We start from the raw sequence: 81,989 nt of genomic DNA on the forward strand, positions 1-81,989 counted from the left end.
GGGATTTTCTTATCTTGTTTGGAAATAAAAAATAACCTCGCGTGTCGCGAGGTTATTTTTTATGCTACTTTTTTTTCTTTTTAAATTTGCTTAGTACTTCATACACAATTGGGACAATAAGGAGAGTTAACAATGTTGAACTTGTTAATCCGCCGATTACTGTTACGCCAAGGCCTTTAGAAATTAATCCACTGCCCTCAAATCCTAACGCAAGTGGGATAAGCGCACCAATTGTTGCGATTGCAGTCATTAGAATTGGGCGTAAGCGTGTTACGCCAGCTTCTAATAATGCTTCACGCGTTGATAGACCTTCGCGCTCCTTATGAATAACACGATCGATAAGAACGATAGCGTTCGTTACAACGATACCGATTAACATAAGCGCGCCAATCATCGCCGATACACTTAACGTTTCACCGGAAATTAATAGAGCAACGAGTGCACCAATGATTGTAAATGGTAACGAGAATAAAATTGCGAATGGTGCAAGGGCACCGCCAAATGTAACGACAAGAACGAAGTATACAATGGCAATCGCAGCTAACATCGCTAAACCAAGTTGCTGGAATGATTCTTGAATATCTTTTGTAACACCGCCCATAGAAACATCCACACCAGAAGGAAGATCCATTTTATCTACTTCTTTCTGGACAGCGGAAGATGCTTTGGAAACATCATCGGATATTAGTTTTGCACTTACTGCTGCATAAACACGCCCATCACGATGTGTTACTGTGTTAGAGGTTTCACCTTCTTTTACAGCCATAATATCTTTGACAGCTACTTCATTGCCAAGTGGTGTTGTAATTTTCTGGTTTGTTAAATCATCGATAGTTTCATAATTTTGTTTTTCTGCTTCTACATATACGTTAACATCTTTACTATCTTTTTTTACAGTGGTAAGAACAGGGCGATCATGTTGGTTCGAAAGACCCATTCCAACCTGGGCAGCAGTTAGACCCATTTTACTTAACTTTTCTTGATCTGCGACTAATGTGTATTCTACATATGTTTTTGCAAGACTAGAGTCAACATCTTTTAAGTCTTTTTCTTTTTTCATGATATTTTGAATATCTTTTACGACAGGTTTGATATCTTCTACGCTATCTCCGTATACGTATAGCTCAATTTCATTGCTACCGCCACTAGCTCCGAAGTCTTGACTTTTCCATTCACCTTTTCCTGTCATCTTTTGTAAGTCTTTAATAACTTTTTCTTTTTCTTTATCAAAGTTTTTCGTGTCATTGTTATACTGAACGAAGAACATAGCTTGATTTGTTTGACCTGGGCTCATTGGGTTTTCTCCACCTAATGAGAACTGAATCGTTTTTACATCTTTTTTATCTTGGAAGTGCGTTTCTGCTTTTGTTGCTACTTTTTTAACATCTTCCACTGTTTGCCCTGGTTCAGGGTTATATGTTGCAATAATCATTTTTTCTTCTTCAGATGGTAAGAAGCTTACACCGATAATGGGTACAAGTGCAAGGCTACCTACTAATAAAAGAATCGCAATGCTAGAAGTAATAATTTTATGGTTTAGTGCCCACCCAAGCACGTGTTTATAACCATTCGCTAACTTACTTGGCTTCTCTTCATGATGTACCTGTTTCTCTCTTGTACTTTCCTTTTTGAATAAGGAGTGTGCAAGCATTGGTACAATTGTAACTGCTACAAGTAATGAAGCTAACAAGGCGAAAACAATTGTTAAAGCAAATGGTAGGAACATTTCACCAATCATACCTTTTACAAGCCCAAGAGGTAGAAAGACTGCAATTGTTACAATTGTTGAAGACATAATTGGAACAAACATTTCTTTTGTCGCTTCGCGAATTAAGTCTCTACCTTTTAATTTTTCATCTGATAAGGACATACGTCTATAAATATTTTCAATAACAACAATTGAATCATCGACAACGCGACCAATGGCAACGGTCATGGCTCCAAGTGTCATCATATTAAGTGTAATATCCATCTGTTTTAGTAATAAAACAGCAATTAATAAAGAAAGTGGTATAGAAACGACAGAAATTAATGTTGTTCGGATATTTCGTAAGAACAACATAATAATGACAATGGCAAAGATTGCACCAAAGATTGCTTTGCTAAGCATTGTATCAACTGATTTTTCAATTGGCGCACCTTGGTCAAATGTTGAGACGATTTCTAAATCTTTATATTTCTTTTCAAAGTCTTTTACTTTATCTTTGACTGCATTGACGACATCAACTGTATTTGCATCAGCTGCTTTAACAATTTGAATGCCAATTGCTTCTTTTCCGTTTGTACGAGAAATGGATTCAGCTTTTCCAACTTCTTTAATATCAGCAATTTCTTCTAATGTCACGAATGGGATCTCACCAGTAGTAGCTGGGTTCATTTGTGGTGCTTGTGCCCCAGTTCCTTGGTTACCTTGGCCACTTGCTGCTGAAGGGACAGCGGGAATTTTCATTTCTTTTAAAGCTTTGAGTGTTGTAATATTACCATCTACAACGACTGATTTTTCTGTGTCTTTAAATGTGTAGAGTCCAAGTGGTAAAGATACGTCAGAGCCTTTAATCAGATTTTTAACTGTATCTTCACTTAAACCTAATTCTTTCATCTTATCCTTTTTAAAGACAAGTTGTACTTCATCTACTTGTTGTCCCGAAATTTGAACAGATGCAACCCCATCAAGACCTTTAAATCCAGGGACGATATTTTTTTCCACTTTTTCAGTTAAAGCAGATAATGATTCACCTTTACTTGCTATACTTAGTGAAATAACAGGGAAAGCATTAAAGTTTACTCGAGAAACTTTTGGATCTTTCACATCTTCTGGTAGTTTTACGTTTGCAAGTGCTTCTTTAACTTCAGTTTCTGCTTTCTCCATATTCTTATCAAAATCATATTCTATTTGAATAGAAGAGGCATTTTGATAAGAGGAAGAACTTACAATGTTTACACCATTTAAATTTTGCAGTTGTTCTTCCATCGGTTTTGATACCTTATCTGCTACTTCTGCTGGTGTAGCACCAGGATAAACCGTTGTTACTGTTACAACAGGCGTTGTAATATCAGGAATTGTTTCTAGTTTCATATTCATACCAGAATAAATTCCTGTAATCGTAACAATAATGGTTAATAGCCAAACTGCGAACTTATTTTTCAACGAAAAGTTAATAATTTTGTTCATGTTTGCGCTCCCTTTTTAACATATATTGACCGGATGGTCAGTCTAATACATAATATAAATGACTGAGTGGTCAGTCGTCAACTAAAAGGGATGGTATAATACATGTAAGTTGAAGTTTTATGATGCGAGATTAAAGTGGGAGAGAAGATATGAAAGAAAAAGAACGTTTAATTATAGAAATGGCAATGAAGTTATTCGCAACCAAAGGTGTAAAAGCGACGTCAGTACAAGAAATTGTAACAGCATGTAGTATGTCAAAAGGAGCTTTTTATTTATACTTTAAATCAAAAGATGAGTTACTATTAGCGACTCTTAGATATTATTATGACAAAATCCATAACAAAATGATGGATATTGATAAAGAGTTATTGCTACCACGTGAAAAATTTAAAAAACAATTGTATTGTCAGCTTAATGATGTTCAAACACATAAGGAATTTCTTATTATATATGCGAGGGAAAATGCGATCCCGTTTAATAAAGATGTCGAGGCTTTTATGGTGAAAATGAAGCTGGAATCACATGCATTTTATCGAAATAATTTATTAGCTATATATGGTGAAAGGATTACTCCATATATATTAGACCTTGTGGTTATAATAGAGGGGATATGCCGAGGATATTTAGAATTAATTATTTTTCATGCAGCTGAATTTGATTTATCTCACGTTGCTACATTCATTTTAAGGAGAATGGATGACCTTGTAAAAGGGCTTGTACACTCTGAGGATATGCCCGTTTTGCAAGAAGAGCAACTAGGCCAATTATTTGGTAGCTCAGAATTTATTAAAGAGCAAGCAAAGGAACAGTTTTTACAAGAAATTATTATGCTTAAACGGACGTTAGCAGATCAAATAGAAAATGATGACTTGTTAGTTACATTAGATGTTTTAGAGGCTGAGATGAGAATGCCAAATTCAAGAATCCCAGTGATTCAAGGAATGCTGGCTAATTTGAAATCGTATAGTGATTTCAAGGATTTTCGATTAAGATTAGCAGGATATTATCATATAAAAACCACATGAGATGGATAGATTAATTTTGTAATAAGAAAAGGTGGATGCCATAATGGATCCACCTTTTTTATTAGTTGCTAGATTGTGCCCATTCTTCTATATTCCAAACCTTAGTTACCCAGTCTTCATAAAAGTCTGGTTCGTGGCATACGAGAAGGATTGTTCCTTTATATGCTTTCAAAGCTTTTTTTAATTCTTCTTTAGCTGTAACATCGAGGTGATTTGTTGGCTCATCAAATAGGATCCAGTTACTTTCTTCACCCATCAATTTACATAAACGGACTTTTGCTTGTTCTCCACCACTTAATTGACTCAATGGGCGAGAAATATGCTCATTTTTTAAACCGCATCGTGCTAACATGGCACGAACTTGGTGCTGATCTAAATGCGGGAACGTATTCCAGACATCATCGATTGGTGTTAAATTATCAGCTTTTACTTCTTGTTCAAAGTATGCGGGTTCTAAGAAATCACCAAGGCTTGTTTTTCCGCTTAGCGGTTTGATTTTTCCAAGAATCGTTTTTAATAATGTCGATTTACCAACACCATTACAGCCAACAATCGCAATTTTTTCACCGCGTTCAATTGTCATCGTTAGTTTCGGTAATAGCGGATGTGTGTAGCCAATTTCTACGTCTTCGCCTTCAAAAACAAAGCGACTGCTTGCGCGACATTCTTTGAAAGAGAATTCAGGTTTAATTGCTGTTTCTGGGCGATCGATACGCTCCATGCGATCAAGCTGCTTCTGACGGCTCTTTGCACGACCTGTTGTCGAATAGCGTGCCTTATTCTTTGAAATGAAGTCTTCTTGCTTTTTAATGAATTCTTGTTGCTTTTGATAAGCATTTAGATGTTGATTTTTATTCAGTTCAGCTAGTTCTAAAAACTTCTCATATGTTGCTGTATAACGCGTCATTTTCGAAAATTCTAGATGGAAAATAACATCAACACATTTGTTCATAAATTCCGTATCATGGGAAATTAAAAGGAATGCATGTGGATATTCTTTTAAATAATTTGTTAACCATTGAATATGTTCCACGTCTAAATAGTTGGTAGGTTCATCTAGTAATAGTACTTCTGGCTGTTCAAGCAATAGCTTTGCAAGCAATACTTTTGTACGCTGTCCACCACTTAATGCAGAGACATCGCGATCTAAACCAATTGCATCAATGCCAAGACCACGTGCTGCTTCTTCAATCTTAATATCTAATAAGTAGAATCCACCTGCTTCAAGTGCATCCTGAATGTCTGCCATTTGGTCAAGAAGTTCTTCTAGTTCTTCTGGCGTAGCCGTTCCCATTTTTTCTGTAATTGTATTTAATTCTTTTTCCTTTTCAAATAAAGGTAAAAATGCATCTGTGAGTACGTCGCGAATCGTTCTTCCAGCTGTTAAAATTGTATGTTGATCTAAATATCCGTAATGTGTACCAGGTGTCCACTCTACACGGCCATCATCGTGAATAAGTTGTCCTGTAATAATATTCATAAATGTTGATTTACCAACGCCATTTGCGCCGACTAAGCCAACATGTTCACCCGCTAATAAGCGTAATGATACGTCTTTAAATAATGTACGATCGCCAAATGTATGACCTAATTTTTCGACTGTTAATAAGCTCATAATGTCCTCCGTCCATTTCAAAATAGTGTCTTGCATTATGATACTAAATTCTTAGATATAATGCTATCCTTTCAAAATGTATATTTTTACAAGAATGGGGTTGCATATTTTTGGGAAAGTAATATAATTTAATTGAACATCGGTTAATTAAAAATGTGAGGTATGAGAGATGTCGCCGAGAAGAGCAGTTAAAGAAGAGTTAACAAGAGAAATGATTATGAATGCAGCGAGAGATTTATTTATAAAGCAAGGATATCAGCATACTTCAATGCGTAAGATTGCGGCGAAACTAGGATATAGCCATGGTTCGATTTATTATCATTTTAAAAATAAAGCAGAGCTTTTTTATGCGATGGTTGAACAAGATTTTCAATTATTGGATCAAAAATTAGATGAAACGATTGCTCAAAATTTACAGCCAGAAGAACAATTAAAAGCAGTACTATTGGGTTTTATTGAATTTGGTCTACGAAATCAAAGTCATTATGAAATTATGTTTTTGATCAAAGATGAAGAATTAAAAGAATGTCTAGCAGATGAGCCAAATGCTAGTTATGAAAAGTTCGCTAAGGCCGTATTTTCTCTATGTAATGGAAAGGTAAATGTAATGACTATATGGTCTGTTTTTCTATCACTACATGGCTTTGTGTCACATTATTGTAGAAATGTTCAAACGTTTGAAGAGGTACAAAATTTGGCTAATGAACATGTGAATTTTATTGTAAAATCGCTTCTTATGTAAGTGATTTTCTTTTTACTATTAATTGAACAGTGGTTAATTAAAGGGGGAGACTATGATGAAAAAGGCTTTAGTGTTGGGGGCATCTGGAGCAATGGGATATGCAATTACAAAGGAGTTATGCGGGAGAGGAATCGATGTAGTTGCTTTCGCGAGAAATAAAGAGAAACTAGAAAATTTGTTTTACGATGAGGAGAAAATACAAATAATAGCGGGAGATGTCTTTAATCAAGGGGATATAATGGTAGCAGCTAAAGGTGTAGATGTTATATTTCATGCTGTAAATATTCCATATTCAGATTGGGAGATCAAACAGCCAAAGTTATTAAAAAATATAGTAGAAACGACGAAATATCACCGTGCTAAATTAGCTATGGTAGATAATATTTATGCATACGGGCGACAAGGGCGAGAGAAGGTAACAGAGGAGACTGAGAAGAATCCACATACAAAGAAGGGAAAGATTCGCTTACAGCTTGAGTTGATGGCAAAACAAGCAGATATTCCAGTTCTTATTGCTCATTTTCCAGATTTTTATGGTCCGAATGCGGCAAGTACGCTTATTCATCATACGTTACAAGGTGTTCTTGCAAATAAGATGTCTAGCTTTGTTGGAGATAAGAAAATTGCTAGAGAATATATTTACACGCCAGATGGGGCAAAAGCCATTGTTGAACTAGCATTATGTGATAGTGCATACGGACAAAACTGGAATGTACCAGGAAGTGGAATAATTACAGGGGAAGAGATGATTCGGCATATAAGGGAATTAACGGGGTATACAAAGCCAATAATGACTGTGAAAAAACAAATGATTAGAATGCTCGGCCTATTTGATAAACAGATGAAAGAGTTTGTAGAAATGCTTTATTTGACAGAAGAACCGGTTGTATTGAATGGAGAGAAATATGAACGCTATATTGGTAAAGTACCAATGACCTCTTATCATGATGGATTAAAGGAGACTATTTCGTTTTTGGAGAGGAAAATTAGATAAAAAAAGAAGAGTAAACGTTCTAATATGGAACGGTGCTCTTCTTTTTTTCTATTTCAAATATCCTCGCACAATTCCTTTCAAGCGATTTGCATGAAATCTACGTTTATCGTTTGAAATGTTTTGCGTCATACGAAATGTAGCAGCTGCAACCGCACGTAAAAAGTAAAGGAATCCATAATGTAAACGAATTACTCTCCCGAAACCACCAGCATAGGAAAGTGCCCTTTTTAATGATTGCTCATTAATCTCTTCTTCTTTTACTGGATGATATACGAATAGATCTTTTCTAAACAATCCTATATATCCATTTCTCATACCACGTAGTACAAAGTCAGTTTCTTCGCCAGCTCCGTAAATTGTTCCTGATCCAACACCTAGGTCTTCATCAAATGTACCAACATCTTGTACAAATTGTTTTTTAAAGAATAGTGCAAAAGACGGCCCCATGAATCCATATTTATTATTCAAAATAATATCTGTTGCTGGGGCATGTATTAGCGATCCGGTTCCTTCAATATTTGTAGTATTTGTAGATATAAAGTGAATGCCTTCATGAGCATGAAATGTCTCTAGTATACTTTCTAACACGTTTGTTTCATAAATACAGTCATCATCTGGAAAAGCAATAATATCGCCATCAGTTACTTTTAATCCCGTATTACGGGCACGGGATAATCCTTTAATCGGTGTATAAATATAGTTGATTGCAAATTTTTCCTTATAACCTTCAAAGAGATCAGAAATTGGTGTATCATTTTGATCAACTACAATGAGCTCAAAGTTTTTATAAGTTTGTTTTTCTAACGATTTTAGTAAATCAAGAATATCATCACGTCTGCCGCAAGTGGCCATGATTAAAGAGAATTTCAATTATAACAGCTCCTTCAAGATGGTTCATTTGTTCATATGAAGAAAAATAGTTTGTTTTTCTTACTTCATCTACATTAAGCTCTTTTAAATCTCATCTTTATTTTGTTTAATAGCATAAAGAGAATCTCATCTTTTGCTATGAATAGGATAAGTACATAAGTGAACCCACATCCTAATATTGTGATGATAACTTGTAGAATCTGTCCTGAAATTACCGTATTAACTAAGAACGCTATTGGTAAAAACGTTAATGAATAAAACATATATTTTAGTTTCTGTATATCGAACAATGTGTAATTTACTTTTAATTTCTTTTTTACATAAATATATTCAAATATAATTAACAAACAGTTAGCAATTGTTGTTGTAAAAATTGCCGTTACTGGTGTAAGTACATGGAAATATATAAGTGCAATATTAGATACTAGGTTTATGAAGCCGCAAATGAATAAAAAGCGTACCAAAATGCTCTCTTTCTTTTTCACGTAAATAATTTGGTTCGATAAAATAGATTCAATTCCTACTGAAATCATATAAAATGCAAAAACAATTAAGGTGTTACCAGCTCCAGCATATTCTTTTCCCCCATAAATGACAACAGCTCCGTGAGCAATAAGCATTAATCCAATCGCTGCAGGGAACAGAGTAATGAAATATACTTTTGAGATTTTATTTAATAACGATTCATATTCTTCTGTCGAGTTTCCAGATAAATAAGATAGCCTTGGAATAGTAACTTGCACAACACTTAACATAAGTGTATTAATAATGGTCATAATTTGAAAGGCCATTACATAGAAGGCAACTTCAGCTTTGCCAGCATATTCTCCTAAAACAAAACGATCTAGCTGTGTGTATAGAAGATTAGCATTTGAAAAAATAACAACTAAAAATAAAGGTTTTAAATGTGGAACAATTGTTAAATTGGAGAAATCAAATTTAACTCGGCGCTTCACATATATAAAACTAATAGAATGGTTTAAAAATGTTGATAAAACTAATAAACCAGCAAATTGTTTATAGTCATCGACCCCATGAATAAAGGTAAACAGAAGTACAACATAAATTAAACGAATAACAACAGTTTTCTTCGTAATGAAATCATAATTTTCATATGCTTCATTAAACCATTCTACATAAAATAAATTTGAGATAAAGTTGAATCCGAAAATGAGAAGTACAGGAAACAGATCTTTGTTCCCGTATCCGAAATAACTAAATAATAAAAAGGCTAATAAGGCCAGAATACTTGTTGTAAAATTAATTACATATAGACTCGTGAACAATTGTGAAACTTTCTTTTTATCGTTTTTTATTAAGCTGATTTCACGCAATCCGTATTGATATACACCAAATACAGCAAAGATGAAAAAGTAATTAAAGATAGTTTCAGAAAAATTAACGGTTCCCATTGAATCAGCTCCGAGCATTCGATATGCGTATGGGCCAACTAAGATTGGGAGAATAATATTAAAGGTATTGAGCAATATTTTATAGAAAATATTTGAGACAAGTGACTTTTGCATGATTTCACCTTTCCACACACATGAAAGTTACGTAAATACCTTTCATAATAAATGATATTAGTTACTAAAATAGATTCCTTTTGCATTTTTAATCATACTAATTTGGAACGTGGTTGTTCGTTAAATATTCTTCATAATGAATAGAAACAGTAAACGCTTTACTGTTGAACTGAATTGTTCGGATCTCTACACAATGTAGAGACGGATTTTTTGTTTCCATCTAGTTGAAACACTATTTGTTTCTTAATTTTCAAATATTATTTTCATCAACTGCATTGGATGATTTTTCATGCGTTGTATAAGTTTCAAGAGGTACAACGCATAATATTGGTAATTCATAACTTCGGATATAAGTGTACCCTACATAAACTTTGTAAATCAACTATTGGTTAAGAAGATATATGAAGTAGATTAGAATAAATTATATATAAATCCACTTTGATTTTTTCGACACATACCCCGCTGCTATGAAGAACAAAAAGTGAATTACACTCATTTTCTCTCTTTGTTTTCAATTGGCATGGGGCAGGAAGAGGGGCTGACCGCTTCTATGCATGGCCGGATCCTCTCTCCCACCTAAAAAGAATGGTTTTATGTCATTTTTTCAATTTGTATTTATATATGTTTTTTAAGCAAGAATGTTTAGATATGTAGTTGAAAATAGCGAATATAGTGGACCTATATTCGCTAAGAGAGGATTACCTTGTTTGAAATAAGATTTTATTTATGCATTCCAAGGTTTATTCAATGTTAATACGTCAGCCATTTCTTTACTTTTTAACCGGTTATCTCTTCTGTTTTGTGCACGTTCTTTTCCTGTTTTATATAACCAATGTTCTTCTTCTGTTTCTGGTAGCACCTGAGGTACAGAAGAGGGCTTTCCATCCTTTAGTGCTACGAATGTGATGAAGCAAGTGGCAGCAATGCGACGCTTTCCTTCTAATAAGTTTTCTGCAACGACTTTCACAAATACTTCCATAGAAGATTTTCCGGTATAGCAAACGAACGCCTCATAGCAAACCGAATCCGTTTGATGTATGGGAGTTAAAAAGTCAACAGAATCAATAGAGGCTGTTACACAATGTTTTCTGCAATGTCTTGCTGCTGCGATAGATGCAATGCTATCAATTTCTGCTAATAATTTTCCACCAAATAATGTTTGATGATTATTTAAATCATTTGGGAAAACACGTGTTGTTTTAATTGCTTTTGATTCTCTCATAAATTTCTTATTCATATAATCTACTCCTATTTCTATTCTTTATCAGAGTGGTGTGCTTCCTATATATAAGATTAGTTTCTTTTACCGAATATGATTTGTTAGTTAGACAATTGATATTCAATAAGATATTTATCTTATTAAGATAGAATAATGATATATTTCTATGTGAGTAACTGAAAAAATTTTGTTTTGTATAGATTGTAGTGTAAAAGAGATTTCGCTTACATTGCAAGTGAAAAAGTAGCTACGATATGTTTGTTATATAAAAATGAACTTTAACGATTGATTTTTTCCTTTTGAACCGATTTTTGTTTAGTGCTTTGCATTCTCTTTGTTTTCGCTTAAGTTGTAAGATGGGAGTAGTATCGCCTACAGATGGTGGGATAAATTTCCTAACTGTCATGCAGCTATTCATGATAGAATCGTTTTGTTATGAATGAAAACAGAGGTGCACTATACATATGAATCACATACAAACAGGATTTAGTAAAATAATTATTGGAACTATGCTTGCCTTTTTTGCTTACTCTTGCTGGAACGCTTTCGAGGGAAGTAAGCAATTTTTTGGGGGAAGTGCTACGAGCTTAACAATCGTACTATCCATTTTTGTTATACTTCTTTTACTTTTCGCTTCTATTTTGCAATATCGATTTACGGATAAACAATTTCTCATTTTTTTAATGAGTATGACGGCGCTTGTTAGACTTGGAGCAGTCCTCTTTTTAGACGCCCCGCTTATAGGTGATACGAGGGCTGTGTATGAGACCGCAAAACAAGTTGCGCTAGGAAGCAGTAATGTAACGGTAATTAGTCAATCGCCTTTTATTATATATGAGTCAATATTGATTCGTATATTTGGCGATGCAACATTTGTTTTGCAATTATGTAATATTTTATATTGCATGGGTACAGCGTTTTTCATTTACCGAATTACTGCAACTTTATTTCAAGAAGAATGTGGACGGATCGCGGCAATATTTTACGCGCTATATTTGCCTAATATTTTTTCCTGCTCATTGTTAACAGGAGAATTACTCTCTATATTTTTATTTTACTGTGCGAGTTATATATTATTACATAAAGGATTGAGCCATTCTTACATGTGGGTGTGTGCTGCAGTATTATTTGCTCTTAGTAATATAATTGATCCAATAGGAGTATTTATACTTATTGTAGTAATTGTGTATATTCTACTAGTAGAATTATTCCAAAGTGCAGATAGAAAAAATATCGTGTTAAAAGCGATAGGGATTGTAGCTGTATTTTATGTGACACATTTCAGTATGAATTATGGTTTGCAAGCAATGGGAATAAAACAATATACGATTTCTAATCATGCATATGTACAATCAGTTTTAATTGGGGAACAAAATAATAAACAAGAACCGGTTCAAAGGCAAAGTTGGAAAGAACGTATGAATCAAACAGTAAGTAAGTTAGAAACAGAAAGATTAGTTTCTGTTAAGTCAAGTATAGATCAATTATCAGCAGAAGGAACGAATGGCGTAATACTAAAAGGTGAAAAGCTCCTTTTTATAGCTATAACTTTATTTATGATCATTACACTTTTACATGCTTTGATTCAAAAGCAAAATAGCGAAGGTTATATGCTATTCCTGTTACTTATAACAGGATATATGGGAATGAAGCTTCTGAATAAAGATATTGTATACGGTAGTTTAGTCATACCAAGTATTTTCATTTTACAAAGTTTAGGTGTTTACAAGCTGTTGTTTTACTGTCAAAAGTTATTTTTCAAAAAATAACATAAATCCATTGGTTACAGAATGGTTTTATTAAACATAATCAGATATATATGAAAAGAAAACTCACCATTTTTTTAATGGCGAGTTTTTTATTTAGGTAATGGAATAGCAATTATAAATAAAGAGAATTCTCTTTATAGCTTTTATCCCGCTATTTGCGGGCAGTATAGGACTCCCACCTTAAAGTTCAGTGAGCGCAAAGAGGTTAGGTGGGAGACCAACTGCCCGTAAAAGCCCGATTGGTAAGGGCTAATAATCAGTGGGGGATGAAGCCCCCACTGATTAAAGTTTCACTTTATTAGTATTAGCTTTTGTATGTGCTTTAAAGAAAACTGGAAAATGTACATTATATATAACGGTAACTACACGTATGACGAACGTTACTAGTAAACAAATATAAAAGGCTAATACGTGTGCTCCCATTTCATACGCAATCAGAAAACTAATTGCACCTAAAATAGAAGCAATTGCATAAATCTCTTTCCGGAATACGTATGGAATATCTTGAGCGCAAATATCACGCAAAATGCCTCCACCAATACCTGTAATAACACCCATTGAAACAACTAAAAATGAAGCATCTACGTGATGCAACATTGCTGCATTTGCCCCAATAGCAGTAAAAACGCCTAAACCGACAGCATCAGAAAGCATAATTACAACTTGAAGTTTGTTAATACGTTCAAAAAACATACAAGTAAAGAGAGCAGTTAATACGCTGACAAAAAAGTAAATTGGTTGTATAAATGCAATGGGAGGTAGGTTACCAATCATAATATCACGAATAATTCCGCCACCGAGTGCAGTAGCTACAGCTAAACAAAGGACACCAAATAAATCTAGATCTTTCTTTAAACCAACTAATGTACCAGAAATGGCAGCGGCAATAATGCCAAGAAACGTAAATATATCGATTAATAACATGGCTCTAATTCCTTCCCTTTAAAAATGTTCCAGAGCAAAATATACACTAAAGTTTTAGAAATAACAATTACTTTTCGTTACATGTAGAAAAAAAGAAAAAATGAGGGAAGAAAGCGTTTGAAAATACGGGATGTTCAGCACGAAAGAAGGTGGAGTTATGACTGTTTCTCTCTGCATAGCGAGCGGAAATATCAAGTAGTTAACTGAAAAATTATGTTATAATAAATATTTGAGATGAGTTGGAGATTTTTTGGAAGTTACATAAAGTGAGATAAGGTAATGATAGTTATGGAGGTTGAAGATGTTAAAAAATAATAGTTTAAGTAATAAGTTTGAAAATTTTTTATTAATTTTCATTCTGTTACAGCCGATTTTAGACTTACTCACATCATTTTGCATCATCGTTTTAAAAATTGATACAACAATTGGAGTGATTACGCGTTTATTTGTAATGGCTCTTGGTGGAATCTACATTTTGCTTCAAGCAAGAGAAAAAGAAAAACGTAAATATATTATATATTTACTAATAGTCGGGATTGTCTTAACGGTAGGTTTTGTAAATAATAAATTCGTTAAAAATCCTATCATATTGGGAGAAGAAGTTAAGTTTATAGCGAAATCGTTATATCCGTTAATTATGCTTACCTGTTATATTTTTGCATTTAAATCATTAAAAAATAAAGTAAATACATATTCAAAAATGAAGAATTATATCGTATATGCAGCGTTAATTATAAATGCTGTTATGGTTATTTCGATTGCGACAGGAACAGATTATAATAGTTACACATGGCTAAAGATCGGCTCACGTGGTTGGTTCTATGCAGGAAATGAATTAGGATCCATTTTAGCAGTGATATGCCCAATTGTTATTCTATATTCAATTGAAAAAACAACAAGCATAGCAAAGAGTTATTTTTGGATTCCTTCGCTTTTAATTATTTTCTCATTATTTGCTGTTGGTACGAAGGTCGGCTTTGGAGCTATCTTTGGCACAATGATTGTTGCTGTATTTATGTGTTATGTTCAAGCGTTTTTCCAGCGTAAAGATAGAAATAAGAAACCATATTTATTAAATGGTATCATCGCAACTGTTGTTTTTGCTGGGATATTAGCGTATACACCGTTTTCGCCATTTCTCAAAAATATGGGATTCCATTTCCAATTTATTGAGCAACAACAAGAAGTGAAAGTTGCGGAAGAAAAGAAAGAAGAAAAAGTACAACAAGCTCCTTCTGTTACAGAAAAGAAAAAAGAAATAGAGAAACAAGAGGAAACACAAGCGCTTATTTTTAGCGGGCGTGAAGAATTCCAAAAAATGTATGAAGATCATTATGCAGAAGCACCAACATCTCAAAAATTATTTGGTATGGGGTATGCTGGGAACTTTAAAGGAGAGCCGAAGCTAATTGAAAGAGATTTCCATGATTGGTTCTATGCATTTGGAATGATTGGCTTTGGTTTAATGTTAATACCATTTGTATACTTTGGTCTTAAAATTCTTTTCATATTAGTGACTAGATTTAAAGAGGTATTTACAGTAAAATACGGACTATTAGCAACCGCACTAGCATTAGGTTTAGGGATTGCATTTATAGCAGGCCATGTATTAACAGCGCCTGGAGTAAGTATTTATTTTGCTGTAATTTTGGCATATTTAATTGTTGATTTAGAAATTGAATAAGAGAAAATAAAAGCTAGCGTCATGTTAGCTTTTATTTTGTTATAGTAAATAATAAGAGAACATAAAGAATAGGGAGGAAAGAGATGAAAGTGTTGCATATGAATGTTGGAGCAGAAGAAGGTGGCGGAAAAACTCACATTATTTCACTTTTGTCGCAATTTCCAAAAGGTGAAGTTGAACTAGCCGTGTTTGAAGAAGGCGCGATTGCTAGAGAAGCAAGAGAACTCGGGATTAAGGTGCATGTTTTTTCTCAATCATCTCGTTATGACATATCGATTCTTTCAAAAATACGTACGTTTATTAATGAAGAACAGTTTGATATTGTACATACACATGGCGCGCGCGCGAACTTTTATCTTTCTCTTTTAAAAAGGAAGATACATGCCAAATGGGTAACAACGGTTCATAGTGATCCAACCCTTGATTTTATGAAGCGTGGATTAAAAGGGTGGCTTTTTACAAAATTAAATTTATATTCATATAAAAAAGTAGATTTATTTTTTGCGATTACAGAACGTTTTAAGAACAATACTGTAGCACTCGGTGTGCCAGAAGATAAAATTTGTACGGTATATAACGGGATTACGTACGATAATATGCCAGCGAAACCTTACAATGTGGCAGAAAAATTAGGCATACAAGAAGATGCATTTATAGCAATTCAAGTGGCTCGTCTTCACCCTGTAAAGGGACATCATATTTTATTTGATGCATTGCAAAAAGTGAAGATCCCTACCATAAAGGTATTGTTAGTTGGTGATGGCCCCATTGAAGCAGAGCTGAAAGAGGAAGTAAAGCAGAAGGGTTTAGAAGATAAAGTGCTATTTTTAGGGCATCGTTCGGACGTAAAAGAGCTATATGCAACGGCTCAAATTAATATATTAACTTCTTATAGTGAAAGTTTTCCGCTTGTACTATTAGAAGCTGCAAATCAACGTGTAACGTCTATCGCAACAAATGTTGGGGACATGGAACAGTTGATTGTTAATTCTACATATGGATGGATTGTACCGATTGGTGATGTAGATGCATTAGTAAGTGCATTAGAGGAAGGATATAAAAAATGGGAGCATAGTGAGTTAGCGCCGATGGGTGAACGTTTGTATGAACATGCTTCTTCTCATTTCTCGTTACGAAATCTATATGAAGATACTCATAAAGCATATAAAAAACTTTTATTGAAATAGAGAGGGTTATCATTATGGCAATACAAACGGTTGATATTTTAGGTGTCCCTTTTTCTACAATGACAATGGAAGAGACAATTCGATATATCATGAAACAGTTAGAATTAGAACAAACTCATACATTTCAGGTTGTAACGGCGAATCCAGAAATCGTAATGTGCGCGAAAAAAGATCAAAGCTTTCATCAAACATTGTTGAAAACAGATTTAATTACACCAGATGGTATCGGTGTTGTAAAGGCAAGTGGTATGTTAGGAACACCGTTAAAAGAGCGTGTAGCAGGTTTTGATTTAATGAGTGATTTATTTAGAGTATTGTCGAAAGAAAATAAAGCTGTATCTGTTTTTTTACTGGGAGCGAAACCACATGTTGTGAAAAGTGCTGCGGAGCATTTAACAAAAACATATTCGGCTGTATCTATTGTTGGGGTTCAAGATGGATACTTTAAACAAGAAGAAGAAGAAGATATTATTTCTCGTATTCAAGAAGCAAAACCGGATTTGTTACTTGTAGCACTTGGATTCCCAAGACAAGAAAACTTTATTCAAAACAATAAACATCGTTTGCAAGCGAAGGTAGCTGTTGGTGTCGGTGGTAGTTTGGACGTTTGGGCCGGGGAAGTAAAACGTGCCCCTAAATGGATTCAAGCCATTCATCTAGAATGGTTTTACCGTCTATGTAGCAATCCAACACGTTGGCGCCGTCAGCTTGTACTAGCCGAATTTTTAAAAGAAGTAATGCGTTCGAAGAAGTAGCGAAATATCGTTACTTCTTTTATTTATGAAAGTTTAATATTTGGAATTCTTTACTAATGGAAGTTCTATTTTATGGGAAGGTTAAAAAAGCGTTAGTAAAAATGGGATAAAACTATTTTACTTATGTAATACACACATGTAAAATGATCTGTAAAGACACCTGTATGAGGAGGGCTTCTTGTGGGGAGTGTAAAAGAAATTTCAAAGCGCAAGCTTCTTGGAATAGCGGGGCTTGGTTGGCTATTTGATGCAATGGATGTTGGCATGCTTTCATTTGTCATCGTTGCCTTGCAAAAAGAATGGGGATTAACTAGCCAAGAGATGGGATGGATAGGGAGTATCAATTCAATCGGAATGGCTGTTGGGGCACTTGTATTTGGCATATTAGCAGATAAGATGGGAAGAAAATCGGTCTTTATTATTACGTTATTACTATTCTCTATTGGGAGTGGTTTATCAGCATTAACGACAACCCTAGCTACGTTTCTTATATTGCGTTTTTTAATCGGTATGGGTCTTGGTGGAGAATTACCGGTAGCTTCGACACTTGTATCTGAAAGTGTTAAAGCTCATGAACGCGGGAAAATCGTTGTATTGCTAGAAAGTTTTTGGGCGTTTGGCTGGTTAATTGCAGCTCTTATTTCTTATTTTGTAATTCCAAGTTATGGATGGCAATTAGCGATGGTATTAAGTGCGATCCCAGCTTTTTATGCACTATATTTACGATGGAACTTACCAGATTCACCAAGTTTTGAAAGGGTTGAGAAAAAACAATCTGTTATTACAAATATAAAGGCGGTTTGGTCTTTAGAATATCGAAAAGCAACAATTATGTTATGGATACTATGGTTTTGTGTCGTCTTTTCTTATTATGGCATGTTTCTTTGGTTACCAAGTGTCATGGTATTAAAAGGATTTAGTTTAATCAAAAGTTTTCAGTATGTATTAATTATGACATTAGCACAACTTCCGGGATATTTTACGGCAGCATGGTTTATTGAACGATTGGGGCGTAAATTTGTATTAGTTACGTATTTAATAGGTACAGCATGTAGTGCTTACGTCTTTGGTGTGGCGGAATCATTTACAACATTAATTATAGCGGGGATGTTATTGTCCTTCTTTAATTTAGGAGCATGGGGTGCATTATATGCGTATACACCGGAGCAGTATCCAACAGTAATTCGTGGTACTGGAGCAGGTATGGCTGCCGCATTTGGACGTATCGGCGGTATTCTTGGCCCGTTGTTAGTAGGGTACCTTGTTGCTTCAGAAGCTTCTCTTTCTTTGATCTTTACAATCTTTTGCAGTTCCATTTTAATAGGAGTACTCGCAGTGGTTGTGCTTGGAGAGGAAACGAAACAACAAGAATTAGTATAATAGAGGAAGGAAGTCCAAAAGGCTTCCTTCCTCTATTATGATTGAGAAAAAGAGTAGCATATGAAAGAGAACATAGCTAGAAAAAGGGATTATTTCGTACTAAAGCGAATGTATACAAACAAGACGTCTGGAGAAAAGAATTGGGTGGTTGGGTAAATGAGGATTTTACTGATTATGGAAAACGCAGAAAATAGAAAGCAACTAGTTGAGATATTTACAGAAAATATGCGGAGTGTAGAGTGCTTTGAAGCAAGAACAGGAATGGAATCGTTGCAAATAGCCAAAAGGTATGTTCCGGATTTCATTTTTTTAGATACAATGTTAAAAGATGGAACGGGCTTTGAATTTTCTAGTTTATTACAACAATTCAGTTGTGATGCAAAGTTTGTTTTTATCGGAGAGAATATAAACGAGGCAATTACAGCTTTTCGTTTTCAAGCATTTTATTATTTACTACACCCTTTCCATGCCGAAGATTTACAATTTCTATTACATAGACTAGAGCAAGAGAAGGAAAAGAGTAGAAAAAGTCATTTGCGTAAACTTCCGATTGAAAATCACGAAGGAATTACATATGTTTTTCCGGAGGATATTATATATGTAAGTAAGAATAAGGAGAATAAAACAGTCTCGATTTATACAACAAATAATCAGTATATTTCAACATATACACTTCAGGAATTAGAAAATAAATTAACTGCATATGATTTTTTGCGTGTTCATAAAAGCTATCTAATAAATGTTATGTATGTTCACGAACTAAAGCCTTATTATAACGGAACCTATAATCTGTATTTGGAAAGATATGATGAGCGGCCAATTCCCGTTAGCCGAAATTATGTAAAACGACTTCGCAATAAAATTGAACTATGACAAGTCGTGAATGAATTTCAACATGTTAACATAAGAATCCTTCATGATAAGGAGGATTCAACTTAAATATTCAGAAAATTTAGTACAATCTCCACTAAGAAGTAGTATAGGGGGGATTGTATGTGAAGGCATTTAAGTCAATTTTACTCTGGGGTGTAATCGCAGCAATAGGAGCAACTGGATTTGGTGTAATTGCTTTATCGCAAGGTGAAACCATTAATGCTGTATGGTTATTAGTCGCAGCTGTTTCTGTATATGCGGTTGCTTATCGTTTCTATAGTAGATTTATCGCTCGAAAAGTATTTGAACTAGATGATAATCGAAAAACACCAGCTGAAACGCTAAATGATGGGAAGGATTATGTTCCAACAAATAAATGGGTATTATTTGGACATCATTTTGCGGCAATTGCTGGAGCTGGACCACTAGTAGGCCCAATTTTAGCAGCACAGATGGGATATTTACCAGGAACCATTTGGATTATTGTTGGAGTTGTAATTGCCGGGGCAGTACAAGATTTTGTTATTTTATTTGCTTCCATGAGGCGTAATGGAAAGTCATTAGGTGAAATGATTAAAGATGAAATTGGTCCTGTAACAGGACTGATCGCAATGATTGGTATTTTAGGTATTATGATTATTTTATTAGCAGTATTAGCTTTAGTCGTTGTAAAAGCACTTGTTGGTAGTCCTTGGGGAATGTTTACAATCGCAGCGACAATTCCAATCGCTATTTTAATGGGCGTTTATATGCGCTACATTCGCCCCGGAAGAGTTGGAGAAGGGTCAATTATCGGTATTATTTTACTTCTTTTATCTCTTGTTGGAGGACAGTATGTAGCTGAGAATCCTACGCTTGCAAGTATGTTTACTTTTAATGGTGAAACAATTGCAATTATGCTTATTGTATACGGTTTTATTGCGTCTGCATTACCAGTTTGGATGCTCCTTGCTCCGCGTGATTATTTAAGCACATTTTTAAAGGTCGGAACGATTGTTGGGCTAGCAATTGGAATCTTAATTGTAGCGCCAAACTTACAAATGCCGGCTGTCTCTAAGTTCGTTGATGGAACAGGTCCAGTGTTTTCCGGTAACCTATTTCCGTTTTTATTTATTACAATTGCGTGCGGGGCTGTATCAGGATTCCATGCTTTAGTTTCTTCTGGTACTACCCCGAAAATGATTGAGAGAGAAGGTCATGCTCAGCCAATTGGATACGGAGCGATGCTAATGGAATCGTTCGTCGCGGCAATGGCGATGATCGCAGCGTGTGTATTAACGCCAGGGACATATTTTGCGATTAATAGTCCGGCCGCTCTTATTGGAACGGATGTATCACAAGCCGCTCAAGTTATTTCTTCTTGGGGCTTTGCAATTACACCAAATGAGTTAAAGGAACTCGCAATAAATGTTGGTGAACAAACAATTTTATCTCGTACAGGAGGAGCACCTACTTTAGCGATTGGAATGGCGTATATCTTTTCGCAAGTTATTGGCGGAACGGCAATGATGGCATTTTGGTATCATTTTGCTATTTTATTTGAAGCATTATTCATTTTAACGACAATTGATGCAGGTACACGTGTAGGGCGGTTTATGATTCAAGATATTTTAGGCCACGTATATAAGCCGTTTGCGAAGACGGATTCTACACTAGCTAATGTAATTGCAACAACGTTATGTGTGCTAGGATGGGGGTATTTCTTATATCAAGGTGTAGTTGATCCGCTTGGTGGGATTAATACACTATGGCCACTCTTTGGAATTGCCAACCAAATGTTAGCTGGTATTGCGTTATTACTCGGAACAACAATATTGTTCAAGATGGGGAAAAAGGCATATGTTTGGGTTACACTGATTCCAACAGTAGGTTTACTCATTGTGACGATGACAGCTGGTTATCAAAAACTATTTCATGACAACCCAAAAATTGGCTTTTTATCACATGCAAAAGTATTTCAAAATGCGTTAGATGAAGGGAAACTATTAGCGCCAGCGAAAAACGTTGCACAAATGGAGCAAATTATTTTCAATGATTATATCGATGCTGCACTCTGTGGGATTTTCATGTTAGTTGTCATAGCGGTTCTAATTTCTGCGATTCGTATATGGATTAAAGTGTTGCAAAATAAAGCAACACCATTAAAAGAAGCACCATATATTCCAAGAGATGAAAGTGAGTCGAGAAATTATGCTTAAAAATTTGGAAAAGGTGTGGAGAGCGCGGAAGCAATTTATTAGTTTACTTGTTGGAGTACCAAGTTATGAAATATATGTTACTCATATGAAACAGCATCATCCAGAAGAACCGATTCTATGTCGAAAGCAGTTTTTTGCTGAAGCGCAAGAAGCACGCTTTAATGCAAAAGGAGGAAAAGTATCAAGGTGCTGTTGAAGAGAAAGAGCGATTCGTCGCTCTTTTTGTTGTTCCACGTGGAACAACAAAAATTTGAGATTGCTTAGCATAATAAAAAACAAGCTATTCATAGATAGCTTGTTTCTTTCACTTTTATACAAGTTCTTTTCCAACAGTAAATTTACGATATGCACCGTGATGTGTTGGTCCTACATATTCGTTAATTTTGAATGAATAACGAATTGCAGCAGTGATGAAATCTTTGGCTGTTTTTACTGCTTCTTTTACAGGTTTACCTTTTGCAAGTTCTGCTGTAATTGCAGCTGAGTATGTGCAACCTGCACCATGTGTATTTGTCGTTTCAATTTTTTCTGATTCTAAAAGATCAAATGTTTCTCCGTCATACAATACATCGATTGCAGTTTCCGTACCTAGTTTGCTACCACCTTTAATGAGTACATATTTTGCACCTAAAGCGTGGATTTTTTTTGCGGCTTCTTTCATGTCCTCTAGGGAATTAATTTTCACACCGCTTAGTTGATATGCTTCAAATAAATTTGGTGTTACGACTAATGCTTTTGGAACAAGTACATCGCGTAAGCAGTCATTTGTTTCAGGATGTAACGCTTCATCTGCCCCTTTACAAACCATAACAGGGTCTACTACTACATTTTGTATATTATGCTTTTCAATTGTTTCAGCAACCATTTCAATGATCGCAACAGATCCAAGCATGCCTGTTTTCAAAGCATCAACACCGACACCTTCAATTGTTGTTTCTAATTGTGGTTTTAATGTAGAGGCAGGAATAGGAAATACATTATGTGCCCAACCGTTATGTGGATCCATTGTGACAATTGTTGTTAGTGATGTCATTCCGTATACACCAAGTTCTTGGAATGTTTTTAAATCCGCTTGTATACCAGCACCGCCACTTGTGTCAGAACCAGCGATTGTAAGTGCTTTATTTAATGTCATTGTGAAAGCCCCCTCAGGTGATATAATGAAAACTACATTTTTAACCATTATATCAATGTTGTGAACAAGTACAAAGTGAAAAAGTTACTTGTTTGAGAATATATTGAATTTGATACAATGAGAACAGAAAATATTATGTGTAGGAGATAATTTATGTTTCAAGGAAATCGTATAAGTGAGCTAGTGATATTAAAGGAAATTGCAGAAACATTAAATACATCTAATGATACATACCATGTGTTGCAGGCGGTATTAGAAAAGTTATTACATGTAACAGGATTAACGACAGGGTGGATTTTTCTTGCCGATGAAAACGGTAGATATACAAAATTAATTGACTATCATCTGCCAGCAGCGCTCTCTTTTCAAAATAAAAAGCCAATGTGCGAAGGAGAGTGCTGGTGTTTGCGCCGCTTTGTGGAAGGGAAATTAGAGCGAGCGGTTAATATTATTGAATGTAAACGAATTAACGATGCAGTTGAAAATAATTGGGGTGATCCAGAAGGAATTCTGCATCATGCAACGGTGCCACTAAAAGCTGGCGGGGAAGAATTTGGTGTGTTAAATGTAGCAAGTCCTGGGAAGACCCATTTTTCTGAAGAAGAACTAATGCTATTGCAATCGATTGCTCTACAAATTGGAACTGCTTTAAAACGGACAAAATTATATGAAAATGAAAAGAGACGGGCTCTTTATTATGTGAAACTAGAGCGCTTTATTCAGGAACTAAGAAAAATTCATAAGTTAAATACATTGCCAAAAGAGGTTGTCAAACAAATAGGGGATGTATTTCAATGGGAGCAAATTGTATTTTTTATAAAGGAAGAAAAGAAATTATCTATGCGAGCTTTCTATAAAAAATATACATCGGATGGAGACATAGATTTGGAGTGTGTTGCAAAGAAAGTACTAGAAGAAAAACACCCCATTTTGTTGACGGAACAGTCTAATGGTTCTAGTATCGTTGCGCCAATACATATACGAAACCAAGTGTTTGGCGCTTTATGCGTCAGTTCCAAGCGTAGAGAGTTTGATGAGAATACTGTCGATATCGTACAGGCAGTAACGAATCATGTTTCATTAATGATTGAGAATTTACGGTTAAATGAACAGCGCCGTGAGCTCGTGCGGATGGAAGAACGAAATCGATTAGCACGAGATTTGCACGATTCTGTTTCACAAAAGCTATTTTCTTTAACATTCATGGCAAAGGGCACAGAGGCTTTGTTAAGGGGACAAAATGAAATGGTAGATCAATCTCTTCATGAAATGAGAGAGTTAGCACAAGGTGCCTTAAAAGAAATGCGAACGCTGATTTGGCAACTTCGCCCAGCGGGATTAGAAAAAGGATTGCTACCAGCTTTAAAACAATATGGTGAAAACTTAGGACTTAACATTCGTGAGCAAGTCACAGGTGTACGTGATTTACCACGTGTAGTAGAAGAAACACTATGGCGCATTGGGCAAGAGGCGCTAAATAATGTAAGTAAACATGCAGGGGTAACAGAAGCAACAATTTATTTGAAAGTAACAGAAAAAGAAGTGTCCTTAGAAGTGGTTGATTATGGGCTTGGCTTTATAGAAAAAGATATGAAAGAGAAGAAGTCGCTCGGTATGACGACAATGCGTGAACGGGCAGAATTAATTGGTGGATATATGAGGATTGTAAGTGAAGAAAACCGAACAAGTATAAAAATTATTATACCATTATAACGTGATGTGAAAATGAGGGAAACTTGTGAAAATAAAAGTATTATTAGTTGATGACCATACAGTTGTTTTAAAAGGATTAGCATTCTTTTTAAGTACGCAAGAAGATTTGGAGTTAGTTGGAGAAGCAAATAATGGAAAAGAAGCATTAGAAAAAGTAGGAGAAGCACAGCCGGATATTATTTTAATGGATTTATATATGCCAGAGATGGATGGGATTGAAGCAACTGCGTGTATAAAAAAAGAGTATCCAAATGTGAAAGTACTCGTACTAACAAGCTTTTCGGATCAAGCACATGTTTTACCAGCGTTAAAGGCTGGAGCAAGTGGATATATTTTAAAGGATGTCGAGCCTGATCAACTTGTAGAAGCAATCCGTAGTGCCTATAAAGGGAATATTCAGCTTCACCCTGATATAGCAAGTACACTTCTGTCTCAAACGTTACCACCAGAAGAGAAGCAGGAGTTATCAAATATTCATGTAGATGTACTGACGGCAAGGGAGAATGAAGTATTACAGCTTTTAGCAAAAGGGATGAGTAATAAAGAAATTGCATCTGTTTTAGTTATTACTGAAAAAACAGTAAAAGCTCATGTAAGTAGTATTTTAAGTAAATTACATTTATCTGATCGTACACAAGCGGCTTTATATGCAGTGAGAAATGGAATTGTATAAGACAAAAGTCGTACGACCTAGTTCGCCTTTAGAAGGTGGACTTTTTTTATGGAAAGATACGTCTATGTGAGGAAGAAATTGTTAGAGTGAGAGGATAAAATATATTTGTAAGCAACAACAATTACAAGGGCTTGTCCCTTTTTAGCGAGTAAATAATAAACAACGTAAGAGTGAGCACTAGGAGGAAAATAAACATGGCAACAGTTTTATTCGTAAAGGCTAACAACCGCCCAGCGGACCAAGCAGTTAGCGTGAAATTATATGAAACATTTTTAGCAAGTTACAAAGAATCACACCCAAATGATACAGTAGTAGAACTTGATTTATACAATGAAGAGTTGCCATATGTAGGCGTAGATATGATTAACGGTACGTTTAAGGCTGGTAAAGGACTTGATTTAACTAAAGAAGAAGCAAAAGCAGTAGCCGTTGCTGATAAATATTTAGAGCAATTCCTTGCAGCTGATAAGGTGGTATTTGGTTTCCCATTATGGAACTTAACAATTCCAGCTGTACTGCACACATATATCGATTACTTAAACCGTGCTGGTAAAACATTTAAATATACACCAGAAGGCCCAGTAGGTCTTATTGGAGATAAGAAAGTAACATTGTTAAACGCGCGTGGCGGCGTATATTCTGAAGGACCAGCAGCAAGCGTAGAAATGGCGGTTAAATATGTTGCAAGCATGATGGGCTTCTTCGGCGTAAAAGATATGGAGACAGTTGTTATTGAAGGTCATAACCAATTCCCAGATAAAGCGGAAGACATTATTGCAGAAGGTCTCGAGAAAGCTGTTAAAGTAGCGAGCACATTCTAATTAATAAAATAATCATTACTCGATATGCAGTATCAACGTCTTTATGGTGTTGATGCTGCTTTTTTGTTGTTTGTGAATAAAGAAGTAGCTTAGCGGACGAGCTTGCGGAATTTTGCCATTTTATTGACGCTCGAGCTCATCAGCTAACCTTTGTAATTGCTTTTTGTCCTGTATGAGATACATTCTTCCGTTTTTTCTTAACCAATTTTGCTGACAAAACTGCTTTAATACATATAAGAGATGGCGATAACTAACGTTTAAGTATTCAGAGGCTTCCGTATGCTTTTCAAGATAACAATCGTTTTGCTCGGTTAATAGAATAAACGCCGCTAATCGATTTTCTAAAGGATAGTTATAGCTTTTTGCATATTGTTCAGTTCGGATGATTGTTTTTTCACCAATGAATTTGCACAACTGTTGTAAGAAGTGAGCGTCCTGTAACAATAGATGCCGACAATCTTTCAGGGGAAGAGCTAAACAAATACATGGTTCCATGGCTTCGATTCCTTTTGTTACGATCTCGACGCCAATTAATCCTAACTCACCAATAATCGATGGCGCTTTTACAAAGTTGATTAAGGAAACCTTGCCATTCTGATGGCTCATATATATTTTTGCTTTTCCGGAAATGAAGTAATAGAGATAGGGAAATTCCTCGCCTTCATTACAAATGGTCTCTTTCTTTTGAAATGAATGAACTTCTATATATGGCAAAATATTAAACGAAAAGAATGTTTGGAACTTGAAGCGTTGTACATAACTATAAATTTCATCTGAACTTTTTTCTATTTTCATTTTTTCACCTCTCATTTAGTATGAGATATCTCCTATTCTTTTTACAAGCGGGAGTGATACGATTTATTTGAGAACAAAAGAAAAAATGTGTTTTTATAGCGGAAAGAGAGAGGAACAACATGAAGAAATATCAAACATTACTATTTGATGTAGACGATACATTATTAGATTTTAAAGCAGCTGAAAGAGCGGCTTTACAGTTACTGTTTGAGGAACAAAAAATCCTTTTAACTGATGAAATTACAGCACATTATAAAAAGATAAACCAAGGTCTGTGGAAATCCTTTGAAGAAGGAAAGATAGACCGAGATGAAGTAGTGAATACTCGATTTTCAGTTTTATTTAAGGAGTACGGCCAAGAAGTTGATGGACCTTTGTTTGAACAGAATTATCGTAGGTATTTAGAAGAGGGGAATCAGCTCATTCATGGAGCATTTGAATTAATACAAAATCTCCAAAGCAAATATGACTTATATATTGTTACAAACGGTGTTTCCAAGACTCAAGATAAACGTTTACGTAATTCAGGATTACATTCACTCTTTAAGGGGATTTTTGTTTCAGAAGACACGGGCTATCAAAAGCCAATGAAGGAATACTTCGATTATGTCTTTGAACGAATTTCTAATTTTTCTGTAGAGAAAGGATTAATTATCGGTGATTCTTTAAGTGCAGATATGAAAGGGGGACAGCTAGCTGGGTTAGATACTTGCTGGTTTAATCCTGAAAAGAAGTTAAATGATAGCAGGATAGTGCCAACTTATGAGATTCAAACTTTTGATGAGTTATATGAGATTTTAAAAGGATAGTTCTTTTGGTTTTAAATTAGAATTTTAAGAATAAATCATTAAATTGTTAATAAAATATTTTATAAAGATTCAGAAAAATAATTGACATCAGGAAATTATTACTATAAAATCAACGGTAATTGCATAGTCTTATCAAGAAAAGGTGGAGGGACAGGCCCTATGAAACCTTGGCAACAGCCGAATAATGGAATTGTGCCAAATCCTGCAGGTAATAACCCTGAGAGATAAGAAAGAGACTTTAGAGCGTGTTTTCAAACTGCTTCTTTCTTGTTAGGGAAAGAAGCAGTTTTTTATTTTGTATAAAAGAAGGGAGAATGAGAAATGGGAGAGTCAAAGGGGAAAGGAACCATTTGTGTGCAAGGTGGCTATACACCGAAGAATGGTGAACCACGTGTTTTACCGCTTTATCAAAGTACAACGTACAAATATGATACGTCCGATGATTTAGCGGCTCTTTTTAATTTAGAAGCAGAAGGCTATATTTATACGCGAATTGGGAATCCAACACTGGCAGCATTTGAACAAAAATTAACGGAGCTAGAAGGCGGCGTTGGAGCTGTTGCAACAGCTTCTGGTCAAGCCGCTATTATGCTAGCTGTTTTAAATATTTGCAGTAGTGGTGATCATTTACTTTGTTCTTCAACCGTTTATGGGGGAACGTTTAACTTGTTTGGAGTTAGTCTACGTAAATTGGGAATTGATGTTACATTCTTTAATCCCAACTTAGCTGCTGATGAAATTGTGGCACTTGCAAATGACAAGACAAAACTGATTTATGCAGAATCACTTGGTAATCCAGCGATGAATGTTTTGAATTTTAAAGAGTTTTCAGCTGCAGCGAAACAGTTAGAAGTACCGTTTATTGTTGATAACACGTTAGCGACACCATATTTATGCCCAGCATTTGAATATGGAGCAAATATTGTTGTTCATTCAACAACAAAATATATTGATGGCCATGCAAGTTCACTAGGCGGGATTGTTATTGATGGAGGAAACTTTGATTGGACAAATGGAAAGTATCCAGAGCTTGTTGAACCAGATCCAAGTTATCACGGTGTAAGCTATTTGCAAAAATTTGGGCAGGCGGCATACATTGTGAAAGCTCGAGTTCAACTATTAAGAGACTATGGAAACTGTATGAGCCCATTCAATGCGTATATTAGTAACATCGGTTTAGAAACATTGCATTTACGAATGGAGCGTCATAGTGAAAATGCTCTTGCAGTTGCGAAGTGGCTTGCTAATCATGATCGTATTGAATGGGTAAATTATCCTGGTTTAGACAGTAATGAAAATTATTCACTAGCGCAAAAGTACTTAGCAAAAGGTGCAAGTGGCGTTTTAACGTTCGGTATTAAAGGAGGATTACAACCCGCGAAAGAATTCATTGCAAATGTGAAGCTGGCAACGCTTGTAACACACGTAGCAGATGCAAGAACATGTGTGATTCATCCTGCTAGTACAACACATAGACAGTTAAGTGAAGAAGAACAGCGTTTAGCAGGTGTTACCTCCGATTTAATTCGTTTATCAGTTGGTATAGAAGATGTTTCTGATATTATTGCCGACCTAGAGGGAGCATTAGTTGGGGGCAAAGCGCATGCCGATCATCGTTGATAAAGATTTACCAGCTCGTAAAGTATTACAAAAAGAAAATATTTTTGTCATGACAAAGGAACGAGCTGTAACACAAGATATACGTGCTTTAAAAATTGCAATTTTGAACTTAATGCCAACAAAGCAAGAAACAGAAGCGCAATTGCTCAGGCTACTCGGTAATACGCCACTTCAATTAGATGTGCATTTGCTCCATATGGAGTCTCATATATCACGTAATGTAGCACAAGATCATTTAACAAGTTTTTATAAAACATTTCGAGATATTGAGGGAGAAAAATTTGACGGTCTTATTATTACTGGGGCACCGATTGAAACACTCCCTTTTGAAGAGGTAGATTATTGGGAAGAACTTGGGCGCATAATGGAATATGCAAAAACGAATGTAACATCTACGCTCTATATTTGTTGGGGAGCACAAGCTGGCTTGTATTATCACTATGGCATTCCGAAGTATCCGCTTGAAGAAAAGATGTTTGGTGTATTCGAACATATTGTGCAAGAGAAACATGTGAAGTTGTTACAAGGATTTGATGAACTCTTTTTTGCACCACATTCACGCCATACGGAAGTACGCGCATCTGATATTGAAAAAGTACGAGAGTTGACATTGCTAGCAACATCAGAAGAAGCAGGTGTTCATCTTGTTACAGGGCAAGATGGAAAGCATATTTTTGTTCTTGGCCATAGTGAATATAGCTGTGATACGTTAAAACAAGAATATGAACGTGATAAGCAAAGAGGACTAGATATAAAAATTCCGAAAAACTATTTTAAACATAATAATCCATCTGAAAAGCCGCTCATAAGATGGCGGAGTCATGGAAACTTATTATTTTCAAATTGGTTAAATTATTATGTGTATCAAGAAACCCCTTATATTTTGTAAGATGGTCGTTATATAACACGTGGCAACGTTTTCTTTGTAAAGATTGCTCTATATTTTTCTAAATGTTCAAAATACATTGTTTTTCAGAATTTTAACTTATATAATGGCATCTAAATACAATTCTTTAGAGGGGTGGACAGTATTATGAATGAAATTCAAGTGGGATTATTAGGCCTTGGAACAGTTGGCAGTGGTGTGGTTCGTATTATTACGGATCATCAAGAACGTCTTATGCACCAAGTTGGTTGCCCAGTGAAAATAACAAAAGTATTAGTACAAAACATTGAAAAAGAGAGAGAGATTCAAGTACCTTCTACCCTATTAACGAAAAATGCAAATGAAATTATAGATAACCCTAATATTGATGTTGTCATTGAAGTGATGGGTGGTATCGAGGAAGCGAAAGTGTATATTTTACAAGCCTTGAAAAATGGGAAGCATGTTGTTACTGCTAATAAAGATTTAATGGCATTACACGGAGCAGAACTTTTGAAGGTGGCAAAGGAAAATAATGCAGATTTATTTTACGAGGCGAGCGTAGCTGGAGGGATTCCAATTTTGCGAAGCATTGTAGAAGGACTTTCCTCGGACCTTATTACGAAAGTGATGGGAATTGTGAACGGAACAACAAACTTTATTCTGACGAAAATGTCTGACGAAGGGAGAGCGTATGACGACGTGTTAAAAGAAGCGCAGCAGCTTGGATTTGCAGAAGCAGATCCAACATCGGATGTAGAAGGTTTAGATGCAGCAAGAAAAATGACGATTTTAGCTACTCTTGGTTTTTCTACAAATGTAGAACTTGGAGACGTGAAAGTGAAGGGGATTACTTCTATTACAGAGGAAGATATTGCGTATAGTAAAAGCTTAGGATACACAATTAAACTAATTGGACTCGCAAAGCGTGATGGTGAAAAATTAGAGGTAACAGTTGAGCCTACATTACTTCCTAATACGCACCCTCTTGCAGCTGTGCAAAATGAATATAATGCCGTATATGTATATGGTGAAGCAGTAGGAGAAACAATGTTTTATGGTCCTGGTGCAGGAAGTTTACCAACAGCGACAGCAGTTGTTTCTGATTTAGTTGCGGTAATGCAAAATGTACGTCTTGGTGTAACAGGGAATAGTGCGGTTTCCCCGCAGTATGAGAAGGTATTAAAAGAACCGGATGAAATTTTTGTGAAAAAGTTTTTACGTCTACACGTAAAAGATGAGATTGGTGTGTTTGCCAAAATTACATCTCTATTTTCTGAACGCGGTGTTAGTTTTGAAAAAATTATTCAAATGCCACTTGCGGAGAAAGGAAAGGCTGAGATTGTTATCGTAACGCATCGGGCATCACTTGCAGACTATGAATATATTTTACATACACTTACGGCATACGAAGAAGTAGATTGTGTGAAAGCAAACTACCGAATCGAAGGAGATGCTAAGTAATGTGGAAAGGTTTGCTTGCTGAGTATAAGGAGTTTTTACCTATTACGGAAAAGACACCAGCCTTAACATTGCATGAAGGTAATACACCACTTGTTTTACTAGAAAATATTTCGAAACGGTGGGGCGTAACAATTTATGGGAAAATAGAAGGAGCAAATCCGAGCGGTTCTTTTAAAGACCGCGGCATGGTAATGGCGGTAGCAAAAGCAAAAGAAGCAGGAAGTGGAGCAATCATCTGTGCTTCTACTGGTAATACATCTGCATCTGCAGCAGCATACGCAGCTAGGGCTGGGTTATCATGTATTGTGATCATTCCAAATGGTAAGATTGCATACGGTAAATTAGCGCAAGCTGTTATGTATGGTGCTGAGATTATAAGTATCGATGGGAATTTCGATCATGCTTTGCAAATTGTACGTGAGCTTAGTGGTTCATCACCAATTACACTTGTGAATTCTATTAATCCATATCGGATTGAAGGACAAAAAACAGCTGCATTTGAAATTTGTGATGCGCTTGGAGAAGCGCCAGATATTTTAGCAATTCCAGTTGGGAATGCGGGCAATATTACAGCGTACTGGAAAGGGTTCAAAGAGTATCATGAAAGACTTGGTACAGGTTTGCCGGAGATGCGTGGTTTTGAAGCGGAAGGAGCAGCGGCGATTGTGCATGGACATAAGATTGAAGAGCCGGAAACAATCGCAACAGCAATTCGAATTGGAAATCCAGCGAGTTGGGAGCAAGCTGTCCTAGCTGCAGAACAATCTCAAGGTAAAATTGATGAAGTAACAGATAGTGAGATTCTTGAGGCATACGAATGGTTAGCACAGTATGAAGGAATCTTCGCAGAACCTGCTTCATGCGCTTCCCTTGCAGGTGTTTATAAACAACTGCAAAGCGGAGAAATTGCAAAAGGCAGCAAAATTGTAGCAGTATTAACCGGTAACGGTTTGAAAGATCCTAATATCGCTCTTGATACGAAGAGGATTCAACCGGTTACGTTACCGAATGACAAGAAGCTGGTCTATGATTATATTCTGGGAGCGGTCTTTCAGTGAAATAGATGACAAAAAGCCTATTGTAGCGTTAAGTGCTTAATAGGCTTTTTGCATGCGGAGAATTGCTGTACCGATCTGAATAAATGCTTGAATAATCCAGCCTGTTGTAAAGGAAAGAATAATAGTTCCGAAATAAATAGGCCCATCTAACAAGAAACTGAGTGTCAAAAATAATAAGGCTAATGAAATTTCTGTTCTGCGAAATGTCCATTTTTTCTTTTCAGCCATAGTTAAGACGAATGCTTCTTGCGGCGCAGCACAAAGCTGTGTTGATACATAAATTCCAATTCCAGCGCCAACAAATAGATTTCCGCATATAAGTGTTATATATTTTGGGAGTAAGCGAATGGAATCCATAATAGCAGTAATAGAACCAATCCAATCAACAAAAACAGAAATAAGAATCATCGTAACAATTGTCCCAATTGTAATATGCCTTTTATTGAGAAAGAGTACAATAAGTGTGAAAGCAAAGTTAATCATAAAAATCCAAAAGCCAATGCTAATTCCAAAGTTTTGATATAGAGCGATAAAAAATGAATCATAAGGACTAAGACCAAAGGAGGTAATCGTTGTCATCATATTAATTCCAAGAGATAGAATGAGTAGGCCACTAATAAAAAATATATAGTCTAGTTTTAGACGTGTCATATGTTTTAAATCCTTTCTAAATGTATTTGCTAAGAAAGGATATATTGTGGAAAGCTTACCAGGTCAATAGAGAAATTTTATGAAAAGGGGAGATCGAAATGACCAATATAAGAAAGATTGCTGAATTGGCTGGAGTATCTGTATCAACTGTCTCACGTGTACTTAATAATCATCCGTATGTGAATGAACAGAAACGAAAAGAGATTTTAACCATTATAGAAGAGTTAAATTATATACAAAATGTGAATGCGATTCATTTAGTGAAAGGAAAAACAAATGTAATTGGTGTTTTATTGCCACATGTAAATGATCAATATTATAGCGCTATTATTGAGGGGATCTCGAAAAAAGCTGCAAAGAATAACTATCATATGATGCTTTGTCAGACGAATTATAGTGAAGAACGGGAACTTGAAATTTTGCAGATGTTAAAAATGAAAAAGCTTGATGGAGTCATTATATGTTCCCGGACAAATGATAAGGAAAAGCTTGAGGAGTATACGAAATTTGGGCCAATTGTAGTGTGTGAAGAAATAGATTCGCAATTCATCTCGAGCGTACATATTGATTATTATAAGGTGTTTTCACAAGGAATGAAAAACTTAATAGATGCTGGTCATACTCGTATTGGATATTGTATTGGAAGAGACAATAGTATTAATAGTCAAAAAAGAAAACAAGCGTATGAGGATGCACTGCAACACATTTCTATTACACCTGCAGATAACTGGAGTTTTAAAGGGTGTTTTACGGTGGATGACGGGCGTAATGTAATAAGGGAATGGATGAAGATGTCTGTCAAACCGACAGCATTCCTTGTTTCTTGTAATCATATTGCAGCAGGTATGGTAACAGAAGCAAAGAAACATAGGATCCGTATCCCTGAAGATCTTACGATTATTGGGTGTGATGACCAAGAAATAGCAGATGTATTAGGAATTACAACGATTAGTCATTCTAGTAAAGCAGTTGGTGCAAAAGCATTTGAAATACTATATGAGAAGATAAAAGATGAAAAAATAGATGTGAAGAATATTGAACTTGTGCCACTATTAACTACTCGTGAAACGACATAGGGTATGAAGTGTGAAAATCGCTTTTCAAGAGGGCGTTTGGTATAATTATGGACAATCTATGAGGGCTAAAAGGGGTTTTGGTATGAGATCAAAATTAGTAAAAGGAATTTTACTCATTACAATCGCATCTTTTTGTTTATTTGCATATGGCTTTATTTCAGGGATTAATGATGTATTGAATCCGAAAGCTTCAAAGTTAACTACGAAGACAGAACAAAAACAAGTAAAGGGGAAACAGCACCCTGGAACATTACAAGTTGTTAGCTTAGGTGATTCATTAACGCGTGGTGTCGGTGATAAAGAAGGAATCGGTTATGTTGGCCGATTGAAAGAGAGTTTGGAAAAGGATTACAAACAAAAGGTTGCGTTAACGAATTTAGCTGTTAGTGGTGCGAAAATGCCAGATTTGTTGAAACAAATAGAAGGTAGTGGCGCTCAGTATTCAATTAAACAAGCCGATGTAATTGTTTTAACAATAGGGGGAAACGATTTATTTCCAGGGTGGGAATCCCTTGGGAAGATGGATTTAGAAACGTATCGTCCTAGTATGGAAACATTTCAAAATCAGGCGAAGCAAATGTTAACTGAAATTCGAAAGTTGAACCCAGATAGTCCGATTTTCTGGCTTGGTTTGTATAATCCTTTTGAGGATGTTGAAGATTTAAAAGGTTCTTCATCTATTGTTGTAGATTGGAATACATCTTTAGAGAAATTAGCGATAGATAATAAAAATGTATACATTACACCAACGTTTGATCTGTTTCAAAATCGAGGGAAAGAATTGTTATACTCAGATCATTTTCATCCGAACGAAACAGGTTACTCATACATGGCAACTCGGTTATTACAAAATGTTGTAAGCAAGCTGGAGCTACATGGAGGTGAGGCGAAATGACGATTATATTATCAGTACGAGATGTGAAAAAGGTAATTGGAAAAAAGACGCTGGTGGAGAATATATCATTTGATGTGAAACAAGGCGAAGTATTTGGGTTTTTAGGGCCAAATGGAGCCGGGAAAACAACAACGATTCGGATGTTAGTAGGTCTGATTAAAGCGACTGAAGGTACAATTTCTATTGGTGGTTATCATATTAAAGAGAACTTTCGCGAAGCGATGCAACAAATTGGGAGTATCGTTGAAAACCCAGAGCTCTATACATATTTAACAGGATGGGAAAATTTAAAGCAATTTGCACGTATGATTGGCGGTATATCAGATGAACGTATTTTAGAGATTGCAAAAATGGTTCATTTAGACGAACGTATTCACGATAAAGTGAAAACATATTCTCTTGGTATGAAGCAACGCCTTGGAATTGCACAGGCTCTCCTTGGAAACCCGAAACTTCTTATACTAGACGAACCAACAAACGGTCTCGATCCTGCCGGTATAAGGGAAATGAGAGAATTTATACATAAGCTTGTAAAGGAAGAGAATATGAGTGTCTTTATTTCGAGTCACTTATTAAGTGAAGTTCAAATGATATGTGATCGTGTTGCAATTATTCATAAAGGAAAAGTGATTACGGTTGCGCCTATTGAAGAGTTGATAAAAACTGCAAGTGATCGTGTCGAATGGATTGTCACGCCACTTTCAAAGGCGAAGAGTATTTTAGAAACGGAAGAGAACGTAAGTGAAATTAGTGTAGATAACGATCGTTTATTATGCAAAATGGACATTGCGACAATTAGTGTTTGGAATAAACATTTTGTAGAAAACGGCATTGATGTACATAGCGTAAAAGAGCTTGTATTTACGCTAGAAGATTTATTTATTGAACTCACAAGGAGTGAGCAACATGCGTGAATTTGCAAACCTCGTTTTAAATGAGTCCGAAAAAATTTATCGAAAGAAACGTATTTTTGTTGTAATGCTTATCTTAGCAATTTTGATTCCTTTGTTTGTTTATGCACAGTATCGTGAAGTGCAGACAACGCAAAAGCGTCTTGGGACGGACGATTGGAAGGTAGCGCTTCAGCAGCAAATTGTGGATTCACAAAATCGTTTAAATAATTCTAGGTTACCAGAAGAATGGCGGGATTGGCTGAAGGTAAGGGTGGAGCAGCAACAATATTATTTGGATCATAATATTAATCCAACCGCACCAGGAGCACCGACGTTCGTAAGAGCATTCATCGAACAAGGGATTACATTGTTTATTCCACTACTTGTCATGATTGTTGCAATTGATATTGTTTCAGGGGAAAGAAGTGATGGAACGATGAAAATGCTTCTAACGCGGCCGATTAGACGCTGGAAAATTCTCCTCAGCAAGTACGTAACGATGCTGTTATTTATTTCATTGATTTTGCTCTTTGTTGGTATTTTTTCCTATGTATTATCAGGCATTGTATTTGGTTATGCAGGGTGGGAGTTACCAGTACTAACTGGATTTGTAATCGATAAAGAAACATTGAATACAAATTTCGTCCATCTTATTCCGCAGTGGCAATATATTTTAATGGCATATGGGCTTGCATGGTTTGTTGCAATTGTTGTGGGAACAATATCTTTTATGGTTTCTGTACTAATTCGTAATACACCAGCTGGTATGGGGATCATGCTGGCAGCATTAATTGCAGGCGGTATTTTAAGTTCCTTTGCAACATCTTGGGAAGGAGCAAAGTACATTTTTAGTGTGAATTTATCACTGACAGATTACTTATCAGGGAAATTACCAGCATTGCAAGGTTTATCGATGAGCTTTTCCTTAATGAATTTAACAGTTTGGGCCGCAGTTTCTTTGCTCATTTCATTTGTCGTATTTACGAAGCAAGACATGATTAATTAAATAGGATAGGACGTGAAAAGATGGAGCAGGTTTTAAAGAATGACTGGGAGCCGTTATTGGCACCGGAATTTGAGAAGACGTATTATCAAACACTAAGACAGTTTTTAAAAGAAGAATATAGCACACATGTTATTTATCCGAATGCAAATGACATTTTTAACGCATTGCAATATACAAGTTATTCAGATACAAAGGTTGTCATTTTAGGACAAGATCCATATCATGGGCCAAATCAAGCACACGGTTTAAGTTTTTCTGTACAACCGGGGGTAAAGACACCGCCATCATTGCAAAATATGTACAAAGAATTACAGTCTGATATTGGTTGTGAAATCCCTAATAACGGTTACTTAGTAAAATGGGCTGAGCAAGGTGTGTTATTACTTAACACAGTGTTAACTGTTCGACAAGGAGAGGCAAATTCTCATAAAGGAAAAGGATGGGAGTATTTCACAGATCGTGTGATTGATCTTTTAAATGAACGTGAAAAACCGGTGATTTTTATATTATGGGGCCGCCATGCACAAGCGAAGAAAAAACGAATTACAAATTCAAATCACTATATTATTGAATCTGTACATCCAAGTCCTTTATCAGCAAGAAGAGGTTTCTTTGGAAGCAAGCCATTCTCAAAAGTAAATGGCTTCTTATCTAGCATAGGAGAGAAGGAAATTGATTGGCACATTCCAAATTTGTAGGGGCTTAGAGGATCAAATTTATGATCGGGTACATTATATGTGTATAATTTGATTTCTCCATATATTGTTGTTAGCAAAGTGGAAAAGAGTGGATCGCCTACTATATATAGGAGATCCACTCTTTTTTTGTGTACATCAAAAAAATAATTATTTTCCTAAAATAATTATTTTTGTTTTTTTTTATATTCATTTTCTCTCTTTATTTTCACCTGGGATGGAACAGAAAGAGCCTCTATAAATGATTTTATGCTTCCTCTTATTCAAAGAATAGGTTAATCCATTTTGAAGTGAGTCTACATTACATGTTTTTTTAAAATATCAATTTAATTTTCGGAATAATGAAGAATCAGTTGGAATTGAAATTTAACAGTATAATCTTATATGTAAAATGGGAGTGTGAGAGTTTTATAGAAAAGGAGCATGCGAGAGTGAAAAGAAAGCGGTATTTACATATAGCTACAGCTATAGCAGGTCTATTCCTTGCCCCAGTTGCAGTATCTGCAGCTGCAGATACTTTTACGCAACGTGGCGGGACAGTCCATTACAATTGGGGATACAATAGTCCGAAATCAGGAGTATCAGCAGATCATTTTACAGCTAATTTTGATCAATCAAAATCTTTAAAGGCTGGGGATTATTTTATCCATACGTTGGCGGATGATCGTGTAAAAGTATCATTCGATGGAAAGAACATTATTGATCGTTGGTACGATGCAGGTGGAAAAATTGATCGTGGTCTTGTTACGAATGTAAAAGAAGGGAATCATAATATTCAAACAAAGTTCTATGAAAATACAGGACAAGCAGCTATATTTTCAGATATCGTTCCCTTTGATCATTGGTTAGCTTATTATTATCCTAATAAAAATTTAGAAGGCTATCCAGTAGATGCGAAAGTCATTGCACCAAAAGGAACAGAAAAAAGACTTTTTGAAGATAACGGTTATGGTTCACCGACTGGGAAAGTTCCAGCAGATCAGTTTTCAGCACGTTATACGACTGTAAAACGTCTTCCAGCTGGAGAGTATGTTATTCGTGGCCGAGTTGATGATGGAGTTCGTGTATTCATTGATGGAAAGCTAGTACTCGATCGTTGGGGATCTGGTTGGTTAGAAGAAGATGCTCGTAAAATTCGTATTGACGATGGGACTGCAGGCTGGGTATTTGGCCAAGGAAATGAAAAAGATACGCATTTAATAGAAGTTCAATATTTAGAAGAAAGTGGCGCGAGTCAAGTTGACTTTAGTATTCAGCCATATAAAGAAGAAATAAAGTCAAAGAGCTGGATTGGTGAATTTTACAATAATAAATCACTACAAGGTGACGCAGTTGTAATTGGTGGAGATAAATCTGCCAAAAAAATAGACTCCATGCATTTTAACTGGGGATATGGAGCACCACATTCATCTATTTCAGCAGATCGGTTTTCAGCGCGTTTTACAAAGGTAGATCGTTTTGAAGAAGGCGATTATATGTTTACCGCTAAAGCAGATGATGGTGTACGCGTATATGTCGACGACAAACTCGTTATTGATTCTTGGAAACCGAGTGATAATGAAATCCGTAAAGTGAAAGTACCGATGAAGGCTGGAGATCATAAAATCAAGGTGGAATACCTGGAGGAAAGCGGAAATGCAGAGGTGCACGTAGACTATAAAAAAGCTCCCGGACCATTTCAGCAAAAGGGCGGAGATGTCCACTATAATTGGGGATATGGTAGCCCTACTGCAGAATATCCAAATGATGATTTTTATGCTAATTTCGATCAATCACGCTCGCTAAATGCTGGGGATTATTTTATCCATACATTAGCAGATGATCGTGTAAAAGTATCGTTTGATGGAAAGAACATTATTGATCGTTGGTACAATGCAGGTGGAAAAATTGATCGTGGTCTTGTTACAAATGTTTCACAAGGAACTCATAACATTCAAACAAATTATTATGAAAATACAGGACAAGCGGCTATTTTCTCAGATATTGTGCCTTTCGATCATTGGTTAGCTTATTACTATCCTAATACAGATTTAGGTGGTTATCCGGTAGATGCGAAAGTCATTGCACCACAAGGAAGTCAGAAGAAGTTGTCTGAGAACAACGGGACAGGTGCACCGACATCGAAAGTTCCTGCAAATAATTTCTCAGCACGTTATACAACTGTAAAGCGTCTTACAGCAGGTGATTATGTAATTCGCGGCCGTGCAGATGATGGAATTCGCGTCTTTATTGATGGGAAATCTGTCTTAGATCAATGGCCTGCAAATGTCTCCACTGAATATGCTAAGAAAATTCATATTGAGGATGGAACAGCGAATTGGGCATTTGGGAAAACAAGCCAAAAAGATACTCACTTAGTGGAGGTTCAATATTTAGAGAAGACGGGTTCAAGCAATGTTGAATTTAGTATTGAGCCATATAGTCAAACTAAGAATTCTTCTAGCTGGTTAGGTGAATTTTATAACAATACAAGCTTGCAAGGTGATTCAGTAATTATCGGTGGGGATCAGGCGATAAATAAAATTCAAACGTTGAATTTTGATTGGAAATACGGTTCGCCAGTTTCAGGAATTCAGGCTGATAATTTCTCAGCGCGCTTTACAAAAAATGAGTATTTTGAAGCGGGTGATTACACGTTCTCTGCTAAAGCAGATGACGGTGTACGCGTATATGTCGACAATAAACTCGTTATTGATTCTTGGCAAAAGAGTGATGGTGGCATTCGTAAAGGAGATATTTCTTTAAGTAAAGGGAATCATGCGATCAAAGTAGAGTATTTCGAAGGTGATGGTGCAGCGAATATTTTACTAGATTACTATATTGGAAAACCGTATGAAAAACTCGATTTACGTAAACCATCGAGAGTAACAGCGCAAGAAATTGATAACTATATGAGCAAAAGAACGAATGGAGACAGTCCATTAATTGGTTATGGCCAAGCCTTTATTGATGCACAAAATAAATATGGTGTAAATGCTTTATTCTTAGCATCTCACGCTATTTTAGAATCTGGTTACGGAAAATCACTTATTGCTTATCGTAAACACAACTTATTTGGTTTGCGTGCAGAAGACTCTGATCCATTTGGATTAGCGAGATATTTCCCTAATTATAAGGACAGCATTAACTATAATGCTGCCTATGTAAGAGCTTATTATTTAGAGCCAGGTGATTGGCGTTATAAAGGGAATACGATAACAGATATTAATGTAAACTATTCAACAGATAAAGAATGGGGTACAAAAATTGCGAATATCATGGAAGGAATTCATTCGTATAATCGGGCTGAATATGATGGAGTTAAGATCGTCTCTAAAAATAATGAAACGGTTATTGACTCTCATAAACTTCCGAAAGATATTCCATTTAAAACCTATAAAGAAAATACAAAAGGAAAAATTCTAAAAACAACAGATGATTTCCGCACAGATCCATATCCATATCAAGATAATAAAAAATGGAAATTGCAAGCGGGAACGATAGTAGATGTATTAAGGAAAGACCCGAATAATTGGTATGAAATACGTGTAAACAACCAAACAGGTTGGGTTCGTGAAAGTAATCTACAAGTTGTTGAAAATCTTGATCCATTAAATGGAAAAAATATTATTATCGATCCAGGACATGGTGGTATTGATGATGGGCATTCTGGTACACATAATGGATTAACAGAAGATGAAGTTGTATTGGACACTTCATTGCGTGTTCGAGAGTTATTCCAAAAGAAATCTCCATTCCATGTATTGTTAACGCGTGAAACAGATTCAAGACCTGGTAATACAGCGGCAGAATCATTAAAAAAACGTGTTGAATTTGCGCAGCAAAATAAAGGTGATATATTTGTAAGCATTCACGCCAATGGTTTTGATGGAAGTGCACATGGAACGGAAACATACTATTGGTCTTCTGCGGCAAGATCTAACCCTAACACGGAAGAGAGTAAGATTCTCGCTGAAAAAGTGCAAAAGCGACTTGTGAACGCTCTTGACACAAAAGATCGTGGTGTAAAACATGGTGATCTATACGTTGTTCGTGAAAATACGATGCCTGCAATTCTTGCAGAACTTGCTTTCATTGATAATCCAGAGGAAAATGAAAAGTTAGGTTCAGAATACTGGAGACAACGTGCAGCAGAGGCGATCTATTCAGGAATACTAGATTATTATGAATGGAAAGGCGTTAACGTCGCATCTTATCGATTATAGTATGAGATTACCTATAATTTTCAAAGTGAATATAGAGGATTAAGGTTAAATAAAGATAAAGGCTTATCAAGGAAAAGGTAATATACCTGCTTGATAAGCCTTTTTTTGTTACTTAATTTTGTTCGTTCTTCAGTTTTGCGTCTAGTATAAACGTGCCAAATGGAATTACAGATGCAATAAATGCACCGATTGCCCATACAATTGATTTGCGGTGTACGATTGTAACTTGAATTACTGCAAAGATAAATAGTATAAATAGAACGCCGTGAGCCATACCTGTAATTTTAACGGCAGTAGCAAATCCCGCGAAATATTTTAACGGCATCGCTACGAATAATAGTAGTAGAAAGGAAATCCCTTCGACTAATCCAATTGCTCTTAATCTTCCGATTGGTGTAGATAACATAAATTAACCTCCTCAATGTAAGCTTGTATATAGTAAATTTGTATTCTTTTTCAAAAAAAATAGTCTGTTTGTTTCATTATATCCGAAAATAAAGTTTACACTATAGGAATGTTGTAAAGTTCGAAATAAATTCACAAAGCTATGTGAATTTAAATAAAACCCTATTTGACTTCAAATAGGGTTTGTGAATGATTAAGCGACTTTAGGCAGGAGAAGGGATCTGATCATGTGGAGCGATTAGAGCCTTTTCTATCCTTATTCCAATTAAAAACAAAAGGAGAAAGCGAGTGTAAGTTATCTTTTGTTTTTAATAGTCGCAACTTATATATTTAAACAAGAACTTCGGTTTTTAGTACGAATTGCTCTACAACTTTGGCAACGCCGTCATTCATGTTTGTGTCCGTTACGTAGTTGGCAATTTCTTTAATATCATCCGGAGCATTGCCCATAGCAACACCGAGACCAGCAAATTCAATCATTGCTTGATCGTTGTAGCTATCGCCCATTGCGATTACTTCTTCACGTTTAATACCAAGCCTTTGAATTAATTGGTGTAAACTTGTTCCTTTTGTTACACCAGCTTCTGTGAATTCTAAGAAAAATGGCTTAGAACGCATTACACTTAATTTACCTTCTAGCTGTTTTTGAAGCTTTTGTTCCACTTCTATAAGGCGCTCAGCTTCTTTATTCATTAATACTTTCACAACTGGTTTTTGTACGGCTGCAGTAAAGTTATCTACTTGGATAATTGGCATGCCTGTTAGTTGTCCTTCAATTTCTGTATATGGATTATTTTCCTCAGTTACGATGTCATCACCGATATAGGTATGAATCCAAACATTTTCCCTTTTACTGATTTCATATAGGTTGTGAACGATTTCAGGGGATAATGTACTACTGAATAGTTCTTCGTCTGTTTCGCAGTTAATAATTTTTGCACCATTAAACGATAGTATGAAACTTCCGTACTCTTCTAAACGAAGTTCCTTTGCAATGTGGCGCATACCAAACGTTGGGCGACCTGAAGCAAGTACGACTTTTACCCCTTGTTCTTGAGCGGTCATTAAAGCTTGTTTCGTACGATCTGAGATCGTATGATCATCGCGGAGTAATGTATCATCTAAATCTAAAACAATCATTTTATAGGACATATAAAAAGTTCCTTTCTTTGTTAAAGTAATGGTTGATATTGCTATATAAATACAAATTGAAAAAACGACATAAACCATTCTTTTTAGATGGGAGAGAGCATCCGCCCATGCATCGAAGCGGTCAGCCCCTCTTCCTGCCCCATGCCAAGTGAAAACAAAGAGAGAAAATGAGTGTAGTTCACTTTTGGTTCTTCATAGCAGTGGGTTATGTGCCCTAAAATCAAAATGGATTTATATAGAAGTATTCTAGCAATGTGATAGGTAATAAATAGTAAGACATCAGGCCTCTTTGAAGATATATAAATATAAGTTAAAAAACCAATATAAAATTGCTCTTTTGAGGCGAAAATACGTTCATGCATAGAAACGATTAGAGTCTTTTTCTATCCCCCTACCAAGTAAAAACAATTTTGTTTTCAAAGAATGATCATGGGCATATTGCCCATGATCATTCTATTCTATCGTAACAACTCTGAAAGTAGAGTGCAATAATGGAAGTTTTCCAATTTACGATAGCTGTTTTTCCTTTGAACGGGAAAATAAAATTTCAAGTAAAATAGCCATGACAGAGCCAAGTACAAGGCCGTTGCTGAAAAATGATGCTAAAGATGGCGGAAGGGTAGAAAATGCTTGTGGTGGAACGAACATAACCCCGATTCCTGTGAAGAGGGATAGACCAGCAACGCGGAATAAACGCTCTTTATTTTCCACAGTGCCATATTCACGGAAAGCAAGGCCAATCATACTTGCAAATACAGGGTAAATAGCTGCGTATCCGACAGCGACAGGAATAGCTGCAAAGAACGATGTAATCTTTGGAAATATACTAATGAGAATAATTACGCTTGATCCAAGTATGAAAGGCAGTCGTTTATAAATATTTGTTGTTGCGATAAATCCGGCTGATCCAGAAATAGCTACCGGCCCAATTGCGGAGAACAAGCCCCCTAACAATTGATTAATCCCTGTTATGATACCGGCATGTTTAAAGCGATTTTGTACTGCATTCTCCTCATATTTAGAGACAACTTTTTGTACAACACGAATGCTTGCTAACATGTTCGTTAGGAGTAACAATGTAACAAAGATAACGGTAATTGCCATATTCCATTCAAGGCGAGGTGTTCCAAATACGAATAATGATGGCAGACGGATAATATCGGTTACTGGTGTAATAGGATTAGATAATCCGAAAAGTGCAAACAAAATCCACCCGAAAACAATGCTGAAAAGAACAGAGTATTGTCCGATAATAGGTAGCTTCATAATAAAAAAAGATAGTAAAATAACAATGAGTGAAAGGATAAATACATTTGGTTGTACTTCAGTATGTTTTCCATCAAGACCAAACATTCCTTTTAGAAAAGAACCGCTAAGCTGGGCAACGAGAAGAAATAAATATGTCCCAATTACTGTTGGTGTAAAATAACGGACGAGCTTATCAATTAGTCCAAAAATGCTCAGAATGATACAAATTATACCACTTAATAGAAAAGCGTATTGCAGGACACGAAGTGTTTCATTGTTTGATCCAAATAATACAACACCTAATCCTGCATAAAGTGAGAAGATTCCCCACCAAAGGCCAGCGGGTCCTTCTTGAATAGGTAGTCTATGGCCGAATATCGCTTGCAGGAGACCAGCGAGACCAAGAACAAATAGTGTCCGTTGAACAAAGGCAATTGCTTCAGCGCCTTCAAGTCCATAACTGGTTGCAACGCTAATTGGTACAATAAGACTACCGGCTAAAATAAATAGTGCCCACTGCAGGGCGGAAAGAAATGTTTTCATTATATCAACCTCTTTCATAGATTCCGCTTCTAGTATATACGTATTTTATTTCCTTTAGCAAAAATTGTAGATAGAGAAAAGAGTTGGATAACGAGATGAATGCAAAAAGGCAGTTGTGGATTGCGGTTATATGCATGTGTTTTATTGTAGCTATTGGAACAACCGGATTTATGATGATAGAAGAGATTAGTTTGTTCCAAGCCTTCTGGATGACAATGATTACAGTATTAACGGTTGGGTATGGAGATGCAGTTCCGCTAAAACAAGCTGGGAAGGTTTTTGCGCTACTCATTATTCCTGTTGGAGTAGGGATTGTTACATATGCAATCGGGGTAGTAGCAGCCATGATTATTGAAGGGAATTTATTTCATGCAGTGCGGAGGAAGAAGATGGATAAAAAAATAGCAGCGTTACAAGATCATATTATCGTATGTGGTTGCGGTAGAGTAGGGCTTCAAGTTGTACACGAGTTACAGGAAAAGAAGATTCCATTTGTTGTTGTTGATAAAGAGGAATCTGTATTAGAGAAAGAAAAGCTTTTATATGTACATGGCGATGCAACTGAAGATCAAGTGTTACATAAGGCGGGGATTACAAGGGCGGCTGGTTTGGTAGCAATTGTTGCGAATGATGCTGAAAATGTATTCATTACTTTAACAGCGAGAGGGCTAAATAGTACAATTAAAATTGTGGCTAGAGCGGAAAAGCCCGAAACAGAAGGGAAATTACGTCGTGCTGGTGCTAGTAAAGTAATTAATCCATCTAGTATGGCAGGTATTCATATTGCAAAAGGAATTGCCAACCCATTAACGGTTCATTATATTGATACGGTGCTTTATGGAACTGAACAGGCTTTTGCGATAGAAGAAATTCAAATTGGTGAAGGGTCCTTTTTAATCGGAAAAACATTGATAGAAAGTGATGTGAGAAACCAATTTGACGTTACTATTTTAGCGATTTTACGAGATGGAAATATTATTCATAATCCAACAGGGCAGGAAAAATTACAAGAACATGATATGATGATAGTATTTGGTCCAGTAAAGAAACTGGAGCAATTTGAGAAAGAACTACAAAGTATGAGGTGAACAGGAATGCAAGTATCTAGTGATAAGATTTTAAATAAAATGGAAAATGAAATTGCGAAAGCAAAAAGTAGTGGGGGACAGAAGGCGAAGGAACATTTATTAGTTGTGCGTGCTTTATGTGATTTGCTATTAGACGAACAGGGTGAATCTAGTACGTATGTAGAACCTAAAATACAACCGCAAGTGATAGCATCTCATCAGGTGGCAGTAGCCCCACAAGTGGTATCTGTTTCAGGAGAACCTGTATATATGAAGGAAGAAGATGCAAATGGAAACTCTTTATTTGATTTTTAACGTTTAAATCATTTGGCTTATATGTGAAAATTTCTTATTATAAAGATAAAAAAGGGGAATTCTAATGAAAATTTTCTTTTTATTAGGTTGTATTGCAGCAGGTTTATCTGTAGTATTAGGGGCTTTTGGAGCCCATGGTTTAGAAAACAAAATATCTGCGAAAATGTTAGAAGTTTGGAAAACTGGTGTTACATACCAAATGTTTCATGCTGGCGGTTTATTCGTTGTTGCATTATTAATGGATAAGATTCAATCTTCTCTTTTAAGCACAGCAGGTTGGTTCATGGTAGCGGGGATTATTATGTTCTCTGGAAGTCTATATGCATTAAGTACAACAGGCATTAAATTCTTTGGTCCCATTACACCGCTTGGTGGTGTAGCGTTTATTATAGGGTGGATTTTACTCGGAACTGCGGTTGTAAAAGGGTTATAAAAAGGCAAAAGCTGGCATTTGCCAGCTTTTTTTATGCTCTCGGTGCATAAGTTGCTTGTTGACCAGGTAAATACATAATTTCTTCCGGAAATTCAACATAATCTAAGTAAATCATAAGCAATAAGTAACGTTTTCCCGATTGTGGTTCACTAATGACGATATGATCGCGTCCAGCTGCTTCAATAATGCCCGTATAAGATTGTGTGCCAAGTGAACTGCCGCGCTCGTATGTCATAACAACTGTCGCCTGTTTCCCTTTGTTTAAGCGAAGGATGTTTTCAATATAGGATTGTTCTAATGGTAGCATACCTTGAGATATTGCAAACTGTGCTTGGGCAGCCTGCTGTTGCATTGCTTGTTGCTGCATTGCTTGTTGTGGCGGCGGTGTCATTTGTTGCTGCCTTTGTTGTATATATCCCCCTGAAGGTTGATAAAAATATGGATTTTGTTGCTGTGTCATTCAAAAATCCCTCCTTATTTGTATTCCTTAATATACTCCTGGACAGTTCTCACCAGATGGCTGGAAAAAGCAATGTTTTTTAAATCTTCCAGAATTTTGCTGATCATACCAAGTTGGTGGGCAAGGACCTTCAGGTCTGAAAAACCATAAAGCAAAATTTGCAGGCCAAAAACGTTGCCCTTGAATCGTGCGTCTGGCAAGCGCGATATCTTGTTCCCGTGCTCGCTGATAAAAATAGCCTTTCTGGGTTGCTTCAAAACCACCAGGACTTTGAAATACCATTTGTTGTAGATTACGTATCTTCTTAAAGTCTAAACAATTTCCTCTAACACGATTTACACCGACATTCCCAACCAGCAGCATGCCTTGTTGTCCTTCCCCTTCAGCTTCAGCTCGCATAAGTCTTGCTAATAATTTTACATGTTCTTCTGTATAGTTGATAACACCCATTATGTTTCACCTCTCTTGTTGAAATGCACTTGAGAAAGAGGGTTATTTCTAGATGAAGTGTGGAATAATTACTAGTTCATACGTATGAGAAAAAGGACTCAGATATGACAACCAAACAAAGTTTTAAGAAGGTGCATAATAAAAAAGCTAGCGATTTGCTAGCTTTCTATTATCCGAATATTTTTGACCACATATTAGAGAAGAAGTCACCAATTGATCGCATCGTTAACGTGAACCAATTTGCTTTTTCTACTTCTTCTGTTGTTTTTGCGACGATTTTCATTTTTTTGTTTCCGTCTAAGAATCCATATTGGTCAGTTGACTCTAAAAAGAGCGAGCCTACTGTTGCTCCTTTTTTGATTGGAGCAACTAATTTTCCGTCTTCAGCAATTGATTTATCTGCTTCATTTGAAATTTTATAAGATGGTTTGCTTCCTTTTTTTGTGATGACCGTTATCTCTTTTTCAGGTATCACATTTACAGTGTCTTCCTTTCCTTTTATAACAGAAAGAGTATTGTTTTTATCTATTTTTAATTTCTGTTTTTCAAAGTTATTAAATCCGTAGTCGATTAATGCACGTGATTCAGTAAATCGTTCATCCATTGATTTTGTTTTAATAATTACAGAAATAAGACGTAAGTCACCACGCTTTGCTGTAATCGTAAATCCATACCCAGCTGTATCTGAACTTCCTGTTTTTAAACCATCCGTTCCTTCGTAAGCGAAAGTGGCACCTGGTAGCATCCAGTTCCAGTTTTCCATGCGAATTGGTTTTGGATGATTATCTGGAAAGTTTCTAAATCTTTGTTTTGTATCCTCTAATATTTCTGGATACTTTGTAATAATTGATTTTGATAAAATACCCATGTCGCGAGCTGACAAGGAGTTCTCTCCATTTGGATCTGTTCCTTCAGGATGTTTTCCTTTTAAATCAGCATTATTTAACCCAGTAGCATTTACAAATTTATATTTCTTTAACCCTAGTTTTTTTGCGTGTTCATTTGCGAGAGTTAAGAAGTCTTTTTCATTTCCTGCAAGAAGTTCAGCCAGCGCAACGCTGGATCCGTTTGCAGAGAAGATAACAATAGACTGATATAACTCTTTAACGGTATACTGCCTTCCTTTTTCGAAAGGAACGTTAGAGAATTCATTATTACGGGAAACTTCATAAGCATAATCAGAGATGTTTACTTTTGTATCCCAAGTAATTTTTCCTTCTTTAATAGCTTCTAAAACAGAGTAAACAACAATAAGTTTTGACATACTAGCGATAGCTAGTAATTCATCTGGGTTTTGTTCATGCAGTATTTTTCCTGTATCTGCATCAAACAAAATAGCAGCGGCAGCTTCTATATGTATTTTTTCTTCTGCATAGGAATTTGTTACTCCTAAGGTAAAAAATGACAATAGAAACAGTAGTAAAATAGATGAAATTTTCCTCATATACATTATCACCTTCGCATCGTTATTAGCATATAGCTCGTACCATTTTAGCATAATTTTGAATATAAGAAGTTTATAATTTAATGGGAAATACGAAAAGATTTTGTCTGTTTTTGTACAAATTTGATGAAAATAGGAGATTTTTGAGGTTTTTGATTAGATAATAAGAAAAAGGAGCGAAATTCGCTCCTTTTTCTTATTATACGTATAAAAATTTCGCTACTTTTTCAGTCGGTAAGATGTTACCAACGAAGAATGTTCCGAATTCCCCATAGCGAGCACTTACTTCATCAAAGCGCATTTCATATACAAGCTTTTTGAATTGAAGGATATTATCAGCGAATAACGTTACGCCCCACTCATAATCATCGAAGCCAACAGAACCAGTAATAACTTGGCGTACTTTTCCAGCATATTGACGACCAATTTTACCATGGCTGTACATTAATTTTTTGCGTTCTTCCATCGGAAGCATGTACCAGTTGTCATCACCTTGACGACGCTTGTCCATTGGATAGAAGCAAATATGATTTGCTTTTGGTAATTCAGGGTATAAGCGTGCTAGGACTTGTGGGTTTTGGTATGGATCTTCATCAGCTGGAAGGTAGTTACTTAGTTCAACAACAGATACGTAAGAGTATGCAGGAACCATATATTCAGCTAATGTTGTTTTATTTAATTCTGTTTCAATTTCATTTAACTCTTCCATTGTTGGACGTAAAATCATAAACATAATATCAGCTTTCTGACCAACAACAGTATACATAGCGTGGCTACCTTGTTTCGCAGACGCTACTTTATTCCATTTTTCAATAACATTTAAAAATTCAAACATCGCTTGTCCGCGTTCGTCACTAGATAATGTTTTCCATGCTGCCCAGTCAATAGAACGTAAATCATGTAAACAATACCAACCATCTAACGTTTTTGCTGCTTCACTCATTTCCTTCACCTCGGTTAATGATATTTTACACGTTAACTATAGCATATATAGTTTTAAAGTCACCCATGGAAAGCTTTCGTGCATAAAATTGTCACAATTATAAATGCTAGGGGAGCGGAGTGTGTATCAATTTCTTTTGTTTTTCGGTAAAAAATTACGGTTATGAAAACAACAAGGGCCATGGACTTACTTTCTCTATGTGCTTATACATGGCATGGGACAAAAAAAGGCCTTGACCGGCTTCTATGTATGATCGGATGCTCTTTCTCATCTAAAAAGAAAGGTTGTTTTATCAATACCTTATAATAGATTTTCTGTGCTGAATTTTATGAAAATATAATCATTTTTATTTTACCTATTTTTTAGGAGCTATAAGTTTAAAATAGAGAAGAAAAGAAGTATTCTTAAAGATAGAGTTTTTTTAAACATTTGTAGGAGGGTTTATTCGTGAGCGATTTATTTACAGCAGTAAAAGAAAAAGTTCAAGGAAAAGGCATTTCTATCGTACTTCCTGAAGGAACTGATGAAAGAATTTTAGGCGCTGCAGAGCGTTTAGCAAAAGAAGAATTAGTAAAACCAATCTTAGTTGGTAATAAAGAAGAAATTAGCGCAAAAGCTGCTAGCATGAATTTAACATTAGCAGGCGTTGATATTTACGATCCAGCTACATATGAAGAAATGGATGCAATGGTAGCATCTTTCGTTGAACGCCGTAAAGGTAAAGCGACAGAAGAGGATGCTCGTAAAATTCTTAAAGACGAAAACTATTTCGGTACAATGCTTGTATATATGGGAAAAGCACACGGCCTAGTAAGTGGTGCAGCTCATTCTACAGCTGACACAGTTCGTCCAGCACTTCAAATTATTAAAACAAAACCAGGCGTTACGAAAACTTCAGGCGTATTTATTATGGTACGTGAAGATGAGAAGTATGTATTCGCTGACTGCGCAATCAATATTGCACCAAACAGCCAAGATTTAGCTGAAATTGGTATTGAAAGTGCAAAAACTGCTGAACTATTCGGCATTGATCCACGCGTTGCAATGTTAAGCTTCTCTACAAAAGGTTCTGCGAAATCTCCAGAAACAGAAAAAGTTGTAGAAGCAACTCGCATTGCAAAAGAAATGGCGCCTGAATTAACATTAGATGGCGAGTTCCAATTTGATGCTGCATTTGTACCATCTGTAGCAGAGAAAAAAGCACCGGGTTCTGTTATTAAAGGTGATGCTAACGTATTCGTATTCCCAAGCTTAGAAGCTGGTAATATCGGCTACAAAATTGCACAACGCCTAGGTAACTTCGAAGCAGTGGGACCAATCTTACAAGGTTTAAACATGCCAGTAAACGATTTGTCTCGTGGTTGTAACGAAGAAGAAGTGTACAAGTTAGCTTTAATTACAGCAGCTCAAGCACTATAATTGAAAAGCCCCGCTTCATAGCGGGGCTTTTTTGTGTGTTCAATGAATGCTGAAATATTTTTAGAGAGAGTAAACGTTAATTTACTTCATTCGCTACAAAGAAATGTTCGCACACACTTGAAATGCGTTGTAAGTCCACATTCCCACCAGATATTACGGCAACTACTTTTTTGCCTTTTATATATTGATCAATTCTTCCTGTAAGAAGGGCAGCGGTAGCTAACGCACCTGCTCCTTCTACTACAGCTTTTCCACGCTGCAGCAAGTCCTTCATAGCTATTTCCAATTCTTCTTCGGATACAGTTACAATGTCATCCACTAGCTCTTGAACAATTTCAAATGTTAAGTTCCCTGGTATTTTTACTGCACAACCATCTGCTATGGTTGGGGCAACATAATGTTCTATAATTTCCCCAGCATCATAAGAAGCTTTCATTCCATGGACATTATTTGCTTGAACACCAATAATTTTGATAGAAGGGTTAAAAGATTTAAGTGCGACCGCAATTCCTGAAATAATTCCGCCACCACCAATTGGTACAATAACCGTTTCAACATCCCAGAGGTCGTCCAAAATATCTAAGCCAATTGTTCCTTGACCAGCCATTACTTCTACATCATCGTAAGGATGCAAATATGTTTCGCCGGTCTCTTGTATTATTTCTTCACATTTAGCCTTTGCATCATCAAAAGTATTACCATGTAAAACAACTTCAGAACCATATCCTCTAGTCGCATCCACTTTAGCTTGTGGTGCTGAGATAGGCATTACGATCTTACTTTTAATTCCAAGCAAATGGGAAGATAATGCAACTCCTTGTGCATGATTTCCAGCTGAACAAGCAATAACACCACGTGCTTTTTCTTCGTCTGTTAAATTAGAAATTTTATTTAATGCGCCACGAAATTTAAAGGAGCCAGTTAGTTGCATATTTTCAAGTTTTAAATAAATTTCTCCACCTGTTTTGCTTGTTAAATAAAATGATTTAACAAGAGGCGTTTTACGTACATGTCCAAACAAAGTATTTTGAGCTTTTTTTATATCACTGATTGTAAGTGGCAAGGTTTTGTTAATCATACTAACACTTCTTTCAATGGTTTATAATCCAACTCTAATGTTGTTCCTAAATTTTCGTACGTGATTATTCCTTTATAAATGTTGACACCAGATGCTAAAGATGGTTTATGGTCAATAGCATTTTCTAATCCATCTTTAGCGATTGCCAATAAATATTCAATATTTCCATTTGCTAATGCAATAGTCGCTGTACGTGGGGTGGCACCTGGCATATTTGGTACAGCATAATGAATTACTTCATGTTTCATAAATACAGGATCATTATGTGTTGTATAGTGATCGATTGTTTCTACTGTACCACCTTGATCAATTGCGATATCTACGATAACACTACCTGGTTTCATAGATTGAACCATATATTCTTTTACAATTTTTGGTGGTTTAGATCCTGGTATTAAAATTGTTGAAATAAATAAATCTGCATCTTTTATATATTTTTCCAAATTCTCAGTAGTTGATTCAATGATTTCGACAGGGTCATTGCTATATTTTTCTTTTAAATACGTAATTTGTGTTTGATTTATCTCTAAAATAGTCACATGACAGCCAATTCCAATAGCCATGTCACATGCATTAATTGCTGCATTGCCCCCGCCTAAAATAACAACATTTCCAGCTGGAATTCCTTCAATACCTGATAATAAAATGCCTTCGCCTTGATGTTGTTTTTCTAAATAATAAGTTCCCATAAATACTGCACGACGACCAGCAATTGCACTCATTGGCTTTAATAATGTCAATATGCCATCTTCATTAATAGTTTCTCCAGCTATTGCAGTCGTTCCTGCATTTTTCATTGCCTCTACGCATTCTTTAGAAGCAGCTAGATGTAAGAAACCCCATACGATAAGGTCTTTTTTAAAGTAGTGATACTCTGCAGGTAAGGGTTCTTTTACTTTTACCACCATATCAACATTCCAAGCTTCGCCTTGAGATACTAAATTTGCACCTGCATTTATATATTCATCATTTGTATAACCTGATCCTAAACCAGCATCTTTTTGTACTACAACTTGATGTCCATTTGCAACTAATTTTCGAACATTTTCAGGAGTCATCCCTACACGGGCTTCGCCTTTTTTTATTTCTTTAACTACTCCAATTTTCATAATGAACACATCCTTTTAAAAGTGGTGTTTCTTATATCAATATTTACAAACAACGTAAAGTGAAACTTTAATCAGTGGGGAGTTCTTCATCCCTCACTGATTATTAGTTGAACCAATCGGGCATTTACGGACAGTTGATCCCCCACCTATCTTCCTTGTTTCTCTCTGAATCTTGATGTAGGGGGTCTTACTGCCCGTTAATGCGGGATAAATAATAGAAAAACGTATCGAGAACCTGATGCTTTTACGTATTATTTTCAACTCTTGTTTGCCCCTATACGATAGCAATATTCAAAAACATACGTCAACGATTTTGTGAAACATTTCACAAAATGTCTTTATTTTAATTTTAAAAAATTCTATATGGAAATAATGATTGAATAGTATTTTTTCATATGCTAGACTTTGTTACGAATAACATCTCTTCTGAATTGAAAGTAGTGGTTATGTTATATAGCGAGTCATCCATGTACGTTGCATATAGGTGGTACGAGATGGGTACCATAAGATGAAGGTTGCTTGTTAAATGTTTTTACAGTTAGATAGTTACACATATATTTGTGAAAATATTCACAAATATATGTGTAAGGGATGATTCTTCTTCTTTCGTTTTTTATAAGTATTCGACTAAAACTTCTCTTAACTATTACATTTACCATTTTAACTTGATTCACATTTGCATGAAATCGATATAGGAAGTGTCTAATACGACAGCATAAAAATATTTAAATTCATTAGAGATTTTGTTTACTCTGATCAGACAGGAGTGATTATTTTGTCACAACAGCTAAAAAAAGAAATTGGTTTCTTTGCTGCATTAACTACTGTAATTGGAACTGTTATAGGGGCTGGTGTCTTCTTCAAACCAACTGCTGTATACGGCATAACTGGTACAGCGAGCTTAGGGATACTTGCATGGCTAATAGGTGGAATTTTAACTATATGTGCGGGATTAACGGCAGCTGAACTATCTGCAGCGATTCCAGAAACAGGTGGAATGATGGCCTATTTAAAGCGTACTTATGGAAATTTAACAGCATTTCTATTAGGGTGGGCTCAAACTGTTATTTACTTCCCAGCAAATATCGCTGCGCTTGCTATTATTTTTGGAACGCAAACTGTTAACCTACTTGGAATAGATCCGAATGAAAATACAATGCTTATAATAGGAATTGGTATTATTACCGCAACCTTTGTAACGTTAATGAATTTTTTAGGTGCAAAAGCTGCTGGCGGTATTCAGACGGTTTCTACTATATGTAAATTACTTCCTTTAGGCCTTCTTATTATTTTCGGGCTACTACACCAAGGTGATGTAACGTTTCAATTGTTCCCGGTTGAAGCTGGTGCCGATAAATCTTTCATCTCTGCACTTGGTTCTGCTTTACTAGCAACAATGTTTGCATATGATGGATGGATACATGTAGGGAATATTGCTGGAGAAATGAAAAATCCTAAAAAAGATTTACCGAAAGCTATTATTTTAGGATTAGCGATTGTTATGATTGTATATTTACTAATTAACATTGCATTTCTTATGGTTATGTCTGCAACTGCCCTTGCAGGTACTGATACACCTGCTTCTGAAGTAGCGACAATTCTTTTTGGTGCAATGGGTGGGAAATTAGTTAGTATTGGTATCTTGATTTCTGTATTTGGAACAATTAATGGCTATATTATGACTGGAATGAGAATCCCTTATGCAATGGCTTTAGAGAATAAATTACCTTTCAGCAAATGGTTTGCTACATTATCTCGTAAAAGTAGCATCCCTTATAATTCTGGTATTTTTATGTTAGTGATTTCGGTAATAATGATGCTTTTAGGTGGATTTAATACATTAACAGATATGTTAGTATTTGTTATATGGATATTTTATACAATGACGTTTTTTGCAGTTTTTATTTTGCGGAAAAAAGAACCGGATCTTGTACGTCCCTATAAAGTGCCATTATATCCGTTTATTCCAATGGTAGCTTTATTAGGTGGATTATTTATAGTAGTTAATACATTGTTCACACAACCGTTATTAGCATTATGCGGAATAGGATTGACTGCTTTAGGTCTCCCGATTTATTTTTTACAACGCGATAAGCACATTAATGTAAAGAAAGAAATTTAGAAAATAGATTATTGATTTTAATGAAAAAGCACTCCATATACTTGTGAAACTAAGGTAGATCATCAAGTATATGCGAGTGCTTTTTCATTCTTATTGATTTGTTAACTTATATTTAGTGCTTTATTATTACGATCAATAATACGCTGTAAGTTCATTTCGTATAAAGGAACTTCATCTACTGTTAATTGAGACGGTGTTAATTTTGGCGCAAATTGCTGTAACGTTTTTAATAAGCGCATCATTAAATCTTGAACGGTAATTGTTTCACCAAGTAATTCAGATAAAGAAGCCATTGTATTCGGTACGATTTCAGGATACGTGAATCTTGTTTCTGCTCCTTGAATGGCTAAGTTGTAAAAATCGCGAACAAGTGCCGCGCGTTCAGAACCACTTCCAGTAGCACATAAGTAAATTTGTACGGCAACTCCTCCGCGAATACGGCGCTGTGAAATACCTGCGAATTTTTGATCTCGAATGCTTAAATCATAGCTGCCAGGACAATAAGAACCAACAATTTCTTTTGCTTCGATATTAACATCGTAATCTTTTAACATTTCTTTGATTAAATGCCACATTGTATCGTATCCAAGATCGATATCAATTCCTTTGTCCGTTTCTTGAAATAGAAGCGACACATTTAAAACACCTTCATCGAGCACGACTGCAAGACCGCCTGAATTACGAACAATGACATTGAAATTCTTTTGCTTTAAAAAAGAAATTCCCTCTTGTAAATGAGGAAGGCGAGAATCTTGAATGCCAAGAACAATTGTATTGTGATGAACCCAAGAGCGCATTGTGGAGGCTGAAGCTCCATTTCCAATCGTTGTACAAAGTGTGTCATCCATTGCGAATGACTGCAGAGCATGAAATGTATGACCTAAACTAGACTGATCAACGATGCGCCACTCTGATTGAGATAAAATTGAACGGGAATTGCTCATATAACTAACCCCTTATCTATAAAATAACAATCTTTATTATAGCAAAAAAGAGAAGGGGAGGAGGAAGGTTATAAAAACCAAAATAAAAAGGATGCGGTTCATCGCATCCTTTTTATTCTGCAATTTTTTCTAAATTCCCATTTCGATCCATACGAAAAGAGGTTTGCGTCGGCTCTTCATCATCTAATAGTGCTAATTTACGAGCGCGGTTCATAATATTCATGAGCGTTTCGTAATCTTCTTGTACTGTATTAGATTGTTGTTCTAGCTTTTCTAATTTCTTTTCTAATTCTTCATTTCGAAGTATTTGTGCTTTAATTTCCTGTTTCAATCTCGTATTCTCATTTTCGAGTGCTGTTACTTTTATATTTGAAGATCCAACTGTTTGTAAAAAGTAAATAACGTCTTGCATTGTAATAGAAGCTTTAGAAACAGTTTGTTCCTGGTATGGAGTAGCTGTTTCTGTAACGGGTTCCTCACGGGTGGAGATGACAGGTGAAGCGGGCGGTGTATAAAGTAGGCGCTTTTTAGCCTGTTCACCACTAGCAGCACGCATTTTATCTTTTCGATGTCTTTTGGCTAGCTGCAACGCTTGTTCATAACTATAACGAACAACAGCATTCCAGCGGAAACCACAAGCGGCTGAGGTGCGATTTAATTGATCTCCCACTTCTTCAAAGGCATTTAATTGTGTACTTCCTTCTCGAACATGACGTAGTACGGTTTCAGCAAGTAATAAATCATCTTCGTCTGTCCAAGCATCTTGTCTTACTTTCATAGATTCAACTCCCTTTCTTTTTATAAACTTCCTATTTTTATAATGGACAAAAGAAAATGCTTTTATACAAAGCTGTTAAAAATATAGTAGATTTTGATGGAAGTAAGAAATTGGTATGCGAATGAAGGAGGTTTATAAAGGGAAAAATGAAGGGGAAAGTGAGCTGTTTCGCCCCAGGGAAACTCTAGGGGAAAACTTGCATCAAGCCCCAAAGAACGGTAAAATACCATTTAGTGTTTATTGTTAAATGTACTTGTGAAAAGTTTAAAATAGAGGAAGTGTTATATAAAATGGGAAACGAATTTCGTGTGTGTGATGATTGTCAGGCGACGAACATTAAGACCTTGATACCAAAGCTAAAAAAAGTAGATTCATGTGCAAGTATAGAAGTTGGATGTCAATCTTATTGTGGACCAGGTCGTAAAAAATCATTCGCTTTTGTAAATAATCGTCCAGTCGCAGCACCAAACGAAGATGAACTGATTAAGAAAATTGAAGCAAAACTCAATAAGTAAGAAGAGTGAATCGTTTACTCTTCTTTTTTGTTGTTAAAATTCAAAATTATTTTTAAATAACGATATGATCGGCATATATAGAAAGGAATAAACTTCCTACTTATGATATAGGTTTCATATTAATTACATACGTTTAATATGGCAAAATAATAGTTGACATATTTTTGTAACGATAGGTAGAATAGAAGGTGTGATTGTGAGAATCATTATCAAATTAGGGTGGGTACCCGATTTTCTTTTTGCTGTTTCTTGAGAATAAATTTCAATTTATTAAATATATGTTGTTGGTTAGGATGGTTGAGGGATGGAAGCAAGCGTGAGGAGTATGGAGCAAGAAGCAAGTGTGAAAGATATTAAGAGCAGACCGCTTATTGCTTCTATTATTTTAATAGCAGGAACAATTTTGTTAGCTTTAAGTATGGCAACCTCCATTTCATTTGGTGCAGCGGACATTAGTTTAAAGACTGTATGGCAAGCTGTCTTTCAGTTTGCTGGTTCTTTGACACATCATAATGTCATCTGGGAACTGCGTATGCCTAGGGCGATAGGCGGTGTTGTTGCCGGAGCATTTTTAGCTGTATCAGGTGCTATTATGCAAGGAATGACGCGAAATCCACTTGCATCTCCATCATTGATGGGAATTACAGACGGGGCAGTATTTGGGATTGCGATTATGTATGCATTTTTCCCAAATTCACCGTATTTAATGTTTGTTATCGCTTCTTTTGTGGGAGCGGCATTTGGTGCAAGTATTGTATACGGAGTTGGTGCTTCTTCACCGGGTGGACTCACGCCTGTTAAGTTAGCATTAGCTGGAGCGGCAATTAGCGCTCTACTTGGGGCCATTTCATCTGGTATCGCACTTTATTTTAATCTTGCTCAAGAGGTGAGCATGTGGAATGCAGGCGGTGTTGCTGGTGTGAAATGGGAAAGTATCGATATGCTGCTACCCATTGGGCTTGTTTGTCTCGTCATCGCGATTATGATGTCGAGGTATATTACAATCTTAAGTTTCGGTGAAGAAATTGCGATTGGACTTGGACAAAATACAACATTAATTAAATTTATCGGAACTGTACTTGTTCTTGTATTAACAGGTTCAGCGGTATCTATGGCGGGGTCTGTTGGATTTGTCGGACTTGTAATCCCGCATATGACACGCTTTCTTGTCGGTTCAGATTATAGATGGGTTATTCCGTGTTCTGCTGTATTAGGCGGATTGTTAATTGAATGTGCGGATATGTTATCTCGTATTATTAATCCGCCGTTTGAAACACCAATTGGAGCGATTACAGCGCTCATTGGCGTTCCATTCTTCCTCTACTTAGCGCGTAATGAAGGGAGAGGGAAAATGTGAAGACGAGCGTCTTAACAAAAAAGAACATTTCAATTTTAACCATTTTATCTTGTTTAATTATCTCAGTATTTCTTATTAGTTTAAATACAGGAACGTTTAAAATCCCTCCAATAGACGTATTAAAATCATTGGTCGGAATTGGCGCGGAAGATCAGTCAGTTATTTTATTTGAGTTTCGTATGCCGCGTATGGTTATTGCTATATTAGTTGGTTCAGCATTGGCGATGTCAGGTGCCATTATGCAAGGGTTATCACGAAATCCCCTTGCTGATCCTGGGATTATCGGTATTAATGCTGGAGCGGGATTGACAGTTGTTGTTTTCGTATACTTCTTTTTTGGAAAAGTAGGGACTGGTACTCTTCTGTCTGTATTCATTTTGCCATTCTTTGCATTAGTTGGTGCAATACTAGCGGCAGTCATTATTTACGTATTGGCATGGAAGGACGGGGTTTCATCTACTCGTTTAATACTTGTTGGTATCGCAGTTGCAGCTGGTTTTAGTGCTGTGAGCTTAATCTTTTCAATGAAAATGACATCGAATGATTTCCGTTTTGCAACGATTTGGTTAGCGGGAAGTTTATGGGGAACAGACTGGAAATTCGTATTAAGCGTACTTCCGTGGATGCTCGTCTTTTTACCGCTTGCGATCTGTAAAGCACACGTGTTGAATGTAATGAATTTAGGCGATGCTGCGGCAGTTGGACTTGGTGTAAATGTAGAGAAAGAACGGCGTAAATTATTATTTATTGCAGTTTGTTTAGCGGGGGCGTCTGTTGCCGTTGCAGGTGGAATTGGTTTTATCGGTTTAATGGCACCGCATTTAGCAAGGCGCCTAGTTGGTGGGAAGCATCAAATTATGTTGCCGGTAGCAGCATTAATTGGAACATTCCTGCTATTATTTGCAGATTTAATTTCACGAAGCGTGTTAACAACATCAGAAATACCGGTCGGTCTTGTTATTTCTGTAATTGGTGCACCATATTTTATTTATTTACTTATGAAGACAAAATAAAGGGAGGCATTTTGTATGGCGACTTTAGCGGTTGATTCGGTATCAGTTGGTTATAATGACGGATTAATTATCGATGGATTATCAGTTGAAATTCCAGAAGGGAAAATTACAACAATTATTGGGCCGAATGGATGCGGGAAATCTACATTGTTAAAAACAGCTTCTCGTATTTTGAAAGCAAAGCGAGGTACTGTTTACCTAGATGGGAAAGCAATTGAGAAACAGCCAACAAAAGAAATCGCAAAGAAGATGGCGATTTTGCCACAAACTGCAGAAGTACCAACGGGTCTTACTGTGTTTGAACTAGTTTCTTATGGCCGTTTCCCTCACCAAAAAGGATTTGGTACGTTAAAGGAAGAAGATTATCGCTATATTCATTGGGCTCTTGAAGTAACAGGAATGACAGAATTTGCGAATCGTCCAGCAGAAGCTTTATCAGGTGGTCAACGTCAACGTGTTTGGATTGCAATGGCCCTTGCGCAAGGTACGGATTTACTTGTGCTAGATGAGCCAACAACATACTTAGATATGGCGCATCAGTTGGAAGTGTTAAATTTATTAAAAAAATTGAATCAAGAAGAAGGCCGAACAATCGTTATGGTTATTCATGATTTAAATCATGCTTCTCGTTTTTCTGATCATATGGTTGCTTTAAAAGCTGGTAAGTTAATGAAGCAAGGGACACCGGATGAAGTGATGACAAGTGAAACGCTTCGCGACGTGTTTGAAATTGAAGCGCAAATTGTTCCATGTCCTGTGAATTGTAAACCAATTTGTTTAACATACGATTTAATGATGATTAATAATCAGTTGCGTAAAAAGGCATAAATGAATTCTTCCCCTCTTATTTTGAGAGAGGGGGAGGAATTGTAATGGACGTTGAGCTTCTCCTGTGAATTGAGAAGTTGAACGCCCGTTAGAATCGGGGATATAAAACATTTAATAATTATATATTAATCAAATGTTTTATGTAGTTTCTTATAGTTACATACAACTTATAAGAGAAATACATCTAGAAGGAGTGGGAATATGAAGAAATTCAAAATGACGTTACTAGCAATGGTACTAGTAGTTACTTCTGTATTATTTGCAGCGTGTTCTTCTGATAAGAAAGAAGACAAAAAAGCAGATGCGAAGGCTGAAGAGCGTACTGTACAACACGCAAAAGGAGAAATTAAAATTCCTGCGAATCCAAAGAAAATTGCTGACCTTAGTGGTTCAACAGAAGAGTTATTAATCTTTGGAATGAAACCAATCATTACTGCAAACACGTCTCAAGAAAAAATTGATGCGCATATTGCAGATAAATTAAAAGGTGTAAAACCAGTTGGCTCTGCATGGGGCGATAAAATTAATATCGAAGCAGTAGCTGCTGCAAAACCAGATTTAATTCTTGTGAACAACCGCCAAGAAAAAATCTATGATCAATTATCTAAAATTGCACCAACAGTTATGTTAAAAACTCCATTAGATCAATGGCGTCCAAAGTTTGAAGAGTTAGGTAAAATCTTTGGTAAAGAAAAAGAAACAACTGCATGGTTTAAGAAATATGAAGACAAAGCAAACAAATTACACGATAAAATCGTTGCAAAAACTGGCGATGCAACATTCATGAAGATGGCTGCATATCCAAATGCATTCCGCGTATACGGTGACTACGGTTACGGTAGCGTAATCTTCAAAGATTTAAAATTACCAGCAGTTAAAGGTACACCAACTGATAAGCCGCTTGTGCAAGTACAAAAAGAAGCTTTAATTGATTACAATCCAGACTACTTATTCGTATTCACAACTGGCGATGGTTCTCAGCGCTTAAAAGAATTCCAAGAAGAAACAATTTGGAAAAACATGAACGCGGTTAAGAATAATCACGTATTTACAATCAAGAATGAAGACCTAAACAAAGGTTACTTCCCACTTGGTAAAGACATGATCTTAGACGAAGTTGCTGAATTCATTTTAGGAAAATAATAGATTAAAAAAAATCACTTCTGCCTTGGCAAAAGTGATTTTTCTTTATATGTAAATCCATTTTGATTTTTCGACATATAACCCGCTGCTATGAAGAACAAAAAGTGAACTACACTCATTTTCTCTCTTTGTTTTCACTTGGCATGGGGCAGGAAGAGGAACTGACCGCTTCTATGCATGGCCGTATGCTCTCTCCCACCTAAAAAGAATGGTTTTATGTCATTTTTTCATTGTGCATTTATATATAACAGCAATTTTATTGATTCACAGTCTTTCATTTCTTTCTGTATCCTATTTCGTTTATAATAAAGATAAGAATGTAGTAAAGAAAGGAGGTTGTCGGGTGTGGTATATTTAAACGACAAACTCAGCGAAACAAAAGTGTTTAAAGACCCAGTACATAAATATGTGCACGTACGTGATCGCGTAATTTGGGATTTAATCGGAACGAAGGAATTTCAACGTTTACGCCGTATTAAGCAACTTGGAACAACATTTTTTACATTTCACGGTGCAGAACATAGTCGCTTTACTCATTCATTAGGTGTATATGAGATTATTCGTCGTATGATTGATGATGTGTTTGATGGCAGGCCAAATTGGAATGCAGAAGATAGATTATTATGTTTATGTGCAGCTCTCTTGCATGATGTTGGACATGGTCCGTTCTCACATTCTTTTGAAAAAGTTTTTTCATTAGATCATGAGAAGTTCACACAAAAAATTATTGTTGGTAACACGGAAATTAATGATGTACTCAGCCGTGTAGACCGAGAGTTTCCGCAAAAAGTAGCAGATGTTATTGCAAAAACGTCTGATAATAAATTAGCGATTAGTATGATTTCTAGCCAAATTGATGCTGATCGTATGGATTATTTATTAAGAGATGCCTATTTTACTGGTGTGAAGTACGGGAATTTCGATATGGAACGTATACTGCGTGTGATGCGTCCATATGGAGATCAAGTCGTAATTAAAAATAGCGGTATGCATGCTGTTGAGCATTATATTATGAGTCGCTATCAAATGTATTGGCAAGTGTATTTTCATCCAGTAACGCGCAGTGCGGAAGTTATTTTAACAAAGATTTTACATCGTGCAAAAACATTACATGAGGAATATTATGCATTTAAATACCATCCTACTCACTTCTATTCTTTATTTGAAGAAGAAGTAACGGTAGAGGATTATTTAAAGCTAGATGAGAACGTAATGTATTACTACTTCCAAGTATGGCAGGAGGAAGATGACCAAATCTTAAGTGACTTATGTCGCCGCTTTATGAACCGTAATCTCTTTAAATATGTAGAATTTACAGAGAATCATGGTTTAGATAATTGGATGGAATTAAGTCGTTTATTTAAAAAGATTGGACTCGATCCAGAATATTACTTAGTTGTTGATTCAACATCGGACTTGCCATATGACTTTTATCGTGCTGGAGAAGAAGAAGAGCGACTTCCAATTTTACTTCTTATGCCAAATGGAGATCTCAGAGAACTTTCGCGTGAATCTGATATTGTAGAAGCGATTACTGGTAAGAAGAGAAGGGATCAAAAGCTTTTCTATCCGCATGACTTAATCTATGAAGATGGAAAAAAAGGAAAATATAAAGAAAAAATTATTGAGTTATTAGAAGGGAAAAATAAGAAGCAGTCGTAGGGCTGCTTCTTACTGAAAGAAATTTGAAATTATTTGTCACTTAAGCGTTTTCCACCAACTGCATAATGGTTTTTAGACATTTCTTCAATGAAAACAACGATGTTTTCTTCTGGAGCACCAGTTGTTTCGCTTACTGCTGCAGTTACTTTCTCAGCAAGAGCTTTCTTTTGTTCTTCTGTGCGTCCTTCTAGCATTTTCACTGTTACGTATGGCATGTACAATCGCTCCTTTTATGTAAGTTACAATCTTATTATAACGGATTATGGCGAGGAACAATCGGAAAAACAAATATTTTCTTTTTTGACATAAAGAAGAGGAGATGAACCATGGATCAATTATTTAGGTATCCACTGCATCAAATACCACTAGTAGCAATGGCCATAATTATTGCACTGTCTGTACATGAATTTGCCCATGCGTATGTTGCATATAAGTTTGGAGATGACACAGCAAAAAGACAAGGGCGTTTAACGCTATCGCCAATGTCGCATTTAGATCCGATTGGGCTGATTGCGGTGTTAATTCTTGGATTTGGTTGGGCACGTCCAGTACCTGTTAATCCGTACAACTTTAAAAAACCGCGCCTTGCTGGTGTGCTCGTGTCGATTGCAGGACCGATTAGTAACCTTATTTTAAGTGCTATAGGCTTAATTATTTGGTACAGCTTGATAAGATTTGGAGTACTAAATGCCATTCCGTTTGCAGTGGCAGATACATTACGTCAATTCTTTCAAATTTTTATTACTCTTAATATTGTTCTACTTGTTTTCAACTTATTACCGATTCCGCCGCTGGATGGATATCGTGTCATTGAAGATTTGGCACCGGCAAATATTCGTGCAAAAATGACGCAATATGAGAAGTATGGATCAATTGTTTTATTGATTCTTGTTATTACACCGCTTGATCGCTATACAATTCAGCCGATTTTCGGAGTGGTAATCCCGTACGTACTAGGATTCTTAGAGAGTATAATTGCACCTATATTTGGTCTTATATAGTAAATGAGTGAGGAGGATTTACATATGACAGAGAAAAAGAAAAAGATTGGTTTTAATATTGTGAAGAACGACTCAACAGATGGCCATGGTGGCTTTGGTGTTGGAGCGCTGAGCTTAGAAAATATTTCACCTATTTTTGTAGATGTAACAGAGCAATCGGCCTTTGTTGACATTGGAGCGATGCATGCACGTAGTACTGTGGAAAAAGGAATTAAGTTTTTAACGAATAAAGATGAAGTTCCAAACGGAAAACCATATTGGCTTGTTTGGGTAACAATTGAAAGAACGCTAAAAGGGGCTTATTATGCAGGGGTAACAGCTTGTGAAATGACAGTTGACCGTGAAATTCGCCGTGGTTATAAATCACTTCCAGAGCACGTAAATAAAATGGATAAGTCGTTAAAACGCCACATCATGGTTGACCATATGGACGAACCATCGAAAAAGGTACTTGGAACATTTTTGAAAGAGCACAATGAAGCAATTTGGAATGAATCTAGCGAAGAATTGCGTCACGCTTTATTAGGAGAATAAAATTTTTAAGGCTACTAGAAGAATTCCTAGTAGCCTTTGCTATTTTGCTGGTAGGTCATATATTGTGGAAGCACCGATATATTGGACTTACCATGGAAAATATCTTTTCCACCAGCTTTCTTTTTTCTTTTCTTTACTAGCCTTCTCAAATTCCTCTTTGTCATCAACATGATCCATACAGTATTCAGTCGGTTCGGTCCCTTTTGCAAAATACATTTTCACAGAAACTGGGCAGCCTTTCGTTGCAATTTTCCCATTTTCGGGATTGATATTTACAGCGACAACGTCACTTGGTTGTTTGAAATCTTTTTTAGGCTGACCGTCTAGTCCGTTTTCCATTGCAAGAGCCCAAATTTTCTTGGCGTAGCTTTGTTCAGCTGGATTAGAAATAGATTTAGGCTGGTCGTATCCTACCCAAACACCGGTTACAATTTGTGGTGTGAAGCCAATCATCCAGCTATCTGTTTCTGTGGAACCAGATTTTCCTGCATAGGTGCGAGATAGTTTTGGAAGAATGGAGTTTCCTGTAACAGAGGCATACCCGCTCAATTTTTGATTGAACATACCTGTCATCATCTCCTCCATTACAAACGTATTGTTTTTATCGAGCACCTGTTTACTTTCTAAATGCGCATCATATAAAATGTTTCCTTCGTTATCGACAACACGGCGAATAAAGGTTGGTTTTATTTCTTTTCCACCGTTAGCGAACATGCTGTAGGCACTCACCATCTCAATTGGCTTTACAGGGGAAGTACCAAGTGCAAGGGATGGTACGTCTTTTAGTGAACTTGTGATACCAAACTGTTTAGCGGTTTTTGTAAGAGAGTCTTCTCCTAAAAATAAATGTGTTTTCACAGCATATACGTTATCTGATACGGCAAGGGCTTGTGCCATCGTTACAAAATCATCAGCATAGTAGTTTTTATAATTTTTCGGTTTATATTTAGAAACACCATCACCTAATGTAAATACAGTATATTCGCTTTTTAAGCGTGTTGCTGGTGTAAATCCCTTTTCAAGTGCAGCGTAATAGAGAAACGGCTTAAAGGTGGATCCTGGCTGGCGGGATGCTTGAATCGCTCGGTTAAATTGACTCTCCTTATAATCTGTTCCACCTACAAGAGCTGCTACTTCTCCTGTTTTCGGATTCATTGAGACAAGAGCGGTTTGTATAGAGGTCGTGTCTGGGATCGTATCTTTTACAGCTTGCTCTGCTACTGTTTGTAATTTTGGATCTAGTGTAGTGTAAATACGAAGCCCACCGCGGTGCACTGTTTGTTCATCTAATCCAACGTCATAAAGAAGAGAGTGTTGCACAGCGTCTTGGAAATAAGGTGCTATTTCTACGACTTCTTTCGTTTCCAATGAAGCAAATATAAGTTTTTCTTTTTTTGCAGAGGATGCTTGTTTTTTTGTAATGTAGCCTTGTTCTACCATTTCATCTAAAATAATGGACTGCCTTTTTTGGGCCCGTTCTTCCTTTAAGTAGGGAGAGTATACGCTAGGTCCTTTTGGAATACCAGCTAACATACTAGCCTCTGCTAACGTTAAGTCATTAGCAGATTTATTAAAGTAAAGACGGGAAGCGGCTTCAATACCGTAAGCACCGTGTCCGTAATAAATGGTATTTAAATACCCTTCTAAAATATGATTCTTGCTGTAATTAACTTCAAGGCGAATCGTATACATTGCTTCTAATGCTTTTCGTTTCCAAGTCTTATCATGATCTAAATATAGATTGCGGGCGTATTGCTGTGTAATCGTGCTAGCACCTTGAACTTTTGCCATTGCTTTTATATCGGCAATGATTGCGCCGGCAATTCGTTTTATATCAAAGCCATGGTGATCATAGAAACGTTGGTCTTCAATAGAAAGTGTTGCTTCTCTAACATAAGGAGAGATTTGATTAAGAGATACGTTATGGCGCTTTTGCATCCCGTTGCTTTGTCCCATTACAGTATCATCATTCGCATAAAAGGTGCTTGTTTGCGGAACAGCAATGGGTGGCGGTCCCATAATCCTTGCAGCGATGATGACAAGAAAAAACAAAAAAACAAAAAAAAGGACGCATGCAAAAAGTGCGGTGAAGAAAAGACGTTTATATTTTTTAAGTTTTAAATTTACAGTGTGATCCATCTTTTTTCATCCCCTTATCATATGCTTTTACTAGTATTGAGGTTTTTTTCACATTTTAAACACAAAACGAAAAAGAGCTCCTTTCTTAAGAAAGGAGCTCAAAAGCACGCATAGGCCAATCTGTAATAATAACATCTACGCCATAATCGATCATAGTTTGTAAATCTTTATATTCATTGATGGTATAAGGGCGGAATACATAACCTTGCTGCTTTGCAGTTTGGACAAATTCCTTTGTTAGTAACTGGAAATTAGGGTGTAATCCGGTGGCCTCTCTCTTTTTTGCTTCAGCAATTGGATTAGCAATCGGTTCATCATATAAAATGGCTCTCGGAATTTCAGGAGCAAGTTCTGCAAGTAAGGAAACAGAATCATGATTAAACGATGAGAATATAATTTGATTAGAAAGATGATATTCACGAACAAGGTCAACAACCTTCTCCTCGATATTTGGATAGTGAATCACATCTGTTTTTAATTCAATATTTAACTGTAAAGTTGTTGTAGATAACCAAATGAATACTTCACGTAAGGTAGGAATCTTTGCTTCGTGAAAAGAGGGATTTTTATGGCTACCGGCATCAAGCGTTTGTAATTCTGTTACTGTCTTCTCAGAGACTAGTCCAATTCCATTTGTCGTGCGATCCACAGTTTCATCGTGAATCACAACAAGCTCACCATCTTTTGAAAGATGAACATCAAGTTCAATGCCATGAGCACCAACACGCTCCGCTTCTTGGAAAGCGATCATTGTATTCTCTGGATGTGTACCTTTAACCCCGCGATGGGCAAAAATAAGTGGTTGTTTCATCTGAAAATCTCCTTAATGATTTCATTTCTTTTATTATGAAACTGCAATGAAAAAAATACAATCTATATACCAAACATTTACAAAATCATAACAGTTGCATAAAAGTTAACGTTAACGTAAAATGTAATAACGTGATGGAAGGAGGAATATACATGTATAAGATTGATGAAGTAACAAAGCAAATTGGGTTAACAAAACGTACGCTTCGTTATTATGAGGAAATTGGTTTAATTCATCCGCCGGAGCGTAGTGAAGGAAATATTCGCCTTTATACGGATGAGGATATTGCACGTATTAAAAAGATTGTAGAAGCGAAAGAAGTATTAGGAATCACCCTTCAAGAAATGCAGCATTTTTTATCATTAAAAGAGCGCATGGAGCAAAGACGAAATAGCGACAATCCACGTGACCGTGCAGTGATCGAAGAAATTAAGGGTATGCTTGAAAATCAAGTACAAACGTTAGATACAAAAATGAAACAAATGGAGCGCGTAAAAGCAGAGTTAGAGAATAGTTTAGAGCGCGCCACTATATTTTTGGAAGAAACAAAAGGAGAGTAATGAACATGGAGAGTAAACAAAAATTTGGGAGATTGGTTACAGTATTAGCTACTTTCCTTGCCTTCTCCGGTATTGGAGTCGTTGATCCTATTTTACCCATTATTGCTGAGAAGATAGGGGCCACACATTGGCAAGTGGAAATGTTATTTACAGCATATATTTTAACGATGGCGATTATGATGTTGCCAGCCGGTTTATTTGCAGCCCGTTTTGGTGATAAGAGAATGATGACGATCGGTCTTGCAATTGTAACTGTATTTGCTTTTATATGCGGTGTATCACAAACGATTGCACAATTATCTTTGTTCCGTGCTGGATGGGGACTAGGTAATGCGATGTTCTTCGCAACGGCGATGACATTATTAATTGCGCTTAGTAAAGAAGTACATGAAGCGGTCGGTTTATATGAAGCGGCAATCGGTTTAGGAATGGCCGGTGGTCCTTTATTAGGTGGTTTACTAGGCGGACATTCTTGGCGTTATCCATTTTTCGCGACAAGTCTTTTAATTTTATTAGCATTTATTCTTGTTTTCTTTTTTGTAAAAGAACCGGAGCGAAAAGTACAGCGTAAGGCAGCTGGTGTCGGGGAATTACTTAACCTTATTAAATATAAGCCGTTTATGCAAGGTGCGATCTCAGGCATGTTATATTATTACGGATTTTTCGTCGTATTAGCATATTCACCACTTATTATGCATTTATCGGCAATTCAGCTTGGTTTTGTATTTTGCGGCTGGGGACTGGCATTAGCGTACGGTTCTGCGATATTAGCGCATAAATTAGAAGGTAAATATGAGCCAAAAGCATTGCTGCGTGTTAGTTTATTTGTATTTGCAATTCTGTTAATTGCATTATTCCTTGTGAATGTGATGTGGTTACAAATTGTGCTTATTGTTTTATCAGGATTAGCATCTGGATTAAATAATGCTTTATATACAAGTTATGTCATGGATATTTCACCTTATGAAAGATCTATTACGTCTGGTGTATACAATTTTGTTCGTTGGCTTGGTGGGGCAATTGCACCTATTTTATCAGGAATTATCGGCCATGCGATTTCGCCGCAAAGTCCATTTTTAGTGGGAGGAATTGTTGTATTGGTTGGTTGTGTGATGATTTTGATTCCTGTTCGGGAAGGTTCTAAATCAGAATCAAAAACCCTTTCATAATCAGCTTGTTGGGAAACAGGAGCTAGGAGGCTCCTGTTTTTTTGACGTTTTTTTTGTTGGCTAGTTGATATCCTTTGGCGAATCGCCGATATATTATGAACAATGGTAGATATATTTGAAAAATCGCTGATAAAATTTTATTCACGATTTTATACGAAAGGGTTTTCTTTGTTGTTAAATATAGTGCTTTTGTAATTTGCGAACAAAAACATTTTACTAAAATATATTTTCGGTATTTTTGTACTTTTAACTATACATTTTGTATGTTTTGTTTTATTTTTGTTAGGGGACAGTAATGATGTCCCTATTATAAATTTGCAGCGAAAGGCGTGATTGTACGATGGAACTATGGTTCACTGAAAAACAAACAAAACATTTTGGAATTACGGCGCGTATTAACCGCACATTACATACGGAGCAAACAGAATTTCAAAAGCTTGATATGGTTGAAACTGAAGAATTCGGAAACATGCTTATTTTAGACGGCATGGTTATGACAACAGAAAAGGACGAGTTTGTTTATCACGAAATGGTAGCACACGTACCTTTATTTACACATCCAAACCCTGAGAACGTATTAGTTGTTGGCGGCGGCGATGGCGGTGTAATCCGTGAAGTATTAAAGCATCCAAGCGTAAAGAAAGCAACGCTTGTTGAAATTGACGGGAAAGTAATTGAGTACTCAAAACAATACTTACCAACCATTGCAGGCGCGTTAGATAATGAGCGCGTTGAAGTGAAAGTAGGAGACGGTTTCCTACACATTGCAGAAAGTGAAAATGAATATGATGTAATCATGGTTGACTCTACAGAGCCAGTAGGACCAGCAGTAAACCTATTTACAAAAGGATTCTATGCTGGAATTTCAAAAGCATTAAAAGAAGATGGTATTTTCGTTGCGCAAACGGACAACCCTTGGTTCACACCAGAATTAATTACAACTGTGTTTAAAGACGTAAAAGAAATCTTCCCAATTACACGTCTATACACAGCAAACATTCCAACATACCCAAGTGGACTTTGGACATTCACAATTGGATCTAAACAACATGATCCACTAGAAGTAAGCGAAGAGCGTTTCCACGACATCGAAACGAAATATTACACAAAAGAACTGCATAAAGCAGCATTCGCATTACCGAAATTTGTTGGAGATCTGATTAAGTAATAAAAGCAGGAGCGGCTCATTCTAGTCGCTGGAGCTAGATAAAAGAAAAGTGTAAGTAGCTCATTTAAGGTGTACGTCTGAAAAACTCGAACATGCTAGTTACTTACACTATTATAAATAAAATAATCTTCTTGTTGTGAAAAGAAGATTGAGGTAAATCGAGAAAGAGGAGTATAGTACTCCAAATTTGAGAAATAATGAAAGGTTGGGATACCTTAAGTTCCACATAAGGAGGAAAAGAATATGCGTTTTGATGAAGCTTATTCAGGTAAAGTATTTATTAAAAGTCATCCAAGTTTTGAAGAGTCAGAGGCCGTTATTTACGGGATGCCAATGGATTGGACAGTAAGCTACCGTCCAGGCTCTCGTTTTGGCCCTGCACGTATTCGTGAAGTATCGATTGGACTAGAAGAGTACAGTCCATATTTAGATCGTGAACTAGAAGAAGTAAAATATTTTGATGCTGGTGATATTCCACTTCCATTCGGGAATCCACAGCGCAGCATAGACATGATTGAAGAATATGTAACAAAACTATTAGATGCCGGTAAGTTTCCACTAGGTCTTGGTGGTGAGCACCTAGTGTCTTGGCCAATTTTTAAGGCAATGGCAAAAAAATATCCGGATTTAGCAATTATTCATATGGATGCTCATACTGATTTACGTGAGTCATATGAAGGAGAGCCTTTATCTCACTCTACACCAATTCGTAAAGTGTGCGATTTAATTGGTCCGGAAAACGTATATTCTTTCGGCATTCGTTCTGGAATGAAAGAAGAATTTGAGTGGGCAAAAGAAGTAGGCATGAATCTATACAAATTTGACGTATTAGAACCGTTAAAAGAAGTATTACCAAAGCTTGCGGGACGCCCAGTTTATGTCACAATTGATATCGATGTATTAGACCCGGCTCATGCTCCTGGAACAGGGACATTAGAAGCTGGTGGCATTACATCGAAAGAACTATTAGCTTCCATCGTAGCAATTGCAAATTCAGATATAAAAGTAGTTGGAGCAGATTTAGTAGAGGTAGCTCCAGTCTATGATCATAGTGATCAAACACCAATCGCAGCAAGCAAATTCGTGCGGGAAATGCTTCTTGGTTGGGTGAAATAAAAGCGGAGGCAGCTTGCTCAGAATCGCAGGTCATTGGAGCACTCGACTGAGAAGCGCTTTTTGCTTCGATCGAGAGTGTGAAATGGCCGGAGATTCTAGCTGCCGTAGCTGGATAAAGTAAAAGCGGAAGCGGCTCGTTCAGAATGGGAGGGGGATGGAGCTTCAGACGTAGAGGCGATTTTTGCCTCACAGGAAGAAGCGAAGCCACCGAGCATTCTAGCCGCTGTAGCTGGATAAAATAAAAGCGAAGCCAATTTAAGGCATGGATATCGCGAAAAGGGGTTAGTTCCCACTAGTTGGAACTAACCCCTTTTTCTTATGCAACTTTTTCTTCGGAAGCGATTCCGCGAATTTCATCAGCGGAACGAATTGGATACTTGCGAAAAATAATCGTTCCTATATAGCCGATAATTGTGGTAACGATTCCGCATAATATAGCTGCAATCGTTACTTTTATTACATCGTTGAATCCAAAGAGAACAAGGAGTCCTGGAATTGGTGATGCTGTACCAGGTGCGTTGTTTACGAGTTGGAATAGGGATGTAATAATACCAGCAAGTGCACCGCCAACAAAGTTTGTTGTATAAATTGGAATTGGATTTGCAGCTACGATATCAGCTTGTGTTAATGGCTCAATGGCCACAGCAATTGTATCTTTCTTTGAACAAATCTTTAGACGTTTAAAGAAAATAAAGTTCATTGGTGCAGATGCTGCGACTGCAAGACTGCCAATGGCCATGGGTAAGCCAGTTAATCCTAGCATAGCAGTTAGTGCCATGGAGCTTAATGGAGATGTAGAGATAACAGTGATGAGTCCGCCGAGCATAATCCCCATAACAATCGGGCTTTCTGTAGTTGCGCTTGAAATAATAGAGCCGATTTTCCCGAGCGTTGCATTTACAACGGGATCCATGAGCATGGCCATTCCACGTGAAAGTGGTGCAGCAATGAATAAGATTGCTAAAAATTCTACGCCAGCAGGTAATTTCTTTTCGAGAAATTTCACGACAAAAGCACATACATATCCAGCGAAAAACCCCGGTAAAATACCAAATCCGCTAGTAGCAATACCGATTAAAACAGCATATACGGGAGAGACGCCAATTGCGAGTGCAACTAAAATAGCAGCTGCAACCCCGCTCATACTACCGGAAGCCTGTCCGACTGATTGTAAAAAGCTGTTGTGAAACATTTCTCCACCGATATAACGGTGAAACGCCTCAATAAGAAAGCTCGCGATTGCAGCGTTAGCTAGGGCGCCCATCGCCTTCATTCCGTAAGGAGCGCGGTAGCTAAACAGTGTGAAAAGAAAAAGTACAACGAGTAGTAGTGCTAAACCTTGCAACATAGCCATTTGAAAAAAGTCTCCTTTTTGATTTTGTTTATGAAAATTTGTATTATTCAATGATAGTACAAAATGTATGTAAACGGAAAATTTTTTCATTAGGAAAAATACTACAAATATTTTTCCTTACAAGAGTGTAAGGAAAGTGTAATACACTTCAATAGTGTATAGTATATCCATTCCATATAATAAAGATATAAATATGAGACCGACAAGAAGAATACACAATCAGGAGGAACTATATGAAATTAGTAATAAAGGTTTTAGTTGTATTTTCCATTATTTTGGGAGGTACAGTTTATTATTTGCAATCAAAAACAGAAGGTGTAGGGGCATTTGTCGATAACTTCTTTTTAAATAAAGAAATCCAAGATTATTATGCAGTTATAAATAATGGGGAGAAAATGGGAGATGAGTATTTATACACATTAAAAGGATACACAGAAACTGGAAAGCAACAAACGATTAAAAAGATGGTGAATCGTTCGCTTCAATCAGGAACATTTATTAAGATTTATGCGAAAGGGATGAAGGGGCAAAGCTTTGCTGAAATTCCAAAAGAGGCGATTCCAGAAAAGGCATTACAACAATTACAAAAAGAGTAAAAGGAGCAAATCAAATGATTCGCTCCTTTTTCAGTGCGTTAAAAGTGTGATGGATGTTTTTGTTTGATTCGATGTAACCTGTACACGCCCACCAATAGGGAAAGTAAAGATTGGGGTTGTATGACCAAAGTTAGCATTTGCAATGATAGGAATATGGGAAAGTTCTTGTTTTGAATAAATCATCTCTTGGATATCCTCGATAACAGCTCCAGACTCTTTTTGTAGTCGCCCAATTACAATGCCTTTGACATGTTCAAAATCTGGTTGTTGGATGAGAGAGTGTAAGTAACGATCAAAAGTTTTAATGGTAGCTTTTCCTGTGAGAGCATCTTCTTCTAAAAATAATATTTTATCTCGTAAGCTTGGCATATATGCTGTGCCTTGTAGTAAATTAAAGGTGCTCATATTGCCACCAATAATTTCTCCAATAGCTTCACCTTCATTTAAGGAAACATAGCCTTCGTTTTGAAAGAAAGTTCGATTTTCTTGATCCAAGTACCAAGAATCATCGCTCCACATTTCAGTCGGTTGTATTTCTATCGGTTCTTCGGCAGTTATGCATTTTAAAAAATAATCGACTGTATAATCCAGTCCTTTTTCCATTCCGAATGAAGAAAAATGAGGACCTGAGTATGTAATAAGACCAGTTTTTGCGTAAATTGCATTACTTAAAGCGGTAATATCAGAGTAACCGCAAAGAATCTTTGGGTTATTTTGAATGAGTTCATAGTTGATATGACGAAGCATTCCGTTAGAATTATATCCGCCAAGTGTCGTTAAAATTGCTGTTACATTTTGATCGGAAAAAGCCTCATGAAGATCTTGGACTCGAGAAGAAACAGAAGAAGAAGAGAAGCGATCCATTTCTTCAGCATTTTTTGAAAAGGTAACGTGAAAACCCATGTTCTTTAGTTTTTTAATAGCGAGATTTCGGTTGTAACTTGAAACAATACTTAAACTAGAAGACGGTGAAATAACTCGAATTTCATCTCCCTTTTTTAACTTTGGTGGTATCATTTACAACATCCCCTTTTATAATGATGGAAAATTTAGATTTAAAAGATATTTTATCATAAGAGAGAGATCTTTATAAAATGTTTTTTGACATAGAGTTTTCCTGATTTTTCAGCAGACAGACAGAGGCTTTTTTTGATATGATAGGAAAAGTGATTTATTATAAAGTTTATTTCATATCTATAATATGTTGAGAGGTGTGCAAGACGTGGAGAAACAACTTGCAGGCTTGCCGGTACACGTTCATTTCGTAACAGAAATCCGTGAAGGGGCACGAAAGGAAACTATTGCTTTTGACGCAAATGGTCAATACTATGTAAAAGGTCAAAGTACATACGTAACGTTTCAAGAGCCGAACGAACAAGGCGAAGTGAAGACGATTATTAAAATTCAAGGTGAACAAGTTCTCATTATGCGTTCAGGTGCTGTTTCGATGCGTCAGACGCATGCGAAAGGTGAATGGACAACTGGTACGTATACGAGTGAACTTGGTACGTTTGCATTGCAAACAAAAACGGACAATGTTCTTTTTAAATGGTCGGACGAGAAGAAAAAAGGACAACTCTTTTTAACGTACGCATTGCTTCTCAGTGAACAAGAAGCTGGCCGATATACAATTACGATTAATTTGAAGGAGGCAAAATAATGAACTCTTTAGAACAAGTAAAAGAATCCATTAAAGAAGAAATTAAAGCTGCCGTATTAAAAGCTGGATTAGCAACAGAAGAACAAATTCCAAACGTTGTATTAGAATCTCCAAAAGATAAAACACATGGTGACTTCTCTACAAATATGGCGATGCAACTTGCACGTGTTGCGAAAAAAGCACCTCGTATGATTGCAGAAGAGGTAATTGCAAACTTTGATAAAGCAAAAGCTTCTATTGAAAAGATTGAAATTGCTGGTCCTGGTTTTATTAACTTTTATATGGATAACAGCTACTTAACAGACTTAATCCCAGTAATTGTTAAAGCTGGTGACGCTTACGGTGAAACAAACACTGGTAAAGGTGAAAAAGTACAAATTGAGTTTGTATCTGCAAATCCAACAGGTGATCTTCACTTAGGGCATGCACGTGGTGCAGCAGTAGGTGACACATTATGTAACGTATTAGCAAAAGCAGGCTATGATGTATCTCGCGAATACTACATTAACGATGCAGGTAACCAAATTCATAACTTAGCTCTTTCTGTTGAAGCTCGTTATATGCAAGCGTTAGGTTTAGAAAAAGAAATGCCAGAAGATGGTTACCACGGTGCAGATATTATCGGTATCGGTCAACGTTTAGCTGAAGAATTCGGCGATCGTTATGCAAAAGCTGATGCGAAAGAAAGCTATGAATTCTACCGTGAGTATGGTTTGAAATATGAATTAGCAAAACTTCAAAAAGACTTAGAAAGCTTCCGCGTTAAATTTGATGTATGGTTCTCTGAAACATCACTATACAAAAATGGAAAAATTGATCAGGCTCTTGCAGTATTAAAAGAACGTGATGAAATCTTTGAAGAGGATGGAGCAACTTGGTTCCGTTCTATGACTTACGGCGATGATAAAAACCGCGTATTAATTAAAAACGATGGTTCTTACACATACTTAACACCAGATATCGCGTACCACCGTGATAAATTAGAGCGTGGATTTGATAAATTAATCAACATTTGGGGTGCTGACCACCACGGTTACATTCCACGTATGAAAGCGGCGATTCAAGCGCTTGGTTACGATAAAGATACGCTTGAAGTAGAAATCATCCAAATGGTACAACTATACCAAAACGGTGAAAAAATGAAAATGAGCAAACGTACAGGTAAAGCTGTTACACTTCGTGAGCTTATGGAAGAAGTAGGCCTGGACGCAATGCGTTACTTCTTTGCGATGCGTAGTAGTGATTCTCATTTAGACTTCGATATGGACTTAGCGGTATCAAAATCTAACGAAAACCCTGTTTACTATGCACAATATGCGCATGCACGTGTATGCAGCATTCTTCGTCAAGGCGAAGAGCTTGGGTTAACTGCAGGTGGAGATGTAAACTACAAACTGGTTGCTTCTGAAAAAGAAGTAGACTTACTGAAAAAACTTGGTGAATTCCCAGCAGTAGTTGCAGATGCAGCACAAAAACGTCTGCCACACCGACTTACAAGTTATGCATTTGAATTAGCAGCAGCGCTTCATAGTTTCTACAATGCAGAAAAAGTATTAAACCAAGATAACTTAGCATTAAGTAAAGCTCGTTATGAGTTAATGCGTGCAGTACGCATCACACTTCAAAATGCATTAGCGTTAGTTGGTGTATCTGCGCCTGAGAAGATGTAATAGATAAAAGAAAAGATGCTTGTTTTTGTTTAGAAGTGATATACAATTTCATATAAAAACTAGTGCAAAAAAAGAGATGGCCAAGCTATCTCTTTTTTGTTCCTTCTATAAAATAAATGTGACAAATATGTGTTGTATTTATAAAAAGGAAATACAAAAAATCAATTAACTATTGATTTTTTGTAATAATTTTAGAATAATAGGTTGTCGGGGGTGAATTATCAAAAATCCATACATGTAGTGTTAGCGGATAAAATGTTGTCAAGTCATGGTATGCTTGTTGCAAATGAATATTGTTACAGCTATTCCAAATCTTAAACTAACACTTTGTTTAAGTAATTGTTTTGAAAACTTCCAACCTAAGTCAAGGAACTAGGGGTTTTATACTTAAATTAGTATATATAGTCCAAATAAAGTTTTTATGGTTTTATAAAAATGTTGGAAGGATATAAATCTCTCGGTTTTGATATTATCATCATTTATATATAGATATCTTAATGTCCAAAAACAATGTTTTTCTAGAAAAGCCAACGCTTCTTAACTAGTAAGTGAAACGTATATAAGTTCATTTTAACTCTTCAATATAGCCATAAACCTATTAGGGAAAGTATTTTCTCGAAACTCAATTTATACACTCCAAAAATGAAAAGGCTGCATTTTATATTTTTGCATAATTCACATGAAATCAGTTGACAATCATATCCTATTCTATTTACTTCCAACATCGTTCTACTATATTCAAATTTGGAGAATATGACTTTCATTTTCATAAGTAAACAATATTTCATCCGAAGCATTTTTATCATATAGATAATGTCATCTTGAATCGCGATGATAGAAAACGTACCTTCAATAATATTCTTGCATAGTGCGAGTATTCTAGTAGCCTTCTTTAACTGGTAGGCTAAATTTGATTATGCGCTGTACGGAAACTTTTTATGTATTGAGCAGTTGTTTTGCAATGAATATCAAGAAGTTTTAAAAATGGTGCGGCATCATAAGATGAATGATTGTCATGAGTTCTATCGTGAATACTTTGTGAATTGTCTTATTCTAGTTTGAGGGTTGTTCAATGGTTTGTTCATGTGAATGTTTAAAGGAAGATGAATCATTTATATAAAAGTTAAACTTCAAGTTTCTAAGCACAATAGAATGGATGAAAAAAGAGAAAAAGATGATAATAGCAACCAAACATATGTAAGTACTTAACGGCATTGAATAATAGACTCTTTGTCACAGTATGTTTGTACCGGAATTTATCTACATTTAATTTTACAAGGAGGATACGATAAAATATGTATTTAAAAAGAGTCATTTCGATTTTTTCGATTATCATGATTTTTATGTTTACCATAGGTCAGAGTTTGTTACCTATCGTCGCAAATGCAGCAGAGGTAAATATAACAGGGTTTGTGGATAGTTTTCAGATTGCTAAAACAAATCTACAGACCACAGAACGGACTAAAGTAACTGTAAACTTCAGTGAAAAAGATGGAATTAGGCTGCAGCCTGGAGACACACTAACATTAACGCTGCCTCCAGAATTAAAAGGATTGGATAGAGAGTTTCCATTAAATGATTATGGTACTTGTAAAGTCACTGCAGGTACTGTGGTATGTACATTTAATGATAAAGTGAGTTCAGAGCAAAATATTAAAGGGTATTTAAACTTTTTCGTGGAAGCTGCTAATGTAGGAACGGATCAAAAGAAAGAGATTGAAACCAATTTCGGTACAAATGCAGATAAGCAATCTGTAACAATTACCGGCCCGAGCAGTGGTGGTGGTACAGATCCTGGAAAGCCACCGTTTTTTTATAAAACTGGTGATATGAACTCAGGTAAGGACAATGAAGTACGTTGGTTCTTGAATATAAACTTAAATAAAGAAGAGCTAAGTCGCGATATTGTTGTGACTGATAATTTACAAGAAGGTCAAACACTTAATAAGGATAGTTTCTATATAAATGTCGATGATTATCTAGGTCGTCGATCTTTAACGCTACAAGAGTTGGAAAAGCAACATTACGGAACGATTACCTTTACTGGTGACAAATCATTTAAAGTTGTGCTTTATAAGGATAAAGCACGTCTTGCCTCCTTTTCGATTGGTTATACAGCTACTATAACGGAAGCTGGAAAGAAGCAAGAGTTTTTTAAGAATGATTATACGATTGATTATCAAGTTTTTCACAAAGACCCAGTTAATGAATCGGGTAGTTACTCGGTCGAAAATATGACAGCTGGCGGTGGTGCAGAAGGTAACGAAGTTCCAAAAGGAATGCTAAAAATTGTTAAACATATTGAAGGAGATAAAGAAAAAGTACTCCCGAATGTCTCGTTTAAGTTGTATAAAGATGCGGGTGAACAAGTTGGAGATGTATATAAAACAAATGAAAAAGGGATAATTGAAATCTCTAATTTACAACCAGGCAAATATTATGTACAAGAGGTTTCAGCTCCAAACTATATCGATTTCGATTCTCAAGAAAAAATAAGTTTTGAAGTGAAATCAGGTACTGAAAATGGAGTTGAGTTGCCAATTTCAAATAAGGTGAAAACGACATCCATTGCAGGGACAAAAACGTGGAAAGGCGATAATGTGAAAGATCGTCCATCCATGATTAAAGTAGACTTACTTCGAAATGGTCAGGTCATCAACACAAAAGAAGTGAGTGAAGCAACAGGTTGGAAATATGAATTTAAAGATTTAGCGGCATACGATACAGACGGAAAAGCGTATAAATATGAAGTAAAAGAACAACCAGTAGAAGGATATCAAACAGAAATCAACGGTTATGACATTACGAATACAAAAGTGGTACAAACGACAAAAGTAGAAGGAACGAAGACGTGGAATGATAACAACGCAACAGATCGTCCTTCAACGATTAAAGTAGATTTACTACAAAATGGCAAAGTAATAGATACAAAAGAAGTAACAGCGGCAACAAATTGGAAGTACACATTTGAAAACCTTCAAGCAAACGATGCAGAAGGCAAGGCATACAAGTATGAGGTGAAAGAACAACCTGTAGGTGGATATCAATCCGAGGTAAAAGGTTATGACATCACGAATACAAAGGTAGGCCAAACGAAAGTAGAAGGAACGAAAACATGGAAGGATGATAACGCAACAGATCGTCCAGAAATGATCAAAGTAGACCTACTACAAAATGGCCAAGTGATTGCGACACAAGAAGTAAGTGAAGCAACAAATTGGAAATATGCGTTTACAGACTTAGCGGCATACGATGCAGAAGGAAAAGCATATAAGTATGAAGTGAAAGAACAGTCAGTAACTGGATATAAAACAGAAATCAAAGGCTACGATATTACAAACATAAAAGAAGGCCAAACAAAAGTAGAAGGAACGAAAACATGGAAAGACGAAAATGCGAAAGATCGTCCATCCATGATTAAAGTAGACTTACTACAAAATGGTAAAGTGATCGAAACGAAAGAAGTAAGCGCGGCG

General features: G+C 36.2%; 70 protein-coding genes, 3 pseudogenes and 1 riboswitch (1 of these 74 only partly in view). Of the genes and pseudogenes, 48 read left to right on the top strand and 25 right to left on the bottom strand.

What is annotated here, in order from left to right:
- Positions 1 to 35, top strand: the end of a protein-coding gene (gene msrB, locus ACX5JI_RS20175) for a peptide-methionine (R)-S-oxide reductase MsrB (RefSeq protein WP_459502819.1). The gene continues 931 nt to the left of window position 1, outside the view; the window shows 35 of its 966 coding nt (coding positions 932–966); its start codon lies beyond the left edge, outside the window; the stop codon is at positions 33 to 35.
- A 29-nt stretch (positions 36 to 64) separates the two neighbouring features.
- Here the strand turns inward: msrB and ACX5JI_RS20180 are convergent, their stop codons facing one another.
- A complete protein-coding gene (locus ACX5JI_RS20180; protein ID WP_459502820.1) occupies positions 65 to 3,172 on the bottom strand; it encodes an efflux RND transporter permease subunit in 3,108 nt (1,035 codons plus the stop codon).
- A 149-nt stretch (positions 3,173 to 3,321) separates the two neighbouring features.
- Between ACX5JI_RS20180 and ACX5JI_RS20185 the strand changes: the two genes are divergently transcribed.
- On the top strand, positions 3,322 to 4,197 hold the full coding sequence (locus ACX5JI_RS20185) for a TetR/AcrR family transcriptional regulator (protein WP_459502821.1): 876 nt from the start codon (positions 3,322 to 3,324) through the stop codon (positions 4,195 to 4,197).
- Between the two features lie 61 nt (positions 4,198 to 4,258).
- Here the strand turns inward: ACX5JI_RS20185 and ACX5JI_RS20190 are convergent, their stop codons facing one another.
- A complete protein-coding gene (locus ACX5JI_RS20190) occupies positions 4,259 to 5,812 on the bottom strand; it encodes an ABC-F family ATP-binding cassette domain-containing protein (RefSeq protein ID WP_459502822.1) in 1,554 nt (517 codons plus the stop codon).
- Between the two features lie 169 nt (positions 5,813 to 5,981).
- Between ACX5JI_RS20190 and ACX5JI_RS20195 the strand changes: the two genes are divergently transcribed.
- Together ACX5JI_RS20195 and ACX5JI_RS20200 are read left to right on the top strand one after the other, a co-directional pair.
- Positions 5,982 to 6,554, top strand: a complete 573-nt coding sequence (locus tag ACX5JI_RS20195) for a TetR/AcrR family transcriptional regulator (protein ID WP_459502823.1) — start codon at positions 5,982 to 5,984, stop codon at positions 6,552 to 6,554.
- Between the two features lie 55 nt (positions 6,555 to 6,609).
- Positions 6,610 to 7,548 carry an NAD-dependent epimerase/dehydratase family protein gene (locus ACX5JI_RS20200; RefSeq protein ID WP_459502824.1) on the top strand — a complete coding sequence of 313 codons (939 nt, stop codon included), beginning with the start codon at positions 6,610 to 6,612 and terminating at the stop codon, positions 7,546 to 7,548.
- Between the two features lie 48 nt (positions 7,549 to 7,596).
- Here the strand turns inward: ACX5JI_RS20200 and ACX5JI_RS20205 are convergent, their stop codons facing one another.
- The 3 genes from ACX5JI_RS20205 to ACX5JI_RS20215 all read right to left on the bottom strand — a co-directional run bounded on the left by ACX5JI_RS20205 (position 7,597) and on the right by ACX5JI_RS20215 (position 11,181).
- Positions 7,597 to 8,418, bottom strand: coding sequence for a glycosyltransferase family 2 protein (locus ACX5JI_RS20205; RefSeq protein WP_459502825.1), 822 nt, complete (start codon positions 8,416 to 8,418; stop codon positions 7,597 to 7,599).
- A 74-nt stretch (positions 8,419 to 8,492) separates the two neighbouring features.
- Positions 8,493 to 9,944: an oligosaccharide flippase family protein gene (locus ACX5JI_RS20210; RefSeq protein WP_459502826.1), complete on the bottom strand. Its 1,452-nt coding sequence runs from the start codon at positions 9,942 to 9,944 to the stop codon at positions 8,493 to 8,495.
- A gap of 724 nt (positions 9,945 to 10,668) precedes the next feature.
- Positions 10,669 to 11,181, bottom strand: a complete 513-nt coding sequence (locus tag ACX5JI_RS20215; protein WP_459502827.1) for an acyl-CoA thioesterase — start codon at positions 11,179 to 11,181, stop codon at positions 10,669 to 10,671.
- A 446-nt stretch (positions 11,182 to 11,627) separates the two neighbouring features.
- Between ACX5JI_RS20215 and ACX5JI_RS20220 the strand changes: the two genes are divergently transcribed.
- Entirely contained in the window at positions 11,628 to 12,932 is a 1,305-nt protein-coding gene (locus ACX5JI_RS20220) for a glycosyltransferase family protein (RefSeq protein WP_459502828.1), read from the top strand.
- Positions 12,933 to 13,214: 282 nt separating this feature from the next.
- Here the strand turns inward: ACX5JI_RS20220 and ACX5JI_RS20225 are convergent, their stop codons facing one another.
- Positions 13,215 to 13,856, bottom strand: a complete 642-nt coding sequence (locus ACX5JI_RS20225) for a trimeric intracellular cation channel family protein (protein WP_459502829.1) — start codon at positions 13,854 to 13,856, stop codon at positions 13,215 to 13,217.
- 301 nt (positions 13,857 to 14,157) lie between these two features.
- Between ACX5JI_RS20225 and ACX5JI_RS20230 the strand changes: the two genes are divergently transcribed.
- From ACX5JI_RS20230 to ACX5JI_RS20260, 7 genes are all read left to right on the top strand, one after another.
- Positions 14,158 to 15,540, top strand: coding sequence for an O-antigen ligase family protein (locus ACX5JI_RS20230; protein WP_459502830.1), 1,383 nt, complete (start codon positions 14,158 to 14,160; stop codon positions 15,538 to 15,540).
- 83 nt (positions 15,541 to 15,623) lie between these two features.
- Positions 15,624 to 16,727, top strand: coding sequence for a glycosyltransferase family 4 protein (locus ACX5JI_RS20235; RefSeq protein WP_459502831.1), 1,104 nt, complete (start codon positions 15,624 to 15,626; stop codon positions 16,725 to 16,727).
- Between the two features lie 14 nt (positions 16,728 to 16,741).
- A complete protein-coding gene (locus ACX5JI_RS20240) occupies positions 16,742 to 17,482 on the top strand; it encodes a WecB/TagA/CpsF family glycosyltransferase (RefSeq protein ID WP_459502832.1) in 741 nt (246 codons plus the stop codon).
- Between the two features lie 180 nt (positions 17,483 to 17,662).
- Positions 17,663 to 18,862: an MFS transporter gene (locus ACX5JI_RS20245; protein WP_459502833.1), complete on the top strand. Its 1,200-nt coding sequence runs from the start codon at positions 17,663 to 17,665 to the stop codon at positions 18,860 to 18,862.
- A gap of 156 nt (positions 18,863 to 19,018) precedes the next feature.
- On the top strand, positions 19,019 to 19,735 hold the full coding sequence (locus ACX5JI_RS20250; protein ID WP_459502834.1) for a LytR/AlgR family response regulator transcription factor: 717 nt from the start codon (positions 19,019 to 19,021) through the stop codon (positions 19,733 to 19,735).
- Between the two features lie 122 nt (positions 19,736 to 19,857).
- Positions 19,858 to 21,933 carry a carbon starvation protein CstA gene (gene cstA, locus ACX5JI_RS20255; protein ID WP_459502835.1) on the top strand — a complete coding sequence of 692 codons (2,076 nt, stop codon included), beginning with the start codon at positions 19,858 to 19,860 and terminating at the stop codon, positions 21,931 to 21,933.
- Entirely contained in the window at positions 21,926 to 22,129 is a 204-nt protein-coding gene (locus ACX5JI_RS20260; protein WP_459502836.1) for a YbdD/YjiX family protein, read from the top strand. The genes cstA and ACX5JI_RS20260 overlap by 8 nt, the downstream gene beginning before the upstream one ends.
- 114 nt (positions 22,130 to 22,243) lie before the next feature.
- On the opposite strand, the gene pdxK is transcribed toward ACX5JI_RS20260, so the two are convergent.
- The gene (gene pdxK, locus ACX5JI_RS20265) at positions 22,244 to 23,068 is read right to left on the bottom strand and encodes a pyridoxine/pyridoxal/pyridoxamine kinase (RefSeq protein WP_459502837.1); all 825 of its coding nucleotides are present in this window, start codon (positions 23,066 to 23,068) and stop codon (positions 22,244 to 22,246) included.
- Positions 23,069 to 23,221: 153 nt separating this feature from the next.
- Between pdxK and ACX5JI_RS20270 the strand changes: the two genes are divergently transcribed.
- The 3 genes from ACX5JI_RS20270 (at position 23,222) to ACX5JI_RS20280 (ending at position 26,275) form a co-directional block, all read left to right on the top strand.
- Positions 23,222 to 24,781 (top strand): sensor histidine kinase, encoded by a 1,560-nt coding sequence (locus ACX5JI_RS20270; RefSeq protein ID WP_459502838.1) that lies wholly within the window; start codon positions 23,222 to 23,224, stop codon positions 24,779 to 24,781.
- Between the two features lie 25 nt (positions 24,782 to 24,806).
- Positions 24,807 to 25,454: a response regulator gene (locus tag ACX5JI_RS20275; protein WP_459502839.1), complete on the top strand. Its 648-nt coding sequence runs from the start codon at positions 24,807 to 24,809 to the stop codon at positions 25,452 to 25,454.
- A 194-nt stretch (positions 25,455 to 25,648) separates the two neighbouring features.
- Positions 25,649 to 26,275 (top strand): FMN-dependent NADH-azoreductase, encoded by a 627-nt coding sequence (locus tag ACX5JI_RS20280; protein ID WP_459502840.1) that lies wholly within the window; start codon positions 25,649 to 25,651, stop codon positions 26,273 to 26,275.
- A 120-nt stretch (positions 26,276 to 26,395) separates the two neighbouring features.
- On the opposite strand, the gene yeiL is transcribed toward ACX5JI_RS20280, so the two are convergent.
- Positions 26,396 to 27,070 (bottom strand): transcriptional regulator YeiL, encoded by a 675-nt coding sequence (gene yeiL, locus ACX5JI_RS20285; protein ID WP_459502841.1) that lies wholly within the window; start codon positions 27,068 to 27,070, stop codon positions 26,396 to 26,398.
- Between the two features lie 119 nt (positions 27,071 to 27,189).
- Between yeiL and ACX5JI_RS20290 the strand changes: the two genes are divergently transcribed.
- The 5 genes from ACX5JI_RS20290 (at position 27,190) to thrC (ending at position 32,886) form a co-directional block, all read left to right on the top strand.
- Positions 27,190 to 27,879, top strand: a complete 690-nt coding sequence (locus ACX5JI_RS20290; protein ID WP_459502842.1) for a YjjG family noncanonical pyrimidine nucleotidase — start codon at positions 27,190 to 27,192, stop codon at positions 27,877 to 27,879.
- A gap of 126 nt (positions 27,880 to 28,005) precedes the next feature.
- Positions 28,006 to 28,110: riboswitch (SAM riboswitch) on the top strand.
- Positions 28,111 to 28,200: 90 nt separating this feature from the next.
- Positions 28,201 to 29,499 carry a bifunctional O-acetylhomoserine aminocarboxypropyltransferase/cysteine synthase gene (locus ACX5JI_RS20295; protein WP_459502843.1) on the top strand — a complete coding sequence of 433 codons (1,299 nt, stop codon included), beginning with the start codon at positions 28,201 to 28,203 and terminating at the stop codon, positions 29,497 to 29,499.
- Positions 29,483 to 30,388, top strand: coding sequence for a homoserine O-acetyltransferase MetA (metA, locus tag ACX5JI_RS20300; protein ID WP_459502844.1), 906 nt, complete (start codon positions 29,483 to 29,485; stop codon positions 30,386 to 30,388). Before ACX5JI_RS20295 ends, metA begins: the two co-directional genes overlap by 17 nt.
- Before the next feature lie 144 nt (positions 30,389 to 30,532).
- Positions 30,533 to 31,828, top strand: coding sequence for a homoserine dehydrogenase (locus tag ACX5JI_RS20305; protein WP_459502845.1), 1,296 nt, complete (start codon positions 30,533 to 30,535; stop codon positions 31,826 to 31,828).
- The gene (gene thrC / locus ACX5JI_RS20310; RefSeq protein WP_459502846.1) at positions 31,828 to 32,886 is read left to right on the top strand and encodes a threonine synthase; all 1,059 of its coding nucleotides are present in this window, start codon (positions 31,828 to 31,830) and stop codon (positions 32,884 to 32,886) included. The genes ACX5JI_RS20305 and thrC overlap by 1 nt, the downstream gene beginning before the upstream one ends.
- A 17-nt stretch (positions 32,887 to 32,903) precedes the next feature.
- Here the strand turns inward: thrC and ACX5JI_RS20315 are convergent.
- Positions 32,904 to 33,537 (bottom strand): annotated as a pseudogene (locus tag ACX5JI_RS20315) (YczE/YyaS/YitT family protein).
- 98 nt (positions 33,538 to 33,635) lie between these two features.
- On the opposite strand from ACX5JI_RS20315, the gene ACX5JI_RS20320 reads away from it, so the two are divergent.
- From ACX5JI_RS20320 to ACX5JI_RS20350, 7 genes and pseudogenes are all read left to right on the top strand, one after another.
- Complete coding sequence (locus ACX5JI_RS20320) at positions 33,636 to 34,613, top strand: LacI family DNA-binding transcriptional regulator (protein ID WP_459502847.1); 978 nt, start codon at positions 33,636 to 33,638, stop codon at positions 34,611 to 34,613.
- A gap of 10 nt (positions 34,614 to 34,623) precedes the next feature.
- The gene (locus tag ACX5JI_RS20325) at positions 34,624 to 35,508 is read left to right on the top strand and encodes an SGNH/GDSL hydrolase family protein (protein WP_459502848.1); all 885 of its coding nucleotides are present in this window, start codon (positions 34,624 to 34,626) and stop codon (positions 35,506 to 35,508) included.
- Positions 35,505 to 36,422: an ABC transporter ATP-binding protein gene (locus ACX5JI_RS20330; protein ID WP_459502849.1), complete on the top strand. Its 918-nt coding sequence runs from the start codon at positions 35,505 to 35,507 to the stop codon at positions 36,420 to 36,422. Before ACX5JI_RS20325 ends, ACX5JI_RS20330 begins: the two co-directional genes overlap by 4 nt.
- Positions 36,415 to 37,407 (top strand): ABC transporter permease, encoded by a 993-nt coding sequence (locus ACX5JI_RS20335; protein WP_459502850.1) that lies wholly within the window; start codon positions 36,415 to 36,417, stop codon positions 37,405 to 37,407. Before ACX5JI_RS20330 ends, ACX5JI_RS20335 begins: the two co-directional genes overlap by 8 nt.
- 20 nt (positions 37,408 to 37,427) lie before the next feature.
- Positions 37,428 to 38,105 (top strand): uracil-DNA glycosylase, encoded by a 678-nt coding sequence (locus ACX5JI_RS20340; protein ID WP_459502851.1) that lies wholly within the window; start codon positions 37,428 to 37,430, stop codon positions 38,103 to 38,105.
- A gap of 338 nt (positions 38,106 to 38,443) precedes the next feature.
- Positions 38,444 to 41,359, top strand: a pseudogene (locus tag ACX5JI_RS20345) (PA14 domain-containing protein); the annotation flags it as partial.
- 204 nt (positions 41,360 to 41,563) lie between these two features.
- A pseudogene (locus ACX5JI_RS20350) lies at positions 41,564 to 42,307 on the top strand (N-acetylmuramoyl-L-alanine amidase); the annotation flags it as partial.
- A gap of 112 nt (positions 42,308 to 42,419) precedes the next feature.
- Here the strand turns inward: ACX5JI_RS20350 and ACX5JI_RS20355 are convergent.
- From ACX5JI_RS20355 to ACX5JI_RS20365, 3 genes are all read right to left on the bottom strand, one after another.
- Positions 42,420 to 42,713, bottom strand: a complete 294-nt coding sequence (locus tag ACX5JI_RS20355; RefSeq protein WP_459502852.1) for a DUF3817 domain-containing protein — start codon at positions 42,711 to 42,713, stop codon at positions 42,420 to 42,422.
- 329 nt (positions 42,714 to 43,042) lie between these two features.
- Positions 43,043 to 43,864, bottom strand: a complete 822-nt coding sequence (locus ACX5JI_RS20360; RefSeq protein ID WP_459502853.1) for a Cof-type HAD-IIB family hydrolase — start codon at positions 43,862 to 43,864, stop codon at positions 43,043 to 43,045.
- A gap of 507 nt (positions 43,865 to 44,371) precedes the next feature.
- A complete protein-coding gene (locus tag ACX5JI_RS20365) occupies positions 44,372 to 45,655 on the bottom strand; it encodes a purine/pyrimidine permease (protein WP_459502854.1) in 1,284 nt (427 codons plus the stop codon).
- A 95-nt stretch (positions 45,656 to 45,750) separates the two neighbouring features.
- Between ACX5JI_RS20365 and ACX5JI_RS20370 the strand changes: the two genes are divergently transcribed.
- The 3 genes from ACX5JI_RS20370 (at position 45,751) to ACX5JI_RS20380 (ending at position 47,470) form a co-directional block, all read left to right on the top strand.
- Positions 45,751 to 46,743 (top strand): potassium channel family protein, encoded by a 993-nt coding sequence (locus ACX5JI_RS20370; protein ID WP_459502884.1) that lies wholly within the window; start codon positions 45,751 to 45,753, stop codon positions 46,741 to 46,743.
- A 6-nt stretch (positions 46,744 to 46,749) separates the two neighbouring features.
- Complete coding sequence (locus tag ACX5JI_RS20375) at positions 46,750 to 47,037, top strand: YwdI family protein (protein WP_459502855.1); 288 nt, start codon at positions 46,750 to 46,752, stop codon at positions 47,035 to 47,037.
- Positions 47,038 to 47,101: 64 nt separating this feature from the next.
- Positions 47,102 to 47,470, top strand: a complete 369-nt coding sequence (locus ACX5JI_RS20380) for a DUF423 domain-containing protein (protein WP_459502856.1) — start codon at positions 47,102 to 47,104, stop codon at positions 47,468 to 47,470.
- Positions 47,471 to 47,501: 31 nt separating this feature from the next.
- Here ACX5JI_RS20380 and gerQ read toward each other — a convergent pair whose 3' ends face one another.
- From gerQ to hemQ, 4 genes are all read right to left on the bottom strand, one after another.
- Entirely contained in the window at positions 47,502 to 47,930 is a 429-nt protein-coding gene (gene gerQ, locus ACX5JI_RS20385) for a spore coat protein GerQ (RefSeq protein ID WP_459502857.1), read from the bottom strand.
- A gap of 27 nt (positions 47,931 to 47,957) precedes the next feature.
- Complete coding sequence (locus tag ACX5JI_RS20390; protein WP_459502858.1) at positions 47,958 to 48,380, bottom strand: cell wall hydrolase; 423 nt, start codon at positions 48,378 to 48,380, stop codon at positions 47,958 to 47,960.
- Between the two features lie 169 nt (positions 48,381 to 48,549).
- Complete coding sequence (locus ACX5JI_RS20395) at positions 48,550 to 49,830, bottom strand: serine hydrolase (RefSeq protein ID WP_459502859.1); 1,281 nt, start codon at positions 49,828 to 49,830, stop codon at positions 48,550 to 48,552.
- A gap of 193 nt (positions 49,831 to 50,023) precedes the next feature.
- Entirely contained in the window at positions 50,024 to 50,767 is a 744-nt protein-coding gene (hemQ, locus tag ACX5JI_RS20400; protein WP_459502860.1) for a hydrogen peroxide-dependent heme synthase, read from the bottom strand.
- A gap of 447 nt (positions 50,768 to 51,214) precedes the next feature.
- On the opposite strand from hemQ, the gene pta reads away from it, so the two are divergent.
- Positions 51,215 to 52,186 (top strand): phosphate acetyltransferase, encoded by a 972-nt coding sequence (pta, locus tag ACX5JI_RS20405; protein ID WP_003202407.1) that lies wholly within the window; start codon positions 51,215 to 51,217, stop codon positions 52,184 to 52,186.
- Positions 52,187 to 52,262: 76 nt separating this feature from the next.
- Here pta and tdcB read toward each other — a convergent pair whose 3' ends face one another.
- Both tdcB and ald read right to left on the bottom strand, forming a co-directional pair.
- Positions 52,263 to 53,264 carry a bifunctional threonine ammonia-lyase/L-serine ammonia-lyase TdcB gene (gene tdcB, locus ACX5JI_RS20410; RefSeq protein WP_459502861.1) on the bottom strand — a complete coding sequence of 334 codons (1,002 nt, stop codon included), beginning with the start codon at positions 53,262 to 53,264 and terminating at the stop codon, positions 52,263 to 52,265.
- The gene (ald, locus tag ACX5JI_RS20415) at positions 53,261 to 54,373 is read right to left on the bottom strand and encodes an alanine dehydrogenase (RefSeq protein ID WP_459502862.1); all 1,113 of its coding nucleotides are present in this window, start codon (positions 54,371 to 54,373) and stop codon (positions 53,261 to 53,263) included. Before ald ends, tdcB begins: the two co-directional genes overlap by 4 nt.
- 766 nt (positions 54,374 to 55,139) lie before the next feature.
- Between ald and ACX5JI_RS20420 the strand changes: the two genes are divergently transcribed.
- The gene (locus tag ACX5JI_RS20420; protein ID WP_505307674.1) at positions 55,140 to 56,495 is read left to right on the top strand and encodes an APC family permease; all 1,356 of its coding nucleotides are present in this window, start codon (positions 55,140 to 55,142) and stop codon (positions 56,493 to 56,495) included.
- 101 nt (positions 56,496 to 56,596) lie between these two features.
- Here ACX5JI_RS20420 and lipL read toward each other — a convergent pair whose 3' ends face one another.
- Positions 56,597 to 57,439 (bottom strand): octanoyl-[GcvH]:protein N-octanoyltransferase, encoded by an 843-nt coding sequence (gene lipL / locus ACX5JI_RS20425; protein WP_459502863.1) that lies wholly within the window; start codon positions 57,437 to 57,439, stop codon positions 56,597 to 56,599.
- 112 nt (positions 57,440 to 57,551) lie between these two features.
- The gene (locus ACX5JI_RS20430) at positions 57,552 to 58,217 is read right to left on the bottom strand and encodes an RsfA family transcriptional regulator (RefSeq protein ID WP_459502864.1); all 666 of its coding nucleotides are present in this window, start codon (positions 58,215 to 58,217) and stop codon (positions 57,552 to 57,554) included.
- A gap of 290 nt (positions 58,218 to 58,507) precedes the next feature.
- On the opposite strand from ACX5JI_RS20430, the gene ACX5JI_RS20435 reads away from it, so the two are divergent.
- From ACX5JI_RS20435 to ACX5JI_RS20460, 6 genes are all read left to right on the top strand, one after another.
- The gene (locus tag ACX5JI_RS20435; protein WP_335358351.1) at positions 58,508 to 58,732 is read left to right on the top strand and encodes a YuzB family protein; all 225 of its coding nucleotides are present in this window, start codon (positions 58,508 to 58,510) and stop codon (positions 58,730 to 58,732) included.
- Positions 58,733 to 59,036: 304 nt separating this feature from the next.
- On the top strand, positions 59,037 to 60,089 hold the full coding sequence (locus ACX5JI_RS20440; RefSeq protein ID WP_459502865.1) for a FecCD family ABC transporter permease: 1,053 nt from the start codon (positions 59,037 to 59,039) through the stop codon (positions 60,087 to 60,089).
- Positions 60,086 to 61,102, top strand: coding sequence for a FecCD family ABC transporter permease (locus ACX5JI_RS20445; RefSeq protein ID WP_459502866.1), 1,017 nt, complete (start codon positions 60,086 to 60,088; stop codon positions 61,100 to 61,102). The genes ACX5JI_RS20440 and ACX5JI_RS20445 overlap by 4 nt, the downstream gene beginning before the upstream one ends.
- A gap of 15 nt (positions 61,103 to 61,117) precedes the next feature.
- A complete protein-coding gene (locus ACX5JI_RS20450) occupies positions 61,118 to 61,930 on the top strand; it encodes an ABC transporter ATP-binding protein (protein ID WP_459502867.1) in 813 nt (270 codons plus the stop codon).
- Between the two features lie 201 nt (positions 61,931 to 62,131).
- The gene (locus ACX5JI_RS20455; protein WP_459502868.1) at positions 62,132 to 63,073 is read left to right on the top strand and encodes an ABC transporter substrate-binding protein; all 942 of its coding nucleotides are present in this window, start codon (positions 62,132 to 62,134) and stop codon (positions 63,071 to 63,073) included.
- 345 nt (positions 63,074 to 63,418) lie between these two features.
- Entirely contained in the window at positions 63,419 to 64,735 is a 1,317-nt protein-coding gene (locus tag ACX5JI_RS20460; RefSeq protein ID WP_459502869.1) for an HD domain-containing protein, read from the top strand.
- Between the two features lie 29 nt (positions 64,736 to 64,764).
- On the opposite strand, the gene thmT is transcribed toward ACX5JI_RS20460, so the two are convergent.
- Positions 64,765 to 64,950, bottom strand: a complete 186-nt coding sequence (gene thmT, locus ACX5JI_RS20465) for a 2-hydroxymuconate tautomerase (protein WP_001147171.1) — start codon at positions 64,948 to 64,950, stop codon at positions 64,765 to 64,767.
- A 111-nt stretch (positions 64,951 to 65,061) separates the two neighbouring features.
- Between thmT and ACX5JI_RS20470 the strand changes: the two genes are divergently transcribed.
- Together ACX5JI_RS20470 and ACX5JI_RS20475 are read left to right on the top strand one after the other, a co-directional pair.
- Positions 65,062 to 65,736, top strand: a complete 675-nt coding sequence (locus ACX5JI_RS20470; protein ID WP_459502870.1) for a site-2 protease family protein — start codon at positions 65,062 to 65,064, stop codon at positions 65,734 to 65,736.
- 24 nt (positions 65,737 to 65,760) lie between these two features.
- The gene (locus ACX5JI_RS20475) at positions 65,761 to 66,270 is read left to right on the top strand and encodes a YwhD family protein (protein ID WP_459502871.1); all 510 of its coding nucleotides are present in this window, start codon (positions 65,761 to 65,763) and stop codon (positions 66,268 to 66,270) included.
- Between the two features lie 87 nt (positions 66,271 to 66,357).
- On the opposite strand, the gene ACX5JI_RS20480 is transcribed toward ACX5JI_RS20475, so the two are convergent.
- Complete coding sequence (locus ACX5JI_RS20480; RefSeq protein WP_459502872.1) at positions 66,358 to 68,409, bottom strand: transglycosylase domain-containing protein; 2,052 nt, start codon at positions 68,407 to 68,409, stop codon at positions 66,358 to 66,360.
- Positions 68,410 to 68,494: 85 nt separating this feature from the next.
- Complete coding sequence (locus ACX5JI_RS20485) at positions 68,495 to 69,220, bottom strand: glycerophosphodiester phosphodiesterase (RefSeq protein ID WP_459502873.1); 726 nt, start codon at positions 69,218 to 69,220, stop codon at positions 68,495 to 68,497.
- A gap of 152 nt (positions 69,221 to 69,372) precedes the next feature.
- Here ACX5JI_RS20485 and ACX5JI_RS20490 point away from each other — a divergent pair, with 152 nt between their 5' ends.
- The 4 genes from ACX5JI_RS20490 (at position 69,373) to speB (ending at position 73,233) form a co-directional block, all read left to right on the top strand.
- Positions 69,373 to 69,780: a MerR family transcriptional regulator gene (locus ACX5JI_RS20490; RefSeq protein WP_459502874.1), complete on the top strand. Its 408-nt coding sequence runs from the start codon at positions 69,373 to 69,375 to the stop codon at positions 69,778 to 69,780.
- A 5-nt stretch (positions 69,781 to 69,785) separates the two neighbouring features.
- Positions 69,786 to 70,949: an MFS transporter gene (locus ACX5JI_RS20495; RefSeq protein WP_459502875.1), complete on the top strand. Its 1,164-nt coding sequence runs from the start codon at positions 69,786 to 69,788 to the stop codon at positions 70,947 to 70,949.
- 340 nt (positions 70,950 to 71,289) lie between these two features.
- The gene (gene speE / locus ACX5JI_RS20500) at positions 71,290 to 72,117 is read left to right on the top strand and encodes a polyamine aminopropyltransferase (RefSeq protein WP_459502876.1); all 828 of its coding nucleotides are present in this window, start codon (positions 71,290 to 71,292) and stop codon (positions 72,115 to 72,117) included.
- A gap of 243 nt (positions 72,118 to 72,360) precedes the next feature.
- Positions 72,361 to 73,233 carry an agmatinase gene (gene speB / locus ACX5JI_RS20505; RefSeq protein WP_459502877.1) on the top strand — a complete coding sequence of 291 codons (873 nt, stop codon included), beginning with the start codon at positions 72,361 to 72,363 and terminating at the stop codon, positions 73,231 to 73,233.
- A gap of 316 nt (positions 73,234 to 73,549) precedes the next feature.
- Here speB and ACX5JI_RS20510 read toward each other — a convergent pair whose 3' ends face one another.
- Entirely contained in the window at positions 73,550 to 74,587 is a 1,038-nt protein-coding gene (locus tag ACX5JI_RS20510; protein ID WP_459502878.1) for a PTS sugar transporter subunit IIC, read from the bottom strand.
- Positions 74,588 to 74,820: 233 nt separating this feature from the next.
- Between ACX5JI_RS20510 and ACX5JI_RS20515 the strand changes: the two genes are divergently transcribed.
- Entirely contained in the window at positions 74,821 to 75,183 is a 363-nt protein-coding gene (locus tag ACX5JI_RS20515) for a YxeA family protein (protein WP_459502879.1), read from the top strand.
- Positions 75,184 to 75,213: 30 nt separating this feature from the next.
- On the opposite strand, the gene ACX5JI_RS20520 is transcribed toward ACX5JI_RS20515, so the two are convergent.
- Entirely contained in the window at positions 75,214 to 76,200 is a 987-nt protein-coding gene (locus tag ACX5JI_RS20520) for a S66 family peptidase (RefSeq protein ID WP_459502880.1), read from the bottom strand.
- Positions 76,201 to 76,405: 205 nt separating this feature from the next.
- Here ACX5JI_RS20520 and ACX5JI_RS20525 point away from each other — a divergent pair, with 205 nt between their 5' ends.
- The 3 genes from ACX5JI_RS20525 to ACX5JI_RS20535 all read left to right on the top strand — a co-directional run.
- Positions 76,406 to 76,843, top strand: coding sequence for a YwiB family protein (locus ACX5JI_RS20525; protein WP_017153600.1), 438 nt, complete (start codon positions 76,406 to 76,408; stop codon positions 76,841 to 76,843).
- Positions 76,843 to 78,513 carry an arginine--tRNA ligase gene (argS, locus tag ACX5JI_RS20530; RefSeq protein WP_459502881.1) on the top strand — a complete coding sequence of 557 codons (1,671 nt, stop codon included), beginning with the start codon at positions 76,843 to 76,845 and terminating at the stop codon, positions 78,511 to 78,513. The genes ACX5JI_RS20525 and argS overlap by 1 nt, the downstream gene beginning before the upstream one ends.
- 1,295 nt (positions 78,514 to 79,808) lie before the next feature.
- Positions 79,809 to 81,989 (top strand): Cna B-type domain-containing protein (locus ACX5JI_RS20535; protein ID WP_459502882.1); only part of this gene is annotated, 2,181 nt, incomplete at its 3' end.

The organism is Bacillus sp. C1, from assembly GCF_054570475.1.

Coding starts and splice junctions, on each gene's coding strand:
- ACX5JI_RS20430 (WP_459502864.1), bottom strand. CDS start 58,217: ATGAAAGTAAGACAAGATGCTTGGACAGACGAAGATGATTTATTACTT.
- ACX5JI_RS20260 (WP_459502836.1), top strand. CDS start 21,926: ATGCTTAAAAATTTGGAAAAGGTGTGGAGAGCGCGGAAGCAATTTATT.
- ACX5JI_RS20290 (WP_459502842.1), top strand. CDS start 27,190: ATGAAGAAATATCAAACATTACTATTTGATGTAGACGATACATTATTA.
- thmT (WP_001147171.1), bottom strand. CDS start 64,950: ATGCCATACGTAACAGTGAAAATGCTAGAAGGACGCACAGAAGAACAA.
- ACX5JI_RS20180 (WP_459502820.1), bottom strand. CDS start 3,172: ATGAACAAAATTATTAACTTTTCGTTGAAAAATAAGTTCGCAGTTTGG.
- ACX5JI_RS20335 (WP_459502850.1), top strand. CDS start 36,415: ATGCGTGAATTTGCAAACCTCGTTTTAAATGAGTCCGAAAAAATTTAT.
- ACX5JI_RS20210 (WP_459502826.1), bottom strand. CDS start 9,944: ATGCAAAAGTCACTTGTCTCAAATATTTTCTATAAAATATTGCTCAAT.
- ACX5JI_RS20230 (WP_459502830.1), top strand. CDS start 14,158: ATGTTAAAAAATAATAGTTTAAGTAATAAGTTTGAAAATTTTTTATTA.
- yeiL (WP_459502841.1), bottom strand. CDS start 27,070: ATGAAAATAGAAAAAAGTTCAGATGAAATTTATAGTTATGTACAACGC.
- ACX5JI_RS20395 (WP_459502859.1), bottom strand. CDS start 49,830: ATGTATATGAGGAAAATTTCATCTATTTTACTACTGTTTCTATTGTCA.
- ACX5JI_RS20225 (WP_459502829.1), bottom strand. CDS start 13,856: ATGTTATTAATCGATATATTTACGTTTCTTGGCATTATTGCCGCTGCC.
- thrC (WP_459502846.1), top strand. CDS start 31,828: ATGTGGAAAGGTTTGCTTGCTGAGTATAAGGAGTTTTTACCTATTACG.
- ACX5JI_RS20200 (WP_459502824.1), top strand. CDS start 6,610: ATGAAAAAGGCTTTAGTGTTGGGGGCATCTGGAGCAATGGGATATGCA.
- ACX5JI_RS20380 (WP_459502856.1), top strand. CDS start 47,102: ATGAAAATTTTCTTTTTATTAGGTTGTATTGCAGCAGGTTTATCTGTA.
- ACX5JI_RS20195 (WP_459502823.1), top strand. CDS start 5,982: ATGTCGCCGAGAAGAGCAGTTAAAGAAGAGTTAACAAGAGAAATGATT.
- ACX5JI_RS20185 (WP_459502821.1), top strand. CDS start 3,322: ATGAAAGAAAAAGAACGTTTAATTATAGAAATGGCAATGAAGTTATTC.
- ACX5JI_RS20375 (WP_459502855.1), top strand. CDS start 46,750: ATGCAAGTATCTAGTGATAAGATTTTAAATAAAATGGAAAATGAAATT.
- ACX5JI_RS20340 (WP_459502851.1), top strand. CDS start 37,428: ATGGAGCAGGTTTTAAAGAATGACTGGGAGCCGTTATTGGCACCGGAA.
- ACX5JI_RS20270 (WP_459502838.1), top strand. CDS start 23,222: ATGTTTCAAGGAAATCGTATAAGTGAGCTAGTGATATTAAAGGAAATT.
- ACX5JI_RS20355 (WP_459502852.1), bottom strand. CDS start 42,713: ATGTTATCTACACCAATCGGAAGATTAAGAGCAATTGGATTAGTCGAA.
- ACX5JI_RS20360 (WP_459502853.1), bottom strand. CDS start 43,864: ATGTCCTATAAAATGATTGTTTTAGATTTAGATGATACATTACTCCGC.
- ACX5JI_RS20280 (WP_459502840.1), top strand. CDS start 25,649: ATGGCAACAGTTTTATTCGTAAAGGCTAACAACCGCCCAGCGGACCAA.
- pdxK (WP_459502837.1), bottom strand. CDS start 23,068: ATGACATTAAATAAAGCACTTACAATCGCTGGTTCTGACACAAGTGGC.
- ACX5JI_RS20305 (WP_459502845.1), top strand. CDS start 30,533: ATGAATGAAATTCAAGTGGGATTATTAGGCCTTGGAACAGTTGGCAGT.
- ACX5JI_RS20240 (WP_459502832.1), top strand. CDS start 16,742: ATGGCAATACAAACGGTTGATATTTTAGGTGTCCCTTTTTCTACAATG.
- ACX5JI_RS20190 (WP_459502822.1), bottom strand. CDS start 5,812: ATGAGCTTATTAACAGTCGAAAAATTAGGTCATACATTTGGCGATCGT.
- gerQ (WP_459502857.1), bottom strand. CDS start 47,930: ATGACACAGCAACAAAATCCATATTTTTATCAACCTTCAGGGGGATAT.
- ACX5JI_RS20295 (WP_459502843.1), top strand. CDS start 28,201: ATGGGAGAGTCAAAGGGGAAAGGAACCATTTGTGTGCAAGGTGGCTAT.
- ACX5JI_RS20515 (WP_459502879.1), top strand. CDS start 74,821: ATGAAATTAGTAATAAAGGTTTTAGTTGTATTTTCCATTATTTTGGGA.
- ACX5JI_RS20370 (WP_459502884.1), top strand. CDS start 45,751: ATGAATGCAAAAAGGCAGTTGTGGATTGCGGTTATATGCATGTGTTTT.
- speE (WP_459502876.1), top strand. CDS start 71,290: ATGGAACTATGGTTCACTGAAAAACAAACAAAACATTTTGGAATTACG.
- ACX5JI_RS20520 (WP_459502880.1), bottom strand. CDS start 76,200: ATGATACCACCAAAGTTAAAAAAGGGAGATGAAATTCGAGTTATTTCA.
- ACX5JI_RS20475 (WP_459502871.1), top strand. CDS start 65,761: ATGACAGAGAAAAAGAAAAAGATTGGTTTTAATATTGTGAAGAACGAC.
- ACX5JI_RS20235 (WP_459502831.1), top strand. CDS start 15,624: ATGAAAGTGTTGCATATGAATGTTGGAGCAGAAGAAGGTGGCGGAAAA.
- ACX5JI_RS20440 (WP_459502865.1), top strand. CDS start 59,037: ATGGAAGCAAGCGTGAGGAGTATGGAGCAAGAAGCAAGTGTGAAAGAT.
- ACX5JI_RS20320 (WP_459502847.1), top strand. CDS start 33,636: ATGACCAATATAAGAAAGATTGCTGAATTGGCTGGAGTATCTGTATCA.
- ACX5JI_RS20435 (WP_335358351.1), top strand. CDS start 58,508: ATGGGAAACGAATTTCGTGTGTGTGATGATTGTCAGGCGACGAACATT.
- ACX5JI_RS20490 (WP_459502874.1), top strand. CDS start 69,373: ATGTATAAGATTGATGAAGTAACAAAGCAAATTGGGTTAACAAAACGT.
- ACX5JI_RS20510 (WP_459502878.1), bottom strand. CDS start 74,587: ATGGCTATGTTGCAAGGTTTAGCACTACTACTCGTTGTACTTTTTCTT.
- ACX5JI_RS20390 (WP_459502858.1), bottom strand. CDS start 48,380: ATGGGTGTTATCAACTATACAGAAGAACATGTAAAATTATTAGCAAGA.
- argS (WP_459502881.1), top strand. CDS start 76,843: ATGAACTCTTTAGAACAAGTAAAAGAATCCATTAAAGAAGAAATTAAA.
- ACX5JI_RS20450 (WP_459502867.1), top strand. CDS start 61,118: ATGGCGACTTTAGCGGTTGATTCGGTATCAGTTGGTTATAATGACGGA.
- ald (WP_459502862.1), bottom strand. CDS start 54,373: ATGAAAATTGGAGTAGTTAAAGAAATAAAAAAAGGCGAAGCCCGTGTA.
- hemQ (WP_459502860.1), bottom strand. CDS start 50,767: ATGAGTGAAGCAGCAAAAACGTTAGATGGTTGGTATTGTTTACATGAT.
- ACX5JI_RS20365 (WP_459502854.1), bottom strand. CDS start 45,655: ATGAAAACATTTCTTTCCGCCCTGCAGTGGGCACTATTTATTTTAGCC.
- ACX5JI_RS20470 (WP_459502870.1), top strand. CDS start 65,062: ATGGATCAATTATTTAGGTATCCACTGCATCAAATACCACTAGTAGCA.
- ACX5JI_RS20480 (WP_459502872.1), bottom strand. CDS start 68,409: ATGGATCACACTGTAAATTTAAAACTTAAAAAATATAAACGTCTTTTC.
- ACX5JI_RS20485 (WP_459502873.1), bottom strand. CDS start 69,220: ATGAAACAACCACTTATTTTTGCCCATCGCGGGGTTAAAGGTACACAT.
- ACX5JI_RS20250 (WP_459502834.1), top strand. CDS start 19,019: ATGAGGATTTTACTGATTATGGAAAACGCAGAAAATAGAAAGCAACTA.
- ACX5JI_RS20220 (WP_459502828.1), top strand. CDS start 11,628: ATGAATCACATACAAACAGGATTTAGTAAAATAATTATTGGAACTATG.
- ACX5JI_RS20215 (WP_459502827.1), bottom strand. CDS start 11,181: ATGAATAAGAAATTTATGAGAGAATCAAAAGCAATTAAAACAACACGT.
- tdcB (WP_459502861.1), bottom strand. CDS start 53,264: ATGATTAACAAAACCTTGCCACTTACAATCAGTGATATAAAAAAAGCT.
- ACX5JI_RS20495 (WP_459502875.1), top strand. CDS start 69,786: ATGGAGAGTAAACAAAAATTTGGGAGATTGGTTACAGTATTAGCTACT.
- lipL (WP_459502863.1), bottom strand. CDS start 57,439: ATGAGCAATTCCCGTTCAATTTTATCTCAATCAGAGTGGCGCATCGTT.
- ACX5JI_RS20455 (WP_459502868.1), top strand. CDS start 62,132: ATGAAGAAATTCAAAATGACGTTACTAGCAATGGTACTAGTAGTTACT.
- speB (WP_459502877.1), top strand. CDS start 72,361: ATGCGTTTTGATGAAGCTTATTCAGGTAAAGTATTTATTAAAAGTCAT.
- metA (WP_459502844.1), top strand. CDS start 29,483: ATGCCGATCATCGTTGATAAAGATTTACCAGCTCGTAAAGTATTACAA.
- ACX5JI_RS20330 (WP_459502849.1), top strand. CDS start 35,505: ATGACGATTATATTATCAGTACGAGATGTGAAAAAGGTAATTGGAAAA.